We start from the raw sequence: 96,487 nt of genomic DNA, 5'->3' as shown, positions 1-96,487 counted from the left end.
CTCTTCCTACGTTTCTTCCTTACAATATAAAAAAAACTGAAACAAAAGATATCAGTAAAGAACAAATAGAAGTCCGATATTATGGATTTGAGGCAGGAGATCAAATATTATTAAGCATTAGTAAAGAAAATAAAAAATTTGATCGTATTAAGCATTATGATGGAGCTTCCTATGCAAAGAAATTATTCTTAAAAGGAGAAGTTCCAGCTATTTTGTTAAATAGAGATTATAAAAGCTTAACTTTTGTTGACTCAGGAATACAGTATATTATTACTGATTTTACAGGAAGGCCACTTGATGATCAGGAAATCCAGAAGATAGCGGATTCAATGCTATAATCTAAATTTATTGTTACGCTAACGAAAAACGATAGTTGAATAAATAATAAATAAAAGACGGCAGCCAATCGTGGTTGCTGTCTTTTCAATTACGAGCAGAATAGCTTAATGAAGATTCAGAGCGGAGAATCATCTGATTATGTTCGTTCCAACCAATGCTCTACCCACTTTAGGACAGCCTATGTGTTTCTTGTCTTTTAACTGAATTCTAGATGTAAATTTCTGTATTGTGATTAGAAGTTATTATGCTATATAGTTAATGCTTCAAACCTGCCTAATTAAACCAAAAACCACAACATTCAGGATTGTCGGACACATACGATCGTTTAAGTTTCTCAAAATCCACCGTATATTTCTTATGCCTAATTAACTATATGAGGAGGTGAAATTTATGAGAGAAAAATTAAATTTATGGTCTTTCTTCCTTTCAATAATTTGTTTAGTTTCGTATTTGACAATGCCATATTGGATAGAAATCTATAGACTTATCCATAAAATATCCGTTCCAGACGCCTTTAATATTGTTTACATTCTTTCGTTAACAACTTTAATCCTTGGAATAATAGGACTAACAGGTAAGAAAAATTTAAAGTCTGTTTCAAGAGGAATAGTAACTATCTTAATCACATTCAGCATAACAGGATTTCTGAGCTTCTTGATGTGGATACAACAATCTTTCTTGTTTTAATGAAGTAATTGCTTCTTAAAGGCTTTATAATGAAAAATCGCATAAAATCGGAGGCAACTGTTTGAAGATTAACCTTAGCGTAATTAGTTATGTAGCTTATCTATTAGTTATATCGACCACATCATTCTTATTTTACTGGGTATTCAAGATATGGATAGCAATGGGGCGATTCACAGCAACAGATGCCCCACCAGGTGACATTGGTGCAACAGAAAAAGTATTTTATAGTTTCGTTATACCGATTGGGTACTTTGTTATCATGACCTTACTTTCATTTGTTTTTCGTCGTTATTTAAAAAAATATTCAGTTAATCTGAAAAAAACATTTATACTCGCAATAAATGTACTCATTACTGTCTACTTAATAACACAATTCAAAATCTTTTCTTTTAGTTAATTTCTATAGGAGCCGAATGATTGATTTTATTAGGATAACTCATTAAGCTACCTAGTAGAAACGATAGTTCAAGAAGAACAAGTAAGCAACCGATCAACAACACCCGGTTGCTTTTTCGCTAGGAGAAGAAAGCACTAGGCTCAACATAATATCCTATTTGCTGCTCATATAACAGTTATACATACCCACTTGTGGCCACATTCATTGTGTCTATGATTACGTTATACTCGCTTGAATCAAGCATTATCTGTTTTGTATAAGTAAACTAATACTATGCACGTATTTGACGTTGCATTAACTGGTAGCATCTTTTATAAGATTATTATTTATTCTTTATGCTTATAAGCACCTCCAGTAATTCCCAGCTGTTCGACTTCACCATCTTCCCCTAATCTATAAGAATACATCTTATTAAGTTCATTTGAGAATTCAACATAGGTTAGATATCCAGAAGCTGTTTCATCAGTTGTTTTTTTTATCTTGACAACTTCAAAACTAGCTATATCGCTCTCCAGATACCCTTTTTCCTCAATTAAATACTCTTTAACTCTTTCCTCATTATAAGCGGCAAGCTCTGGATCACTTTTCGCTGGGGTGTTAAGAGAGTACACCGTAAAAAAAATGAAACCAATTACAAGAATTATAAGCCCTAGAACAACTCCGCCACCAATCATCATTATTTTCTTCAAGAAAAATCCTCCTTTATCTAGAATCAATTAATATATATTAACAAATCACTTCTAATAAAAGTATAATAAAACTAGTGATAAATGGAATATTATTACATAAAAAAGATAGAAAGTTATTTATATCAGAGGGATAGCCTGTTAACTGTGTTTTTTATGAATTATTGCAATATAATATTAAGCTAGTGAAGGTCAAGTAGAAAAATGTGAATTTACAGAAGCTGACTATAATGGACTAAACAATAATCATATCTTCGTTCAACTAACGAGAAAACGATAGTTTAATTAGAAAAAGTAAGCAACCGATCAATAGACCGGTTGCTTTTTCTTTAAGCTATTGGCTACTAGGCAGGTTAGTTTAATCACTTCGCGAATACCTTTAGGGAGGGAAAGTATATGAAGTTTGTAGCAAGGATGTTAACTGTAATAACGATATGAGTTAAATTAATGGGGGTATATTTATGAAAAATCTTAGTAACGTTATTTGCTCTATAATTTTAGGAATTGCAATCATTACTGGTTGCTTTATTATCAAAGGAAGTCAATTATCAATAAGTAGTGCAACAGATAATAATGAAATCTCTAATAAAGCCTTAATGACAATTCAAGAAACAGCTAAATACTTAAACATCACTGAATCTCAAGTACACACTATAATCTCCACAGAAGAAACAATGTTGAAAACACAAGGCTCATATACTGGTATGTTATTTCCCATTTTCAAAATAGGTGAGGACATTTTAGTAAGTACAACTCTTTTAAATGATTGGATAAAAGAATCCATACAATTAAGAAAAGAATATTAAAGTAAGGTTCGTCCTAAACTGTTACGCTAACGGAAAAACGATAGCTCATTCAAACAATGTTACCTATATAGTTGTAAGAAACTTTTTTCATGTTTTTAGTTACCCAATCTCTCAAGAACTTTGGTATTAATGCTGCCAAGGTTTTTTTTCTGTAGTTTAAGCTAGAAGATATAAACTATACTCGTCATCTTCCTATAAATAAAGAAGAATGACAAGTTGGCTGAGATTGGAGAAATAGGACCTCATTGGACCGATTTCTAATCGCAAAAAACTTGTCATTTTCTATAGAGGTGAAATATGCTTTTTTTATTTTCCTTCCTTTATTACCTTCCGATCAGGCAAGCGGTAATCGGCGGGAATTTTGCTCATCAAATCTGCTAGAAGTTCGGAAGAAATCGGCAGCTGATGAAGAGAGAAAGTTGATGATGTACTCATACATTCCGTTCGTGCGCCTCTCCCGATTTTCATATCAGCCTTCTCGTCTTGTCCACGCTCTGCCATCCGATCCTTTTTGATATACCGCTCATAAACCGCAAGGGTATCCTCCGCCTGCCGCTCCAGTGAACGATATTTACGTGCCCAGGTACGCGCTGCCGATCCAACACGGGTTCTTACTTTAGGATGGGTGAGCAGGTAGTCAAGCTTATCGGCAAGGGCGGCAGCATTAGAAGGAGGAACGACATATCCGGTCTTGCCCTCTACTACCATATCCGGCATACCGGCGGTATCCGCCACAATGACAGGAATTCCTGCAAGCTGTGCTTCCGTAACGGAGAAAGGCTGAGTATCCTGCAAACTCGGCTGTACATAGATATGGGCGTTTTTTAGGAACGAAGGCACATTATTGACCATCCCCCAAAATTTCACATAATCATGTAATTCTTTTTGCTCCGTTTGTTCTCTGTAGAGTGGTCCCATACTTCCTTCCCCGGCGATCCAGATGACAAAATCCTCTCTGTACTCTTTCAGAAGTGCGGCCGCTTCTAGTAGAACATGAATCCCTTTGATGTATTCCAAGCGACCTGTAAAAGCAATCACCTTTTTGTTAGGAGGAGCAGGATATGAAGTTTGTTTTGCTGCAAGCTCATCATACTGAACCAGGTCTACCGCATAAGGAATTCGGCTGAATGCAGCGGGAGGTGCACCAAACTGCTGCATTAGCTGCTGAATCCAGCTCGATGAGACGATAAATCCATCGGATGCAGCGATGCCGAGTTGTTCCATCGTCTGATAGTATTTTCCTAGCGGGGTACGTAAATAATCTTCTTTACGCGCTGCTGGGTTCATTTGCAGTTCATCGAGATATCCTTCTAAATGCAGTGAACCATGATAGCTCGTAACAAGCGGAACCTTGCGCTTCATTACACGGGAAATCGAGTATGCGCTAATCGGGTCTTGGGCATGAATCAGATCATAGGATTCGGTTCCTAGGTAGGCCATTCCAAGTTCATAGGCATACCGATTCAGTTCCAGATAAGCAAGATAGGGGTCTGCATGAAGTACTGGAACATGGTCGGTAGTAAATGTGGAACGCAGGGCGGGGAGGACCGCCTTTTTTTCGAATAACCATCCCTTTTTTAATATATAAACGGTCTCTTTCTGCATATCGGTTCCGATGACATCGACTTCTATTCCATGTTCCGCGTACCACTCCGATAACTGCCGAATATACGTCCAGATCCCCCCAAGGTTCTGTAGTCCCCAGAAGGTTGCCATGAGTATTTTCATGAAGAAGTGTGCTCCTTCCTGTTAAAAAATAGCCAAGGCGTTCATCATTTGACGGAACGAATGAGCATAAGCATCTGGGGAAAATTGAGAGACGAGATACTCACGGCCTGCCTTTTGAATCTGCGTACGAATCGTATGATTGTTCATCAGTTCCAGGATCTCGTTTGCTGCCTGTTCGACTTGACCCAGCGGATAAAATTTACCGGTTTGATTATGTGTAATGAACGCTCTTACGCCGTCAGAATCCGTGCTGACTACAGGACATTCACAGCTAATCGCTTCAGCCACCGCATATCCAAAGCCCTCCATAATCGACGTAGAAATCATAACTCCGCCTGATCTCGCTGCCATGGAATAGTACATCGGCATCTTGGAGTGTGGAACATTGCTGAAAATACCGATTTTATCTTCCAAATGGAGCGTTTTTAATGTTTCGTAGAACTGCTGTTCATCCGCTGAAAAGGCAAGGGTAGGGTCATGAAAAAACCATAGTCTTGCTTCCGGTTTTTCTTGGATTACGCGGTGACCAATGTGGAGAAATTCCCGCCAGTTTTTATTAAATTCGAGACGACCGACCCAAAGTAAAGCTGGATAGGGGGGGATGTCGGTTTCAAGCGGGGCAAAACTCGTTGTATCGAGCATTCCTTTAATAATAAACAGGTGCATAAACGGGCACATGTCCAAAAAAAGTTGATGGAGATGGGTGGTTGGAGGAATAAGAACAGCATCTGCATAGGCTTGCAGATAAGGAGAAGCCATTTCGATGGTCTCAACAGCCGCTTCCCTTGTGCCGAGTCCCTGTGCCTCGAAGATAATTTTTCCTTTGTAATGAAGAAAAACACGGAGCCGTTCCAGCATATTAATATCCGAAGTAGAAATGACGGCATCGTATTGCTGCTCTTCCAAAAGCGCACGAATCTCCTCATTATCTGACATGGTAAACACCGTACCTGTAGTATTCTGAAGTCCGGTGCCTGGCATGAGATATAAGGTATGTGCTTCGATACCATGTTGTTTCAAGGCTGCACAGCGCAGCCGATTAAGCGTCTCCACACCGCCGCTTGGAATAAAGAAAGTAAATAGTACTTTCAAGACATACCCCTCCCGTTACTTTTAATAAGATAAGGTACGTATAACATGGGGGGACGGTGTGGGTGGATAGGTGTCAGTTCACAATTTAGACACATTTTTTTAAGGATTCTTTTAGATTCATTTAAGAATCGTTTATTGTTATAAGGCTAGACTGGGAATAACCGTTAATGAACGGAGAAGAGAAGCAGAAAGGATGAGTCTTTTGCTGAAATTAGATCAAGTAAGTAAAACTTACAATGGTCAAAGAGGGGTTCAGAACCTTGATTTCTCAATGGAGCGGGGAGAGATTGTTGGCTTTCTGGGCCCAAACGGAGCAGGGAAAACAACAACCATGCGAATGATTACTGGTTATTTAAGACCAACTGAAGGTAAAGTTCTCCTGGATGGAATGTCTGTACATGAGCAGGGGAGAAAAGTTCGTTCTCGTATCGGATACTTACCAGAGACCCCCCCATTATATCCAGATATGACCGTGCTGTCTTACTTAAAATTTGTCGCAAAATTACGTGACGTCCCTGCAAGGGAGCAGAAGCTGAGAATAGATGAGATGGTAAGCAGACTTGGACTGATCGGAAGAGAACACCAAATGATTCGAAGCTTATCCAAAGGATATAAACAGCGGACGGGACTGGCAGGAGCCATTATCCATAAGCCGGATTTACTGATTCTCGATGAACCAACGTCTGGACTAGACCCGAACCAGATTATGGAGATACGGGATTTAATCAAAGAGTTAGGAGAGAATCATACCGTATTACTCAGCACCCATATCCTCCCAGAAGTAAGTGCTTTGTGCAGCCGAGTTCTTATTATTAACCAAGGAAAACTTGTACTGGATGGTTCACCGGATTCGATAGGAAGTTCCATGGAGGATGCATTCCAGGTTCATCTTACGGTAAAAGGAGAAGCAGATCATATATTGCCTATTCTGACTTCTTGGGGAGATACTCAAGAACATCCGATCTCCGTGGGGATGCATAATCAATCAGGTGGATTATTAGAGCTGCAACTGAGCACCCCATCTCGTTATGACTATAGAGAGGAACTTTTTAACATGCTTGCTTCTGAGCATATTCCAATTCTAGAAATGAAGAAACAGGATCAGACACTGGAAGAAGTGTTCCAGAAACTGACGATGACGGAAATAGAAAATGGCAGCGAGCTTTCTAGCGAGGAGACCGGGAAAGCCAAGAAAGAAGGGAGGAAGCGAAAATGAAACGGATGATGGCTATTTTCTATAAAGAACTTCAGTCCTATTTTCTTGCTCCGACTACGTATTTTGCTTTTGCAGTTTATGTATTGTTGTCGAGCTTTTTGTTCTTTATGAGCTTTGTCTACTATCAGCCTAGTATTGTGGACTACCGGCTTGTGCTCGGAGATACCGTATCTTTATTGATCTATATTGTACCTCTGCTGACCATGCGTCTTATTGCGGAAGAATTTAAGCAGGGAACCGACGAACTATTAATGACTTCACCCACGAGCGTAACTGAAATTGTGTTCGGAAAATATTTGGCGTCTTTGGTCATTTTACTGCTCCTGATTCTATGCAGTCTGACCTACCCGCTTATTATGTCCTTGTATGGTGATATTAATGAAACGACAGTATGGCTGTCCGCACTTGGCCTCTTTTTGATGGGTGCCTCGATGATGGCAATTGGGCTCTTTGCGTCGTCCTTATCCCAACATCAGATGGTATCAGCAGTGGCTGGCTTCATTATATTACTTGTGCTGTGGATGATTGATTCCTTTACAGATAGCAGCAGTACGATCACAGCTTGGCTTTCTCCATTTTCCTTGTCTAATCGATTCGCGAATTTCACAAAAGGTGTGATTAGCGGACCTGATGTGATTTTTTATCTTACATTAGCCGGTGTTTTCCTGACGCTCAGTATTCAGGGCATTGAGCGGAAACGGTGGAGGTAAGAATAATGAAAAAATGGATGAATCATACGAACAGCGGTATTATTTCCGCAGCGGTTATCGGTATTTTTATTTTGCTGACGTTATTTATGAGTTCACTCGGAGGTTTTCAGCTTGATCTCTCTGAGGGAAAACAGAACACGTTATCAGAACAAACGAAAGAAGCGGTCAAAGCGATTACGGAAGATACCCGGGTGCTGGTGTTTACGGTGAACAGCTCAAGTGACGAATTATTAAACCGGGAAGTAACGGATTTAGTCGATGAGTACAGTAAGCTGAATAGTAAACTGAAAGTGGAAAAATATAATCTTGAATCTGAACCTTTACTGGCTCAGCAGTACGAGCTGAATTCAAGTTCCATCGTTATTTTACAAGGGGACAAGCAGCAAATTGTGTCCATGATTGATTTATTCTCTTCTGGGGAAAATGAAGGATCTTATTTGTTCTCAGGAGAAGAAAAATTAACACAGGCTCTTCTTTCACTTGAATCGGATGAAACACATAAAGTAGCCTTTTTAACCGGACATGGAGAACTTGGACTGTCTGCTGCTACCACGCTGCAAACCTCACTGAACCAGAGCAACATGGAAGTGGCCGAGATCACTTTATCGGAAGATACTGCGGTACCTGAAGATACGGATGTCTTGGCTATTTTGGGTCCGCAAGAGGATCTGAGTGACGCAGAATTGAAGCAGGTTCAGAAGTATATGGATAATGGAGGCAAGCTATTCCTCACGCTTGGTTTTCACGAAGATATGGAGAACGAGTGGAAAAATATTGATGCTCTGATGAAACAGTACGGAGTGGTAGATGAACATGCCATTATGGTTGATCAGGAATCTTCTACGACAAATGGACCTTTGTGGTCCATGCCTGAGCTTGAATCACATACGGTTACAGATAAATTAATTCAAAATCATCTTCAGCCTGTCTTCAGTCTGTCGCTTGGACTTAGCGCTGAAACACAAGATAAATGGATGGTAACGTCTATTCTGGAGTCCTCAGACACGAGTTACGGAGAAACAGATATAACAGGACTTCTGGAGAATGAAACCAATAATGATACGGAAGAAGATTTGCAAGGACCCGTCAAATTAGGTTATGCCATAGAAACGACAGATGGTAATCCGAAAGCCGTTATTTTAGGTGCGACTACTTTCATGCAAGATTACGAGATTGGGAGTGGGGGAAACCGGGATTTTGTTCTCAATACGATTAATTATCTTGCAGAAAAAGAAAATGGCTTGACCATTCGTCCAAGGGAGCAGATGGGATATGAACTGGCTTACTTGACACAGGCCCAAGGTTCGGCAATTTTCGCGATTGCTGTGATCGGGATGCCACTTATTTTTGTCATCATTGGTGCTTTATTATGGTGGAGGCGCAGAAAAAAATGAAGAAGTTTATTCCGACGATTCTTTTGTTAGTTGTGCTCGCAGGGATGTGGGCTTTCGCTCACTCCCAGAACTATTTTCAGGAAGAAGCTGAACCGGAAAAACTAATGGGCACGGATGTGATAGATCCAGCAGCGATTACCTCATTTCGTATTGTGAGCGGCGGTGAAATAACAGAACTTACAAAGCAAGATAACGAGTGGGTAATGACTGCCCCTGAAGCGTATCCTGTGAATAGCTATGCCGTTGATGAATGGCTTGATACGGTAACCAATGTGGATCTTGCCTCCGTCGTAGAAGAGAATCCGACAGATCTTGAGAAATATGGACTTTCTCTAGATGATCAGGGGATTATAATTACAACGGAAGATGGCGGTACGGTTGAAATCGCGCTTGGGAATAATCTGCCCACGGGAAGCAAGGTTTACGCACAATTAGGGGCAGGACAAGTGGTGAGTATTGCAGAAACGACGGCATCGAATCTCCTGCTGAGTCCTCTACAGCTGATGGATACCACGCCTTTTGAATGGGATAATGATCAGCTTGTATCCCTTGAGTGGGAAAGCAGGGATATTTCATGGGTTTTGAAACGTAAAGATGGAGAAGAGGGGGAGACAGCGGCCTGGACTTTAAATGGTGAAAGTGTAGAACTCACGGATGCAGATTCGCTTATGAACCAGCTGAAGACGATCGCTACCGATCAAGTGCTGCAAAAACCTAAACAAGGAAGTACCTCTGTTTCTTTTACAGTTACGACTGAATTAGAAGATGGAACGACCCAGGTGTATCAAGGGCTGACGGACTCCACTGACGAAGGTATTTACTATGTGAAAACGAACCAGGACATTACACTTGCTTATGTTATTTCTGCTGATTCAGTGGATAAGGTAGCTGATAAAGCGAAAGATTTACTGAATGGAACGAGTGATACAGAAGAAACGGATACAACAGAATAAGGAAGGAAGCTCGAAGCCCTGCTTATATAGTGGGATTCTTCGGGCTTTTTTAATGGCGTGTTCCATATCCTTTCAGGATAAGGCAGCAGTGCTTCGCGCATGCTAACGGAGTGCTATAACAACTTCAAATTGAAGCGGAGGATGAACCATGCCAGGAATGAAAAAAACCAAAGCGGTTACCCTTTCTTTATCTGCTGCAATGCTTATGATGTCAGCTCTAACCGGTTGTGGAACAACGACGGATGATCAAGGAGTGAAAACGAACAATGTCCGTAACTATGCATCGGATGTAAACCGCAACGTTCGTAATGGGATCAACTATGGAATGAATGGTATAAATCCGGACCGGGCTAGTGTACATCGCACAACCAATCTTTCTTCACACAATCAAATGTCAAAAGCGATCTCTGAAATGAACGGAGTGGGAGAGGCTTATGTTTTGCGCACTGATCATAATGCTTATGTTGCGGTATCGCTCAAAGAAGGCGTCCAGCCACAAAGTACAAGACATCATAATAACCGAAATCAAATGAATCAAGATTTAGGCGGTTTGGGTGTAAATGATATGGGGACAAGAGCTCCCTATACAACGAGCGGTATTGCACCAGGGCTTCGCTCAAACGACTATTCTCAAAGCAATATGCTTGGAGATAATGCGAATGGTCCCCGCGGGGCAGGCGGAATCTTTAACCCAAATAACGTTAATATGAAGAGCCAAAAAGGGCCTGGAACGTACACGAACAAGAATAACACCCAAGCAGAAGAACAAGTTACAAATGAATTGAAACAAAAAATCACGAAGAAAATTAAGCAAATGGATCCAAAGGTGAAAAATGTATATATTTCAGCAAACCCTGATTTCTTGGAACGTGCACAAGGCTATGCCTCTGATTTGGCGAACGGTCATCCGATTAGCGGGATTGTGAATGAGTTTCAGGTCATGATGGACCGCATTTTCCCGGCCAAATCCACGTCTAATCAAGAGTAAAAGCATTGTATTTTAAGTATTAGATATCATAAGTTTATTGAAAATGAAGAAAAGGCGTTGTCCAATAGGACAGCGTCTTTTATATGAGATTTATAGAATAATTTGAGTTCATTTTATTCGTGAATCATGGTTTGTCAGGCTTGCTTTCACATGTTTAAGCTGGGCAACTATGATAACGCTAATGATCACTAGCAGAAACCAAGAGCTGATTTTACTAAAACTAACCAATTGCCAGGTTTCATGCTGGTCAGGGTATTTCCAACCGTCAAAGAATGTAGCTATATTCTCTGCAGCCCAGATGAAAAAACCTACAATAATAAAGGCGAGAGTCAGAGGCATTCGGTAGGTTACAGTCCGTACCCGATAAATGATCCAGGTTTTCCAAAAAACAATAAATACAAGCACAGTCAGCCACCAACGAAAATCGGGTATAAAATGATGCGTAAAAAAGTTAAGATAAATTGCTCCTCCTAACAAAAGCGAAGGAATAAGCCCGGGCCATCCGGTCATGTCCATGCGCAGCCTCCGCCATATTTGACACATAAAGCTTGCTACACTTGCATACATAAATCCGCTATACAGCGGTACACCAAATACCTTGGAATATCCAGGCTCTGGGTAAGCCCATGACCCCATCCATACCTTATAAATCTCAAGCACCAATCCAATAATGTGAAATATACAAATTACTTTAATTTCGTCTATTGACTCTAATTCACTGCGGTACATAAGGAACTGCACTCCGAGCAGGATAAGGAGAATAGCGTCATAGCGATAGAGGAAGGGGATCTCTATTACACGGGTGAGGGCAAGCGTAATAAAGATGGCCACCGGGAAAATACAGCTCATCGCTTGATGATAACCAAAATGTAATAGTTGTACTATTGATTTCATGTTATGTATATCTCCTTTCTATTTGAGTACAAAGGATGCATTCATTCTTATCATTCGTTTTGAATGTATTTTCTTTCTGTTATTTATTAATATATAGGTGTAATGGATTCGAAAAAAGAGAAAATAGTCTGACTAAAAGTTCTTATTTTTTATCTGCATTAGATAATCCTATCTGAATTAAAATTCTATTTTTTAAAAGTGTTGACTTTAAATAGGTATTACATCATAATAAGGAAAATTATATAGCGATCAAAAAGCTTTGAAGGAGAAAAGTAATTCAAATACCTGCTTACAGGGAGGAAACGCCGAAGATTGAGAACGTTTCTAGGGTAATGGTTTGAATGAAGTTCGCTCTGGAGCTGTCCCTTGAAACCATTTGATGGTAAGTAGAGGTGTACCGGTTTAACCGTTATTTATTAAAGTGAGAGCTTTCTTCTTTGTTAATCAAGAAGGCTCTAATATAGGGTGGTACCGCGGCTCCTCGTCCCTTTGAACGAGGGGCTTTTTTGTATTCAATTAAGGAGATCATAGGATTCCATCAGCAGTAATCTATTTAAAATAAGGCTCGGTAGCTCAGTAGGTAGAGCATAGGACTGAAAATCCTAGTGTCGGCGGTTCGATCCCGTCCCGAGCCATTCCTAAATAAATAAGGCTCGGTAGCTCAGTAGGTAGAGCATAGGACTGAAAATCCTAGTGTCGGCGGTTCGATTCCGTCCCGAGCCATCCCTAAATAAATAAGGCTCGGTAGCTCAGTAGGTAGAGCATAGGACTGAAAATCCTAGTGTCGGCGGTTCGATCCCGTCCCGAGCCATCTTTATAAAAGGATTGTTTTTATAAAATAATGTGAAAATTTTCTCATAGTCTAACTATATGTTAAATGAAACGATAGTAATGTTAGTAGCCCAAGATAGATTATCCCAAATTGTGATTTATTAAATCTATAGAGGAGGGAAGTAATGAGAAAAAGAGGGTTAATCATTGTTGTATTTATTAGCTTGACAGTGATTTCATCTTGCGATTCCACGGCAAAACAGAATGACAGTATCCAAGATGATATTATAGTCACTCAATCAGCACGTTTACCTGTATTAACAAGAGAGCAGATGGTGGAGGACTTTGACTATCTCTTTCAGATCTTGTCAGAAAATTATCCTTTTTTAGGTGTCAATAAACGAATGAATGGGATCGATTGGGTTGCTAAGGAACAGGAATACAGAGCGAAATTCGAAACTATCAATACCATGGGCTATTTCGAGAGTTTACTACATGACATATTAGGAGATTTAAATAACAAGCACACCGAATTGGTAACTCTCGAATCCTATCATTCATTACTAAATGTCTATAAGAAAAACCCAGAAATTCACAAACCTTGGATTGAAGCGTTGGAAGACTCTACGGTAGTACAAAGATATAATTCAATGAACAAAAAGCAAAATATAACTTCAACTTCTACATATACGTATCCTAGTGTGAAAACGGTAGATTTAGATGAAAATACAGCATACATAAAGATTCCTACCTTTGCTGATGTCGAAATGAAGAAGGGATTATCGATCATAACGCCCTATCTTCAAACCATTATTGATAAGAATAAACTAATTATAGATGTAAGAGATAATTCAGGCGGAACCGATGAGTATTGGATGGCTTTAGTTGAACAGATAATCAGTGAGCCGATTACCTGGACATCTTACTTTTTATATAGAGATGGAGACTATATTAAAACCTTTATTGAAAGTAAGTCGGGGATGGACTATAAGGATTTACCTTCTCTATCGGAATTAACGAAAGAGAATAAAAGCATACGGTTGACTCCTGAAATCATGAATAATTTTGATAAGTATGACGAAGCTACAACAACGATTTCACCTAAACAATCAATTGCTTACAAAGGTAAGATTTATTTGCTTGTGAATGATCAGATTTTTTCTTCATCTGAGAAATTTTCTGTTTTTGCAAAGGAATCTAAATGGGCAACGCTTATCGGAGAGAGAACAAGCGGAGATGGAATTGGAACGGATCCTGTTGTTCTAAAGTTGCCCAATAGTGGATTTCTAGTCAGGTTTCCTTTGGTTATGGGGCTTACATCAGATGGCTCAATTAATGAAGAGGAAAAAACGATACCACATATCACTGTAGATACAACAGAAACAGACAATATATATGATGATCCTGTAATCAAAGCAGTCATGAATCAGGAACATGAGAGAAAATGAATAACAATATTTTTTTATTGTAAAACAATAAATTATTATGTTAAAGTCTAATTAATAAAATTGAGGTGAGGTGTATTTGTGAAACGAGTATCAACACTCTTTTTAAGAATAGCTGTTGTACTTATGGGGATTCCGATTCTTGCTTTATGCATCTTTTTGGTGCCTAACATCGGAGAATTTGTAGGAGAACTGATTCCGAATATCGCTTATATACAATATTTCGTTATATTTTACTTTTATCTAACGGCAATTCCTTTTTACTTTGCTTTGTATCAAGCCTTTAAACTGTTAAGTTATATTGACAAGAACGAGGCTTTCTCGGAATTATCGGTAAAGGCTTTGAAAAATATAAAATACAGTGCTATCACAATCAGTGTGTTGTATGTGATATCCTTGCCACTCTTTTATGTCGTGGCAGAGATCGATGACGCTCCAGGAATCATCGTCATTGGACTCATCTTAATCTTCGCCGCCATGGTGATTGCCGTCTTTGCAGCAGTTCTTCAAAGGCTTTTACAAGAAGCAAATGATATAAAATCAGAAAATGACTTTACAGTCTGAGGTGATCGCATGGCTATTATAATCAATATTGATGTGATGTTGGCTAAGAGAAAGATGAGTGTTACGGAGCTATCTGAGAAGGTTGGAATTACGATGGCTAATATCTCCATCCTGAAGAACGGGAAGGCCAAAGCGATTCGGTTATCTACTTTAGAAGCGATTTGTAAGGCTTTAGATTGTCAGCCTGGAGATATTATCGAATACAAAAAGGACTAAGATACTTAAATATCTTAGTATGATAAAAGCGGGATCTTTTAATTTTAATCATAAAGAGGATCAATGTTCATTATCACGTTCATTGATTCTCTTTTTTTTGTATTTCATTAATTATCAATAACAATTGATAATTTATAGTTCGCATACTCGTTTAGAGCTTCCAAAAATTCATTCATTACTTTATTCGATGGAAATTTGCATTCAAGAATATAACAGCCATCCCCACTGATTTTATAATTACGTATAAGATATTGTTCTTGATTTTTGATGAATGATAAATAGGGCTGATGGTTAGTATTTTGTGTAATGATCGTAAGAAAAGCATGTATATTAAACCCCAATTTGACCTGATCTAATTGAATGGTGTATCGCTCAATAACTCCCATGTCCTCCAATTTCGCAACTCTTGCTGAAGTAGCTGGGCCCGTTAAATGGATTTTCTCCCCTAATTCTTTCATCGTGATCCGACTGTTCTTAGATAGTTCATCAAGGATATCCATATCTGTCTTATCTAACATTCTAACAATCCTTTCATTAATAAAGTAAAACCGCCAAAAGACTTTTTTAGTCCATGTATGCATTAGATAGTCTAGTAAAGACTAAAAATGTGCTTCAAATCAAAAAAAATAAAAGGAGTTTATAACTATGAATATACATCACATTCGTAATGCAACAGCGATTGTAGAATATGCAGGAAAAAGATTATTGATTGATCCAATGTTAGCGGAGAAGGGGACTATGCCGCCATTTGGAACGGGTGTTGGTTTACCCCCTGCACCGAGAGAAGACCAAAATAATCCTTTAGTAAGCTTACCGACAGCCATTGACAATATTGTATCTAATATTGATGCTGTCATTGTTACTCATCTGCATCCTGACCACTGGGATGATGCTGCTAAAGAAGCATTGCCAAAAGAAATAAAAATATTTGCTCAAAATGATGAGGATGCGACAGCAATCCAAAACGACGGCTTCAAAAATGTCGAAGTTTTACAAGTGAATACTATTTTTGAAGATATTCAATTGATTAAAACAAAAGGCGAGCATGGCAGAGGCGAAATCTTAGAGCATGCTGGCGAAGTGTGCGGCGTTATTTTCAAACACTCAAATGAGAGAACATTGTATTTGACCGGTGATACCGTATGGTATGAAGCAGTTCAAGAGACCATCAATGCACATAAACCTGAAATTATTGTGGCCAATGCAGGAAATAATCAATTCATGGTGGGTGGTTCTCTGATCATGGGAAAAGAAGATTTATATGAAGTATACAAGGCTGCCCCTGATGCAAAAATCATTGCTGTTCACATGGAAGCTGTAAACCATTGGGGACTTTCTAGAGCTGATTTAAAAACCTTTATTAATGAAAAAGGAATCACGTCTAGTGTGTTAGTACCAAATGACGGAGAGTCTTATTCATTCTAAGATGAGAACAAAAAATGGAGAGGTATAATGATGTCAGTAGAAGCTAATAAAGATTTAGTTCGCCGTTTTTTTGAAACGATAGAAGAAGAGAACTATGACGCTCTTAAAGATTTTTGTCATGAAGACTATGTATTTTATCCACAGGTGGATACTCCATTTCCAGGTGTAGAAGGTCTTATTCAGTCAGAAAAGAAAAATTTTGATGCTTTCCCTGGCTTTAAAATGCCGATTGTAGAAATGGTAGCGGAAGGTGATCTGGTAGCTGCCACTTTTATCTTTGAAGGAAAACACACGGGTATCCCTTTTGCTGGTGTCCCTGCTACCGGAAAAGAAGCTAGATTTTCTCTGATGATACGTTTGCGTATTTCTGAAGGGAAAATTATTGAGCAAAGATCATTTGTAGATGTTCATGATATCATTCGGCAAATAAAGGCTTAATTTAATTATAATTTAGAAAGAGACCCTGTATGGGTCTCTTTTATTTTTAATAGATTATCTTGTTGATAACTACATAATCAAATCCTGCTTATAATTGTTAACCCTGAGTAATCAAGTAAAGCCCTCTTCTTTCATCCCTAAGGACAAACGAAGAGGGCTATGACGAAAGGATAGAGCTTCTTTTTCGTCAAATTTTTAATTCTCCTAGCTTAATTAACTCTACTACCGCTTGTGAACGACCCTTAACATTGAGTTTCTGCATCACATTGGAAATATGATTGCGCACCGTTTTCTCGCTGATAAAAAGAAGTCCCGCGATATCACGCGTCGTTTTGTCCTGCACCAGAAGCTCGAATACTTCGCGTTCACGGTGGGTCAACAAAAATTTGCTCTTGTGGTCACCCTTCAATGTTCACCCCTCCTTGCCCGGGTTTGTATGGTGTAACAAGGTTAAGGGATACAGTCAAATCATCTTATGTAAAGTCACCTAGAATGGTTCGGTTTGTGCAAAATTTTGGGCTAATCCATTTTTTTGGTGGAACATGTTACTGATATAACCCAAAACCTGTTGATTTCACTGTCTATAATGGATTATGATGGGATGGTAGTAAAAATAATTTTCTTAATTTAATATAAAATTCATTAAAATAATTTTCATACCGAGGTGGATTCATCCTATGGCAGCGATCTTACATGCGTTACTCCAAGAAATGGAGCAACTTCCTCCTCAAGAGAGAAGAATTGCCGAGGTCATTTTAGAATCACCCTCTGTGATCACGCGGTTATCTATTAAGGAACTAGCCGAAAGAAGCGGAACCAGCCCGGCAACGGTGACTCGGTTCTGTAAATCCAGACATTTTCGAGGATTTCCAGATTTCAAAATGAAGCTTGCAGCAGAAACTTTTCAACATTCGGGTAATGAGGTGTATCAAGATATCGTTGCAGGCAATTCGCTTACTACGATTGTAGAAGCCATCGAAGCGAATCACTTAGCATCGATTACAGACACCACAAGACTGCTTGATATGGAACGTCTTGAGAAATCGATACATCTGCTTTGCCGAGCAAGACGGGTAGATCTGTACGGAGTTGCCACTTCATCGATCGTGACGCAGGACTTCTATCAGAAATTAATTCGAATTGGTGTTTCCTGTACAGCGTTTTCCGATGGACATATGCAGGTGACTTCTGCTTCATCCCTGGGTGCTGAGGATGTTGCTTTTGCGGTTTCCTATTCAGGTGAGACGCAGGACACGATAGATGCGCTCGTTTGTGCGAAAGAACAGGGAGCAAGCACGATATCACTTACTTCGTATGGACACAACACCCTTGCATCTGTCGCTGATATTCCCTTGTTTACTTCCTCACTCGAACAAGGGATGCGCCGAGGAGATATGGCTTCGCGTATCGCATTACTACATGTGATTGATATTTTATTTACAGGCATGGTCAGTCAGGATTTTGAACGATTTGTACCAAGACTGGATGGCTCTTATGAGCAAGTACAACGTGTGAAATTACGGAATGGGGGATAAATAAGATGAATATTAGAACTTTTGATCAAGAAAAAGAGCTTAACACAACCGGAGCAGAACTTATCGCATCACTTTTACAGAGTAAACCAAAAGCAGTGCTCGGTCTTGCCACAGGGAGTTCTCCTGTTGGAATTTATAACGAACTAATCGATATGTATAATCGCGGACTTGTAAGTTTTGCGAGCGCTTCTTCTTTTAATTTGGATGAGTATGTTGGATTGCCTGTAAATCACCCGGAGAGCTATCGTAGTTTTATGAATGAGAAATTGTTCAATCATGTCGATATTAAACTTGAAAATACACATGTACCCGATGGTAATGCACCGGATCTAGATGCGGAATGTGCACATTACGAGCAACTCTTGAACGACCATGGACCGGTGGATCTTCAGCTGCTCGGTATTGGACATAACGGACATATTGGATTTAATGAACCAGGAGTGAGTCTAACTGGCAGTACTCACGTTGTGGATTTAAAAGAAGAGACGCTGAAGGCAAACGCACGTTTCTTCCCATCCATTGATGATGTGCCAAAACAAGCCATAACGATGGGGGTGGCCTCTATTCTCAAGGCGAAGCAAATTGTGCTTATAGCCCGCGGTGAGGATAAGGCAGAAATTATTCGCACGGCACTGACAGGTCCAATTACGACGGAATGTCCAGCATCTCTTTTGCAATGCCATCCGAATGTGACTGTTCTACTGGATCGCGGAGCTGGGAGGTTCATGTAATATGGTAAATCACGAAAACAGCTTGACCACCATTTATGGAAATGTAGTGATGAAAGATGAGGTTCTAGAACAAGGCGCTGTAATTATACAAAATGATAAAATCGTTTACGCAGGTCCTGCTTCTGATATTCCCCATAGATGGTCGGATGAACAGGGAGAAGTGATCCAGGGACATGACGGATACATTGTTCCTGGTTTTATAGATATTCATGTTCACGGCGGCGGCGGCGAAGATTTTATGGATTCCTCAAAAGAAATCCTGGACACGATTACTTCATATCATGCTTCACAAGGGACGACAACCATGCTTGCAACAACGATGACTGCTCCCAAAGAATGGATTGATAAAGTTCTCCATGAAGTGAATGAATATCGCGCGCAGCCGATGCCTTATGCACAGCTGGCAGGGGTTCATCTAGAAGGTCCATTTATTAGTCCAAAGTGGCCCGGTGCACAAAATCCAGAACATATTTCCCTGCCTGATGTGAACTGGCTTATTTCCTGGGAAAAGATGTACCCAGGTCTTATCCGTCAAGTTACCCTTGCTCCTGAGCGAGAAGGGGCACATGAAGTGATCAAATGGCTGAGGGAGCAGCATATTACTGCTGCCTTAGGGCATACGGATGCTACTTATGAAGAGGTTGAAGCTGCCGTGGAAGCTGGACTTCATCATGCAGTTCATACGTTTAATGCGATGACACCACTGCATCATCGTAAGCCAGGAACGGCGGGGGCTGTATTAAGTGATCGCCGAATCAGTGCGGAAGTGATTGCCGATGGGATTCATGTGCACCCCGCTGCGGTATCTCTCATTGCTCAGCTCAAAAGCAGTATTCACAAGCTGGTGCTCATTACAGATGCCATATCAGCTACGGGTCTTCCCGATGGTAATTACACATTAGGAGATTTGCCTGTGGTAGTAACAGAGGGCGTGGCCCGGCTCGAAGATGGAATAACACTCGCAGGAAGTACGCTTACCATGATTCGAGGGTTTCAATTCCTAGTTAAGGAAGTGGGGCTGAGTATAGTAGAAGCTTCTCAGGCAGCAAGTCACAATCCAGCGAGCCTGCTCGGACTTCTTGATGTAACAGGAACAATTGAGCAGGGGAAACAAGCCGATATTCTGCTGCTGGATTCTTCCCTAGAGCTTACAGATGTATGGATTAAAGGTTCGAAATTAAAATAAAAAGCAGGCTGGATTCGATCCAACCTGCTTCCTAAGAACTCAATTCGATTTCACCCGAATTGAGTTTTTTCTATTTACTTTTAAACACGTTTCAAATAGTCAACAATGGTCAGCAGACCTTTATCAAAATTCTCTAAGTTGAAATGCTCATTTGGTGCATGCAGATTTTCATCTGGCAAGCCGAAGCCCATCATGACCGTAGGTGCATTCAGTGTGCTGGACAGTTTTTCAACGATAGGGATGGAGCCTCCATCTTTGGTAAACAGTGCACGTGTACCATATACGGTTTCGTACGCATCTGCCGCTTTTTGCAGCATCGGATGAGACGGATCGATATTAAATGCAAATGCTTTTTCTTTTGGAGTGATGGTTAGTTTTGCTCCTACCGGAGTGTGAGCATTCAGATGTGCTTCGATGGCATCAAGGCAAGCTTGCGGATCTTGATCTGCAACAAGCCGGCAAGTAATCTTGGCGTGTGCCTCTTTAGGGATCACCGTCTTCGTTCCTTCTCCTTGGAATCCGCCATATACGCCGTTAAGTTCAAGCGTTGGACGTGCACCGATTCGTTCCACAAAAGAGTAACCTTCTTCGCCATAGAGCGCATCAAGACCGAGATCTTGTTTCAGTTTCTCTTCGTCAAATTGCTGTTTAGCAAATTCTTCGCGCATTTCCGGAGACAATTCTTGTACCCCATTATAGAAACCTTCTACACTTACTCGTCCTTGTTTATCATGCAAGGTAGACAGTAATTCGACCATCGCATGAAGGGCATTAGGTACGCCGCCTCCGTAAGAACCGGAATGCAGATCTGTATTTGCTGTATTCAAAGAAAGCTCAAGGGAACAAAGTCCACGCAGTCCTGTAGAGATGGCTGGTTTTCCGGGAGCAAGCAAGGATGTGTCTGAGACGAGAACGACATCAGCTGTAAGCTTTTCCTTGTTTTCTTCGAGGAAGAGCGGAAGGTTTGGACTGGATACTTCTTCTTCACCTTCAATACAGAATTTGATGTTAACGGGCAGTTCCTTCTCTTGTTTCAAAATCGCTTCAACAGCCTTAACATGCAAGAACAATTGTCCTTTATCGTCGGTTGCACCGCGAGCATACAATTTCCCGTCACGAATGGAAGGCTCAAAAGGAGGTGTCTCCCATAAATGTAATGGATCAACCGGCTGTACGTCATAGTGACCATAGACCAGAACGGTAGGTTTCCCTTCCGCATGCAGATAATCTGCTGTAATCAAAGGATGACCTTTGGTTTCATGGATTTCTACGTGCTCAAGGCCCGCTTCTGTCAGTTTAGCTGCAAGCCACTCCGCTGCTTTATGGACATCACCTTTATGTTCAGATAAGGCAGAGATACTCGGAATGGATAACCATTCTTGTAACTCATTCAGATGTTGTTCACGATTGTTTTCAAAATAAGCCTTGTAATCAATACTCATAGTGTAAAGATCCTCCTCAAATAACGTCTTCAACGATTCCTTATTATTTTACACTCTTTTTCGAGGAATACGAAATATGGAGTGATTAGACTACAGAATAATCCATTTTTGCAGGATTAAGGGTAAAACGGGGCGAAACCAATATATTAACCATTTCATTGTCTTGTTAAACCCTATAGAACTTAAATAATGTTTACAATGTGACTTCGAGAAATAGGCAGGTGAATATAACGATGAATCCTCATCTTCATTCAGCTCGTAAAAAGAAGTTAAATCCGCTTGGTTTTATAACAGGAAGTCCTCGCAAGGGACGATTTTATCGTAAAAGCTTAATTACGATCTTGCTGATCGCAAGTATTCCAGGGCTCATTACAGGAATGACGATGTACTGGCTTGTAATCGGGCAGATGGAAAAAGAATTTAACAGGCTCCATCAGAATCAGATTATGAACCGGGCTGAGAATCTTGCCGACCAGTTCAGTTATATGGAACTCAGCTTATCTCATTGGGCGTTTGAACCCCGTTTTGGGGAAGAATTGAAAGAAATGGATTATGTCTATCAGTTTACAGAGACAGTAGATATTATGAAAACATTATACGTACTGCAAGGCTCTAATCCACTTATCCAAAAAGTAGAGCTGTACGTGAATGAACCTCAGCCGATCTTGTTCAATCGTTCTTATAGCGAGCTGACTGATCTATCGCTGATTGAATCCTATAATGAGTATCTTAAAGATGGGAGCCATATTTACTGGACAGATCGAATTCCAGGACAGCCGCTGTCGGAGCAGAGGACAAAGGGTACTGAAGACAACTCAGCCCATTTGCTTCAGACGGATCCAGGAGAAGGCTTAGTCCTTGTTCATAAAATTCCAGGGGGGAGTCTCAGCCCGTTCGGAGCCCTCATCGTTAAGCTGGATAACAAAAAAGTGACAAACTTACTGAAAACGCTTACCCCTTATGATCAAGGTTCGACTTTTTTAATGGACCAAAAAGGAAATATTCTCTTGTCCGGTGGAGACCATGAGGGCAGTTCCTCTAAACAGTTAAATGAAGAAATTAGACAAAAGGTGGACCTGTCTCAAGACAAGGGTTCATTACTATATACGTTTGAAGGGATCTCTTACTCTGTCTCCTATGGAAAAATGAATCGGATTGATTCGGACTGGATCTATGTTTCAGCAGCGCCGATTACCGACATAACAGCCCCTTTGTTATCGGTGTCCAAAGGGATTGTACTCATGAGTACAGCGGGACTCCTTCTTGCGATCCTATTATCCTGGCTGGTATCTCGCCGCATCTATACACCAATTGAACGATTGTTGAGATTGCTTTCTGCTGAATCAACGGGTAACAACCCTGTTCCGCCTGCGGTTAATGTGGATGAATTCGAACTGCTTGAAGCGCAGTGGAATGAACTTGTGATGGAGCGAAGTACCGTTCGTAAAAGGCTTGAACTTCAGTTGCCGCAGTTGCGGGATGGATATATCATGCAGCTCATTCAAGGACATCTGTCTGCTCATTCCGAAGCAGATCTAAGGCAGCGACTAGAGGATCTTGGATTTCGGGTGCAGGATCAGCAATTTTTACTCGTAAGACTGCAACTGACAGGATACTCCAAGCTAAGTGGACGTTTTCTTGAGCAGGATAAAGGCCTTGTTACTTTGACAGTAGTGAATATTATTGAGGAATTCGCAGAGCAGCGTTTTGAGCAAGTCAGTGTGCTGAATTTCCACGATCTGTCTGCTGCAATCCTTTTAACCGGTGAAGAGGAAAAATTAAAGGCATCTGTGCTTGAATGGTCCGAAGAATTGATGGTGGTCATTAACCAAATTATGAAAATGAATGTGACAATTATGGTGGGTAGACCTACGGCTTCTGTTAGTGATTTACCCTCCCTATTTATGGAACTTGAGCAAGCAGAAGCATTCCATAGCATTGAAGAACTTAACCAGCTTCTGGATTTGGATCATTTGACACTCGCTCACGATATAGAGCAATCGAGTTATCCGTTTCTTATTGAGCGAGACCTGATCCATGCCATTCGAACGGGAAAAGAAGAAGAGGCACGAGATCTGCTCTGTGATTTTGTAAAACAAGTCACACAGCGTCAATGTACGATCTATCAGCTGCAGCAGATGATGCTTCAACTGCTGGCAAGCATGCTGCATATGATGCTGCAGTCTGGAATTCCTCCATACGAACTGTTTAGTGGCCGTAATTTATATGATGAGCTTGCCCAGCTAAGGGAACCAGTGCAGATTGAAGCTTGGCTGAAATCTGAAGTCATTACTCCTTTTATTACCTTTATGGAAGAAAGATCACATTCAGGGCTGAAACCCGCAGTTGAACGCACCATGGAACGCATCGATCAGCAGTACATGACGGATATATCGCTTGAAGCTTGTGCCGATCTGGAAGATATGACTCCTTATGCACTTAGTAAAGCTTTTAAACAAGTTGCAGGAATCAATTTTATTGATTATGTCACCTTTCGGCGTATGGACATGGCAAAACGTTTACTGCGAGAAACCGATTTGAAAATTAACGAAATCGCAGATCAGGTAGGTTATCAGCACAGCTACTTTAATCGTATCTTCAAGAAACAAGAAGGGTTGACCCCAGGGCAGTACCGTGAACAGTGGAACCGTTAATTTGATTTTTATATGTACTTCTCAGTTGCTTTTTGATGTGTAATTTCCGCCTTGCTCCATGCAAATCACTGTTAAAGGAGGGGGCGGATCTTTCTATACAAAAAAAGAAATGAGTGCAAAAAAGTGATATGAAAGACAAAGCAAAAAAGTAAAAAAGACATAATTTCCTTGTTCCACCAGGCTTTTTGAGCGATTTCATCTACATACAAAAATGGTCAGTTGCCGGAAATGAACAGCGGTCTGTAAAGTAGAGTCAATCAAATGTTAACGCTTACAAAATATTCTGGTTTCATTCGCCAAAGAAAGGAGATCGCTCATGAATCAACATTTGCCTGGTGGTTCACCGGATTCTGCAACATTACAGCCGTATACACCGAATAGAATGACCAAGGCTGAAGCGAAACAAAAAGCAAGAAAAAGATGGCTGGCTCAATTAAAACGAAACAAGTGGCTTTATGTCCTCTTAGCCCCTGGACTGCTTTATTTTCTTATCTTTAAATATGCACCGATGTGGGGGGTCGTCATTGCATTTCAGGACTATCAACCCTTTCTTGGAATTCGTGACAGTCAGTGGGTAGGGTTTGATAACTTTACTACCTTCTTTCAGAATCCGGACTTCTTCAGGCTGCTCCGAAACACTTTGATTCTTGCTGTATATGATTTGATCTTCTTCTTTCCCGCGCCGATCCTAGTCGCCTTACTTCTTAATGAAGTGACGAAATCATGGTTTAAAAGAACGATTCAGACGCTTGTTTATGTACCTCACTTTGTATCCATGGTTATTATCGCAAGTATTACGTATGTGTTTCTTACACCAAATGGCGGTGTTCTGTATGAACTGATCGCCCAAGTCACGGGAAAGCCAGTGGACGTGCTGTCGAATCCAGATGCTTTCCGGCCTCTGATCATTATCCAAATGTTGTGGAAAGAAGTAGGATGGGGAACCATCATATTCCTGGCCGCACTTGCAGGGGTAGATATGGAACAATATGAAGCTGCTATTGTAGATGGGGCGGGACGGATGCGAAGAATATGGCATATTACCCTACCTGCTATACGTAATACGATTATTATTTTGCTGATTCTTCGTTTGGGTAACTTTATGGACACCGGATTTGAGCAAATTTATCTAATGACCAATTCCTTGAACCGTGATGTAGCGGATGTGTTTGATACCTATGTGTATCAAGTCGGTATCACACAGGGAGCTTTCAGCTACAGTACTGCGGTTGGATTATTTAAATCTTTAATCGGCATTGTCCTGATTCTTGGAGCTAACAAACTGGCCAAAAAGTTTGGGCACTCCGGTATCTACTAGTCCAGGGCTGGTTAGCTTGCATCGATTCTAAATTTTTTGTAGGGGGTCCGCAAGATGAACAAACGGTTTAATACCCCAGGCGGGCGTGTGTTTGATGCGTTCAACTACGTGTTCTTGGGTCTGTTTGGACTTGTCACAGTACTGCCGTTTCTCTACATCATCGGTAATTCATTTGCCACAGAAGCAGAGATTACGGCCCGAAGTTTCTTTCTAATACCAAAGGAATTTTCGATTAGTGCGTATCAGTATATCTTCTCATCTTCCACCATTTTTAGAAGTATTGGGAATTCCATTTTCATTACGGTTGCCGGAACTTTTGTCAATCTGTTGTTTACGCTGACGATGGCATACCCCCTGTCTCGCAAAGACTTTTGGGGACGAAATGTAGTGATGAACTTAGTTATCTTCTCCATGTTATTTGGCGGAGGAATGATCCCAACTTATCTCGTTATTCGTGGACTCGGTCTGCTCGATAGCTACTGGGCTTTGATTCTACCAGGGGCGATTGGCGCGTTTAACTTGATTGTGGTCAAAAACTTTTTTCAAGAACTTCCAGCAGGATTGGAGGAGGCGGCTCGAATCGATGGGTGTACGGATATCGGCGTGCTATGGCGAATTGTACTCCCGCTATCAAAACCTGTTATTGCCACCTTCGCTCTATTTTACGCGGTAGGTCATTGGAATAACTTTTTCTCGGCCCTTTTATATCTAACAGACAGTGCGAAATGGCCGCTTCAGATCATGCTTAGGCAGATTGTGCTTTTATCGCAAGGTACGGTGGGAGACATGGCTAACCTTGATCAGAACTTTGTTCAGCCACCTGAACAGTCCATTAAAATGGCGGTGATCGTGGTTGGTACAATCCCAATTCTAATTGTGTATCCGTTCTTGCAAAAGCATTTTGCAAAAGGGGTCCTGCTTGGTTCCATTAAGGGGTAACAAGAAACTAAACATATATGGGGGTATAGGTTCATGAAAAAAACCAAAGGCACGTTAGCGTATTCTGTAAAAATGGTGAGTACTGCGTTCTTGATTACTTCCTTGCTAGCCGCTTGTTCACCTGGGGGAAAAGAGAATACAGCTGAACCCGAAAGTCAGAAAAGTCCAGGAACGAAAAATCAAATTAGTATTATGGTACCAAACTTCCAAGCAGAAACGCCGGCGGATAACAACGCGGTTCTACAGAAACTTGAAGAACTTACGGATACAGAAGTAGAGTTTCAGTGGGTACCAAGCAGTTCCTACGATGATAAATTCAATATCACACTCGCATCAGGCAAGCTTCCTAGTCTCATGGTAGTACTCGGCAAATCACCAAGCTTTATCAATGCGGCCCGCAGCGGTGCATTCTGGGAGCTCGGCCCCTATTTGAAAGATTATAAAAATCTATCAGGTGCGAATGAGATCATACTAAACAATGCATCGATTGATGGGAAAACCTATGGCATATACCGGGCTCGGGCACTTGGAAGAAACGGGGTTACGATTCGGAAAGACTGGCTGGATGCTCTTAAGCTAAAAGCACCGACTACGATTGATGAGTTTTACAATGTCATGAAGGCGTTTACAGAAAATGACCCGGATGGTAATGGAAAAAAGGATACGTACGGGCTTATCGCGAGTCAATTTAATGGTCCATGGGACATCATGCAGGTGTGGTTTGGTGCACCAAATGGCTGGGGAGAACAAGACGGAAAGCTGATCCCAGCGCATCAGACACCTCAATATCTGGAGGCTTTGAAGTTCTTCCGCCAGTTGTATAGTGAGGGCCTTATTAATAAAGATTTTGCTGTAATGGATGCTACCAAAATGTCGGATCTGATGGTCAACGGCAACGGTGGAGTCATGGTCGATGTAGCAGATAATGCGCAGCGTATTGAATCAAAAATATTGGAGAAGGACCCGAATCATACAGATGCTGTAGATGTTCTGCAAGCTATGGTAGGGCCTGAAGGACATCGTGATCTTCCCACTTCCGGATATTCTGGCATGATCGCTATCTCCAAAAGTGCAGTGAAAACGGAGGAAGAGCTGAAACAAGTGCTTACTTTCCTTGACCGTTTGAATGATGAGGAGCTGCAAATGCTGATGTCTTATGGACTCGAAGGCACTCATTATGAGAAAAAGGATGATTACATCGTTCCTACTACAGATAAGCTTGCCATGAGAGATCTGAATGGAACCAACCAAATTCTCATGTTTATTCCGGAGACACGGGGACTCACTGTAGAGCAGACAGAAATACGTAAGAAGGTAGCTGAAGTGCAAAAGGCAAACGAATCCATCGTTATTCCTAACCCGGGTGAACCGCTGATCTCGGATGTCTATGCACAAAAAGGACCGCAGCTTGACAATATCATTAATGATGCGCGTACGAAGTTTATCGTGGGTCAGATTGATGAAAAAGGGTTGCAGGACGCTTTTGCCTTGTGGGAGAAAAACGGAGGTAAAGAGTATATAGAAGAGATGAATACACTTTACGCCGAGCTGCAGAAATAAAAGGCTTCAGGGAGGTTATCAGCATGTGGAATATAGGGACATTTCAGAATCCAGGAAATGAATATCGTGCTCATCCTTTCTGGTTCTGGAATGGTGAGATGGATGATGAGCAGATCAGACACCAAATTTCTGAGATGGAAAAACAGGGCGTAGGCGGATTTTTTATCTGTGCGAGACAGGGACTAACCGTCCCTTATCTCTCACAGGCTTGGTTTCATAAGGTGCGATTTGCCGTAAAGGAAGCGAAGGCAAAAGGGATGAAGGTTTGGCTATACGACGAATATCCGTATCCAAGCGGCATGGCTGGCGGAGAAGTAACCCTTGAAATGCCGGAAGCAAAACAGCGTGCACTCATACATCACACTGGTAGGGTGAGCCATGGCGAAATTGTGTCATGGACCTTGCCATGGGCGGTGATTCTGTATGCAAAAGCAGTACTGGTTAGGGCGGACGGGACATACGAGTGGGAACAAACAATAGAACTTCGAAAACAGATCGGGAATATCCAGCTTCAGCAGGTATATCAGGAAACGGGACTTACTTCATATAATCGCAAGCGATTTTTCACTTATGAAACTGCGTTTCGTTTGGAATGGGAAGTGCCTGAAGGAGAATATGAAATCTTTATTTTCATGGAGCAGGAGATCGATGATTTTAAATATTATGGCAATTTTGTAGATCCTCTTAATGAGAAGGCGATGAAACGATTCATTGAACTGACGCATGAGCGGTATCAGGAGGAACTCGGAGAAGATTTCGGAACCGTGATTAAAGGGATGTTTACGGACGAAATTGCACCTCTTGGCCAAATTCCGTGGTCACCGCAGCTGCCGTCTTTTTTCAAAGAAAGAACAGGTTATGATCTTATCGAACAGCTTCCTGCCTTACTGCGAAGTGATGTACCCAAGGCAAAACAGACTCGGTATGACTATTATCAATCCGTTCATCTGCTGCTGCGAAAATCCGTTCATAAGCAGGCACACGATTTCTGTGAACAGGCACAAATTGAATATGCAGCTGAGGTTCCATCCCTGCGAATGACGACACAGCTGTACAGTCATCTGCCAGGCGGTGATTCTGCTCATGAAAAAACAGGCCGTTCGCTTGAATATATACTACAGCGCTACGGACTGAATATGCGGGATAACCCGAAGATGGTTAGTTCCCTGGCCCGGCAGCTCGGCAGACCACGCAATATGATCGAATGCTTTCATAGCGTAGGCTGGTCCATGACCTTACAGGATGCGAAATGGATGATCGACCGAATGGCTGCGATGGGCACGAATTTTTATAATTTCCATGCCTTTTTCTACACGATCAGCGGGCTTGCAAAACATGATGCACCTCCGTCCCAATTTTTACAGAATCCCTATTGGCCTTTTTTCCGCGAGCTCGGAGATTATGTAGGGCGCATTAGTTATCTAATGAGCGAAGGGAAGGCGGATATTCGAATTGCTTTGCTTGACCCAACAACCACATTCTGGACTCTGATGGGGAATCCGCTGCATGGATTTGCGTACGGTGGAGAAGAGGAAGAAGAAAAAGCACAGCTTGATCAGCTCAAGAAAGACTGGCTGATTCTATCGAATCTGCTGCTTCGATATCGCTGTGACTATGATCATCTTGATCCAGAACTGCTTGCTGAAGCACAGATTAGAGAGGGAAACATCGAAATCGGTGAAGCATCCTATGAGGTGTTGATTCTGCCCCCTATGCTGAATTTGGAGGCTGCTGCCTGGAATCAGCTTCAGGCTTTTGTCAGCGCAGGTGGAAAAGTGATTACAACGGGGTGTCTTCCAGTTGAGTCAGTCGAACCGGGATCTCCGGGTGCCTTGGACTGGGAAGAGCTTTGCAAAAAGGAGAATGTGTACTCTCTTCCTGTAGATGGAGCCATGGAACAGAAAGTTTCAGAGTATTTACTACCACAGCTCGATGAATGGCTAGATGATGCTGTCGTACTAAGGGTAGAGAATGACCCTCTGCATATCCTTCAGCAGTTCCGCATGATCTCAGCGCATGAGGCTTTTTTATTCCTGACGAATCAGGAAGGAGAAACCTTGCAAGGAAAGTTGCAGATTGATAAGAAGGCACTGCTTAGCAGATTAGGTACGAATGCGGAGATTGATAATATCCAAGTGGACGTGCGGAACTTATCACTTCGTACAGGGGAAACCAGTGAAAGACGGTCTGTCACTGACCATAAAGAAGTGGAAGTTACACTTGCTCCTTATGAAGCGGTAATTTTCCTATTCGACGTTGTCCCGGCAAACGTGATGACGGATAGAGAACCGAAAATAGTACCAAGTCCATATCAAATCGAACTTCCTGTTGCAGGGGGGTGGATGGTAACTCCAGAGCAGGATAATAAACTGCGTATCGGTGATTTTTCATTAACCGTAATTGATTCGCTCGGGCAGGTACATATTCAGGACCTGGAAGTACAGGCTAAAACGTTCATTGAGCAGATTGCGGGTGAAGCGGGAAGCGGCCTGCCTCTCCAATTTGATCAAGTCTTCGGTACACCGAAGAAAGCCAAAGTGGCTTATCCGCTAGATGCCGTTTATAAGTCTCAGTTCATATGTCATAGAAAAGAAGAGAACTGCTTATTATTTTTTGATGGAAACGCCATCTCGGGGAATTACGTAATCGAAGTGAATCAGCACCGGCTGAGTGCTTCTGATTTCGCTCCTGTCTGGATAACTGATTATACCAATATCGGGATTGAGATTGCTCCATACCTTCAGGTAGGACTGAATGAGATACGTGTTCGAGTGGAAGTGACCAAAGACGATGACGGTATCGTAGATCCGCTCATGTTGTCTGGCGCATTCGGTGTTTACTACGAGGACGATATGCCTGTACTGGGTGCATTACCTGAATCTTTGGATACCCTTCTACCAGAACCGATGGCAGGTTTCCCTCATTATGCAGGCACGCTAAGTTTAAAACGGACCTTTGAATACAGGGCTGTAGATGAGCAGGGCTCCGACCAGTTTGAAATGTTATTTACGGATTTTCGTTTGCAAGATGTAATCGAAGTGCTAGTTAATGGACAATCGCTGGGGATTCGTGCTTGGTCTCCTTACTGCTGGGCGGGCAGTACCTCCCTTCTTCGTGAAGGAGAAAATGATGTAGAAGTAAAAGTTACCGGAACGCTGATCGGCCTGCTCGAAGGCACTTATTTTGATCAGGAGCAGCATGCCGCCGTAGATGTGAGAGTTAAACAAAATGAAGCACAGTTAACATCCCAAAGTACAAAAATAGAAACCTTAGGAGGTAACATAAAATGAGCAAAAAGACTTATGCAGTTGTAGGTACGGGAGGACGAGCAGGATTTTTCTATACGGCACTGGCTCAGGATTATCGCGACCAGTCTGAACTTCTCGCATTTTGTGATACCAATCAGACACGTATGGATTATGCCAATAAAGTGCTGAGGGATAAATGTGATTACCCTGAGGTACCTACTTATAAAGATACTGAATTTGAAACGATGATTGAAAAGCATAAGCCGGATACTATCATTGTTACGAGTATCGACCGAACGCATCACCGCTATATTATCCGAGCTCTCGAACTCGGCTGTGATGTCATTACAGAAAAGCCGATGACGGTTGATGAGGAAAAATGTCAGGAGATTCTTGATGCGGTAGAAAGAACCGGACGGAATGTTCGGGTGACTTTTAACTATAGATATGCACCGCATCATACGAAAGCTCGTGAGCTGATCATGAACGGAACGATCGGCGATGTTCATTCCGTGCATTTTGAGTGGCTTTTGAATACTCGTCATGGTGCAGATTATTTCCGCAGATGGCACCGTGATAAACGGAACAGCGGGGGACTGCTCGTACATAAATCAACACATCATTTTGACTTGGTTAATTTCTGGATCGGCTCTCAGCCAGAGACCGTCTTCGCGTTTGGGGATTTACTCTTCTACGGTAAAGAGAATGCGGAGAATCGCGGAGAAAGCCATCCTTTTCAGCGGGCAACAGGGAATGAACATGCGAAAGATGATCCTTTTGCACTCCATCTAGATGAGAATGAATCACTCAAAGCAATGTATCTTGATGCAGAGCACGAAGACGGATATCAGCGGGACCAAAATGTTTTTGGAGACGGAATTAGTATCGAAGATACGATGGGTGTCCTTGTGAAATACAAAAACCGTGCAGTCCTTACGTATTCATTGAATGCGTATATGCCGTGGGAAGGATACCGTATTGCTTTTAACGGCAGTAAGGGACGGATTGAAATGAATATTGTTGAACAGTCCTATGTGAATGCAGGCGGAGACCGGACGAACGAAGGTGCGCTGCAAGGACATAGTATCAAAGTATTCCCAATGTTTGATGCGCCTTACCTGGTTGATGTAGAGGAAGGAGAAGGAGGACACGGAGGAGGCGACCCAGTTCTTCTGAATGATCTGTTTGGTGAGCCGGTGCATGATCCATTTGACCGCGCAGCGAATCATGTGGATGGAGCACGTTCTATTTTGACAGGGATAGCTGCTAACAAAGCCATTCGTACTGGACTTCCTGTTCAGATTGATGATCTTGTGAAGTTCTACTAGAACGTTCTCCGTGATGACGGACTCTATAAATTAAGAACAGAAGGGACTGGTCCTCATTCGATATTTTCATGCTAATGAAGCGATAGCGAGCCGTGTACCTGACTCGATACCAGAAGTGCTTGAGACAATCGCACAGCGATATATCGGGGATAATCCTAAGCATTCGTTTCTATTTCGCGCCTTTCATAGAGAAGGATTTAAGAGACTTTCGGATTATAGATATGAGATGGATCTCTGTGAACGTCTGCCGGAAGCGACTACCGGAAGTTATGCTTATGTATGGGGAAAGTTGTGGAGCGGACATCCGCAGGAAACGAAACTGAATATGAGTTTAAGCTGTTATAGTCCTGTGAAAATTTATGTGAACGGAGCCTTGTTTTTCACTTCGGATCTGCATCAGGAGCTATTTCCCGAAAGACGTACTGCTCTGCAAATTCCCGTTCAGTACGGCTGGAATGATGTCATTCTTCAGTTTGTGAAGACTGATGTTGGGTTTGGCGGTGTCTTTGGTACAGGTTCGTTTAAGAATTTCCCTCTTCATTTTATTGTTCCAAGTCATGACCGGGACGGAATGGAAGGGTGGCTGTATTCAGAAGCGTTTGAGGAACCTCCGGCAGAGCTGCCTCGCCAAGGAATGACCGAAGAAGAAACAGGGTTTACCTGGTATCCTCAGCAGCATTGGACTGAACTAGAGGACCATTCTGGAGTATTCGCAAGGCTCTATGGAACAGAGCAGCAGGCGGAAGCGTACGCCTGGACAACAATTGCTGTAAATAAGCCGGGAAGCACCCCTCTTTTATTGAAAGGCAGACACGACGGACCGATTACGGTTTACTTAGATGGAGCGATGATCTATGAATCAAAGGTATCTGAAGGAGAACTAACACTGCCGATTCAGCGCAAGTTCGGTGTTTATCATCTACTCATTAAGGGAGCCTGTCTTGATTCTTCGGTTTCCAAGTGGGGATTTCATCTGGAGAAGATCGAGCAGGAGAGCGGGGCAACACTGATCTCACCTTATCCAGTAGCGGGTGGCCGCGATCCATACTTATACCTAGGACCTTTTGAGCTGGGAACCAACCTGACCCCTGCTCAGGTTAAGGAAGTGCACCGTGTATTTGATGATGGCAAACGAGGCGTATACTATGAGCTGGATCAGCCAGGAACGACCATCCGGCCTTATCTCGAAAACACACATTATGGCAAATGGAATTATCCTTTAGGGGTCACATTACTCGGCCTTCTGCATACGGGAACGGAGCTTGGAAGAGAAGATTATATTCGCTATGGCGTAGATCATATTTCACTCAGTACTGCCTTTGATCAGTATGGGTTATGGGACAGAGCAATGTATGGAGCGGCAGGGATTAATAATCAGCTGTCAGCCATCGATAGTTTGGATGACTGCGGTTCTTTTGGAGCGACGATGATGGCTGCGATGGATCTAGCGGATATTCCTTATGGAAGAGAGACAGCAGACCGTATTGCTGCTTATATTACGGAGGTGCAAGAACGTTTGGAAGACGGGGCTTTCTTTCGCCAAAGAGGCAGTGGTGAGATGCGCCAGGAGACAATGTGGTGCGACGATTTATACATGAGCACTCCTTTTCTCTCCCGTTACGCGCGGCTAACCGGGGATTCCTCGTATCTAGAGGATGCGGTACAACAATTTTTGCTGTTCCGCAAATATCTCTATATCCCGAAACTGCAAGTGATGTCTCATGTATATGATTTTGTTAGAGGCAGCGCAACGGGAATCCCATGGGGACGAGGAAATGGGTGGGTGCTTTTTTCACTCACTGAACTTCTGGAGATCCTTCCTGAGAATCATGCCAAGCGCTCCGAACTGATATCTTTTTACAGGGATTTGTGTGAAGGTTATCTTCGTCTGCAAGGAGAGAATGGTCTGTGGCATCAGGTACTAAACCGTCCTGATAGTTATGAAGAAAGCTCTTGCACGTCTATGTTTATTTATGCTTATGCCAAAGGGATTCGCAACGGTTGGTTGACCGAGCCTGCTCCGTATATTGATGCGGTATTCCAAGGCTGGAGAGGGCTGACTCGTGTTGCGATTGATGCGAAAGGCAATATTTACGGTGTCTGCCGCGGCTCAGGATATTCGTTTACAGCGGCTTATTATAAAGATGATTTAGGATGGAACCTGAATGATACGCATGGAATTGGAATCGTGCTTCTTGCAGGTGTAGAAGCGTTGCGTTTACAAAATGAACTTAAAAAAACAGAAGCTGCTGAAGCCGCAGCGGTTTCACCTCGTTCTTCTTAAGTGTGAATCCAAAGATTCGTTCAAATGATAAAAAAGGGTAAGAGGCTCATATAGAGTCCCTTGCCCTTTTTGTATATAGCTCCTGGCTAGAAGAGTTCAAGCTGCTCGGGTTCTTCTTCCTGTCTTTGTTTCACGATATCGGAAGCGAGCGGCTGTGGTGACATGCCTAATAAGATCATGAGCTGTTTCGCATTAGCAGCGGCATCTCCGCCGGAGTTGTTGTTAAAAACGATGCAGATTTCTTTGCTTTGACGAGCTAACTTATCCAGTTTTAGCTTCCAATCGGCAAGTTCTTCTTCGTTGTAGCGGTAAAGATATCTCACTTCTCTCCAGTTAGGAGCCCCGCTTTGGTGCCAGCCGGCGGCATTTCTTCCATGGAACCGAATAATGGACAGGTCATCGTCTGTGGCGGATAGGATAGTGGGTACAGAGCCTCGTCCCGCGTCCGGTTCATCGCAGATACTGTGAATCCAGCCTTCCCGGCGCATGAAGGCAAGTGTTTTAGCCTGCATGTCACCTTCAAACCAGCTCTGGTGGCGAAACTCCAGTGCACAAGGAATTCCTTGCATACGTTCCTTGATCTCACGCAGTGTATTTACGTTGTCCCGCGTACAATCAAACCAAGGCGGAAACTGAAATAACACAGCTTTTAGTTTGCCGCATTCGATCATAGGTTTAAGAGATTCGTTAAACGCAGTATACATACTTTCTGTGTCTGTAAAGTAAGGTTTGCCGCGAAGATGACCTGTCATCCCTTGATACGCTTTGACAATAAATGAAAAGTGTTCCGGTGTATCTTCAGCCCACTTTGCCATGCGATCTGCCGGCTGAACAGCATAGAAGCTGCTGTCAACTTCCACAATGGGAAAATGGGCGCTGTATTCGGCCAGTTTATCTTTGGATTTCGTGCCGGGCAGGTACAGATCATCATGGTCGCCCCAGCCCGTTAGACCAATATGGATCATTAAGGTGTACCTCCTCGCCTCATTTTTCTGGTAAACTTTCTTTGTCCGCACATTATATAGTAAGTTTTATAGGGGTTCAAATACGATAACCCCTCCCATTTTAATACGACCTTACCTATCGGTTTGAAACAGACGGGAATCTTTATATTTATTTTTATGTCAGTTATAGAAGAGAGAGGAAACATATGAAACTGCCTGAGTGGACATTCCACGAGGAAGAACAATTGACACAGGTTAAAATCTCCATGTCCGGCCCATTACGATGGGTGAACAGTTATCTGTGGAGAGGGGAGAAAGGTGTTGTCATTGTGGATCCTGGCCCGCGCAGCAATCAGACGGAAGAGGAGTGGCGCGTAGTCTGGAATAAACTATCGATTTCGCCGCAGGAGATTACGGATATTGTGCTGACGCATCATCACCCAGATCATTACGGACTAGCCGGCTGGATGCAGGAAGAGACAGGTGCAAGCGTATGGATGTCTCAAAGGGCACATCAGGAAGCGGAATTTATGTGGGGAAAAGCGGCGGAGATTAATCACGTTCTGCCAGCGTATTTTCGCTGTCATGGTATGACAGAAAAGTGGGCGGAGCAGCTGCTTCCTCACCTAGAAAGTTTCGATCCGCAGGTCAGCCCACCACCCTTGGTGCAATATGTAGAAGAGGATACTTTTAAAGTGGGGGGACGGAGGTTTCAGGTCATTGAAACTTTCGGGCATGCACCGGGACATTTGTCATTCTATGAGGTGGACCGAGAGCTGATCCTATGCGGAGATGCGGTTTTGCCGCAAATTTCACCGAATATAAGCTTACTGCCTGGCAGTGATCCAGAGCCGCTGCTGCATTTTATGCAAGGATTAGACGAGCTGGGAGCACTCTCTGTGCGCAAAGCTTTTCCAGGTCACCGCCATCCGATGAAATCTTTTCGTGAGCGTGTAAATTCGCTGAAGATTCACCACGAAGAACGGCTGAATCAGATGGAGAGAATGATTGGCGAACAGCCGCAGACTGCATTTGAAGTTTGCATAGCCCTATTTGGAGAGAAATTTGGTATTCATCAAATGCGCTTTGCCATGGCAGAGACGTTAGCTCATTTGCAAGAGCTTGTTCGTCAGGGAAGAGCTGATCTGACTCCGATCGCAGAGCAGGGAAGCAAGCATCCGCTGTATGTTTATGTAATCAATACGAAGGACAACCCTTGATTAGAGAATAGGGTTGTCCTTTTTTTTATTAACTTATCAATCTCGTGCAGTGCTATAGGACTGTTTATTTTTCGATCTCCATGATCTCTTCCATATCGTCTCTAACCGGATATCCGCCGAGTTCTTCTTCCCGCTCCGCTTGTTTACGGTGAGCAATCCGGCTGCTTGCTGAAGCAGCGACAGCACCTACAATATCGTCAAGGAATGTGTGAATATGACCATCGTTTTTATCGTTTAATTTCTCTAAAATTCCCGGCTTTAATTTGTCAATATATCCGTAATTGGTAAATCCAATACTGCCATACACGTTAACAATAGAAAAAGCGAGCACTTCATCCACTCCGTAAAGACCTTCATCATGTTTAATCATATCCTGCAGCGGCGAGATGAGTTTGCCTTCTTCTGCAAGGATATCTAGCTGGATCCCTGTAATTACTGCATTTTGCACTTCGCGTTTCTTGAGCACTTGTTTCACGTTATGAATGCATTCTTCCATTGTGAGCTCAGGATAGTATTTTGATTGCAGCAGCATGACAAGTTCCGCAATCTCTTCTACTTTCACGCCACGTTTCTCCAGCCATTCATTCGTTGCCTCGGCTACCTTTCGGCTGTTCAAGCTATAAGGTATATTGTCCAGTGTCATTGTCTTCACTCCTTTGTCAAAGCACAGTTTATCCCGTTTCTTTAAAATTTAGTTATTTTTTAAACAAGGGCTCGTATACATAGTAGTACAATCTGTACAAAATTGTTAGGAGGACATCGATATGAGTCGTTTCCAGCGCAAGGTTAAAATGATATCTGCAGCGGGTCTGATTACGGTTCCTGTATTACTTACAGGATGCGGTATATTTCCATCTCAAACTTCTGAGCCGATTGACGAGCCGCCTTCCATCATTGAATCTGCGATGATCAAGGCAGCCGAGGGAAAAGGAGGCGTTCTTCAAACAGCGCAAGCTACGGTTTATTTGAAAGATCAGAATGGTCTACTTGCTCCTGTTACTATGTCACTTCCTACTTTTGGGGATTTAACCTTTGCAGAATCAGAACTCGCCGCACTCGTAACTGGAGGAGCTTACTCGGGGTATTTGCCGGAAGGATTTACAGGTGTGCTTCCACAAGGAACAGAAATTAAGGATGTAAGTATTGATACAGATAACAAGCTGGCAGTTGTTGAATTCAACTCGAAATTTACGGAGTATAAGCCGGAAGAAGAACGTCAAATTCTTGAAGCACTCACTTGGACTCTGACGGGAAATCCAGATGTGCAGAGCGTACAGCTATGGGTAGATGGGAAAAAGCTGAACGAAATGCCAGTGAACGGAACACCGGTTGCACAGTCTTTAACACGAGGGATGGGGATCAATCTTGATCTTGGCAGTTCGCTATCCACAAACTCAAGTCCTGTTACGGTATATTTTACCGACTCGACTCCAGACGGCGTAGAGTACTATGTTCCTGTGACGAGGTTAATAGAACCAAGTAACGATCGCCTCAAATCAGCCCTGACTGAACTCATTAAAGGACCGGGAAGCGGTGAACTGGATATGGTGCTGACAGCAGGCACACTTCTAGAATCGGTCGTAACTGGAGAAGATGGTATCGTGACCGTAGCTCTGCAGGATGATATTTTTGACGAAGGAGTTACTGTCCCTACTTCGTTGTTACAATCGGTTGTAATGACAGTAGCTGATAACTCAGGTAATCCGGATATCAAAGTAAAAATCACACTAAATGATCAGCAGACAGTAATGGGTGAAGATGAACAGAATTATGGTGAACCGGTAACGAAACCCGAGTATATTAATGAAATTCCAATTTAATGAATAATTCTTAACCTGTAAAGGTGCTTTTGATGGACCATTTTGGTAGAATAAAAAAGACGATTACAGGACGCTTAAGACGTAGGAGGCAGTAAAAGATGAGATCTAACGGACGCACCAGTGAACAGCTAAGGCCGATCAAGATGACCGCAGGTACCAACAAATTCGCAGAAGGTTCCGTATTTATTGAGGTGGGGGACACCAAAGTAATTTGTACAGCAACTGTGGATGAGAAAGTACCGCATTTCATGAAGGGACAAGGCAAAGGCTGGGTGACAGCTGAATATTCCATGCTTCCTCGGGCAACACAAACCCGGAATCAACGTGAGGCAGCTCGCGGCAAATTAACGGGTCGTACCATGGAGATACAAAGGCTCATTGGACGCGCTTTGCGGTCCGTGGTTGATTTGCAAGCACTTGGTGAGCGCACAATTACCCTTGATTGCGATGTGATTCAGGCGGATGGAGGAACACGTACAACTTCCATTACCGGTTCCTTTGTTGCGATGGCCATTGCGATTGACAAAATTGCTCAGCAGCATCGTTTGCCTGTATTCCCAATCACTGATTATCTTGCTTCGGTGAGTGTTGGTGTAGTAGGACAGGAAGCTATGCTTGATCTGAACTATGAAGAAGATTCCAAAGCGAAAGTCGATATGAATATCGTGATGACAGGCAGCGGTGAATTTGTAGAGCTGCAAGGGACGGGCGAAGAGAGACCATTCAGCCGTAAGGAACTGGACGAATTACTCAGCCTTGGGGAACGCGGTGTGCTTGAGATGATCAAGCTGCAGAAAGAAACACTAGGTCCGATAGCAATGAAGATCGGTTCACGCGGAATTGGGGAGGCTTGATTCTCCATGTTTCAGCTTGACAGCCCCATTGTTATTGTAGCCACTAAGAATAAAGGGAAAGTTCGTGAATTCTCCCATGCATTTGCTACGCTTGGTATAGAAGTAAAGAGCATGTATGACTATCCGGACTTGCCTGATGTGGTGGAAGACGGTGAGACGTTTGCTGCTAATGCATTTAAGAAAGCAAAAACCGTAGGCGATGCGCTGCATCTTCCTGTACTCGCTGACGATTCGGGCTTATGTGTGGATCGATTGGACGGAGCCCCAGGCGTATACTCTGCGAGATATGCCGGTGAAGATGCGAGTGATGCGGACAATAATGAGAAGCTGCTAAGTACACTCGGGGCTCTTCAGCTTGGTGAAGATACAGAGCAGCCTCTCCTTAGTCCTGCACGGTTTGTGTGTGCCTTAGTGCTATACGATCCTTCAACGGGAAACAAGGTGGAGTCTTTCGGTTCAGTAGAAGGGTTTATTACATCAGAAGCTGCTGGACAAGGCGGCTTTGGATATGATCCGCTCTTTTATTTGCCGGAGTATGACAAAACGATGGCTGAACTCAGCCTGGATGAGAAGCAAGCCATTAGTCATCGGGGAGCTGCACTGCGCGAACTGATGGCAAAGTTAAAGGCTTAGTAATACCGGTAAGTACACAAATACCTTCCTAGGATTATGATCCAGGAAGAGAAGAGAGACCTGCCAGCGGCAGGTCTCTTTTATAATACATTGCTACGTCTTTCAATCAACGAATCGCGACTTTGTAGGTCTTAAGCCAGAAGTTAACTTGCGTAAGATAGGCGAATAACTGAGGACCAGACATCAGCTGGCCAAACCATGGCAAGTTTGAAGACGCGTCTTTGGAAGAGGCGAGTTCTTTAATTTTCTTCACATCAAGCAGCGGCAATACCGGTGAATTAGGATCGTCCAGCACATCAAGCATTTGCTGGCGTACTGTTGCCAAATAGTTTGGATTGTGAGTTTTAGGATACGGACTTTTTTTACGATATAGCACATCATCTGGCAGAATGCCTTCGAGTGCTTTACGCAGGATTCCTTTTTCACGATCCCCGGTCATCTTCATTTCCCAAGGGACATTAAATACATACTCAACCAGACGATGATCACAGTAAGGGACACGTACTTCTAGACCCACACCCATACTCATCCGGTCTTTTCGATCGAGCAGCGTTGGCATAAAGCGGGTAATATTTAGATACGACATCACACGCATTTGAGCAGCTTTACCCGTTTCTCCTGCTAGAAGCGGCGTTTCTGCGACAGCATCCGAATAGCGATCATTTAAGTATTCAAGCGGACGAGTCCACTCGGCAATATCAGCAGATAAGAGACTTGCTCTCATCTTGGGAGCGACCGCCCAAGGAAAAGTGCCGGAGTTCAGCATGTCTTCACGATGGAACCACGGATAACCGCCAAATACTTCGTCTGCAGCCTCACCGGATATAGCAACCGTTGCTTTTTTCTTAATCTCCCGGCAAAACAAATAAAGCGAGGAATCAATATCAGTCATCCCCGGCAAATCTCTGGATAAAGTAGCTGCATTTAGTGCTTCCACAACTTCATCTGTATCGAATTTTATAAAATGATGGTTCGTTTTCAGTTCATCGACCATTCGCTGAATATAAGGGGCATCGGAATTAGGCTGAAAAGCATGGGCTTTAAAATGTTTATCATTATCTACGTAATCGACCGAGAATGTATCAATATTGCCTTGCCCTGTTCTTTTATAATAATGAACGGCAAGTGCAGAAAGTGCACTTGAATCTAGTCCGCCTGATAGTAAAGAGCCGAGCGGTACATCCGAAGCAAGCTGACGCTCAAGCGTATCTATAAGCAGACGTCTTACTTCCGCAGCCGTTGCTTCCACATCATCTTCATGCGTCTTGCTCTCAAGCTTCCAGTAAGCGTAAGTACGGAGGCCATTTCTAGTGAATAGAGCGGCATGACCTGCTCGAAGTTCTTTCATTGAAGAATATACACCATGTCCCGGTGTTCTTGCAGGACCGATAATAAAGATTTCCGCAAGACCCTCGGGTCCCACTACCGCTTCCACGGCAGGATGAAGAAGAAGAGCTTTGGGTTCGGAACCAAATACGAGTGTATCTCCCTGATGACTATAGAAGAGCGGTTTTACGCCTAAACGATCCCTTGCCATAAAAATATGTTCACGTCCGCTGTCCCATATAACAAAAGCAAAAATACCATTAAACCGGTCTACACACCCGGGTCCCCACTCCACATAACTTGCCAAAAGCACCTCTGTATCACAAGTGGTCTTGAATCGATGTCCACGCTGTTCTAATTCTTTTTTTAGCTCGGGCGCATTATAAAGCTCTCCGTTGTATACAAGGGTATACTGTTTGTCGCTGTGGTTCATAATCATTGGCTGGGCACCGTTCTCAGGGTCCATGACGCTCAGTCTTCGATGTCCAAAGGCGCACGGTCCAGAGATCCATGTTCCTCCCGCATCAGGTCCTCGATTCGACATACTTTCAGTCATGCGAACAAGAAGTTCCGAGTCCTGCGTGAGATCATGATTCCACTGTATAAATCCAGTAATTCCGCACATGAGAGTTCATCCTTTCTGGTCGTTTCTTCCACAGAAGTTTGTCTTTAGGGAGTGGAGAGCGGTCCTACCTTATATTTCTATTCTCACAGTAAAACAAATATATGCCGAATTCAGGCATAAAATGTCTGTCCCCATCCGAAACTATAAATGTGAAAACGATGCATGAGGAGCGATGAACGTTGCAAAAGAGCCTGTATTTCGTGTCGGTAGGAGGAAGATCCGTTCTTGCTGACCAAAGAGCTGCTTCTTACGAGTGGATCATTCAAGCAACGCCTGAACAGGCAGAAAATCTGCAAGGGCTGCTAAGTTTAATGCAGGAAAAAGAAGAAGAGGCCTTTCCTGGATATGTTTTTCCATGGCCCGATACAGAAGAAGCCTCCGTCAATGTGTTATATGAGGAAGCACTTCAAAATGTGTATAACGAAATTTATCGGTTAGGAACCAATGAGACACGAAGCCATTTGTCGCAATATGGTATCGTACGGGGTTACGTCAATAGACAAGACTTACATTAACAGAAGGAGAATAAAATATGTATGTCATTCAGGATGCGAAAATAACAAAAGAACTGGAGCTAGATGGTCGATCTTGTGTAGAAGTTGCCGTAGAACCCGCCAGAATGGGAGATCCCTCTTTACTGTTATACATAACAGGCAGTGCAGACAGATCGCTGGAGCTCCACAGAATCATAAGAAATCATCATGATCTTACACTGGACTGGTATAACGATAATGAGAATACCGCTTTTGAGGATGCGACGGAGATTGCTTTTGAGAATCGGGTAGATCTATTGGCTGAGCAAGAAAAAAAGCAGTTCATGCAATCTTTGCTGAGTTATGGATCTATGAATCAGGATCTACGAAATCGACTTTTTAGCCAAAAATGATGCAAATATTTTTGATTATGAAATGCGACAATTACACATAATACTCCTGTAACCCGGGGAGGTGAACTGAAAGTGACTTCAAAGTACAAGAAAAGTAAGGGAAACCGTTATAAGAATAATAATGAGTTTGCTGAGGAAGTACTTGCGAAGAACAATCAACATGAAGTACATCGTAACCCGATGCGCTTCGGGAACAAATAACCCGGGCTGCAACAGACGCCTCCACTCTTTCTTCAGGAAAGGGTGGAGGCTGTCTACTTAAAAAAAGGAAAATACATACAGTACGTGTTACGGAAAAAAGCCGGATAAGAAGAAATTGTTAATTTGGTTGGTTTTGCATTTCCCAGCTCGGGTAAGAGTTTACAAGGTTAAGAATTGTTTCATAGACCAGCAGTGTGTGGTTGTGGTCAGTATGATTTGATATCTATTTTGTAATAAGAACAGAAGGTGATGAAAATGAGAAGACGAGACAAACGTAGTAGAGAAGAGGACCTGCAGGCCCTGACTATAAGTATTGAAGAAGCTATAAAAACGGGGCGCATCAATGAGATGGTAAGTGAGCTTGAAGAATGGGAACCTTACGATCTGGCTGTTGTTTATGAAGAGTTAAATGAGGTCTATCGTCCGCAGTTTATGAATGCTCTTGAGATTGAGACTTTGACAGGGATGCTAAGTGAACTTTCTCCTATGGTTGAAGTAAGTGCACTGTACATACTTAGTAAGGAAAAGGCAGCACAAGTTCTAAATCGGATGGATAACGATGACCTTGCTGATTTATTAGGTGAGATTCCTGAAGAGATGAGAGAATATATGCTCTCTATAATGGAAGTAACGGAGAGAGAGACGGTCCGTGAGCTCATGAACTTTGGTCCAGAGACGGCCGGGGGCATCATGACGAACCGTTATGTATGGTTTTATGCGAAATATACGGTTCGCGAAGCAGTCGAGAAAGTAAAACATTTTGCAGATCTGACGAATGATATACAGGATCTATACGTGTTAAATGAAGAGAAAGAACTGATTGGCCTGACAACATACCGTGATTTGGTCCTAGCTCAGGCTACGGATCTGATTGAGAACTTGATGCGCGAGAATGTAGTAAAGGTTCCGGCAGATATGGACCAGGAGGAAGTAGCCCATTTATTTGAACAGTATGACCTCGTGTCTATGCCGGTTGAAGACGCAAATGGAAAATTAATCGGGGTTGTTACTTTTGACGATGTCCTTGACGTATTGCGGGCAGAAGCAAATGAAGATATTAACAAATTGTCGGCTACCGACAAGACGATCGATTTTAACACACACCCACTGACCGCTGCCAAGCGCCGTCTGCCTTGGCTCATTATGCTATTGTTTCTTGGTTTGTTATCAGGTAGTATCATCAGCATATTTGAGGGGACGCTTAGTAAGGTTGTAGCTCTAACCTTCTTTATGCCGATGATTGCAGGGATGACAGGAAATACGGGAACACAGTCTTTAGCAGTGGTTATTCGGGGACTTAGCCCCCAAACGAAAATGAATCGGAAGACCATATTCCGTCTGTTGCGGCGAGAATTACTCGTGGGTATCATGATTGGGGTAATATGCGGTGTCAGTGTTGCACTTGTTGCTGGTTTCTGGCAGATGAGTTTTGCACTCGGGGCTGTTATTGGATTCTCACTCCTTCTGACAATTATTATTGGTACGATGGCGGGAACCATCATCCCTATCATTTTGTACAAGCTGAGAATAGACCCTGCCGTAGCATCAGGACCGCTGATCACTACACTGAATGACTTGTTCTCTTTATCTGTTTATTTTGGTACCGCTACTATATTTATTTCTTATTTAACATGATTGAAGCAAATGAAGGTACGAGAATTGGATTGAATTGGATTGAATAATAAAAAGCAGTTATTCCATAGGCTGTGCTCTTTTGTTAGATATAAATAACAAGGAGAGACAACTCACAAGGAATCAACTGCTTTTCTAAATTACAGCAAGGGATTAAACATCATCGCGGAACACCTTAATACCTTGAAAGATATTATAGATAAAAACAGCAATATAAATAATGAAGAAAAGGATCACGTAGCCGATAATAGAAGTTGTATGGTTCGCATTAAACATGAAGATTAACAGCGGAATCAGCGCAAGAAAAGGAAACACATGTGAGAAGAATGCTTTTTTTGCATGCCCCCTAACATAGTTATCTTGTGCAATAATCCATACAATGAGTGGAAGCAAAAATGGGGCGAAGAAAATACTGAAATAACTCAGAGATGACAGTAGTTGTCGCATAAGCTACGAACGCTCCTTTGTTGTTTTGTTATATTTACATCATATTACCCTGGCATGCCCAGGATGATACTTAAAAAAATGCTTTGACAAATAGTGATTTTACGGTATAATAAATCTCGCACGTGAAAATTAACTACATAACTTGTCTCAGTAGCTCAGCAGGATAGAGCAACGGCCTTCTAAGCCGTCGGTCGGGGGTTCGAATCCCTCCTGGGACGTACAAAGAAAAGACATCTCTTGAGATGTCTTTTTTGTTTTTGTTACTCTTGTAGATCGCTGATCTAATCAAAGTATTGTATTACCCGCTATGAAGATAAGAAATCACAGTGGGGATAGAACGAATTAATGTGGAATTTCCGGCAGACATACGTTATAAGGGAGAGGTGCGCTATGAAAAAATTTGCTGTGTGGATGCCCTTCGTAGCTTTTTTAGTGGTATTGTTGAACTATTTTGGTCTAGATGACTACAATATTTTGCTTATGGGTGTTAGCCCTGTTGCTTGGTTCATTGAATTTGTACCCAACATGAATCGTGTACATATTTCTTCTTTTGTTGTATACATCGTCGCTGTTCTTTTCTGGATGCTGATCGGTATGTTATTGGATCGATCCATTAATGGCTTGAAGAAGAGATCAGTTCAATAGCGCAGGAACTTATCATACATGGTAGATATACCTTTCATACAAAAAGAGAGACATCCCGTTGAATGTCTCTCTTTTTGTTATTTATATAAAGTCCCAGGAGGGATACAGCCTTGCAGGCTGACTGCGAAGTAATGCTCCCGAAGAAAAGCTCCGACGCCCCCTTGTAGGGGTTCTCATCCCCAGGACATAAAAAAAGGCATCCAATAAAGGATGCCTTTCGTATTTACGTCCCAGGAGGGATACAGCCTTGCAGGCTGACTGCGAAGTAAAGCTCCCGAAGAAAAAGCTCCGACGCCCCCTTGTAGGGGTTCTCATCCCCAGGACATAAAAAAAGGCATCCAACAAAGGATGCCTTAATAAATTTACGTCCCAGGAGGGATTCGAACCCCCGACCGACGGCTTAGAAGGCCGTTGCTCTATCCAGCTGAGCTACTGGGACAAATTCAAGCGCGAAATAGAATATAACATATATAAAATATAAAATCAATAGTTATCGTAAAAATAAAATAAAAAGAGTGCAGTGATTTTTCTGCTTGTTCTGATTATTTTATAAAATGGAGAACTCTATGTTTTTTCTTTGTCACTTTCGGTTATTCTAATATATTAGTGCTATACATAGTCTACGGGTTTCTATATAATCAACGAGTCGCTTTAAGCTTCCGGGTAGAGAGGAGGTAATCTTAATTAAAGATACAAGTTCGCACACTACAGATAAAAATATTGTATTGTTTCCTAAGACACTAGACTTTTATCAGATTCAGCTCACCGTTATGCTGGAAAATGAGCGCTATGCGGAAGCGATGAATTTGCTTGAATTTCTGCTTCAGTGCCAGGGACAGGATCAGAGAAACTATGAAGAATGGGGAGCGCTACTTGAATGGCTCAGGGCAGCCTTTCCTCAATATATAAGTGCTGATGACAATAATCCGGTTTCTGAAGAAGAGGATGAAATTGAAAGTGAAGAGGATTTAGCACGCCAAAATGCGAAGAATAAGCTGGCTGAAGACGGAGATTATGCGAATAAATTACTGCGCATTCTGAAGGATGAGCCGCTGAGTGAACAAACGATGCTTGCGCTTGACCAGTTAGCATACGTAGACGTGCCGAGCGTTGATGAGTCACTTAAAGAATGGATTGAACATAGCAGATTACATCCATTACTCCAGTTCAGAGTACTTCAAACCCTGCGAAAAAGAGGGGCTGACTTTCATGTTACTCTGCAAAGAGGAACAGAGAAGGTCGAAGTAGAAATAGAGACAGTACCTCTGACACCAGAAGATTTCCCGCATGCTGTTCTTCGGATTCTAGAACGTGTCGCAGATCAGACAGAAGTTCACGAGCCTACGCTATTTTATTTCGCTCAGGAACTTTGGTCGCAATATATCATGGCCGTTTTTGGAACAAGTGATTACCGCTCTATGCTGGAAGGCGATGAATCCATGCTCGATATGTGGGCTGCTGCACTTCATGCAGCGGTGGCTGAGAGTTTGGGAGGTTCGCACAATGAAGAAGAGATTCGCACCCTGTATGGGATTACGAGCGAGGTTAGGTTCCGATTTGAGCAGGCGTATCGCTCAATTAAGCAATTTGTTTCAGGAGGACTGGGCACAAAATAGGTTATAAAACTTTTCCTGCTGTGTTTACAAGGGTTTACCCTTGAAATTGCATTTAATGTTGTTTATACTAAAATGGTTATTTTGTACGCGCTTGACAATGGTTAACACGTGAAATTTGGAGGGGAAAGCATAAATGAAAGCAACTTGGGAAAAAATAGAGAAGAACCTTGGGGTTCTTGAAGTTGAAGTAGAAGCAGATCGTGTAGCTGCTGCTCTCGACAAGGCTTTTAATAAAGTCGTTAAAAAAATAAATGTACCTGGATTCCGTAAAGGTAAAGTTCCACGTTCAATCTTCGAAGCTCGTTTTGGTGTAGAGAGCTTGTACCAGGATGCAATTGACATCCTTCTTCCAGAAGTATACACGGAAGCTGTTGATCAAACAGAAATCTTCCCTGTAGAACAACCAGAAGTAGATGTTGATCAATTTGCTAAAGGACAAACATTCAAGTTTAAAGCAAAAGTTGTAGTTAAACCTGAAGTTGAACTTGGCGAATACAAAGGTCTTGAAGTTCCTAAAGTAAGCACTGAAGTTTCTGAAGAAGAACTGACTGCTGAACTAGAGCGTCTGCAACAGCGTCATGCTGAACTTGTAGTCGTTGAAGAAGGACAAGCAGCATCTGGCGATGTTGTTGTTATCGACTACGAAGGTTCTGTTGACGGTGAACTTTTCGAAGGCGGATCTGCTGAGCGTCAATCTCTTGAACTTGGATCTAACACGTTCATCCCTGGTTTCGAAGAGCAAGTCATTGGTCTTGGAACAGGCGACAACAAAGACGTTGAAGTGACATTCCCTGAAGAGTACCATGCAGCTGAACTAGCTGGTAAAAAAGCGGTATTCAAAGTGAAAGTACACGAAATCAAACGTAAAGAACTTCCTGCACTTGATGATGAGTTCGCTAAAGACGTTAGTGAATTCGACACACTTGTTGAGTACAAAGAAGATCTGAAAAAACAACTTGCTTCCCGCAAAGAAGAAGAAGCAAAAGCAACTCAAGAAAATATCGTAGTTGAAAAAGCGGCTGAAAATGCTGAAGTTGAAATTCCACAAGGAATGATCAACAGCGAAGTTCGCAACATGATGCGTGACTTTGACAACCGTCTTCGTCAACAAGGTATGAACCTTGAAATGTTCATGAGCTTCTCTGGTCAAACCGAAGCAGATCTTCAAAACCAAATGAAAAACGATGCTGAAAAACGCGTTCGTAACAACCTGGTTCTTGAAGCAATCGGTAAACAAGAGAATCTTGAAGTAACAGAAGAAGATGTAAACGAAGAGCTGAACAGCATGGCTGCTTCTTTCAAACGCTCTGTTGAAGAGATTCGTCAAATTCTTGAAAGCAATGGTTCTCTCGACAGCTTGAAAGAAGAAGTATTGCTTCGCAAAACAATCGACTTCCTTTTGGCAAACAGCAAAGAGGTAGATGCTCCTGCTGAAGAAGCTAAAGAAGAAGCGGCTGAATAATCACTCACATATGAGCATGTAGTATAAATCCACGACCAAGAATGGATATGGATTTATGCTGAATGCGAATCACGTATATCAGATAAGGCACGTAATGTTTTTACGTGCCTTATTTTTTCTAAGTAATATCCATTTTATAGCAAATTTTATTATTAGATGGATATTAATTAATATGCGTGATAATTTTTATATCCTTCCATATACTTAATATATAGGTCTTTACTCTATATGCCGGAAGGCGCATTTGCACATACATAAAAAAAATGGTTAAATATGATCAAGCTTTCTTATTATTGGTTCATGTGAGAAAGCGGATCTATATGACATGAAACAGGGAACATGTTAAAATAAGATGGACTGTAATAATGTTTGCAGATTCTTATGTTTTCCCTGACTTGTGCGGTAAAGATTCTATTATGGAAAAGAGGTTTACACATGAGTCTCGTACCTATGGTTGTTGAACAAACGAATCGCGGAGAACGTTCATACGATATTTACTCTAGACTGCTGAAAGATCGGATTATCTTTCTCAGCGGTGCAATAGATGATGATGTGGCGAATCTTGTAATCGCCCAGCTTCTTTTCCTGGCTGCAGAAGATCCGGAAAAAGATATCAGTTTATATATCAATTCACCTGGTGGTTCTGTTACAGCGGGGTTGGGTATATATGATACGATGCAGTTTATCAAGCCAGACGTATCCACGATCTGCGTAGGTATGGCTGCCAGCATGGGTTCGCTGCTATTAACAGCGGGTGCTCCTGGTAAGCGATATGCACTTGAAAACAGTGAAGTTATGATACATCAACCGCTGGGCGGAGTCCAAGGTCAGGCATCCGATATTCAGATTCATGCTGACTGGATCATTAAGACTCGTCAGAAACTGAATCAGATTTACGTGGAGCGTACAGGTCAACCCCTTGATAAAATCGAGCGTGATACGGACCGTGACTATTTCATGAGTGCGGAAGAAGCTTTAGAGTACCGTATCATTGACCAAGTACTCACTAAACCGATCAATTCTTAAAGGGGTGGTTATATGTTTAAATTTAACGATGAGAAAGGACAATTGAAATGTTCTTTCTGCGGTAAATCCCAGGAACAAGTCCGCAAGTTGGTAGCGGGACCAGGGGTGTATATATGTGATGAGTGTATCGAGCTTTGCGCGGAGATCGTGGAAGAAGAGCTCGGTCATGATGAAGAGATCGATCTGAAGGATATTCCGAAACCAAAAGAGATTCGTGATATTCTCGATCAATATGTAATTGGTCAAGATCAAGCGAAGAAATCATTGTCTGTAGCGGTTTATAATCACTACAAACGGATTAATACGCAGAGCAAAGTTGACGACGTGGAAATGTCGAAAAGTAATATTTTGCTTTTAGGACCAACAGGTTCTGGTAAAACTTTACTTGCTCAAACAATGGCTAAAATCCTGAATGTACCGTTTGCAATTGCAGATGCTACGTCTTTGACGGAAGCAGGTTATGTGGGTGAAGACGTTGAGAATATTCTTCTTAAGTTGATCCAAGCAGCGGATTATGATGTAGAAAAAGCAGAACGCGGCATCATTTATATTGATGAAATTGATAAAGTTGCACGTAAATCGGAGAACCCTTCGATTACACGTGACGTTTCTGGTGAAGGTGTGCAGCAAGCTCTCCTCAAAATTTTGGAGGGTACGGTTGCTTCTGTACCGCCGCAAGGTGGACGTAAGCATCCACATCAAGAATTTATCCAGATCGATACAACGAATATTTTATTCGTTTGCGGCGGTGCCTTTGATGGACTGGAGCAAATGATTAAACGCCGTATCGGTAAAAAGGTAATTGGTTTTAACTCTGCAACAGAGCAAAAGGACTTGAAACCAGGAGAATACCTTGGTCTGGTTCTTCCAGAAGATTTGCTCAAGTTCGGTTTGATTCCGGAATTTGTAGGACGTTTGCCAGTCATCTCTACTTTGGAGCCGCTTGATGAAGACACGCTTGTTCGCATCCTGTCTGAGCCGAAGAACGCACTGGTTAAACAGTACACGAAAATGCTCGAACTCGATAATGTTACTCTTGAGTTTGAACCAGGAGCACTTGAGGCCATTGCTCGTGAAGCGATCAAACGGAATACAGGAGCTCGTGGACTTCGTGCCATTATCGAAGGCTTATTGCTTGATGTAATGTATGAAGTGCCATCTCGTGAAGATGTAACCAAATGCGTAATTACACAACAGGTTGTTGAAGAAAAAACAGCACCTGAATTACGTAGTGGAGATGAAAAAGATAAAAAACAGGAAGAAAGTGCGTGATCTGGGCTGATCCCACTTATCTAGTTTAAATAATTTAGTCATACTCCACTGGTACAGGGGCTTATTACTGGATATTCCAGTCCTCTTACTAGTGGAGATTTGACGTTATGGGGAGAGAAAGCCATCATGTTTCTGAGACAGGATACACGTCCCGTAAAAGTTGGAGATATTACCATCGGTGGAAGCAACGAAGTAATTATACAAAGTATGTGTACGACAAAAACAGCCGATGTAGAAGCAACCGTTGCTGAGATCTTGCGTCTGGAAGAAGCGGGTTGTCAGATCGTTCGCGTAACGGTAAATAATGACGAAGCAGCAGATGCGATTAAAGAAATCAAGAAACGGATTCATATTCCACTAGTAGCGGATATTCACTTTAACTACAAGCTGGCTTTGAAGGCGATAGAGAACGGGATTGATAAAGTTCGTATTAATCCAGGGAACATCGGTCGCCGCGAGAAGGTAGAAGCAGTAGTTGAAGCTTGCAAAGCAAAAGGTATTCCGATTCGTATTGGAGTCAATGCCGGTTCTCTTGAGAATCATTTGCTTGAAAAGTACGGATACCCAACGGCAGATGCGATGGTAGAAAGCGCACTTTATCACATTGGTATTCTAGAAGAGCTTGATTTTCACGATATTATCGTATCCCTGAAAGCATCTGACGTACCCATGGCGATTGAAGCTTATACCAAAGCAGCTCAGGTTATTCCTTATCCGCTTCATCTTGGGATTACGGAAGCCGGCACCTTATTCTCCGGAACGATTAAAAGTTCAGCGGGAATGGGAGCACTTCTTTCACTCGGCATTGGTTCAACAATGCGTATTTCACTAAGTGCCGATCCGGTAGAAGAAATCAAAGTAGCAAGAGAACTGCTCAAAGCGTTTGGTCTGATCTCGAATGCAGCTACGCTCATTTCTTGTCCGACTTGTGGACGTCTTGATATTGATTTATTCTCGATTGCAAACGAAGTGGAAGAATATATCTCACAGATTAAAGTACCGATTAAAGTATCTGTACTCGGCTGTGCGGTGAATGGTCCAGGGGAAGCAAGAGAAGCAGATATCGGTATTGCCGGTGCCCGGGGAGAAGGATTGTTATTCCGTTATGGAGAGATGATTCGCAAAGTACCTGAGGCTGAGATGGTTAATGAACTCAAAAAAGAAATTGATAAAATTGTGGTTGCCTATGAAGAAACAGGGGTTATCCCTGGCCGTAAGCACTAATCTATTATTATCTGTATAAGATAAGCCAACTTTCCACCCGCGAAAGTTGGCTTTTTTTGTTTTTCTGTTCCATTTCATCCGTATTTTACGTTTACCACAAAGGGAAAAGGCTATACTACCAAGTATCGAACTTTTTACGTGGCAAAAATAGGTGAAAGAAAGATTAAACAGGAGGACATAGATATGGGAAATGAAATAACGATTATCATTATGTTGGTCAATTTATTTTTTGGAGTTGTGATTGGGCTATATTTTTGGAATATGCTGCGCTCGCAAAAGAGTAATCGAAGTGCGGTAGAAAAGGAATCTCGCAAAGAAATGGATAAACTGCGGAAGCTGAGAGCTATTTCGCTGACAAAACCACTTGCTGAAAAGACACGACCTGCCAAGCTTGAAGATATCGTGGGCCAAAAAGATGGGCTGCGCGCCATGAAGGCCGCTCTCTGCAGCGGTAATCCCCAGCATGTCATTGTTTACGGCCCGCCGGGAGTAGGGAAGACAGCGGCAGCCAGGGTCATATTAGAGGAAGCGAAAAAGAACCCAGCCTCTCCTTTTAAGGCAGATGCCAAATTTACAGAGATTGATGCGACCACAGCACGTTTTGATGAACGAGGAATTGCAGATCCTCTCATCGGATCGGTGCATGATCCGATATATCAAGGAGCGGGTGCAATGGGGGTAGCTGGTGTTCCTCAGCCGAAACCAGGGGCCGTTACCAAAGCGCATGGTGGGATTTTATTTGTGGACGAGATCGGTGAACTTCATACAATCCAGATGAACAAGCTGCTCAAAGTACTCGAGGATCGCAAAGTGATTTTGGAAAGTGCGTACTACAATTCCGAAGATACGCATACTCCTGCTTATATCCATGATATTTTCCAAAATGGATTGCCGGCAGATTTTCGACTTGTTGGTGCAACGACTAGATCTCCACATGAAATTCCGCCAGCACTGCGTTCTCGCTGTATGGAAATCTTTTTCCGTGCACTATTACCGGAAGAAATTGGGCGGATTGCGGAAGATGCCATATCAAAAATCGGTTTTTCGGCGAATCCCGAAGCAGTAGAAGTTGTTAAAAAGTATGCGACAAATGGCCGGGAAGCAGTAAACATCGTACAGCTTGCTGCCGGACTTGCCCTGACGGAGAATCGGGATGAACTTCAAGCCTCTGATTTGGAATGGGTAGCGAGCAGTAGTCAAATTCAGCCAAGACCTGATCGTAAAGTGCCAAGTCGTCCTCAAATCGGTTTTGTTAACGGACTTGCTGTTTATGGCCCGAATATGGGGGCGCTGCTTGAAATCGAAGTTTCTGCTGTACCTGTAGCAAAAGGCAAAGGTACCTATAACATTACGGGTGTCGTAGAGGAAGAAGAAATTGGCGGAGGTTCAAGAACACTGCGCCGCAAAAGTATGGCAAAAGGTTCTGTAGAGAATGTACTAACTGTTCTTCGTGCTATGGGGTATTCGCCATCTAATTTCGATCTTCACATTAATTTCCCAGGTGGAACACCGATTGATGGACCTTCTGCTGGAATTGCGATGGCGACGGCGATTGTTTCGGCTATTCGAGGGATCCCTGTAGATCATGAGCTGGCCATGACAGGAGAAATCAGTATACACGGAAAAGTGAAACCAATTGGCGGTGTTTTGGCTAAGGTGGAAGCAGCATTCCAGGCAGGAGTCAAAAAAGTAATCATTCCAGCTGAAAATTGGCAATCCATTTTTGATAACTTGGAAGGCTTACGTGTAATTCCGGTTGAGACGGCTGAAGAAGTGTTCCATCATGTGTTTGGAGAGTCGGAAAAAACAGTAGTGGAAGAGATCGCTCCTCCGCATGCAGAACTCTTTCCGCCTTCCTCTCCATCTGTTTTGCATGCGGATCATAATCGGAACGGTAAACTGAATAGTACCGAAAGCATGTAATGCTTGTCCCTTCATTGGTTTTTTATGTGAACATTTGATAAAATAATGAATGATAACAACTTGAGAGCCATTGGAGGTGTGAAAGCGATGGGACCGAGCAAAGCCAAAGGTCGTCGTTTTCCTTTACTGCCTTTGAGAGGACTTCTTGTTTACCCGAGTATGGTACTACATCTCGATGTGGGCAGGGAGAAATCAGTTAAGGCTTTGGAAAAAGCGATGGTAGAAGAACATTTAATCCTCCTGTGCTCCCAATCTGAAGTAAATATTGAAGAACCTACAAGAGAAGATATCTTCCGGATCGGCACAGTGGCTAAGGTCAGACAGATGCTGAAGCTTCCGAATGGAACGATTCGGGTCCTTGTAGAAGGATTGGAACGTGCGGAGATTACCGAATACACAGATAATGTTGATTTTTATGAAGTGCTGGCAGTCGAACTTCCTGAAGAAGAGACAAACCATCCAGAGACGGATGCTCTAATGAGAACGTTACTGAACCAGTTCGAAAATTATATAAATCTGTCTAAAAAGATTACCCCGGAGACACTCGCAGCAGTGTCTGATATTGAAGAACCTGGGCGTCTTGCGGATGTAATAACCAGTCACCTTTCTCTTAAGATTAAGGATAAACAAGAAATTCTGGAGACGATTAACGTCAAGCAAAGACTTGAGAAACTCCTCGATATTCTTAATAACGAGCGGGAAGTTCTGGAGCTTGAACGTAAGATCAGCCAGCGTGTGAAAAAGCAGATGGAAAAAACGCAGAAGGAATATTATCTGCGTGAGCAAATGAAAGCAATTCAAAAGGAACTCGGAGAAAAAGAAGGCCGTGCGGGTGAAGTGGAAGAACTGCGAAACCAAGCAGCTGCTCTTGATCTGCCCGAGAAGGTTCAAGAGAAGGTAAACAAAGAAATCGATCGTCTTGAGAAAATGCCAGCAAGCTCTGCTGAAGGCGGCGTTATTCGAAATTACGTGGATTGGCTGCTCGCTTTGCCTTGGAGCCGTTCGACGGAAGATGATCTTGATATTCAGGCTGCCGAAGAAGTGCTTGATGCAGATCATTATGGTCTGGAGAAACCGAAGGAGAGAGTGCTTGAGTATTTAGCCGTTCAGAAGCTGGTTAAGCAGCTCAAAGGTCCGATTCTCTGTCTTGTAGGGCCTCCTGGGGTAGGGAAAACTTCTCTGGCCCGGTCTATAGCGAAATCACTGGGACGAGAATTTGTACGTATCTCACTTGGCGGAGTCCGTGACGAGGCAGAAATTCGCGGTCATCGCCGTACCTACGTAGGCGCAATGCCGGGAAGAATCATTCAAGGTATGAAAACAGCCGGTTCACTAAACCCTGTCTTCTTACTTGATGAGATCGATAAAATGGCTTCTGACTTCCGCGGTGATCCGTCATCAGCGCTTCTTGAAGTGTTAGATCCGGAACAGAATAACACGTTTAGTGATCATTTTGTGGAACTGCCTTTTGATTTGTCGAACGTTATGTTTGTGACAACTGCCAATACGGTACACAGTATTCCAAGACCTCTTCTTGATCGTATGGAACTTTTGAATATTCCGGGTTATACGGAACTTGAGAAACTGCAAATCGCGAATCGCTATTTGCTGCCAAAGCAGATTCGAGAACATGGTCTTACGGAGCAGCAGCTTCAGGTTGGTGAAAACACACTGCTGAAAGTCATTCGTGAATATACGAGAGAATCCGGAGTACGGAACTTGGAACAGCAGATGGCATCCCTATGCCGTAAAGCAGCCAAGAAAATTGTGACAGGATATGAAGGAAGTATCGTCATTACACCGGAAGAGATTAAAGATTATCTTGGTCCGGGTAAATTTAGATACGGTGTAGCAGATCTTGAAGATCAGATCGGTACAGTGACAGGTCTAGCATGGACTGAGGTTGGCGGCGAAACTTTAGTGATTGAAGTGACCGTTGTGCCGGGTACAGGCAAGTTAACCCTTACTGGGAAACTTGGAGACGTGATGAAAGAATCTGCACAAGCAGCATTCAGTTATACCCGTTCCAAGGCGATTGAACTGGGGATTGCGCCAGACTTCCATGAGAAAAATGATATTCATATTCATATTCCGGAAGGTGCTATTCCGAAAGACGGCCCATCAGCTGGGATCACGATGGCAACCGCACTTATTTCAGCCCTTACGAATCGTCATGTATCCAAACACGTAGCGATGACGGGTGAAATTACACTGCGGGGGCGAGTGCTACCCATCGGGGGACTCAAGGAAAAATCACTGGCCGCTCACCGAGCTGGATACAAGAAAATTTTATTACCTAAGGACAACGAACGTGATTTAAGAGACATTCCGGACAGTGTTCGGGAAGATATCGAATTCATTCCTGTTGCTCATATGGATCAAGTACTGCAGCATGCTCTTGTAGAACAAGCAGGAGTGCATTAGAGAGGACAATTATCAACTATGAAAGTAACAAAATCAGAATTTATTATTAGTGCTGTAAGCCCTAGTCAATATCCTGAGGACGCCTTGCCGGAGATTGCTCTGGCAGGGCGTTCCAATGTGGGTAAATCATCGCTGATTAATCGAATGATTAATCGTAAAAACCTGGCACGAACAAGTTCCACACCAGGTAAAACCCAGCAACTTAATTATTATCGTATTAATGATCAACTTTATTTTGTTGATTTCCCGGGTTATGGGTATGCCAAAGTTTCCAAAACACAGCGCGCCTTATTTGGGAAAATGATGGAGCAATATTTGCTCGAACGTGAAGAGCTTAAACTTGTGATGCAGATGATCGATATGCGTCATGCACCAACCAAGGATGACATTATGATGTATGATTGGCTCAAACACCATGGTCTTCCTGTTTGCATCGTGACTACAAAAATGGACAAGATTCCAAAAACAAAACGTGCGAGACATGCAAAAATTATAAAAGAAGCCCTTCAGATCCATCCAGATGATTCATTTGTATCTTTTTCTTCGGAAGAAGGTCTTGGCAGAGATGAACTATGGGCAGTGATTTCCCGCTATGCATTCTCTAATGATCCATTCGGTGAGGAAGAAGAGCAGGATGAAGTAGAAGAAGGTCAGGAAACCTCAACTCACGAAGTGTGACAAGCCTAAAATGCAGGATGACAGAGTTAGCATGAACTTTTAATGCAGGAAAGTGAGCAACTTCCCTATCAGCTATAGAATTTAAGCGCTTATCCCTTTTTTTACGGTTTTTGCGCGAGTTTTTATGGTTTAGAGAAGGAGCGAACCGTTTAAAAGGTAGTGTATAATAGAGTCAGGCATAAGCTTGTTACGAAAATTCCGGTGAATACACCGGCCTGATGAATCAGGAAAGAATTGGGGAGATTTTTATGGCTCAGCGGTTAGCCACAGAATATGTTAAAGCCACTTTGAAATTGTCGGAAACTCAAATGAAACAGTTCTTGCAGATGGCAGAAGACGGCCAGGTCCATTCAAGAGTGAAAGTTCTCGGTAATGGGGGACAGGAAGTTGTACTAGAGGATCATGCAGGCGAGGAAGTTCATTTTCCATTTGATCGTAGAGAAGGGTTTTATGTCTGTGAGTTATCTTGCCGCTTGGTAAATCTACACTTAGCTAATTTAGTGCGGAGGTTATTCCTTAGCTTTAAAGGAGATGGGATTGTAAATCGGGTATATGCTGGGTTTACAATGTCTTATGTTTATTCAAAAGGATCTGTGCGAAAAATTGTTGAAGTAAAAGAAAATCAATCCCAGACGGTATATCAATACAAAAATACACTTCAGGAAATGGAAGATGTATTCCGAATGAGAAAGATCGAGCAACAGATTACAAAGGTTAAAAGAAGAGTTAACGGACTGCTTGATTTACGGAATGCAACTTGTAGTCAAGAAGAAATTGCTAAGATTGACGAGCAATTGCGCACTCATACAGTTACTTTATTCGCTTTAGAAGCATAAGTATTTCCGTAAGGAAATACGTTAGCATTTTATTTTTCAAAAACTCCTTACCCTATTGTGGTATGGAGTTTTTTTGTTTGATATAAATAATGGATGAATGCCCTTTTTAGATCACAAATCCTTACGAAAAATCGGTGTATCAAACCGGAGTGAAGCTTAGATTTAAACCCCGGTAATTCTGATGATGAAGGTTGTGTGATCTATCTCATAGTAGCGAATGTATTTATTTGTAGTACTTGTAAAATAACTATTGCAATTGCCTCAGATAGATGTTATTTTTAATCTCGTTGAAAAGAATATAGGAACCAGGATTCACTCAGGACATTGAATGTTGCGAGAGATTATTCCCTCGGGAAGTGAATGACGTAGGTCCTAGCGGATGAAATTTTTTCAAACATTTTATTCCTAGGAAGGGGGAACCGGAAGATGGAATATTCAACTTTCGGAAGACACGTTGCTGTTGATACTTGGGGAGTCGACTTCGATTTACTGAACAATGAGGAGTTTTTGCAAGCACAGTTGATTGATGCAGCTGAGGCTTGTGGTGCTACAGTATTGTCTGTACAATCAAAGCAATTTGAACCTCAAGGAGCGACAGTACTTGTATTGCTGTCAGAGAGCCATCTCTCGATTCACACGTACCCTGAGAGAGGTTTTGCCGCAATTGATTGTTACACTTGTGGAGAAACGGTAGACCCGCAGTTAGCCATTGACTACCTGGTGTCCGTATTAAAACCAGAAAAAACGTACGCCAAAAAATTAGTTCGCGGTTTAGGTGAAATGAAGGTCGAAACGCCTGAAATGAATCAAATCGAACTTGTTTGATGGAAAGTTAATAATATGAAATGAACTTACAACCATGGATCAATAATCCATGGTTGTTTTATATATGTAGATATTTTACAATTCTGGTATACTTAATGGGATGAATAATTAGAGTTTGAGATTTTAACTTAAAAAGGTGTAGGCTGCCTGCGTCCCTGCATAAAGATAGGAAGAGCCGGTAAAATTAAGCGAGCGCTATACCTTTAAAATGAGGATTTCATAAACATGTCATAAAAAGCACTTAGCCGGGCAAATACATATGTTATACTGGTTATTGTTTGCATTATATACTCAAGATCATGTGCTGTTTACAGCGCATTGTGATATAGATCATTTACAAATTTACAAAATCGTAGAGGCAGGTGAACTTGCAATGCACATCGTCGCAGTTGGATTGAACTACCGCACAGCGCCTGTAGAAGTCAGGGAACGTTTTACGTTTGATGAGAAGGACTTATCCCTTGCACTCCAGCAGCTAAAAAAGACAAATAGTGTATTGGAAGGCGTCATTGTAGCTACATGCAACCGGACAGAAATGTATGTGGTAGTCGATCGTCTTCATATGTGCGGCTATTTTATTCGTAGTTTTATGGAGAAATGGTTTGGGATTTCCCGTGAAGAATTTACCCAACATCTTTATATCTACGAAAATGAGCAGGCAATCCGTCATCTGTTTCGTGTGACAAGCGGGCTTGACTCTATGGTGATCGGAGAGACTCAAATTCTTGGGCAAGTCAAACAAGCTTTTTTATGTGCACAGCAAGAGAAAGCAACAGGTACGTGGTTTAATGAACTATTTAAACATGCGATTACGGTTGGTAAAAGGGCACATTCTGAAACATCCATTGGGGAAGCTGCCGTTTCGGTGAGTTATGCAGCCGTGGAACTTGGCAAGCGGATTTTTGGTTCGTTTTCGAACAAAAAAGTAATGATTCTTGGTGCAGGAAAAATGAGCGAACTAACCGTGCAACATTTGTACGCAAATGGAGCGGAAGAAGTTATTGTCGCGAATCGGACCTTTCTACGTGCTGAAGAATTGGCTAAGAAATTTCAAGGAACCGCTTGTACCATGGAGCAGGCATTTTCTAGATTACATGAAGTTGACATTCTGATCAGTTCTACGGGTGCCAAAGACTTTGTTATTTCTGTGGATATGATAAAAGAAAGCATGAAGCGGAGAAAAGCACGTCCACTCTTTATGATTGACATTGCCGTTCCAAGAGACATTGATCCAGCGATCAGTGATATGTCCAATGTTTACTTATATGATATTGATGATTTGGAAGGCGTAGTAGAAACTAATCTTGAAATGCGCCGTATGGAAGCCGCTAAGATTGACGCATTTATTGAAGAAGAAATGATAACTTTTCAGCAGTGGCTTAAAACGCTGGGGGTACGCCCTGTCATTCGTGCCCTTCAAGAAAAAGCAAATACCGTTCACGAGGATACACTCGAAAGTTTATTTAATAAGTTGCCGGAACTGGATGACAGACAGCGCAAAGTCATTCGGCGGCTTACCAAAAGTATGCTGAATCAAATAACTCATGAGCCGATTAACCAAATTAAAGAAATGGCTGCAGAAAAAAATGCAGACGATGCTTTATTGATGTTCACCAAAATGTTTGGGCTCGAGGATGAGATCGATGACAAGAAACAGGACGTTGCTCTTTCACATGGGAGCTTACAGCCTGCCATGGAAATGAACCATGGCGCTGCAAAGGAATCTTCGCGTCTAACTTATGTTCCTGTGAGTCTGTAAGGCGGTGTAGAGCTAAGTGACGGTTCATGATACAATTCACAGTTTCATCATTTATATTTACGCTCTGAGCCTTCTGTTTTATTTCTCGGATTGTATTCGTCGTAATGCGAGTGCAAAGCGGATAGGCACAGGGCTTCTTGTTATTGTATCGATAATGCAGTTTATGTACCTTGTGTTTTATACGGTCAATCAAGGTTATGTTCCTATCTACTCCATGTACGATTTTATTTTCTTGTTTTCCTTTTGTATCGTACTCATTTCATTCATATTAAGCCGGGGACAGAGGTCTGAATACATTGTATTCCTTCTGAATGTAGTCAGTTTCAGCGCTTTGGTGCTTAGTGACTTTTGGCTCGCACCGAGTGAGAATACACTGCTCAACTGGCAGACCGTACATGGTATGCTGGTAATGCATATTGCACTTGCAAATCTTGGATTTGCAGCACTGACGGTATCGGCAGTTTTTGCAATGATTTATCTCTTTTTACATTACAGACTGAAGTTAAAGCGATGGAATGATTCAATGAGACGTGTGCCAAGCCTTGAAATTCTGCAATTGTATATGAACAAAGCCAGCCTGATCGGTACACCTATTCTTGGCATATCTGTGATCCTCGCTATTTTGTCGATCGTTGCCGAGAAGCAGTGGCTTTATCTATTGGATCTGAAAGTACTCGCGACTTTTATTGCTCTATGTATCTATGTTGGTTATTTTGTATCCAAACGATATATTGATGCACCCCAGCATGTAATGGCAAGATGGATTTTGATTGGATATGCTTTTGTTATTATTAGTTTTATGAGTAACGCTTGGTCTATGTTTCATCGCTGGACGGGAGAGTGACGCATAAGCGCATGGAGAATCACTATGTACCAGTTATGTTGAATTGCTCAGGGCGCAGGTGCATTGTTATCGGCGGAGGTAAGGTAGCGGAGCGAAAGATAGAGGCTCTTGCAGGTTCAGGAGCGCTGCTCACTATTATTAGCCCCAAAGTGACGGAGAAAATTCTTCACATGGTTGACCGGGGTGAAGCCGAATGGCGTAAGAAGCCCTATCTCCAGGGAGACCTGGAAGGGGCTTTTCTTGTATATGCGGCTGCGAGCAGTCCGGAAGTAAACGCACAAGTGATTGCGGAAGCCAAGCAGAGGAATATTCTTGTGAATAGTGCAGATGCACCGAGTACCGGAGATTTTATTACTCCTGGCTCTGTACGCCGAGGCAAATTAACGATTGCGGTTTCTGCATCAGGCGCAAGCCCAGGACTTGCAAAGCAAATTATTGAACAGCTGAGAACAGATTATGGGGATGAGTATCAGATTTACCTTGATTTTTTACAACAATTCCGAGAAGTCATTCAGTTTGAAGTCGAAGATCGGAGAGATAGAAAGCGCCTGCTTGATCGGGTACTTGAAATGGATATTTTAGTACAAATACGAGAAAAACGGTATCGTCCATGGTCACAGGAAGAAATGATAAAGTGGATTACTGCCAATCGGGAGGAGTAACAAGATGCGTACAATTATCGTGGGAAGCAGACAAAGTGCGTTGGCATTGACACAGACGGGTCATGTCATCGAAGATTTGAAAAAGATATGTTCAGAGCATGGACTTGAATTTGATTTTGAGGTGAAGAAAATTGTCACTAAAGGAGATCAGATTCTAAATGTTACGCTGTCAAAAGTAGGCGGCAAAGGACTGTTTGTCAAAGAAATCGAACAGGCAATGATGAACAAAGAGATTGATATGGCGGTACATAGTATGAAAGATATGCCTTCGGTACTACCTGAATCACTTACGACGGGAGCGGTACCCAAACGAGAGGATCCAAGAGATGCTTTGATTTCTCGTAATGGAGCTTCGCTTGATGAGCTTCCCCATGGAGCAAAAGTCGGTACCAGCAGTCTTCGCCGGGCCAGTCAGTTAAAGGCTTATCGACCTGATCTCAATGTAGAGTGGATTCGCGGGAATATTGATTCTCGTTTGCGTAAACTGGAGACGGAAGGATTTGAAGCAATTATCTTAGCTGCAGCAGGTCTTTCACGCATGGGATGGAGTGATCGAATCACTTCATATTTATCTCCTGAAACTTGTTTGCCAGCGGTTGGTCAAGGGGCACTTGGCATTGAATGCCGTAAGGATGACGAGGAACTGCTTGCACTTCTCTCTTTATATAATGATGAAATAACAGCCAAACCGGTTGCTGCTGAACGAGAATTTTTACATGTGCTGAACGGTGGCTGCCAGGTTCCTATTGGTGCTTATGCCACATGGGTTACGGGTAGCAACGCGGAAGACAAACAGATTGAACTCACGGGTATGGTAGGAACACCTGATGGGCTCACCGTATTGAAACAAACTTTAACAGGTTCTGATCCAAAACAGCTTGGTAAGGCTGTGGCCAGCCGATTAATTGAAATGGGTGCGGAGAAGATACTAGCAGATGTAAGGGGATGATCTCCATGACAGGAAAAGTTTATCTAGTAGGGGCAGGTCCGGGCAATGCAAAGCTCATTACAGTTAAGGGATGGGAATGTATTCAAAAGGCAGACGTTGTCGTATATGATCGACTAGCGAGCCCTAGACTGCTTCGAATTATGAAACCAGGGGCAGAAAAAATTTATGTAGGCAAAAAAACGAATCGTCATACGATGAAACAAGAAGATATTAACCAGCTTCTTGTTGATTTAGCTCTAGCAGGAAAGAAGGTCGTTCGTCTAAAAGGCGGAGACCCTACGATTTTTGGAAGAGTGGGTGAAGAAGCAGAATTATTGAAGCAGAATAACGTGCCTTTTGAGATTGTACCAGGGGTAACTTCTGCAATCAGTGTACCTGCCTATGCTGGAATACCCGTAACTCACCGGGATTACGCTTCTTCTATTTCGATTATTACAGGACATGAGAGCCCAGAGAAGATGAACCGAGCGATTCACTGGGATAAGGTAACGAATGCAACCGGAACACTTGTGTTTATGATGGGTGTTGCGAATATTGGATATATTAGTAAGCAATTGATGGATCATGGCAGACCAAAGGATACACCTGTGGCTCTTATTCGCTGGGGAACTTGGGCTGAACAAGATACACTAATCGGAACGCTGGAGGATATTGAAGCCAAAGTAATAGAGAATAAATTCCTTCCGCCCGGCGTGATCGTGGTAGGCGATGTGGTTAAACAACGTGAACGGCTTAAATGGGTGGAATCCATGCCTTTATTCGGTAAACGGATCTTGGTTACACGGGCTAGAACACAAGCGATCGATCTGGTAGATCGAATTGAAGAGCTTGGCGGAGAAGCTTATGAGCTGCCTGTAATTGAAACAGTGCCTCCCGCTTCAGCAGAAACAAGAGATCAGATCAAAAACACACTCGCCTCTATGCCAGAGTATGATTGGGTATTCTTTACGAGTGTTAACGGAGTGGAATACTTCTTTAAGCATCTCGAAGAGCTAGGCTTGGATATCCGTGCATTATCAAAAGCTAGAATCGTAGCAATTGGACCTACTACAAGAGAAGTTTTACGAAGTAAAGGAATTGTAGCAGAAGAAGTGCAAGGGTCTTACCAGCAAGAAGGATTAATGGACACTTTTGGCGATGAATTGTTGCCAGGTCAGAAGGTTCTCCTGCCTTGTGGAAATCTTGCGCGGTCTTGGCTGCCAGATCGACTACGTGAAAAAGGACTGGAAGTTACTGTTTCACACATTTATGAGACAGTGATTCCCGATGAATGGGATGATGATGTCATTCAGCTACTGGAAAAAGGGAAAATATATGCTGTCACATTTACAAGCTCTTCTACCGTAACACACTTGCTTGCACTATTGAAGAAAATGGGTAATGACAATCCAGTAGAGCTTCTTAATAAAGTGCATATCGTATGTATTGGTTCCGTTACTGCTCAGGAGGCAGAGAAGGCGGGTCTTTCTGTAAGCATCATATCGGATAAGGCTACAATGGACAGTCTGACGGATGCTTTGTGCGAACTAAAATAAATAATTAGGTTATATAAAGGAAGACAGAAAGGGGAATTATCGATTATGGGATTTCCAAATGTTAGACTTCGTCGCTTGCGCAGTACTGCCGCAATTCGCAGTATGGTGCGTGAAACACATCTTCATGTGAGTGATTTTATTCAACCGATTTATGTAACTTACGGAACGGGAGTGAAACAGGAGATCTCTTCCATGCCTGGTGTTTACCGTTTTTCTTTAGATACCTTAAAAGAAGAAGTACAAGAAATTGCTGAACTCGGCATTCCGGCTGTGCTTTTGTTTGGAATTCCAGAAACGAAAGATGCAGTAGGGTCATCTGCTTTCGCGGAAGATGGAATTGTTCAGGAAGCGACAAGGCTGATCAAATCATGGTATCCAGACCTTCTGGTTGTTGCTGATACATGCTTGTGTGAATTTACAGATCATGGACACTGCGGAATGGTTCATACTCATGAAAGAGACGGGCATGTACATGCACATGTTCTGAATGATGAATCGCTTGATCTACTTGTGAGAACGGCGGTATCCCAAGCAGAAGCAGGTGCCGATATTATTGCTCCTTCTAACATGATGGATGGATTTGTGGGTGCAATTCGCCAAGGTTTGGATGAAGCAGGGTACGAGAATATCCCCATTATGTCCTACTCTGTAAAATACGCTTCCGGTTTCTACGGACCTTTCCGTGAAGCAGCTGACTCTGCTCCGCAGTATGGGGATCGCAAAGGCTATCAGATGGATCCAGCAAATGCACGGGAAGCGCTTCGTGAAGCAGAAAGTGATGTTCTTGAAGGAGCAGATATGCTGATGGTAAAACCATCTCTTTCTTATTTAGACGTGATGCGAACCCTCAAAGATCAATTTGATCTCCCGCTGGTCGCTTACAACGTAAGTGGTGAATATGCGATGGTGAAAGCAGCAGCAATGAACGGATGGATAGACGAGAAATCAGTGGCTATGGAGATTTTGCTGAGCATGAAACGAGCAGGTGCAGATATGATCATCACTTACTATGGTAAAGATGCGGCTCGCTGGCTTTTAGAGAAATAAGGGCACGGCAGAAGCAGGAAGTAACTACACAAAGAGGAGTGAAAGTAATGAGCATCAATCAACGTCAGCCTCGTATGGAGGAACGGTCCAGAAAGGCTTTTGAAGAAGCAAAACAGTATATGCCGGGCGGTGTGAACAGTCCAGTTCGTGCATTTAAATCCGTTGGACTTACACCGATCTATGCAGATCACGGTATTGGATCAAGAATCTATGATATCGATGGGAATTCGTTCATTGATTATGTGGCTTCCTGGGGTCCACTTATTATGGGACATGCTCATCCTGAGGTTATCGCTGCGATTCAAGAGACAGCAATAAAAGGGACAAGCTTTGGCGCACCAACCTTAATAGAGACAGAAATGGCTAAACTTGTTTGTGAACGTGTGCCATCCATTGATATCGTGCGAATGGTCAATTCGGGAACCGAAGCAACGATGAGTGCCATCCGCCTTGCTCGGGGGATAACGGGACGGAGTAAGATTTTGAAATTTGAAGGATCTTATCATGGACATGCAGACAGTTTGCTTATTAAAGCAGGCTCTGGAGTAGCAACGCTTGGTCTGCCGGATAGTCCAGGCGTTCCAGAAGGGGTTGCTGTAAATACAATCACCGTGCCTTATAACGATCTTGAATCCGTAGGTGTAGCCTTTGAGAAATTTGGAGAAGAGATCGCAGCTGTGATCGTTGAACCGGTTGCTGGGAATATGGGAGTCGTTCCGCCTGTAGCTGGATTCTTGGAAGGTCTCCGGCAGGTGACAGAAGATTACGGAAGTCTTCTTATTTTTGATGAAGTGATGACTGGTTTCCGGGTGGGACTTAACAGTGCTCAAGGCAGATTTGGGGTAACACCAGATTTGACTTGCCTTGGTAAAGTAATTGGCGGCGGACTGCCTGTTGGTGCTTATGGTGGTCGTCGTGATCTTATGGAGCAGATTGCTCCTTCTGGACCGATCTATCAGGCAGGTACACTGAGCGGTAATCCGCTTGCTATGACAGCAGGTCTGACTACGCTCCGTTTACTCAATCAAGAAGTCTATGATCGCTTGGAGATGCTGGGAGCGAAGCTGCAAGCTGGTTTTGAGAAAAATGCACGTGAGCTTGGTATTCCTATTACAATCAATCGGGTAGGCTCGATGGTATGTCCTTTCTTTACGGAGGAGCCTGTAACGAACTATGATATCGCGAAATCAAGTAATCTGGATCTCTTCCGGGCCTATTTCGGACATCTGCTGCAGGAAGGAGTCAGCGTAGCACCATCTCAATTTGAAGGAATGTTTATTTCGGGTGTGCATTCCGAACAAGATATTGAAGATACAATTGAAGCTAATTATAATGCGCTGAGAAAACTATGATTACTTCAAAAAGAAGAGGAGGATGGCTGGAGCTTACTCCAGGAAAAAAGGCACTCTCTGGCGAGAATCGGAATGAGGCTGCTGAAGCTTGGCTCTTGCAGGAGCTGGGCATGCCGCCTAAACTTCTTCATGAATTGAAGCAAAATCAAGGGATCAAAATTGCGGGGGACCGGCTGAGGCTGGCCCTTTTTCCGTCTGTACCTCTAGGAATCTCTCCGCGTTATATTCTGCTTGATATTTTATATGAGGATGATTTTTGTCTTGTTGTTAATAAACCGACAGGTATGCCAGTCCATCCTGATGGGAATGAGCGACATGATGGAATTATTACGCTGGATCATGCGGTCGCTGCCTACTATGAATCTGAGGGCCAAGAGATTGCAGTACGCCATATCCATCGGCTCGATGTAGATACATCGGGACCTGTGCTATATGCCAAGAATCGATATGCTGAGTTAAAACTAAATTCGATGATGGAACGTAAAGCGATTGATCGCGCTTATGTGGCAATCGTTCATGGCGTCATTACTCAGAATGAAGAAGTGTTACAGTATCCGATCGGCAAAGATCGTCATCACAAACAGAGAAGAAGGGTTTCGCCTACAGGACAACATGCGGTAACCCATATGAAGGTCTCTGAACGGTTAAACGAGGCAACTCTTGTCCGTCTGGAGCTAGAGACAGGGAGAACCCATCAGATCAGAGTCCACCTCAGCCACATCGGTCATCCTTTATTCGGAGATACAATGTATGGGGGTAGAAGAGAAGGGATCCGCAGGCAAGCCCTGCACGGGGAGGTGCTTACGTTTCAACATCCGTTTACAGGAGAACTGCTCTGCATTGAGGCGCCTTGGCCGGAAGATATGACGGAACTATATGAAGCGAGAAAAAAAGTGCAATAGAGCGAATACTCATAAAATGGTATGAGTCCTCTATTCGGTGCATATACATGTCAACGAGAAGAAACTTATTGCTGAACTCTCGTCACATGAGCGAAAGCCATGGTCTTTTTTCATGGTAACTATATGCCCGAAAGGAGGACTACAGCTATGTTAAACCCGCCCTACGGACTTCGGTTTGATATTTATGAGCGTGTTCAATTACCAGAACATGTTCCCGCTATCGCAGAGCTTGAAGAGATTGAACTTTATCCTCGAATACAGGTGATTACAGATCAAGAGCACGCAGCGCTTCGGGGCCATCTGCTGTTGTCAGGTGTGTATGTTGGTGAGAATAAGGAGCAGGAAGGTTTGCAGCACCTGATCCCGGTGGAGATTACGATTCCGCTTAGCCGGGTTGCCTCAGTGGAAGAGATCGCTGTTGAGATTGAGAATTTTGATGTTGACCTATTGTCTACAAGAAGCTTGAATATTACCGGGGTGTTGTCTCTCAGAGGAATTGAAGGGATTCAAACAGAGGAAACTCCTGCCTGGAATTCGGATGAATTTACAGTAGTACACACGAATTCAGCTTCTGAACAGGGGAATAGCGAACCAAAAGAGTATAGCGGATATAATCCATACCATCGCGATCCTGCTAGGGAAGATGACGAAGCTTCATTTGAGCAAGAACGCACGAGTGACGCTTCTCCCGTACCGCCTACATTTTATGCTCCTTATATAACACCGGCTTCGGTTCATGATGAGGGGCAGGAGGAGCGAGACGTTTGGAATCTTCCTTATGAGACTCTTTCGGTAGATGATGGTACCGATCAGCAGGAAGAATCTAATATAGAAGAGCAGAGAATAGAGAATCAAGAGAACGGGGAGCTAAGAGAGACAAAAGATATTCAGGACGCGAAAGAAGAAAATTCGGCGACTGAGCTCTCTGCCGCGCCAGAAGTTTGGCATTTTGAAACGCCTGCGGAACCTGCTTTAGGTCTTCAAGAAGCAGAAACACCTATAGAAGAACAAGCAGCAGAGCCTACCGCGATCCAGCGTGACGATCAGGAGATTACCTGGGAGGATGAGGGAACGCTGCTTACAGCAGATGTACCTCAGCCAGAGGCAGAAGACGAAAAACCGGAGCTGAAGGTTGCTTTTGGCAGTAAAAAAGAAAATGATGCACCTGCTGCTGATTCCTATGGAATTACCTCTCTTCTTCAGAAGAGCAAGAGAACAGAAGAGGTATTACAGTTAGAAGAGCAGATTCCAGTAGAAAAGCGTGAAGAAGAGCAGATAGAAGATGTACAGTGGAAGAACTTATTTCTTGGCGGTAGTTCTGAGCAGACGCCATTCAAGAGGGTCAAGCTCTGTATAGTACAGCGGGAAGAAACCTTGGATACGATTGCAGATAGGTATCAGCTAAGCACGCGTGAGTTACAGCTGTATAATCGATTATCCGAGCAGTCGATTGAAGAGGGACAGGTGCTTTACATTCCTTAATTAATATACAAAACCATGTGTTCTTGGGCGTGTTAACGGCCAGGGGCACTTTTTTTGCTATGTATTTTGACGCTTCATGAACTTAGCTAGAATCCTGCTCCAGTCTTTCCCTATACGGAAAATAGGTGCTCGCCTGTTGACGAATTTAGACTAGAAATGTATGATGTCTGTAGGATTGGGGATACAATGAATATAATTCATTGTGGTTCGTATAGATCTCTTGAATTACACATGGAACAACGAAGAACGGGAGTAGTAAGCAGTAAACCCTTCAGAGAGTGGAATCGATTGGTGTGAGATTCCGCAGGATACTTTACTGATCCGAAGTCACCCGGGAGTTGCCCTTTTGAATGCTTTCGTATGCTTTGTACATAGAGAGCACTAGAATGTGGCCGGCTGCAGCCGTTATACTGCCTAACAAAGTGTCATATCAAACCCGCAAACTAAAGTTTGTGGTCATCATGTTTTGGTATGAAACAAAGGTGGTACCGCGAAAGAATGACCTTTCGTCCTTTGAGGATGAAGGGTCTTTTTGTTTTTTTTATCGTTACTTGCTACTGATGAAAAAATGAATTTTGATTTCTAAAATAACAGGAGGAATGTATATGTCTGAAGCAACAAATCAACCTAATCAGCCGAATCAGACGGAAATGCCAACAACGTATGATCCGCATGCTGCGGAGCAGAAGTGGTACCCGTATTGGATGGAAAACAATTTCTTTAAAGCAGGTCAGCGCAAGGATGCGCAGCCTTTTACCATTGTGATTCCACCGCCAAACGTAACGGGTATGCTTCATATCGGTCATGCGCTGGACTTTACCCTTCAGGATATTATTATCCGTGCAAAACGGATGCAAGGTTATGACGCGCTCTGGCTGCCTGGTTCTGACCATGCAGGAATTGCAACTCAAACTAAAGTAGAACAGAAACTAAGAGAAGACGGGATTACTCGTTATGATCTCGGACGCGAAAAGTTCCTTGAGAAGGTATGGGACTGGAAAGAAGAATATAACAATACAATCCGTTCCCAATGGGCAAAAATGGGCTTGTCTCTTGACTACTCTCGCGAGCGTTTTACGCTGGATGAAGGGTTATCAAAAGCTGTACGTGAAGTGTTTGTTACACTGTATAATAAAGGTCTCATTTACCGCGGGAAACGTATCATTAACTGGGATCCGGCAGCACGAACTGCGTTATCTGATATTGAAGTCGAATATAAAGAAGTACAAGGTCACTTGTATCATCTGAAATATGAATTAAAAGACGGCAGCGGCTCCATTACCGTTGCAACGACAAGACCAGAGACCATGCTTGGTGATACGGCTGTTGCGGTTCATCCCGAAGATGATCGTTACAAAGATATGATTGGCAAAGTACTTGTACTGCCGATTATTGGCCGTGAAATTCCTGTTATTGCAGATGAATATGTAGAAAAAGAGTTTGGTAGCGGAGCGGTAAAAATCACGCCTGCGCATGATCCAAATGACTTTGAAGTCGGTCTTCGTCATGACCTGCCGCAAATCACGGTTATGGATGAGACAGGTACTATGAATGAGGAAGCTGGCAAATATAAAGGGCTTGACCGTAGTGAGTGCCGTAAGCAGATTGTTGCTGACCTTAAAGAACTGGGTGTACTCATTAACATTGAAGACCATGTACATCAAGTTGGTCATAGTGAGCGTTCAGGTGCTGTTGTAGAGCCTTATCTGTCTACACAGTGGTTTGTTGCGATGCAGCCGCTTGCCGAAAGAGCGATTGAAGCTCAGAAGAACGGAAAAGGTGTAAACTTTGTTCCAGATCGTTTTGAGAGAACGTATCTTCACTGGATTGAGAATGTTCGCGACTGGTGTATTTCTCGTCAGCTCTGGTGGGGACACCGTATTCCAGCGTGGTACTGTAATGCTTGTGGAGAGCTTCATGTTAGTCAGGAAGACCTCACGACTTGTACCAAATGCGGCTCTGCAGATCTTCGTCAAGATGAAGATGTTCTTGATACTTGGTTTAGTTCGGCGTTATGGCCTTTCTCTACTCTAGGTTGGCCTGAAGACGCAGAAGATCTGAAACGCTACTATCCAACGTCTGTGCTCGTGACTGGGTACGATATCATCTACTTCTGGGTAGCTCGTATGATCTTTACAGCGCTTGAATTTACAGATGAAATTCCGTTTAAAGACGTATTGATGCACGGACTTGTACGTGATGCTGATGGCCGCAAAATGTCGAAGTCACTTGGCAACGGGGTAGATCCGCTTGAAGTAATTGAGAAATATGGTGCTGATGCGATGCGCTATATGATTTCAACAGGCAGCACACCAGGACAAGATCTTCGTTTCCGCTGGGAACGTGTAGAACAAGCACGTAACTTTGCGAATAAGATTTGGAACGCTTCCCGTTTTGCTCTCATGAATCTTGAAGGCATTAAATATGAGGATATTGATATTACAGGTGAACTATCCACGGCTGATCGCTGGATTCTGCATCGCCTAAATGAAACAGCAAGAGAAGTAACTCGTCTTATGGACGCTTATGAATTTGGAGAAACCGGACGTGCACTGTATAACTTCATATGGGATGATCTGTGTGACTGGTACATCGAATTCTCCAAATTGACGTTATACGGTGAAGATGAGCAGGCAAAACGTAAGACACAGTCGGTACTTGCTTATGTACTGGATCATACAATGCGTCTTATTCATCCGTTCATGCCATTTATTTCAGAGGAAATTTGGCAGCATTTGCCGCATGATGGAGAGACCATTACGCTTGCTGCATGGCCTGAATTTAACGAAGAGCTTGTTAACGATCAGGCTGTAGCCGAGATGAATATGCTGATGGATCTCATTCGTGCTGTTCGTAATGTTCGTGCAGAAGTGAATGTGCCGATGAGTAAGAAGATCGAAATGAATGTAAATGCAAGTAATGCGGACGCGCTGCAGATCATCGATAACAACCTTGTTTACGTTAGCAGATTCTGTAATACGTCCGATCTGACTACAGGCATCTCTCTACCTACGCCGGAGAAAGCGATGACGGCAATTGTGTCAGGTGCTGAAATTTATTTCCCGCTCGCAGGACTAATTGATATTGATCAGGAGATTGCTCGTCTTGAGAAAGAACGCGAGAATTTAGATAAAGAAGTGCTTCGCATTGAGAAAAAACTGGGCAATGAAGGCTTCGTATCCAAAGCTCCAGCAAAAGTTATTGAGGAAGAGCGTGCAAAACTTGCGGATTATTCTGATAAACGCAGTAAAGTCATTGCTCGCATTGCGGAATTACAAAGCTAATTAAATAGGTTATTATTTCGCGGTATCCCTTAAAGAAAAGTCTCACAAATTTCGCAATCGGAGGGTGAAGAAAATGTCTGAAAACACGGGAGCTGCTTGTGCAGCTCCTCTACAAACCTACAGTGATGCAGTAGCTTGGATTAACAATCTTATTCCTTTTGGAATTAGACCGGGACTATCTCGAATTGAATTGTTATTATCAAAGCTGGGCGACCCTCATAAACATCTGAAATTCATTCATGTCGCGGGAACGAACGGAAAAGGATCAACTTGTGCCTTTCTGACTTCTACCCTTAGACAGGGCGGGTATGATGTAGGGACATTTACTTCTCCGTATATCACCAAGTTTACAAACCGATTTCAGTATAATGAAGAAGACATCCCGGAAGACACCTTGCTTAAGCTGGCTAACAAGCTGAAGCCTTTTGTGGAAGAAATAGCTGCTACAGAACTTGGATCTCCAACGATGTTTGAGGTTGCGACAGCGCTCGCAATTCTGTATTATGCGGAGGTATGCTATCCCGATGTGATAGTATGGGAGACTGGGCTTGGGGGAAGGCTTGATGTAACGAATGTCGTGACTCCTATCATTTCGGTGATTACGAATATTGGTTTTGACCATACCGATATTCTTGGTGATACGATTGAACAAATTACATCTGAAAAGGCAGGGATTATTAAACCCGGCGTCCCTGTTGTTACTACGGTTGAACAGCCGGAAGCAATTCGTATCATTCGTGAAACCTGTGCTAAGAAAAAATCAACCCTGTATATTGCAGGCGAACAGTTTACTTATGAGCAACTTGAGGTTAATAAGAATGGTCAAAGATTCCATTATAATGGACCGTTTCGTGAACTTGATGTGGAGCTGACAATGCAGGGCAAGCACCAAAGTGCAAATGCTGCCTGTGCTCTGATGACACTTGAAGTGCTGCGCCAGTACATGGCGTTCTATATGGAAGAGGAAGATTTGAAAAAAGGATTTCACAGAGCATTCTGGGCCGGACGTTTTGAGAAAGTGTCCGATGATCCGCTTCTTATTTTGGATGGGGCACACAATCCGGAAGGTGCAGAAACACTTGCCAGAACGATAAAGGATTTGTATGCAGATCGGAAATTAATTTTAATGATGGGCATGCTTGAGAATAAGCATCACAAATCATATTTAGAGCATATACTGCCACTAGTGGATACGCTTATCCTGACTGAGCCTGATTTCCGACGTAAAATGGATGCGGCACAGTTAAAAAATATGGTAGAAGAGCTTCGTCCATCCTTTGCCAAACCAAACCTTGACATCATTGTAGAACCTTCATGGAAAAATGCACTGAGCTTACTTAAGTTACGGACGGAAGCGGACGATCTGGGGATTGTGTCCGGCACATTGTATCTAATTGCAGATGTTCGGGCCAGTCTTTTGCATCAAACCGATTCTGAAAAAGGTTGGTGAAAACTTGTTGAATACTACGGAACATGTACATTTTATCGGTATCGGCGGCTATGGGATGAGCGCCATTGCAAGAGTTATGCTAGAGATGGGTTATACGGTAACTGGTTCGGATGTGGCATCCCAGGAGCTAACTGAAAAGCTCGCCGCAAAAGGAGCAAAAGTATATATCGGCCATACGGCGGAACAGGTACACGGTGCAGATTTAGTTGTTTATTCAACGGCTGCAACTGCGGACAATGTGGAACGAGTGGAAGCGGAACAATTAAAAATTCCGGTTCTTCACCGTGCACAAATGTTGGCACGTTTACTTAACGAGCGTAAGGGAGTTGCCGTTGCGGGAGCACACGGTAAGACAACAACTTCCTCTATGATCGCGCTTGTTATGGAAGAATGTGAAACAGATCCTACTTACATCATCGGCGGGGAGATCATGAATCTCGGAACGAATGCCAAAGCAGGTAAAGGCGATTGTGTCGTTGCTGAAGCAGACGAGAGCGATGGTTCATTCTTGCATTATCATCCTTGGATTGGGATTGTAACGAATCTGGAAGCGGATCATCTTGAAAATTACAATAATGATTTTAATGAGCTGAAAAATGCGTATGTAAAGTTTTTAAATCAGGTGAAACCTGAAGGCTGTGCGATTGTTTGTGCAGATGATGAGAACATTCAAAGTATTATGCCACAGCTCAAATCTAACATTATTACGTATGCAATTGATGCAGAAGCAGATTATACAGCAACCGATCTTACGCTTGGTGATCGTCATATTTCATTTACGATGAATCATCGCGGAGCTCCGCTCGGTAAAGTAGAGCTTTCTGTACCTGGTAAACATAATGTAAGCAATGCGATGGCAACGATCATTACTTGCTTAGAAGCAGGCATACCTTTTGAATCCATCGTGAAAGCGATCGTGAAGTTCAGTGGTGCAAAACGCAGATTCCAGGTGCTTGGCGAAGCGCGCGATATTCTGATTATTGATGATTATGCTCATCATCCTACGGAGATCGAAGCTACAATCAGTGCTGCAAAAGCGACAGGGAAACGGATTATTGCTGTATTCCAGCCGCAACGTTATACTCGTACCTTCTTCTTGCTAGATGCTTTCAGTCGTGCATTTGCTGAAGCAGATGAAGTCATTATTACGGATATTTTCTCTCCTGCCGGTGAGAAGCAAATTGAAGGGGTTCATTCCTCTAAGTTAGTTGAGCTTATTAAGCAAAACAGTAATCCAAATGCAACCTACTTCCCGACAAAAGAGGATGTAGTTGCAGATTTGGAACACCGATTAAACCCAGGTGACCTAGTGCTGACTATGGGCGCAGGGGATATTTGGAAAGCTGGATATGAGCTGGCTAAAGGTTTGAAATAGAAGGCCAGGCATGAACAATAATAAAAAGCATCATTTCTGCGATAGGCAGAGATGGTGCTTTTTATGCATATATAGCCTTTTTCTCACATATAGCTGATAAAAAGGACAAGGGAGGGGCTTACACCGTGAATAAGGCGAGAATGACATTTCGTTTTGGTGAGGAATCTCAGAATACTTCTCATCAGCATCCCAACCGCATAATAAAAATGGAGTCTCCTCGTACTAATCAGAAGATTGCTTTGGGAACTGAAATAAATCCAATCTCGCTGGATCGCAGCGTCCCTCCACTCGATACATATCACCAGTTAGATGGGGAAGAAGATCCGACAGGGTACAGTGAACAGAATCTTTCAGGATATCTTTCCGCAGAGCAGAAAGCAGGAAAGGAAGATACATATTACGGGAATCCGATTTATGATGATTGGGGCGAGCCTTTTGGTCCCTATGCCGGTTCTTCGATGATAGAGAATAGGTCACTAACCGAGGGTTCTTCTGTCAGGGAAAATAGTAGGGATCCTTACGATGACCTGCCTATGCAGCACTATCCGGAGGTAACCACTAAATCGTATGCTGTTCATCATCGAAAGTCCCCAGGAGGATGGAAAGTATTTGGTTCGGTAACTGCCGCGGTAATGACGGGCGTTTTATTTGGATTTGTAGCTATGTCCATGCTCGATTCTGGCAGTACAGCTCCAAAGACGGTAACGGGAACGGCGGTAGGGACTGACCTTGTTTCTCCCACAGAGGATCCACAGACACAAACGTTGGGAACGGAAACTCCCAATATTGCTAGCACTGCGGTATCCATCCCAGGAGCGACTTATTTTATGCTTCAGTATGGTGTGTTTAGCATGGCAGAAGGTGCAAGTCAGGCGAAGAAAGAGCTCACCCAGGCAGGGATTGCAGCAGGGAGTGACCCCATGGATGAAGCAAGAGTATATGCAGGAGTATCTTCCGATCGAGAGGAAGCAAAACTAATAAGTAATCAGCTGAAGACAGAAGGAGTAGAGCTATACGTAAGAGAAATCTCTTTGCCTGCCGTTTCAGATGTTGTATTCATAGGGAATGCAGATGAGATTAGTCCTTTTTTCGAAAATAGCAGAGCGCTTACTGACATGCTTGCTTCTTTATCGATTACTCATATTAGCGAGCAAGTTCAAACCGCCGTACCAAAGGACAAATTAAGTGAAATCTCAGATGCACATCATCGATTTACGAGCAGTGTTGGAGCAATTCATGCAGGTCTCTCTGAGAACGGAAAGCAGATAGAACGGAAGATGGAGTCCTCAATGAGCACTGCCATCAGTGCATTATCCGAATATAATAAAAATCCTAATAAAGAGCATATGTGGAAGGTACAGTCTGCTGTAATGGATTATATCCTTCAAGAAAAACAGCTGCTAGAGGTAATGAAACAAACATAAGGTGACCCTTTGGTCCGGCCGGGAAATGGAAATACTTCCCCAGGCCGGATTTGTATTTGTACTTACGCGTTGCTTCCCGTATAATAATGAAGGTGTCAAAATATGGCGAGGGAAGAGTACAATGAAAAAAAATTTCGGCATGTTGTTACTGTTTCTGCTCTTGGGTTGGCTAATAGGAGCCTTCATAGCCAAGGGTCTAGAGCAATTCAAGGCTCTTTCTATTCTAACGAATACGACGACAATCAGTTGGTCGCCAAAAGCAAATTTCGACATCATTAGTTATAACCTAAACATTCAATTGAAAATGAGCCTGCTTAGTCTGCTGGGTATGGTGTCAGCAATTTGGCTCTATCGCAAATTGTAAGCAGTATGTTCACTTTGATCATACCTTAGCAGTTTTAAGTCAGTACAGAAAACGATTAAAACAGAGATGCTTATCGCATTATCGGTGAAGTAAGGAGTTATCCCTTTGAAAAAGCAGCAGAACCATCGAATCATTCTAGCCTCAACATCTCCACGTCGACGCGAACTTATTGCTTCACTTAGATTACCATTTGAAGTTGTTCCAAGTCATGCAGATGAGGACACACCAGCAGACTACACACCTGAACAAGTCGTTGAAGAATTAGCGCTTCGAAAGGCAAAGGCGGTCTATGATTCCTACGAATCCAGTATGGAGGGTGCAATAGTCGTTGGGAGCGACACCATTGTCGTAATGGACGGAATGATACTTGGCAAACCGAAGGATGAGGAAGACGCTTTTCGAATGCTAGGTATGCTGCAGAATCGTACTCATGAGGTGTACTCCGGAGTGGCCTGCATATCGGGAGATACAGGGCGGATCATCGTAGACCATCGTAAGACTAAAGTGAAGATGAAAGCACAAACGGATGAAGGAATACGTGCCTACATTGCAACCAAAGAACCATTCGATAAGGCAGGATCCTATGCAATTCAAGGCATTGGTTCCGTTCTGGTTGAATCAATTGAAGGTTGTTATTTTAACGTTGTAGGTTTGCCATTGTCCTTGCTAAGCGAACAGCTTGCGGAGCTTGGTATGCATGTGCTTGCCATAGATGAAACGTAAAATTAGATGTTTTTTTAGATTCAATTAGATCTTATAGATTCAAATGATGGGAAAGTTCTAGGTTTGTTTTTGAAAAGAGGGAAAAGGTGAGTTCGCCAGGATACATGTTGCGCGACATCCCCCAAGAACAGCGCCCGAGAGAACGCATGCTTCATCATGGGGCGGGTGCACTGAGTCATGCGGAACTATTAGCTATTTTACTAAGGACAGGAACGAGGCAGGAATCTGCTATACATGTTGCTCAGCGAATTCTGAGTGAGGCAGGCAGTCTTCGCAGTCTTGTTGATTTTAGTATCGAGGAACTGGTACAAATTAAAGGCGTGGGTCCTGCCAAAGCGGTTCAGCTCAAGGCGGGAATTGAACTAGGACAAAGACTGTCTCAGTCAAAGTTGCCTAGTAGTCCTACAATACGAAGTCCTAGAGATGCAGCGGATTTATTGATGGAACAGCTTCGGTATTTGCAGAAAGAGCATTTTGTATGTCTGTTTCTGAACACCAAAAACCATGTTATAGCTCAGGAGACACTCTCGATGGGCAGTCTCAATGCTGCTATTGTTCATCCAAGAGAAGTATTTCGTGCAGCGATCAAATGCAGCAGCGCATCTCTGATTTGTGCACATAACCATCCCAGCGGAGATCCTACTCCAAGTCCGGAAGATATAAAGCTCACAAAGCGTCTTCTTGAGGCAGGAGATATTGTAGGAATTGAGGTTTTGGATCACGTCGTGATCGGTGATGGAAAATTTGTAAGTTTGAAGGAACAAGGGTTCATATAATATAATGTGGTACGTTAACGGTTTATAAGCGGAATAACAGAATACATACCTTGTGTTCTGATCTAGCTATTTATTGAATCGGATCATAAAGTTGCAGTTGCTCATGAAACAAGCAACGTTAATAATGCAGGGAAAAGAAAGGGAGATTACAGCATGTTAGGTGGCTTTACAAAAGATTTGGGAATTGACTTGGGAACGGCGAATACGCTCGTTTATGTCCGCGGAAAAGGAATTGTCGTAAGAGAACCATCCGTAGTAGCTATACGTACAGATACACAAGTCATTGAGGCAGTCGGAGAATCTGCCAAAAAGATGATTGGTCGTACACCAGGGAATATCCGTGCGATTAGACCGATGAAAGATGGCGTTATTGCTGATTTTGATACAACAGCTACAATGATTAAATACTTTATTCGCCAAGCACAAAAACAGCGTTCTTTCTTCCATCGTCATCCGAATGTAATGGTATGTGTACCTTCCGGTATTACTGCTGTTGAACAACGCGCTGTAGAAGATGCAACAAAACAAGCAGGTGCACGTGAAGCTTACACCATTGAAGAGCCATTCGCAGCTGCGATTGGTGCTGATCTCCCGGTATGGGAGCCGACAGGCAGCATGGTTGTTGATATCGGTGGAGGTACTACGGAAGTTGCAGTTATCTCTCTTGGAGGTATTGTTACAAGCCGTTCTGTACGTGTTGCAGGGGATGAGATGGATGAGTCTATCATTCAATACATTAAGCGTCAGTATAACCTGATGATTGGTGAACGTACATCAGAACAGCTCAAAATGGAAGTTGGTTCAGCTCTTCCACTGGATGAAGTAGAGACAATGGAGATTCGTGGTCGTGACCTTGTCACAGGACTGCCTAAGACGATTACCATTACATCTGATGAAATTAGCGAAGCTTTGGCAGACACAGTGGGCTCTATTGTAGAAGCTGTGAAAGTTACACTTGAAAAATGTCCACCAGAACTCGCAGCCGATATTATGGATCGCGGTATTGTTCTAACAGGTGGAGGTGCGCTTCTTCGTAATCTGGACAAGCTTCTTGCTGGTGAAACAGGCATGCCTGTTATTGTAGCTGAGAATCCTCTGGATTGTGTAGCGATTGGTACAGGTAAAGCGCTGGACAATATTCATTTATTCAAATCAAGAAGTAAACGCTAAGCCGCGATAGTTTATACTTTCAGCCCGCTGGCTGCATCCGCCGCGAGCTGAGCCGGTATGGCCGTAGGTGTTGGTGCAATATGGCATCATGCACCATTCATTTTTTATGTTGATGCTACTGTTGGGATCGCAAGAAAGTAGAGAACAGGCCTTTGGCCTCGCTACACTTGCTTTCCCTTTTTAAGTAGTAGACATGATAACGAAATAGGGATGTAAGAGGGTGTTATAACTGTTTAAATGGCTTGGCAACAAAAGATTGTTTATTTTACTTGTTGGTATCATTATTTTTATAGCTCTAATGGGTTTCACTGTGGGGTCAAGAGCAGGACTTTCCTTGCCTGAGAAATTCACCAAAGATATGGTTGGATTTGTTCAGCAAGTTTTTTATAAACCTGCCTCTTATATTTCCGGATTTTTTGAAGATATAGCCAACCTGAAGAGACTTCAGGAAGAAAACGAAATATTGAAAACAAAAGTGGCGCAGTATAAACAGGATTCTGTTAGATATGGTAATCTCGCCGAGACGAATCAAAGGCTTCAGGAAGATTTGAAGTTCACTGAAGAACAGAAGAATAGACATAACTATACACTTCGGACTGCACAAGTCATCAGTGTAAATTCGGATCCTAACAACCGAGTACTGAACATTGACATCGGTGAGAACGCAGGAATTAAAGAAGGAATGGCAGTAACCTCCCTTGATGGACTCGTAGGTACAATTAGTCATGTAAGTAACTTTACTGCGACCGTTACTCTTCTTACAGCACTCGACCCAAGCTCAAGTGATGCAAATGCGATTGCAGCTACCGTCGTAGGCAAAGAGAATAATACATTTGGTATGATTGAAAAATATGATCCGAAAACAGGATACCTGCAAATGACGAAAATTTCGGAAAGTTCTAACATTGAAAAGGAAGATATTATTATGTCTTCTGGAATCATTGAAGGTTTCCCGAAATATATGATTATTGGTGAAGTTATGGATATAGAAGTAAGTGAATATGGGCTGGCACAAGTCGCCTATATTAAGCCTGCAGCAAACTTCACTGACTGGAAGGAAGTATTTGTTGTCATTCCTCCGGAGGTTACTCCATAATGGCAGGCCGGAAGCAGGTACTCATCATTCTGTTGTTCTTCCTCTTTGTGCTGGAAGGTTCGGTCATGCCATGGATTATTCCGGATGCATTGCTGCCTCGGATCGGTTATAACTTAGTGTATATTGCGATCTTGTTTGTGACGGTTTACTATCACAGGCATACGGCACTAGTCCTTGGTATTATTTTCGGGTTGCTGCATGACGTTGTTTTTTATGGACACATGATTGGACCGTATTCTTTTTCCATGGGACTGGCCGCGTATTTACTTGGTCTTATTTTTAAGTCTCAGCGAACGACGATGCCTGTTATGATGATGGTTGTCATTTTAGGTAGTTTATTGTTCGATACGATTTTGTTCTTTATATACAAACTCTTTCAGCTTAATCATGTTTCCTATGACTGGGCGCTTGTAGAATACATGATACCTACGGTATTTATTCATTTTATATTTGCTCTTATTATCTATGTACCTTTGCGTAAACAGCTGGATAAGCTATCTCGACATAGATCACTAAGTAAAGATAAGACGTAATGTTTTTGCATTTTGCAGGGAAAAGAAGGAACTGCTGCGCTTCGGCACGAATGTTTGAGATGGGAGGGACAGGCTTATGACAGTAAAATCGAATCATGTGATGATTAAAGGCATCAAGGATGGCCTGGTTTTTCTGATGGATGACGAGTGTGATTTAGAAGAGCTACTGAGTGAATTGCGATATAAACTGGAACACAGCCATCAAAATATATTGTCTGGTCCCATTATTCATGTCGATGTCAAATTAGGTTCGCGTGTCGTAACTGAAGATCAGAAAGATGCCATTCTTCAAATTTTGAAAAAGAAAGGTAATCTACTGATTCGTTCCATTGAGTCTCCGGATGCTAAGAATGACCCTAACGATGCGAAAGCGATCACGACCATCACCGGAATTATTCGGTCTGGTCAAGTTTTACATCATGAGGGTAACCTTCTATTACTTGGAGACGTAAATCCAGGCGGGACAGTCAGCTGTACGGGTCACATATTTATTATGGGTGCGCTGCGCGGGATGGCTCATGCTGGAAGCACCGGTGATGAAGAAGCGATCATTAGCGCGGCACATTTTGCTCCGACTCAACTGCGAATTGCAGAGGTTATCAGCCGTCCTCCGGACGAATGGGAGAAGCGTGAAGCGGGAATGGAGTTTGCTTACTTGCAGAACGGACAAATGCAGATCGACAAGACGAGTAATATCGTTCGTTTGCACCGTGATTTTAACGCGTTTAAAGGGGTGTAGCATACATGGGAGAGGCGATTGTTGTCACTTCAGGGAAAGGCGGCGTTGGAAAAACAACGACTTCCGCCAACATAGGCACCGCACTTGCCTTACTCGGCAAGAAGGTATGTCTGGTAGATACAGATATCGGACTTCGCAACCTAGATGTTGTTATGGGCCTTGAAAATCGGATTATATATGATCTGGTAGATGTGGCTGAGGGCCGGTGTAGATTAGGTCAAGCTTTAGTCAAAGACAAGCGCTTTGATGAACTATATATGCTTCCTGCTGCACAGACCAAAGATAAAAATTCGATATCCCCCGATCAGGTAAAAGATATCGTGTTAGAACTGAAAAAAGATTTTGAATATGTCATTATCGATTGCCCGGCTGGAATTGAGCAAGGATTCAAAAATGCGATTGCAGGAGCAGATCAGGCGATTGTAGTAACCACTCCGGAGAATGCGGCTGTACGTGATGCGGATAGGGTTATCGGACTGCTTGAAAGTTCGCATGTGAAATCTCCTAAACTCGTGGTCAATCGAATTCGTAATAATATGGTCAAATCAGGCGATATGCTAGATATTGATAGTATTCTTCAAGTGTTAAACATTGACCTTATTGGAATTGTTCCTGATGATGAGCTTGTGATTAGAGCAGCTAACTCAGGTGAACCAACGGTTATGAATCCTGATTCGCAGGCGGCTATGGCGTATCGTAATATAGCAAGACGTATTCTTGGTGATACGGTCCCGCTTATGTTGCTTGAACAGAAAAAAGGTGTGTTTACACGCTTCAAGAAATTTTTTGGGATGGGTTAATTTAATGTATCTGCACAAATGAAACAGCTGAACTTATGTTTAAATGTTTCTTCTGATGTTGTTCATCTTCGTGAGTACTTAAATATCGTGCTGTATTTACGGGATTGGTCTATTTTTGATCGTTCTCGTATTTTTGTCGGCACTGAAATAAATGGAATAAAAGCTAGGTTAGCGAATGATTAAGAGGCATTGGAGCTTATAAGCTCCAGTGCCTTTTTTTGATATAAAAAGAAGGCTTGTTCATATTCATCTGTTCCTGCTCATAAAATCAAATAGTGGAAGTATACCTCACTAGGAGGACTGAGTATGGATATCAAACAAAATATAAAAGAACGAAGAAAAGAACGCATTAGGGAGCTTCTTGAATCCGAGACAAGCCATCTGGAAAAGAATTTGCTGGGGTTAGAATTAACAGGGCAAGGATTGCAGCAGAAACAGCAGCCTATAGAACAGCCGACCGATCGGCTTTACCCATATGAGCGAACAGATCAAGCAGAGGAAGAGCGGGACCCGGAAGTTCTATGGAAACAGGGATACCGAGGCTGGGGAGAACTTCCTGAAGAAACTCCTCCTGTCCGTCCTGGTCGATTTAGGAGAGGGTTTGTAAAAAGGCTTGCAGTCAGTGTGATATTGTTTGGGGCAGTCATGGGGGCATTCAAGTGGGATGTTTCTTTTCTACAGCCAGCCAAACTGTTTATTGCTGACAGTCTCCATCGAGAGATGGATTTTTCTTCTGCTGCTGTGTGGTATACAGATCATTTTGGCGGGGCTCCTTCTTTTCTTCCAATCTTTCAAAATGATGATCCATCCCCGCTGAAAGTTTCCGCCTCGCGCAAATATATGACCCCGATACAGGGGACCATTGCGCAGCCGTTTGCGATTACGATGAAAGGGATTGAGATTGTTCCCGATTCGAATGGGGGAGGAATTCAGCAAGTACAAAGTATGGATGCAGGACGGGTCCTTGAAGTGAGTAGCAGTCCCGAGGTGGGAACTACGGTAGTCATTCAGCACACAGCGACACTTACTGGTATCTATGGTCGTCTGGAAGAAACCAAGTTAACCGTCGGTTCTTGGGTTGAAGAGGGAGATCTCATAGGTCAAATCCCGGCAAGTACTTCGGAACAGGATCAAACTTTCTATTTTGCACTTAAAGAAGGAGACACCTATATTGATCCGACGGAAGTGATATCATTTGATTAATGTGATGGGTGTTCAGCTGTCCATGCATCCGGTATTCGTTCTCCTAATGATGCTGTCCGTTGCCACGGGACAGTTTATTGAACTCATCACTTTATTTGTGATTGTGTTTATTCATGAATTAGGACATGCATCAGCAGCAGCACTTCTCGGTATTCAGGTAAGGTCTATTCAAATACTTCCGTTTGGCGGCGTTGCTGTCATTGAGGACAGAGGTGATTTGACGGCGGCAAAAGAAATCCTCATTTCACTAGCCGGACCTCTTCAGAATGTAATTATGATGGGAGCAGCAGCAGGAATGCTCAGCTTACACTGGTGGGATGGGGAGTTTTTGATTTATTTTATTCAGGCAAATGCAATCATTGCCTTGTTTAATCTTCTACCTATTCTTCCGCTCGATGGAGGGAAAATCGCTCAAGCTTTGATCAGCTTATTTCTTCCTTATTACAAAACACTGATTGTTACTTACAGGCTCAGCATTGTAGCTAGTGTCGTCATGATTATCATCTCGTTGTCTCCATTCTTAATGAAGGAGTCAGGGAAAATAGAGTTAAACATTCTGCTTATGGGATGTTTTTTACTATATTCGGGGATCGAAGATTACCGCAACATACCTTACCGATTTATGCGATTTTTAGTTAATAGGGATAAGTTGTTTGCTTATCATCTATCATCTGCTAGTCTTGCACAGCCAATAATTTCAATACCTGCGAAACCTTTAGATACAATCTTGCGTTTATTTAAGAGAGAGAAATATCATATGATCTATGTCATGAATGCTAGGGGCAAAATCATAGGTGTTCTGCCGGAACAGCGCATTATTGAGTCATATTTCAAGAAAAAGGGGTAATTCACAAAATAAGTGAGCGCGCAATTACTATTATTTTCTTTTTTTAAAAGTCTCTAGAGGTGAAGCCATGAAACAAATGATTGTACACTGCCAACCGAACATAACGCAAATGGCACTTTTGGAGAGAGGCAAGGTAGTTGAGTACGCAGCAGAACGGACAGGGGAACGTGGATTACTCGGTTCTTTTTTTAAAGGACGGGTCGTCAATGTATTACCAGGTATGCAAGCTGCCTTTGTGGATATTGGCCAGAAAAAAAACGCCTTTTTATACATTGATGATGTATTGCACCCGCATTTGGATAAGCAGCCCGAGGTAAAACCTTCGATTACGGAACTGCTTCACGTTGGTCAGGAGATCATCGTGCAGGTCTTCAAAGAACCCGTAGGAGGTAAGGGGCCAAGGGTAACGACACATTACGCACTCCCTGGACGCTATATTGTATACATGCCGCTCGCTGGATACGTCGCTGTTTCCAAAAGAATTGCAAAAGAAAGTGAACGAAACCGGTTAAAGACAATGAGTGAAAAGTGCAGAACAGAGAAAGAGGGCATGATCATTCGCACCGTATCGGAATCGGAAAGTTTAGAATCCATTGATGGCGATTTGATTCAGCTCCGTAAACAATGGGAAAGAATTCAGTTCAAAGCAGAGACGAGTAACGCTCCGCGTTTGCTCCATCGGGACTTAAGTATTGTGCAGCGATTTATACGTGACAGCTATACAGAAGGCGGCGATGAATTTGTCATCGACGATGAGCAGAGAGCTAAAGAGGCTGCAGCATATTTTTTGGAAATGGTGTATAGTGAAATTCCGAAAATTCATGTCTATCACGGGAATCAAACTGTGTTTGACGCTTACGGAGTCCAAGAACAGCTTGAGAAAGATTTTAAGCGGAAAGTTTGGCTGGGCGGTGGAGGGTATGTGGTTATCGATCATACGGAAGCTCTCACCGTAATTGATGTCAATACAGGAAAGTATATTGGTGGACGAAATCTTGAGGAGACGGTAACCGCAACGAACCTCCAAGCCGCAGTGGAGATCGCTAGGCTTATTCGTCTTCGGGATATCGGTGGAATTATTATTATTGATTTTATTGATATGGAGAAGGAAGAAAACCGTAGTAGTGTCTTACAGACACTTGAGGTAGAAATTAAGAAAGATCGAACAAAATCCGTAGTCATCGGATGGACAAGACTTGGTTTACTTGAGTTAACACGCAAAAAAGTAAGAGAAGAAAGCACACTTTTTATCGACTAGAAGGTTTAGAGAAATTATTGATTTTTCTAATTGAATCTGTTACAATCACAAAGTATGTGTTTAGTATTCATTGCTGCACATGCTGCAACCGCTCCGATCAGGTTGAAGTACTACACTCCGTATGGACGTGCAGTCACCTGGATTAGGCGAGTCTGAGACATGAGGAGGTGCAAGCAAATGTACGCAATTATTGAAACTGGTGGTAAACAATACAAAGTTCAAGAAGGCGATGTTCTTTTCATCGAGAAATTGAACGCAGCTGATGGTGAAACTGTAACGTTTGACCGTGTTTTGGCTGTTTCCAGTGAAAATGGTTTGACTGCAGGTACACCGGTAGTAGCCGGCGCAACTGTAACAGCGACTGTTGAAAAACATGGCAAAGGTCAAAAGGTTGTTATCTACAAATACAAACCTAAAAAGAACTACCGTGTAAAACAAGGTCATCGTCAACCTTACACTAAAGTAACAATCGGCAAAATCCAAGCGTAAGAAGGTGGAACAGTGATTACTGTACACATTTTTCGTCTTAGTGATGGCAGTATTCGTGGTTTTTCAGTGAAGGGCCATGCGAATTATGCAAAAGCCGGTGAAGATATTGTATGTGCGGGTGTATCTGCCGTAACCGTGGGTGCCGTGAATTCAATTGAGGCCCTTACAGGTGTTCAACTTGATGCGGAAATGGAGCATGGTTTTCTAAGTGCTTATCTTCCTTCCGGAATTCAAGACAATATCTATCCTCAGGTACAGCTGCTGCTTGAATCACTTGTGGTAATGCTGAATTCGATTGTCGATTCATACGGTGAGTATATTCAGATAAAGCAGCACAATAACTAAAGAAGGAGGTAGACTACAATGTTAAAATTGGATCTTCAGTTATTCGCATCCAAAAAAGGGGTAGGTTCCACAAAGAACGGTCGTGATTCCCAGTCTAAACGTCTTGGTGTTAAACGTGCAGACGGTCAGACAGTTAGTGGTGGTAGCATCCTTGTTCGTCAACGTGGAACGAAAATTCATCCAGGTACGAACGTAGGTATCGGTAAAGATGATACTTTGTTTGCGAAAGTGGAAGGCGTTGTTAAATTTGAACGTTTGGGCCGCGATCGCAAAAAAGTGAGCGTCTACCCTGTTGATGTTGCTCCTGTAGCAGCTGCAGTAGAAGCGTAATAAGGCATTTAAGCCTAAGGAGCCTTCGGCATGTTTGCCGAAGGCTTTTTTTATACCGTGTAACTGTCTGATAACATTGTGTGTGATATACTGCCTGTATAGCCTGAAGATCAAGGCTAACAAGATTTGATGAACGGGGAGAAGTTATGAATTCCTGGAAAAAAGTTCCCTATGCGGCCTTAACCTCAATTCTAATTCCGTTAGTAGTGGTAATCATCTCGAAGAGTTTGATTTCGTGTTTGTTGCTTAGCATATGGATCATTGGCGTCTTTGTATTCATTTGTAAAAGGATGGACAAACAACTAGAGGAACAGCGCAGGCATATTACACAGAGGATGGAGAATGCTGCCATAGCAACATTAAACCATCACAGACATGACTGGATGAATGATCTGCAAGTATTGTATGGATATATTCGTTTAGGTAAAGCTGATAAATCGATACAAGTTGTGGAAAGAATAAAAGAGAGAACTACGGAAGAAAGTAAAATCTCCAAGCTCGGCATATCTTCTCTTGTTTTTTATTTGCAATCGTACAGAACGAGTGGCAGCTCCCTAGAGCTTCATATTGAAGTTGAAGAAGGCTTGCGACTGGACACCTTGATTTCTCCCGAGGACGGTGAGATATTGACAGGGGCGATTGCAGATACGGTCAGAGCTTATCAATTCAGTAGCCGATCGTCTTGGGGAGAGATCCGCAAGCTGATGATACTTTTTCATCAGGATCAAGGTGATATCATCGTGCGTTTCGAAGGAGAGAAGGTATCGCCTGAGACCGAAGCGTGGAGTAATTTGTTTACTATAAAGCAAGGTATTAAAGTAAAAGTCAAAGCGGAACAGACAACGGAAGAGCATGCATTATTTCAGTTTCGTGTGACTTGCGGTATATGAGGAAGGAGCAGTTATGTTTGTAGATAAAGCGAAGATATATGTAAAAGGCGGCGATGGAGGAGACGGTCTTGTCTCTTTTAGACGTGAGAAGTATGTACCAGAGGGCGGACCTGCAGGCGGCGATGGAGGAAGAGGCGGCAGTGTTATTTTCCGGGTTGATGAAGGTCTTAGAACACTCATGGACTTTCGTTATCAGCGTCATTTCAAAGCAAAACGCGGAGAAAAAGGCCGTAACAAAAGTCAGCACGGTGCCAATGCAGAAGATATGATTGTTCGAATTCCTCCAGGTACGGTTGTGACGGATGAAGATACCGGGGAAATACTCGCAGACCTGACGCGTCATGGTCAGCAAGTCGTGATTGCTCGCGGGGGCCGCGGAGGACGGGGGAATATCCGTTTTGCAACGCCTAAGAATCCGGCTCCAGAACTTGCGGAGAATGGTGAAGAGGGCGAGGAGCGTTATATTGTTCTAGAGATGAAAGTAATGGCAGATGTAGGGCTGGTAGGATTTCCAAGTGTCGGCAAATCCACTCTGCTATCCGTCGTTTCTGGAGCAAAACCCAAAATCGGAGCATATCATTTTACAACAATTACACCGAATTTAGGTGTGGTTGAAGTAGGAGAAGGACGTAGCTTCGTTATGGCAGATTTGCCTGGTCTAATTGAAGGAGCGAGTGAAGGAGTCGGCTTGGGTCACGAATTTTTAAGACATGTCGAGCGAACTCGCGTCATTATTCATGTCGTGGATATGAGTGGTTCCGAAGGAAGAGATCCTTTTGAAGATTGGGTCAAAATTAATGATGAGCTGCGTCAATATAATGAAAAACTGATGTCGAGACCGCAAATTGTCGCGGCTAACAAGATGGACATGCCTGAATCGGAAGAGAACCTTGCTGCCTTTACGAAGAAAGTCAAAGAAGTTCGTCCAGAGATAGAGATCTTACCGATCTCATCCTTAACAAGACAAGGAATCAAAGAACTTCTCTATAAAGCAGCGGATCTTTTGGATTCTATTCCAGAAGAAATGGTTGTGGAAGAAGTTGCTGAGGTGAATGAGCGTAAAGTCTACAAACTTGAAAAAGCGGAAGATGAAGGGTTTACCATTGTCCGTGAAAATGAGATGTTTGTTGTACACAGTGCTAAAATTGAACGTATGATGAAACGAATGCAGTTGAATTCACATGAGGCCATTATGAAGTTGGCTCGTACTCTCCGTTACATGGGAGTAGATGACGAGCTTCGCAAACGTGGTGCGAAAGATGGTACGATTGTTCGTATTTCTGATTTTGAATTTGAGTTTGTTGAGAGCAGCAGTTACTTTTAACCAACGCTAGAAAGACATAATAAAGCGGGTATCCTTTTAAAGGGTATCCGCTTTTTTTACAATCTTCATTCCATCTGTCTATTGCCCTTTTCGTTACTATCCTATATAATGTCCACTATGTGAATACAATAGTCTTTGAGGAGAGGACGTTTTGAAAGAGCGTTACTACTTAGTTAGGGAAGATATTTTACCAGAAGCTGTCGTAAAGACCATGCAAGTGAAGCAGCTGCTTGCGACAGGTGAAGTGAAAACAGTGCATGAGGCAGCCGAGCGGGTAGGTCTTAGCCGGAGTGCATTTTACAAATATAAGGATGGAATTCATCTCGTTAATCAGCTAGAGAAAGAAAGGATTGTCACCATTTCTATTGACTTGGAGCATGAATCAGGTATGCTTTCTCAAGTACTGTCTTTAGTGGCAGCATGTGGGGGAAATGTACTTACGATACATCAAAGTCTTCCGCTTCAAGGAAGGGCGAACGTCGTAATCTCTGTGGAAATCTCACATGTAACTGAAGAAATCGGCGAAATGTTGGACCAACTTGAAAATTTGCATGGAGTGAAACGTACAAGACTAATCGGCCAGGGTTAGAAGAGAAACACTAAATCGTACATTAGGGGATGAATGATATGAAACCAATTAAAGTAGGTTTGCTTGGTTTAGGGACTGTAGGAACTGGTGTGGTTCGCATCGTGGAAGGGAATCAGGAGGATCTTAGCAGTCAGGTTGGTTCACCGATTGTGATCGAGAAGATTTCTGTTAAAAATACAGAAAAAGCCCGTAATATCAATGTAGATTCCGATAAATTAACAGAAGATCCCTGGGAAGTGATTCGTCATCCGGATATTGACGTCATAGTGGAAGTCATGGGCGGAGTGGATCAGACTAAAGAATATATTTTAGAAGCCCTTGAGCGAGGAAAGCATATTGTAACCGCTAATAAAGATCTTATGGCACTTTATGGTTCGGAAATCTTAGCCAAAGCAGCAGAAAAACGTTGCGACGTATATTATGAGGCTAGTGTGGCTGGCGGAATACCAATCATTCGTACGTTAATTGAAGGATTCTCCTCTGATCGTATTACTAAAATTATGGGAATAGTGAATGGAACAACCAATTATATTTTGACAAAAATGAGCCAAGAAGGCGTTTCTTATGAGGAAGTATTAAAAGAAGCACAGGACCTTGGATATGCAGAAGCAGATCCAACTTCTGATGTAGAAGGTCTTGATGCAGCACGCAAGATGGCGATTCTGGCTACACTAGGGTTCCATACGAATGTGGAACTTCGCGACGTATCTGTCTGCGGAATTTCTTCTGTTACAAAAGAGGATATCAGTTATGCACGGCGTCTTGGTTATGAAATGAAGCTGCTTGGTATTGCAGAGCGTCAAGACGACCAAATCGCGATTAGTGTTCAACCGACTATGGTGAAGAAACAGCATCCGATTGCTTCAGTCAATGGAGTGTTCAATGCCGTTTATGTGCATGGAGAAGCTGTTGGAGAGACCATGTTTTACGGAGCAGGAGCAGGAGAAATGCCTACAGCTACTTCTGTTGTAGCTGACCTCGTGTCGATTATCCGTAACATGAGGCTTGGTGTCAGCGGACTGAAAGCAATTGCTCCTTACAAAGAGAAGAGACTGATTAGCGATGAAGAAATTAAGTATAAATATTTCATTTTGCTTCATGTGGACGATAAGGCAGGCGTTCTCGCTCAGATCACTCAAATATTTGCGGAATATAACGTGAGTCTTGCATCGGTCGTACAACAGCCAAATGAACTTAATCCGGATGCAGAGATTATTATCGTGACACATGATGCAAGTAAAGCCAATATGGAGAAAGTACAAAAGCATTTTGAATCGCTTGATGTAATTCGTAAAGTAAAAAGCGTGTACCGCGTAGAAGGCTGAACTCATTAATGGATGACTTGGAAGGGGAATTACTAGTTATGAACAACATCGTAAGAGTGAAGGTCCCGGCCAGCACAGCGAATCTTGGCCCAGGCTTTGATTCTTTGGGAATGGCACTCACCTTGTATTCCTATATAGAGATGCAGCAAGCGGAAGAGACTTGTATCGCTTTGCATGGTGAACACCTGGACGGAATTCCGACGGATAAATCAAACCTAATATATAAAGTAGCACAGCGTGTATTTGAAGAAGCAGGAGTAGAAATTCCGGAACTTTCTATATCTATGTATTCTGAGGTCCCGCTTACACGCGGGCTTGGAAGCAGTGCTTCTGCTATTATCGGCGCCCTTGTAGCTGCAAATGAACTTATTGGCTCTCCTTTATCAAAGGATCGGTTATTTACGTTAGCTACGCAAATAGAGAAACATCCCGACAATGTCGGTGCCTCGCTATTCGGTGGTTTTGTTGCTACAGCTTGGGATGGGGACAATGCTCATTATGTGAAGATTGATCCTCCAAAAGAATTAGAAATTCTAGCAGTGATTCCGCGTTTTCAGCTATCAACAACCAAAGCGCGTGAAGCATTACCCAAAGTTCTTTCCCTTCAGGATGCGGTCTATAACATTAGCAGATCTTCTCTTTTAGTTGGAGCAGTGGCTGCTGGGCGCTATGATTTGCTCGCTTCTGCAATGAGGGATAGGATTCATCAGCCTTATCGTGCAGAACTTGTGCCTGGAATGGCAGAAATTTTGGAACAAGCCCCTCTTAGAGGTGCACTTGGAGCATCGCTTAGTGGAGCAGGACCTACGGTGCTTGCTCTTGTGCATAAGGAGGAAGCTCGGAAGCACGAACTCGAGAACTATATGCTGCAAACGATGAATTCTCATGGTCTTGAGGCAGATACACTATGGCTCCAACCGGATCAAAACGGTGTGCAAATAATAACAAAAATGCACACGGACTCATTTTTGGACATGTTAAAAGGGGAAGTTAAAGCATGAAACGAGTTGCATTATTGCCAGAAGGCACAGTATCCCATGAAGCGCTCGATTTTTTGTTTGGGGACGAGCCCTATGAAGGATATCATTACAAATTGATCTCTGATGTATTTCGGTCCACAGACCGGGGGAATAGTAATTACAGTGTTATCCCGGTGGAGAACACAATAGACGGTTCTGTAAGTTTACATATGGATTGGATGATACATGAAGTGGATATTCCCATGCAATGTGAGTGGGTATACCCTTCTATACAGAATTTGATTGGGGATCAATCCGAGTTTATGAATGACAGAGATGAGATTGACTTCACACGTATTCAAAAAATCATGTCTCATCCCGTAGCAATCCCGCAATGTCTGCAATTTATCCGTACCTATGCACCTCAAGCAGAACTTGAGAGCGTCGGAAGTACGGCTGAAGCAGCGGAGATTGTGAAGAGAAATCCTGGAAAAGGCTGGGTGGCCATTGCTACGCGTCTTGCAGCGCAAAAGCACGGTCTTGATCTAATGGCTGAGCGGGTTACAGATCATGATAATAACTATACTCGGTTTGTGCTGATTGGGCATGATCCTATTCGGTTGGATAGAGAAGCCGATCATATGAAAACCAGTATTTTAGTTACTTCTCCAGAGGATTTCGCAGGGGCGCTTCATCAGGTCTTATCCGCATTTGCTTGGCGCAAATTAAATTTATCACGGATCGAATCCAGACCTACGAAAAAAAGATTGGGTAATTATCATTTTTATATTGATGTACTGGAATCAGTAGATTCTGCATTACTTCCAGCTGCTTTTGCGGAAATCGAGGCGCTCGGTTGCCAAGTGCGTGTACTTGGCTCCTACCCTTGTTACATATACAGGGAAGAATAATTCGGGGTGCAGCCACTTTCTGCATCTCATTAAAAACAGAAGAATGTGTAATTATGTTATATAGCCGCGTTAAACCTCATTTAGCAACGATCTCCCAAGAGGGATTTTTGCTGAATGAGGTTTTTTTTGCGAGAAGTGATGTCAATGTGAAAAGTCCTGCATAGGATGAGAGTAACGAAAGAAAGGGCGAATGTCATGCCTGAAGATTGTAAGGAGGTTATGAACCTGTGAGAATACACATCGTAAAAGAAGGAGATACCCTTTATTTCTTGTCCAAGAAATATAACGTATCGTTAGAGAAAATTATCAGTGCGAACCCGGAAATTGCAAACCCCAATCAACTGACCATTGGTATGAAGGTGAAAATTCCTTCTGCCCCAGTTACGACACATCCGGGTGGATCGATTCTGCATCAGCACAAGGTAGTTCAAGGAGATTCATTATGGAAGCTTTCTAAAGCCTGGGGCGTTTCGCTTCAAGATATGATTGCTTCAAATCCACAGTTAAAGAATCCAAACGCACTGATTGTCGGAGAAACTGTGTTTATTCCATCTGGATCTAGCAGTACACCGAAAGTTACAACAACAGAAATTTTGCAAGAGGGGACTCCGGCCCCACCAGCAACCGGCATCCAAGCGCATACAGGGAAAAAGAATACCGCTCCTATGCCCAATTATCCGCAACTTCCAGAACTTCCAGAGATGCCGGAAATGCCTGTGCTGCCAAAAGCCGAAATAACAAAGCCGAAGCCTCCGAAAGCGGAGATCACTAAACCAAAACCGATTCCGCCAAAAGAGGAAATGACAAAGCCGAAACCAAAACCAGAACCACCAAAAGAAGAAGTTAAAAAACCAATTGAACCTGCTCCTAAACCAGAAGTGAAACCAATAGCTCCTCCACCTTCCAAGCCACTGCCTCTACCCGTACCTAAACCAGAGATGATCAAACCAACACCACTGCCTGTTCCAATACCGCCAATGAAAAAACCAGAGTACGAACCTAAGAAGGAAGAGTATTATTCTAAAAAAGAGGATTGCAACAACGAGTACATGAATCCTTATCAATACCCAGCGTATGATAAAGAAATGTACGGGGGGAATGCAGGATACCAAGGATACCAAAACCCGTATCAACAACCAATGGGATATGTAAATGATAAAAAGCAAGCTTATCCTCAGCCAATGCCGTATACCCAGCAGCCGCAGAGTGTCCAGAATACGTCTTATCAGTCAGGAAAAAGTGGAGAGGTAAGTCAGCAACCACATACCACTTATGAACATGGCGGTTACATTGTAAATTATGCTCTTGTTGATGTTCCTTCATATGGAGGAGATTGCGGATGCGGTCATGCTAAACCATTACCATATAGTTATATGCAAGCAGAAGCGGACTGGAAAGCGGCAACAGCCCAAAATGCTCAGCCTATGCTACATCCACAAGCCTACGGTCACAACCCGCAGTACACGAATTACTTCAGACCGACTGAATACGGAGTTCAGCCGCCCTATTATAATCCTAATTACCAGAATAATTATGAGCAGACGTCTTTCCAAGCAGAGACGATCCAAACTAGTGGCCAAAACGGTGCTGAGTTGCAACAGGAACCATTTGTCGATTTAAACGGACTCAATCAGCTCCCTATATTAGAAGAAGAGAAGGCGATACAGAAAAACAAAGCTGTTAGTAAATCTAATAAAGTGAAAAAAGCGGCAGTATCATCGAATAAACGGAATAAAGCACCAAGCAATAATAGTCAAGCATCAAGACAAGGTAGAGCACGTAAAGAACGGAGAAACCCATGGATTAAACGATAAGAGCCTCAGGAGAAAAGTGGAATTATTCCGCTTTTCTTTTTTTTTATAAAAAAGGGTTGCGTAATTGAAATATCCATGATATATTATAAGTCCTGTCACCGACAGGCGGGAATAAAGAGTAATAGTTTACTAGATTGAAAGAAAAACAAAATCAAAAAAACTATTGACAAGCTTCCTGAGACATGATATTATATAAGAGTTGCTGATGACGAAAGTTGTTAGCGAGATTGATCTTTGAAAACTGAACAACGAGAAGTTTTACGTAAGTAAAACTTATGAGTGAATTAATACAAATTCAATTTGTTGGTCATAACAAGTTGAATAGAGAACTTTAAGTTCTCGTCAGCATTTTCTAAATGAGCTTATCGCTCTTTTCAATAACTTTATTGGAGAGTTTGATCCTGGCTCAGGACGAACGCTGGCGGCGTGCCTAATACATGCAAG

The 96,487-nt window shown here is 42.8% G+C and carries 88 protein-coding genes, 5 tRNA genes, 1 rRNA gene and 3 other annotated features; of the genes, 82 read left to right on the top strand and 12 right to left on the bottom strand.

The annotated features are described in order from the left end of the window. Positions 1-338 (top strand): DUF4367 domain-containing protein (locus KJS58_RS20250; protein ID WP_213535258.1); only part of this gene is annotated, 338 nt, incomplete at its 5' end. A gap of 391 nt (positions 339-729) precedes the next feature. Further along, positions 730-1,026, top strand: coding sequence for a hypothetical protein (locus KJS58_RS20245; protein ID WP_213535257.1), 297 nt, complete (start codon positions 730-732; stop codon positions 1,024-1,026). 723 nt (positions 1,027-1,749) lie between these two features. Here KJS58_RS20245 and KJS58_RS20240 read toward each other — a convergent pair. Then, positions 1,750-2,112, bottom strand: coding sequence for an EGFR-like transmembrane domain-containing protein (locus KJS58_RS20240; RefSeq protein ID WP_213535256.1), 363 nt, complete (start codon positions 2,110-2,112; stop codon positions 1,750-1,752). A gap of 458 nt (positions 2,113-2,570) precedes the next feature. Between KJS58_RS20240 and KJS58_RS20235 the strand changes: the two genes are divergently transcribed. After that, the gene (locus KJS58_RS20235) at positions 2,571-2,915 is read left to right on the top strand and encodes a MerR family transcriptional regulator (RefSeq protein WP_213535255.1); all 345 of its coding nucleotides are present in this window, start codon (positions 2,571-2,573) and stop codon (positions 2,913-2,915) included. A 306-nt stretch (positions 2,916-3,221) separates the two neighbouring features. Here the strand turns inward: KJS58_RS20235 and KJS58_RS20230 are convergent, their stop codons facing one another. After that, on the bottom strand, positions 3,222-4,643 hold the full coding sequence (locus KJS58_RS20230) for a glycosyltransferase family 4 protein (RefSeq protein ID WP_213535254.1): 1,422 nt from the start codon (positions 4,641-4,643) through the stop codon (positions 3,222-3,224). Between the two features lie 21 nt (positions 4,644-4,664). Further along, positions 4,665-5,735 carry a glycosyltransferase family 4 protein gene (locus KJS58_RS20225; RefSeq protein WP_213535253.1) on the bottom strand — a complete coding sequence of 357 codons (1,071 nt, stop codon included), beginning with the start codon at positions 5,733-5,735 and terminating at the stop codon, positions 4,665-4,667. Positions 5,736-5,937: 202 nt separating this feature from the next. Here KJS58_RS20225 and KJS58_RS20220 point away from each other — a divergent pair, with 202 nt between their 5' ends. The 5 genes from KJS58_RS20220 (at position 5,938) to KJS58_RS20200 (ending at position 10,996) form a co-directional block, all read left to right on the top strand. After that, positions 5,938-6,951 (top strand): ABC transporter ATP-binding protein, encoded by a 1,014-nt coding sequence (locus tag KJS58_RS20220; protein ID WP_249717683.1) that lies wholly within the window; start codon positions 5,938-5,940, stop codon positions 6,949-6,951. After that, complete coding sequence (locus KJS58_RS20215) at positions 6,948-7,661, top strand: ABC transporter permease (protein WP_213535250.1); 714 nt, start codon at positions 6,948-6,950, stop codon at positions 7,659-7,661. Before KJS58_RS20220 ends, KJS58_RS20215 begins: the two co-directional genes overlap by 4 nt. Before the next feature lie 5 nt (positions 7,662-7,666). Then, on the top strand, positions 7,667-9,055 hold the full coding sequence (locus tag KJS58_RS20210) for a GldG family protein (protein WP_213535249.1): 1,389 nt from the start codon (positions 7,667-7,669) through the stop codon (positions 9,053-9,055). Beyond that, positions 9,052-10,008: a DUF4340 domain-containing protein gene (locus tag KJS58_RS20205; protein ID WP_213535248.1), complete on the top strand. Its 957-nt coding sequence runs from the start codon at positions 9,052-9,054 to the stop codon at positions 10,006-10,008. Before KJS58_RS20210 ends, KJS58_RS20205 begins: the two co-directional genes overlap by 4 nt. A gap of 148 nt (positions 10,009-10,156) precedes the next feature. Beyond that, on the top strand, positions 10,157-10,996 hold the full coding sequence (locus KJS58_RS20200; RefSeq protein WP_213535246.1) for a YhcN/YlaJ family sporulation lipoprotein: 840 nt from the start codon (positions 10,157-10,159) through the stop codon (positions 10,994-10,996). A gap of 108 nt (positions 10,997-11,104) precedes the next feature. Here the strand turns inward: KJS58_RS20200 and KJS58_RS20195 are convergent, their stop codons facing one another. After that, a complete protein-coding gene (locus KJS58_RS20195) occupies positions 11,105-11,890 on the bottom strand; it encodes a DUF817 domain-containing protein (protein ID WP_213535245.1) in 786 nt (261 codons plus the stop codon). Positions 11,891-12,140: 250 nt separating this feature from the next. After that, positions 12,141-12,382, top strand: a binding site (T-box leader). Positions 12,383-12,452: 70 nt separating this feature from the next. On the opposite strand from KJS58_RS20195, the gene KJS58_RS20190 reads away from it, so the two are divergent. The 6 genes from KJS58_RS20190 (at position 12,453) to KJS58_RS20165 (ending at position 14,886) form a co-directional block, all read left to right on the top strand. Then, positions 12,453-12,525, top strand: a tRNA-Phe gene (locus KJS58_RS20190). A gap of 15 nt (positions 12,526-12,540) precedes the next feature. After that, positions 12,541-12,613 (top strand) — tRNA-Phe (locus KJS58_RS20185). Between the two features lie 15 nt (positions 12,614-12,628). Beyond that, positions 12,629-12,701, top strand: a tRNA-Phe gene (locus KJS58_RS20180). A gap of 145 nt (positions 12,702-12,846) precedes the next feature. Next, on the top strand, positions 12,847-14,109 hold the full coding sequence (locus KJS58_RS20175; RefSeq protein WP_213535244.1) for a S41 family peptidase: 1,263 nt from the start codon (positions 12,847-12,849) through the stop codon (positions 14,107-14,109). A 78-nt stretch (positions 14,110-14,187) separates the two neighbouring features. Continuing rightward, positions 14,188-14,670, top strand: a complete 483-nt coding sequence (locus KJS58_RS20170) for a DUF2975 domain-containing protein (protein ID WP_213535242.1) — start codon at positions 14,188-14,190, stop codon at positions 14,668-14,670. A 9-nt stretch (positions 14,671-14,679) separates the two neighbouring features. Beyond that, positions 14,680-14,886: a helix-turn-helix domain-containing protein gene (locus KJS58_RS20165; protein WP_213535241.1), complete on the top strand. Its 207-nt coding sequence runs from the start codon at positions 14,680-14,682 to the stop codon at positions 14,884-14,886. Between the two features lie 107 nt (positions 14,887-14,993). Here KJS58_RS20165 and KJS58_RS20160 read toward each other — a convergent pair whose 3' ends face one another. Beyond that, positions 14,994-15,404 (bottom strand): Lrp/AsnC family transcriptional regulator, encoded by a 411-nt coding sequence (locus KJS58_RS20160; RefSeq protein WP_213535240.1) that lies wholly within the window; start codon positions 15,402-15,404, stop codon positions 14,994-14,996. Positions 15,405-15,531: 127 nt separating this feature from the next. Here KJS58_RS20160 and KJS58_RS20155 point away from each other — a divergent pair, with 127 nt between their 5' ends. Together KJS58_RS20155 and KJS58_RS20150 are read left to right on the top strand one after the other, a co-directional pair. Further along, a complete protein-coding gene (locus KJS58_RS20155; protein WP_213535238.1) occupies positions 15,532-16,311 on the top strand; it encodes an MBL fold metallo-hydrolase in 780 nt (259 codons plus the stop codon). Between the two features lie 30 nt (positions 16,312-16,341). Further along, positions 16,342-16,749: an ester cyclase gene (locus KJS58_RS20150; RefSeq protein WP_249717680.1), complete on the top strand. Its 408-nt coding sequence runs from the start codon at positions 16,342-16,344 to the stop codon at positions 16,747-16,749. A 187-nt stretch (positions 16,750-16,936) separates the two neighbouring features. On the opposite strand, the gene KJS58_RS20145 is transcribed toward KJS58_RS20150, so the two are convergent. After that, on the bottom strand, positions 16,937-17,158 hold the full coding sequence (locus KJS58_RS20145) for a helix-turn-helix domain-containing protein (RefSeq protein WP_047913631.1): 222 nt from the start codon (positions 17,156-17,158) through the stop codon (positions 16,937-16,939). 268 nt (positions 17,159-17,426) lie between these two features. Here KJS58_RS20145 and KJS58_RS20140 point away from each other — a divergent pair, with 268 nt between their 5' ends. Genes KJS58_RS20140 through nagA form a run of 3 tightly spaced genes read left to right on the top strand, consistent with a single transcriptional unit; the run spans position 17,427 to position 20,201 of the window. Beyond that, positions 17,427-18,284 (top strand): MurR/RpiR family transcriptional regulator, encoded by an 858-nt coding sequence (locus tag KJS58_RS20140; protein ID WP_213535236.1) that lies wholly within the window; start codon positions 17,427-17,429, stop codon positions 18,282-18,284. Positions 18,285-18,289: 5 nt separating this feature from the next. Then, positions 18,290-19,015 carry a glucosamine-6-phosphate deaminase gene (nagB, locus tag KJS58_RS20135; protein ID WP_213535230.1) on the top strand — a complete coding sequence of 242 codons (726 nt, stop codon included), beginning with the start codon at positions 18,290-18,292 and terminating at the stop codon, positions 19,013-19,015. 1 nt (position 19,016) lies between these two features. Continuing rightward, positions 19,017-20,201, top strand: coding sequence for an N-acetylglucosamine-6-phosphate deacetylase (nagA, locus tag KJS58_RS20130; RefSeq protein ID WP_213535228.1), 1,185 nt, complete (start codon positions 19,017-19,019; stop codon positions 20,199-20,201). Between the two features lie 80 nt (positions 20,202-20,281). On the opposite strand, the gene KJS58_RS20125 is transcribed toward nagA, so the two are convergent. After that, a complete protein-coding gene (locus KJS58_RS20125; protein ID WP_213535266.1) occupies positions 20,282-21,637 on the bottom strand; it encodes a dipeptidase in 1,356 nt (451 codons plus the stop codon). 239 nt (positions 21,638-21,876) lie between these two features. On the opposite strand from KJS58_RS20125, the gene KJS58_RS20120 reads away from it, so the two are divergent. The 7 genes from KJS58_RS20120 (at position 21,877) to KJS58_RS20090 (ending at position 34,974) form a co-directional block, all read left to right on the top strand. Next, positions 21,877-24,297, top strand: coding sequence for an AraC family transcriptional regulator (locus KJS58_RS20120; protein WP_213535227.1), 2,421 nt, complete (start codon positions 21,877-21,879; stop codon positions 24,295-24,297). A gap of 382 nt (positions 24,298-24,679) precedes the next feature. Beyond that, positions 24,680-25,615, top strand: a complete 936-nt coding sequence (locus tag KJS58_RS20115; RefSeq protein WP_213535265.1) for an ABC transporter permease — start codon at positions 24,680-24,682, stop codon at positions 25,613-25,615. Between the two features lie 54 nt (positions 25,616-25,669). Further along, complete coding sequence (locus KJS58_RS20110; RefSeq protein ID WP_213535226.1) at positions 25,670-26,554, top strand: carbohydrate ABC transporter permease; 885 nt, start codon at positions 25,670-25,672, stop codon at positions 26,552-26,554. 33 nt (positions 26,555-26,587) lie between these two features. After that, positions 26,588-28,114 carry an extracellular solute-binding protein gene (locus KJS58_RS20105; RefSeq protein WP_213535224.1) on the top strand — a complete coding sequence of 509 codons (1,527 nt, stop codon included), beginning with the start codon at positions 26,588-26,590 and terminating at the stop codon, positions 28,112-28,114. A 23-nt stretch (positions 28,115-28,137) separates the two neighbouring features. Continuing rightward, a complete protein-coding gene (locus tag KJS58_RS20100; protein ID WP_213535223.1) occupies positions 28,138-31,404 on the top strand; it encodes a glycosyl hydrolase in 3,267 nt (1,088 codons plus the stop codon). Beyond that, positions 31,401-32,690, top strand: a complete 1,290-nt coding sequence (locus KJS58_RS20095; protein ID WP_213535221.1) for a Gfo/Idh/MocA family oxidoreductase — start codon at positions 31,401-31,403, stop codon at positions 32,688-32,690. Before KJS58_RS20100 ends, KJS58_RS20095 begins: the two co-directional genes overlap by 4 nt. Before the next feature lie 115 nt (positions 32,691-32,805). Further along, positions 32,806-34,974, top strand: a complete 2,169-nt coding sequence (locus KJS58_RS20090) for a glycoside hydrolase family 88/105 protein (protein WP_249717679.1) — start codon at positions 32,806-32,808, stop codon at positions 34,972-34,974. 86 nt (positions 34,975-35,060) lie between these two features. Here KJS58_RS20090 and KJS58_RS20085 read toward each other — a convergent pair whose 3' ends face one another. Continuing rightward, the gene (locus tag KJS58_RS20085; protein ID WP_213535220.1) at positions 35,061-35,939 is read right to left on the bottom strand and encodes a DUF72 domain-containing protein; all 879 of its coding nucleotides are present in this window, start codon (positions 35,937-35,939) and stop codon (positions 35,061-35,063) included. A 185-nt stretch (positions 35,940-36,124) separates the two neighbouring features. Between KJS58_RS20085 and KJS58_RS20080 the strand changes: the two genes are divergently transcribed. After that, the gene (locus KJS58_RS20080; RefSeq protein WP_213535219.1) at positions 36,125-37,138 is read left to right on the top strand and encodes an MBL fold metallo-hydrolase; all 1,014 of its coding nucleotides are present in this window, start codon (positions 36,125-36,127) and stop codon (positions 37,136-37,138) included. Positions 37,139-37,202: 64 nt separating this feature from the next. Here the strand turns inward: KJS58_RS20080 and KJS58_RS20075 are convergent, their stop codons facing one another. Continuing rightward, positions 37,203-37,781 (bottom strand): phosphatidylglycerophosphatase A family protein, encoded by a 579-nt coding sequence (locus KJS58_RS20075; RefSeq protein ID WP_213535218.1) that lies wholly within the window; start codon positions 37,779-37,781, stop codon positions 37,203-37,205. A 121-nt stretch (positions 37,782-37,902) separates the two neighbouring features. On the opposite strand from KJS58_RS20075, the gene KJS58_RS20070 reads away from it, so the two are divergent. From KJS58_RS20070 to KJS58_RS20060, 3 genes are all read left to right on the top strand, one after another. After that, positions 37,903-38,958, top strand: a complete 1,056-nt coding sequence (locus tag KJS58_RS20070; RefSeq protein WP_213535216.1) for a GerMN domain-containing protein — start codon at positions 37,903-37,905, stop codon at positions 38,956-38,958. Positions 38,959-39,056: 98 nt separating this feature from the next. Further along, positions 39,057-39,812, top strand: a complete 756-nt coding sequence (gene rph, locus KJS58_RS20065) for a ribonuclease PH (RefSeq protein ID WP_213535215.1) — start codon at positions 39,057-39,059, stop codon at positions 39,810-39,812. Positions 39,813-39,818: 6 nt separating this feature from the next. Then, a complete protein-coding gene (locus KJS58_RS20060) occupies positions 39,819-40,445 on the top strand; it encodes an XTP/dITP diphosphatase (protein ID WP_213535214.1) in 627 nt (208 codons plus the stop codon). Positions 40,446-40,551: 106 nt separating this feature from the next. Here KJS58_RS20060 and asnB read toward each other — a convergent pair whose 3' ends face one another. Then, entirely contained in the window at positions 40,552-42,396 is a 1,845-nt protein-coding gene (asnB, locus tag KJS58_RS20055; RefSeq protein WP_213535213.1) for an asparagine synthase (glutamine-hydrolyzing), read from the bottom strand. A 179-nt stretch (positions 42,397-42,575) separates the two neighbouring features. Here asnB and KJS58_RS20050 point away from each other — a divergent pair, with 179 nt between their 5' ends. The 4 genes from KJS58_RS20050 (at position 42,576) to mgtE (ending at position 45,118) form a co-directional block, all read left to right on the top strand. Further along, the gene (locus tag KJS58_RS20050; RefSeq protein WP_213535211.1) at positions 42,576-42,911 is read left to right on the top strand and encodes a hypothetical protein; all 336 of its coding nucleotides are present in this window, start codon (positions 42,576-42,578) and stop codon (positions 42,909-42,911) included. Between the two features lie 17 nt (positions 42,912-42,928). Beyond that, positions 42,929-43,282 carry a hypothetical protein gene (locus tag KJS58_RS20045; RefSeq protein WP_213535210.1) on the top strand — a complete coding sequence of 118 codons (354 nt, stop codon included), beginning with the start codon at positions 42,929-42,931 and terminating at the stop codon, positions 43,280-43,282. A 72-nt stretch (positions 43,283-43,354) separates the two neighbouring features. Next, the gene (locus KJS58_RS25685) at positions 43,355-43,483 is read left to right on the top strand and encodes a hypothetical protein (RefSeq protein WP_283771312.1); all 129 of its coding nucleotides are present in this window, start codon (positions 43,355-43,357) and stop codon (positions 43,481-43,483) included. A gap of 255 nt (positions 43,484-43,738) precedes the next feature. Continuing rightward, on the top strand, positions 43,739-45,118 hold the full coding sequence (gene mgtE / locus KJS58_RS20040) for a magnesium transporter (protein WP_213535209.1): 1,380 nt from the start codon (positions 43,739-43,741) through the stop codon (positions 45,116-45,118). A 150-nt stretch (positions 45,119-45,268) separates the two neighbouring features. On the opposite strand, the gene KJS58_RS20035 is transcribed toward mgtE, so the two are convergent. Next, the gene (locus tag KJS58_RS20035; protein ID WP_213535206.1) at positions 45,269-45,562 is read right to left on the bottom strand and encodes a magnetosome magnetite crystal formation protein family; all 294 of its coding nucleotides are present in this window, start codon (positions 45,560-45,562) and stop codon (positions 45,269-45,271) included. 144 nt (positions 45,563-45,706) lie between these two features. On the opposite strand from KJS58_RS20035, the gene KJS58_RS20030 reads away from it, so the two are divergent. Both KJS58_RS20030 and KJS58_RS20025 read left to right on the top strand, forming a co-directional pair. Further along, positions 45,707-45,780, top strand: a tRNA-Arg gene (locus KJS58_RS20030). A gap of 172 nt (positions 45,781-45,952) precedes the next feature. Continuing rightward, positions 45,953-46,207 carry a hypothetical protein gene (locus KJS58_RS20025; RefSeq protein WP_213535205.1) on the top strand — a complete coding sequence of 85 codons (255 nt, stop codon included), beginning with the start codon at positions 45,953-45,955 and terminating at the stop codon, positions 46,205-46,207. Positions 46,208-46,572: 365 nt separating this feature from the next. On the opposite strand, the gene KJS58_RS20020 is transcribed toward KJS58_RS20025, so the two are convergent. Further along, positions 46,573-46,646: transfer RNA gene (locus KJS58_RS20020), tRNA-Arg, on the bottom strand. Between the two features lie 238 nt (positions 46,647-46,884). Here KJS58_RS20020 and KJS58_RS20015 point away from each other — a divergent pair. The 46 genes from KJS58_RS20015 to KJS58_RS19790 form a co-directional block, all read left to right on the top strand. Beyond that, on the top strand, positions 46,885-47,823 hold the full coding sequence (locus KJS58_RS20015; RefSeq protein WP_213535261.1) for a hypothetical protein: 939 nt from the start codon (positions 46,885-46,887) through the stop codon (positions 47,821-47,823). Between the two features lie 133 nt (positions 47,824-47,956). After that, on the top strand, positions 47,957-49,285 hold the full coding sequence (gene tig / locus KJS58_RS20010) for a trigger factor (protein ID WP_213535204.1): 1,329 nt from the start codon (positions 47,957-47,959) through the stop codon (positions 49,283-49,285). A gap of 435 nt (positions 49,286-49,720) precedes the next feature. After that, complete coding sequence (gene clpP / locus KJS58_RS20005) at positions 49,721-50,311, top strand: ATP-dependent Clp endopeptidase proteolytic subunit ClpP (protein ID WP_191802208.1); 591 nt, start codon at positions 49,721-49,723, stop codon at positions 50,309-50,311. A gap of 12 nt (positions 50,312-50,323) precedes the next feature. After that, positions 50,324-51,583, top strand: coding sequence for an ATP-dependent protease ATP-binding subunit ClpX (gene clpX / locus KJS58_RS20000; protein ID WP_213535202.1), 1,260 nt, complete (start codon positions 50,324-50,326; stop codon positions 51,581-51,583). Between the two features lie 126 nt (positions 51,584-51,709). Then, positions 51,710-52,807: a flavodoxin-dependent (E)-4-hydroxy-3-methylbut-2-enyl-diphosphate synthase gene (gene ispG, locus KJS58_RS19995; protein ID WP_213535201.1), complete on the top strand. Its 1,098-nt coding sequence runs from the start codon at positions 51,710-51,712 to the stop codon at positions 52,805-52,807. Positions 52,808-52,990: 183 nt separating this feature from the next. Further along, positions 52,991-54,730 (top strand): ATP-dependent protease LonB, encoded by a 1,740-nt coding sequence (lonB, locus tag KJS58_RS19990; protein ID WP_213535200.1) that lies wholly within the window; start codon positions 52,991-52,993, stop codon positions 54,728-54,730. An 87-nt stretch (positions 54,731-54,817) separates the two neighbouring features. After that, complete coding sequence (gene lon, locus KJS58_RS19985; RefSeq protein ID WP_213535199.1) at positions 54,818-57,154, top strand: endopeptidase La; 2,337 nt, start codon at positions 54,818-54,820, stop codon at positions 57,152-57,154. 18 nt (positions 57,155-57,172) lie between these two features. Further along, positions 57,173-57,832 (top strand): ribosome biogenesis GTP-binding protein YihA/YsxC, encoded by a 660-nt coding sequence (yihA, locus tag KJS58_RS19980; protein WP_213535198.1) that lies wholly within the window; start codon positions 57,173-57,175, stop codon positions 57,830-57,832. Positions 57,833-58,080: 248 nt separating this feature from the next. Further along, positions 58,081-58,668: a non-ribosomal peptide synthetase module gene (locus tag KJS58_RS19975; RefSeq protein ID WP_213535196.1), complete on the top strand. Its 588-nt coding sequence runs from the start codon at positions 58,081-58,083 to the stop codon at positions 58,666-58,668. 426 nt (positions 58,669-59,094) lie between these two features. Then, positions 59,095-59,493 carry an adenosylmethionine decarboxylase gene (speD, locus tag KJS58_RS19970; RefSeq protein WP_213535195.1) on the top strand — a complete coding sequence of 133 codons (399 nt, stop codon included), beginning with the start codon at positions 59,095-59,097 and terminating at the stop codon, positions 59,491-59,493. A 373-nt stretch (positions 59,494-59,866) separates the two neighbouring features. Next, positions 59,867-61,252 carry a glutamyl-tRNA reductase gene (gene hemA, locus KJS58_RS19965; protein WP_213535260.1) on the top strand — a complete coding sequence of 462 codons (1,386 nt, stop codon included), beginning with the start codon at positions 59,867-59,869 and terminating at the stop codon, positions 61,250-61,252. Between the two features lie 16 nt (positions 61,253-61,268). Next, entirely contained in the window at positions 61,269-62,096 is an 828-nt protein-coding gene (gene ccsA / locus KJS58_RS19960) for a cytochrome c biogenesis protein CcsA (protein ID WP_213535194.1), read from the top strand. Positions 62,097-62,107: 11 nt separating this feature from the next. Next, complete coding sequence (locus KJS58_RS19955; RefSeq protein ID WP_213535191.1) at positions 62,108-62,758, top strand: precorrin-2 dehydrogenase/sirohydrochlorin ferrochelatase family protein; 651 nt, start codon at positions 62,108-62,110, stop codon at positions 62,756-62,758. Between the two features lie 4 nt (positions 62,759-62,762). After that, entirely contained in the window at positions 62,763-63,707 is a 945-nt protein-coding gene (gene hemC / locus KJS58_RS19950) for a hydroxymethylbilane synthase (protein WP_213535190.1), read from the top strand. A 5-nt stretch (positions 63,708-63,712) separates the two neighbouring features. Then, positions 63,713-65,242, top strand: a complete 1,530-nt coding sequence (cobA, locus tag KJS58_RS19945) for a uroporphyrinogen-III C-methyltransferase (protein WP_213535189.1) — start codon at positions 63,713-63,715, stop codon at positions 65,240-65,242. A gap of 45 nt (positions 65,243-65,287) precedes the next feature. Then, positions 65,288-66,289, top strand: coding sequence for a porphobilinogen synthase (gene hemB / locus KJS58_RS19940; protein WP_213535187.1), 1,002 nt, complete (start codon positions 65,288-65,290; stop codon positions 66,287-66,289). Between the two features lie 47 nt (positions 66,290-66,336). Then, a complete protein-coding gene (hemL, locus tag KJS58_RS19935) occupies positions 66,337-67,641 on the top strand; it encodes a glutamate-1-semialdehyde 2,1-aminomutase (protein WP_213535186.1) in 1,305 nt (434 codons plus the stop codon). Then, complete coding sequence (locus KJS58_RS19930) at positions 67,638-68,543, top strand: RluA family pseudouridine synthase (RefSeq protein ID WP_213535184.1); 906 nt, start codon at positions 67,638-67,640, stop codon at positions 68,541-68,543. The genes hemL and KJS58_RS19930 overlap by 4 nt, the downstream gene beginning before the upstream one ends. Before the next feature lie 147 nt (positions 68,544-68,690). Continuing rightward, positions 68,691-70,025, top strand: coding sequence for a LysM peptidoglycan-binding domain-containing protein (locus tag KJS58_RS19925; protein ID WP_213535181.1), 1,335 nt, complete (start codon positions 68,691-68,693; stop codon positions 70,023-70,025). A 233-nt stretch (positions 70,026-70,258) separates the two neighbouring features. Further along, positions 70,259-70,542 (top strand) — a binding site (T-box leader). An 88-nt stretch (positions 70,543-70,630) separates the two neighbouring features. Continuing rightward, positions 70,631-73,309 carry a valine--tRNA ligase gene (locus tag KJS58_RS19920; RefSeq protein ID WP_213535180.1) on the top strand — a complete coding sequence of 893 codons (2,679 nt, stop codon included), beginning with the start codon at positions 70,631-70,633 and terminating at the stop codon, positions 73,307-73,309. A gap of 73 nt (positions 73,310-73,382) precedes the next feature. Further along, on the top strand, positions 73,383-74,759 hold the full coding sequence (locus KJS58_RS19915; protein ID WP_213535177.1) for a bifunctional folylpolyglutamate synthase/dihydrofolate synthase: 1,377 nt from the start codon (positions 73,383-73,385) through the stop codon (positions 74,757-74,759). Positions 74,760-74,766: 7 nt separating this feature from the next. Continuing rightward, a complete protein-coding gene (murC, locus tag KJS58_RS19910; RefSeq protein WP_213535176.1) occupies positions 74,767-76,134 on the top strand; it encodes a UDP-N-acetylmuramate--L-alanine ligase in 1,368 nt (455 codons plus the stop codon). Positions 76,135-76,259: 125 nt separating this feature from the next. Beyond that, a complete protein-coding gene (locus KJS58_RS19905) occupies positions 76,260-77,558 on the top strand; it encodes an SPOR domain-containing protein (RefSeq protein ID WP_213535174.1) in 1,299 nt (432 codons plus the stop codon). Between the two features lie 139 nt (positions 77,559-77,697). Then, positions 77,698-77,922, top strand: a complete 225-nt coding sequence (locus KJS58_RS19900; RefSeq protein ID WP_374705840.1) for a DUF4321 domain-containing protein — start codon at positions 77,698-77,700, stop codon at positions 77,920-77,922. Positions 77,923-78,027: 105 nt separating this feature from the next. After that, entirely contained in the window at positions 78,028-78,645 is a 618-nt protein-coding gene (locus tag KJS58_RS19895; RefSeq protein ID WP_213535173.1) for a Maf family protein, read from the top strand. A gap of 104 nt (positions 78,646-78,749) precedes the next feature. Next, a complete protein-coding gene (radC, locus tag KJS58_RS19890; RefSeq protein WP_213535259.1) occupies positions 78,750-79,421 on the top strand; it encodes a RadC family protein in 672 nt (223 codons plus the stop codon). Positions 79,422-79,574: 153 nt separating this feature from the next. Beyond that, a complete protein-coding gene (locus tag KJS58_RS19885; protein ID WP_160036354.1) occupies positions 79,575-80,591 on the top strand; it encodes a rod shape-determining protein in 1,017 nt (338 codons plus the stop codon). Positions 80,592-80,847: 256 nt separating this feature from the next. Beyond that, the gene (mreC, locus tag KJS58_RS19880; RefSeq protein WP_213535171.1) at positions 80,848-81,687 is read left to right on the top strand and encodes a rod shape-determining protein MreC; all 840 of its coding nucleotides are present in this window, start codon (positions 80,848-80,850) and stop codon (positions 81,685-81,687) included. Then, positions 81,687-82,220 (top strand): rod shape-determining protein MreD, encoded by a 534-nt coding sequence (gene mreD / locus KJS58_RS19875; RefSeq protein ID WP_213535170.1) that lies wholly within the window; start codon positions 81,687-81,689, stop codon positions 82,218-82,220. The genes mreC and mreD overlap by 1 nt, the downstream gene beginning before the upstream one ends. Positions 82,221-82,296: 76 nt before the next feature. Beyond that, positions 82,297-82,959, top strand: a complete 663-nt coding sequence (minC, locus tag KJS58_RS19870; RefSeq protein WP_213535169.1) for a septum site-determining protein MinC — start codon at positions 82,297-82,299, stop codon at positions 82,957-82,959. 5 nt (positions 82,960-82,964) lie between these two features. Then, the gene (gene minD, locus KJS58_RS19865) at positions 82,965-83,759 is read left to right on the top strand and encodes a septum site-determining protein MinD (protein WP_213535168.1); all 795 of its coding nucleotides are present in this window, start codon (positions 82,965-82,967) and stop codon (positions 83,757-83,759) included. An 18-nt stretch (positions 83,760-83,777) separates the two neighbouring features. After that, positions 83,778-83,942, top strand: a complete 165-nt coding sequence (locus KJS58_RS19860) for a hypothetical protein (RefSeq protein ID WP_213535167.1) — start codon at positions 83,778-83,780, stop codon at positions 83,940-83,942. Between the two features lie 123 nt (positions 83,943-84,065). Further along, on the top strand, positions 84,066-84,962 hold the full coding sequence (locus KJS58_RS19855; protein ID WP_213535165.1) for a M23 family metallopeptidase: 897 nt from the start codon (positions 84,066-84,068) through the stop codon (positions 84,960-84,962). Continuing rightward, complete coding sequence (locus KJS58_RS19850; protein ID WP_213535164.1) at positions 84,955-85,809, top strand: M50 family metallopeptidase; 855 nt, start codon at positions 84,955-84,957, stop codon at positions 85,807-85,809. Before KJS58_RS19855 ends, KJS58_RS19850 begins: the two co-directional genes overlap by 8 nt. Before the next feature lie 67 nt (positions 85,810-85,876). Next, entirely contained in the window at positions 85,877-87,067 is a 1,191-nt protein-coding gene (locus KJS58_RS19845) for an Rne/Rng family ribonuclease (RefSeq protein WP_213535163.1), read from the top strand. A gap of 76 nt (positions 87,068-87,143) precedes the next feature. After that, positions 87,144-87,231 (top strand) — a sequence feature (ribosomal protein L21 leader region). A gap of 13 nt (positions 87,232-87,244) precedes the next feature. Further along, complete coding sequence (rplU, locus tag KJS58_RS19840; protein WP_160036361.1) at positions 87,245-87,556, top strand: 50S ribosomal protein L21; 312 nt, start codon at positions 87,245-87,247, stop codon at positions 87,554-87,556. 12 nt (positions 87,557-87,568) lie between these two features. Beyond that, the gene (locus tag KJS58_RS19835; RefSeq protein ID WP_160036362.1) at positions 87,569-87,901 is read left to right on the top strand and encodes a ribosomal-processing cysteine protease Prp; all 333 of its coding nucleotides are present in this window, start codon (positions 87,569-87,571) and stop codon (positions 87,899-87,901) included. A gap of 18 nt (positions 87,902-87,919) precedes the next feature. Continuing rightward, a complete protein-coding gene (gene rpmA, locus KJS58_RS19830; RefSeq protein ID WP_191802270.1) occupies positions 87,920-88,231 on the top strand; it encodes a 50S ribosomal protein L27 in 312 nt (103 codons plus the stop codon). Positions 88,232-88,521: 290 nt separating this feature from the next. After that, entirely contained in the window at positions 88,522-89,121 is a 600-nt protein-coding gene (locus KJS58_RS19825; protein WP_249717676.1) for a Spo0B domain-containing protein, read from the top strand. Between the two features lie 13 nt (positions 89,122-89,134). Continuing rightward, on the top strand, positions 89,135-90,445 hold the full coding sequence (obgE, locus tag KJS58_RS19820) for a GTPase ObgE (protein WP_213535161.1): 1,311 nt from the start codon (positions 89,135-89,137) through the stop codon (positions 90,443-90,445). Positions 90,446-90,596: 151 nt separating this feature from the next. Then, positions 90,597-91,034, top strand: coding sequence for an ACT domain-containing protein (locus KJS58_RS19815; RefSeq protein WP_213535160.1), 438 nt, complete (start codon positions 90,597-90,599; stop codon positions 91,032-91,034). Between the two features lie 38 nt (positions 91,035-91,072). Further along, positions 91,073-92,359 (top strand): homoserine dehydrogenase, encoded by a 1,287-nt coding sequence (locus KJS58_RS19810; protein WP_213535158.1) that lies wholly within the window; start codon positions 91,073-91,075, stop codon positions 92,357-92,359. Between the two features lie 38 nt (positions 92,360-92,397). Continuing rightward, the gene (gene thrB, locus KJS58_RS19805; protein ID WP_213535157.1) at positions 92,398-93,360 is read left to right on the top strand and encodes a homoserine kinase; all 963 of its coding nucleotides are present in this window, start codon (positions 92,398-92,400) and stop codon (positions 93,358-93,360) included. Further along, positions 93,357-94,229: a prephenate dehydratase gene (pheA, locus tag KJS58_RS19800; RefSeq protein WP_213535155.1), complete on the top strand. Its 873-nt coding sequence runs from the start codon at positions 93,357-93,359 to the stop codon at positions 94,227-94,229. The genes thrB and pheA overlap by 4 nt, the downstream gene beginning before the upstream one ends. Before the next feature lie 227 nt (positions 94,230-94,456). After that, entirely contained in the window at positions 94,457-96,043 is a 1,587-nt protein-coding gene (locus KJS58_RS19795; RefSeq protein ID WP_213535154.1) for a LysM peptidoglycan-binding domain-containing protein, read from the top strand. A 383-nt stretch (positions 96,044-96,426) separates the two neighbouring features. Further along, positions 96,427-96,487 (top strand): 16S ribosomal RNA (locus KJS58_RS19790); the annotation flags it as partial.

This window comes from Paenibacillus sp. J45TS6 (genome assembly GCF_018403285.1).
GTDB lineage: Bacteria > Bacillota > Bacilli > Paenibacillales > Paenibacillaceae > Paenibacillus.
This window is presented reverse-complemented; position numbering and strand designations above follow the sequence as displayed.

Bases quoted from the DNA above. Each gene is read 5' to 3' on its own strand.
- KJS58_RS20235 (WP_213535255.1), top strand. From the start codon at position 2,571: ATGAAAAATCTTAGTAACGTTATTTGCTCTATAATTTTAGGAATTGCA.
- KJS58_RS20100 (WP_213535223.1), top strand. From the start codon at position 28,138: ATGTGGAATATAGGGACATTTCAGAATCCAGGAAATGAATATCGTGCT.
- speD (WP_213535195.1), top strand. From the start codon at position 59,095: ATGGAATATTCAACTTTCGGAAGACACGTTGCTGTTGATACTTGGGGA.
- KJS58_RS20115 (WP_213535265.1), top strand. From the start codon at position 24,680: ATGACCAAGGCTGAAGCGAAACAAAAAGCAAGAAAAAGATGGCTGGCT.
- minC (WP_213535169.1), top strand. From the start codon at position 82,297: ATGACAGTAAAATCGAATCATGTGATGATTAAAGGCATCAAGGATGGC.
- yihA (WP_213535198.1), top strand. From the start codon at position 57,173: ATGAAAGTAACAAAATCAGAATTTATTATTAGTGCTGTAAGCCCTAGT.
- KJS58_RS20095 (WP_213535221.1), top strand. From the start codon at position 31,401: ATGAGCAAAAAGACTTATGCAGTTGTAGGTACGGGAGGACGAGCAGGA.
- KJS58_RS19920 (WP_213535180.1), top strand. From the start codon at position 70,631: ATGTCTGAAGCAACAAATCAACCTAATCAGCCGAATCAGACGGAAATG.
- KJS58_RS20120 (WP_213535227.1), top strand. From the start codon at position 21,877: ATGAATCCTCATCTTCATTCAGCTCGTAAAAAGAAGTTAAATCCGCTT.
- KJS58_RS20200 (WP_213535246.1), top strand. From the start codon at position 10,157: ATGCCAGGAATGAAAAAAACCAAAGCGGTTACCCTTTCTTTATCTGCT.
- KJS58_RS20105 (WP_213535224.1), top strand. From the start codon at position 26,588: ATGAAAAAAACCAAAGGCACGTTAGCGTATTCTGTAAAAATGGTGAGT.
- hemA (WP_213535260.1), top strand. From the start codon at position 59,867: ATGCACATCGTCGCAGTTGGATTGAACTACCGCACAGCGCCTGTAGAA.
- nagB (WP_213535230.1), top strand. From the start codon at position 18,290: ATGAATATTAGAACTTTTGATCAAGAAAAAGAGCTTAACACAACCGGA.
- KJS58_RS20035 (WP_213535206.1), bottom strand. From the start codon at position 45,562: ATGCGACAACTACTGTCATCTCTGAGTTATTTCAGTATTTTCTTCGCC.
- KJS58_RS20245 (WP_213535257.1), top strand. From the start codon at position 730: ATGAGAGAAAAATTAAATTTATGGTCTTTCTTCCTTTCAATAATTTGT.
- KJS58_RS20045 (WP_213535210.1), top strand. From the start codon at position 42,929: ATGTATGTCATTCAGGATGCGAAAATAACAAAAGAACTGGAGCTAGAT.
- lonB (WP_213535200.1), top strand. From the start codon at position 52,991: ATGGGAAATGAAATAACGATTATCATTATGTTGGTCAATTTATTTTTT.
- rpmA (WP_191802270.1), top strand. From the start codon at position 87,920: ATGTTAAAATTGGATCTTCAGTTATTCGCATCCAAAAAAGGGGTAGGT.
- KJS58_RS20070 (WP_213535216.1), top strand. From the start codon at position 37,903: ATGAGTCGTTTCCAGCGCAAGGTTAAAATGATATCTGCAGCGGGTCTG.
- KJS58_RS20060 (WP_213535214.1), top strand. From the start codon at position 39,819: ATGTTTCAGCTTGACAGCCCCATTGTTATTGTAGCCACTAAGAATAAA.
- KJS58_RS19930 (WP_213535184.1), top strand. From the start codon at position 67,638: ATGATTACTTCAAAAAGAAGAGGAGGATGGCTGGAGCTTACTCCAGGA.
- thrB (WP_213535157.1), top strand. From the start codon at position 92,398: ATGAACAACATCGTAAGAGTGAAGGTCCCGGCCAGCACAGCGAATCTT.
- KJS58_RS20165 (WP_213535241.1), top strand. From the start codon at position 14,680: ATGGCTATTATAATCAATATTGATGTGATGTTGGCTAAGAGAAAGATG.
- nagA (WP_213535228.1), top strand. From the start codon at position 19,017: ATGGTAAATCACGAAAACAGCTTGACCACCATTTATGGAAATGTAGTG.
- clpX (WP_213535202.1), top strand. From the start codon at position 50,324: ATGTTTAAATTTAACGATGAGAAAGGACAATTGAAATGTTCTTTCTGC.
- KJS58_RS20150 (WP_249717680.1), top strand. From the start codon at position 16,342: ATGTCAGTAGAAGCTAATAAAGATTTAGTTCGCCGTTTTTTTGAAACG.
- hemL (WP_213535186.1), top strand. From the start codon at position 66,337: ATGAGCATCAATCAACGTCAGCCTCGTATGGAGGAACGGTCCAGAAAG.
- KJS58_RS19955 (WP_213535191.1), top strand. From the start codon at position 62,108: ATGGAGAATCACTATGTACCAGTTATGTTGAATTGCTCAGGGCGCAGG.
- tig (WP_213535204.1), top strand. From the start codon at position 47,957: ATGAAAGCAACTTGGGAAAAAATAGAGAAGAACCTTGGGGTTCTTGAA.
- KJS58_RS19810 (WP_213535158.1), top strand. From the start codon at position 91,073: ATGAAACCAATTAAAGTAGGTTTGCTTGGTTTAGGGACTGTAGGAACT.
- KJS58_RS20160 (WP_213535240.1), bottom strand. From the start codon at position 15,404: ATGTTAGATAAGACAGATATGGATATCCTTGATGAACTATCTAAGAAC.
- KJS58_RS20080 (WP_213535219.1), top strand. From the start codon at position 36,125: ATGAAACTGCCTGAGTGGACATTCCACGAGGAAGAACAATTGACACAG.
- clpP (WP_191802208.1), top strand. From the start codon at position 49,721: ATGAGTCTCGTACCTATGGTTGTTGAACAAACGAATCGCGGAGAACGT.
- KJS58_RS19925 (WP_213535181.1), top strand. From the start codon at position 68,691: ATGTTAAACCCGCCCTACGGACTTCGGTTTGATATTTATGAGCGTGTT.
- KJS58_RS20215 (WP_213535250.1), top strand. From the start codon at position 6,948: ATGAAACGGATGATGGCTATTTTCTATAAAGAACTTCAGTCCTATTTT.
- KJS58_RS19885 (WP_160036354.1), top strand. From the start codon at position 79,575: ATGTTAGGTGGCTTTACAAAAGATTTGGGAATTGACTTGGGAACGGCG.
- KJS58_RS20205 (WP_213535248.1), top strand. From the start codon at position 9,052: ATGAAGAAGTTTATTCCGACGATTCTTTTGTTAGTTGTGCTCGCAGGG.
- mreD (WP_213535170.1), top strand. From the start codon at position 81,687: ATGGCAGGCCGGAAGCAGGTACTCATCATTCTGTTGTTCTTCCTCTTT.
- rplU (WP_160036361.1), top strand. From the start codon at position 87,245: ATGTACGCAATTATTGAAACTGGTGGTAAACAATACAAAGTTCAAGAA.
- rph (WP_213535215.1), top strand. From the start codon at position 39,057: ATGAGATCTAACGGACGCACCAGTGAACAGCTAAGGCCGATCAAGATG.
- KJS58_RS19900 (WP_374705840.1), top strand. From the start codon at position 77,698: ATGTTGTTACTGTTTCTGCTCTTGGGTTGGCTAATAGGAGCCTTCATA.
- cobA (WP_213535189.1), top strand. From the start codon at position 63,713: ATGACAGGAAAAGTTTATCTAGTAGGGGCAGGTCCGGGCAATGCAAAG.
- KJS58_RS20155 (WP_213535238.1), top strand. From the start codon at position 15,532: ATGAATATACATCACATTCGTAATGCAACAGCGATTGTAGAATATGCA.
- lon (WP_213535199.1), top strand. From the start codon at position 54,818: ATGGGACCGAGCAAAGCCAAAGGTCGTCGTTTTCCTTTACTGCCTTTG.
- KJS58_RS19860 (WP_213535167.1), top strand. From the start codon at position 83,778: ATGAAACAGCTGAACTTATGTTTAAATGTTTCTTCTGATGTTGTTCAT.
- minD (WP_213535168.1), top strand. From the start codon at position 82,965: ATGGGAGAGGCGATTGTTGTCACTTCAGGGAAAGGCGGCGTTGGAAAA.
- obgE (WP_213535161.1), top strand. From the start codon at position 89,135: ATGTTTGTAGATAAAGCGAAGATATATGTAAAAGGCGGCGATGGAGGA.
- asnB (WP_213535213.1), bottom strand. From the start codon at position 42,396: ATGTGCGGAATTACTGGATTTATACAGTGGAATCATGATCTCACGCAG.
- hemC (WP_213535190.1), top strand. From the start codon at position 62,763: ATGCGTACAATTATCGTGGGAAGCAGACAAAGTGCGTTGGCATTGACA.
- hemB (WP_213535187.1), top strand. From the start codon at position 65,288: ATGGGATTTCCAAATGTTAGACTTCGTCGCTTGCGCAGTACTGCCGCA.
- KJS58_RS20140 (WP_213535236.1), top strand. From the start codon at position 17,427: ATGGCAGCGATCTTACATGCGTTACTCCAAGAAATGGAGCAACTTCCT.
- radC (WP_213535259.1), top strand. From the start codon at position 78,750: ATGTTGCGCGACATCCCCCAAGAACAGCGCCCGAGAGAACGCATGCTT.
- KJS58_RS20210 (WP_213535249.1), top strand. From the start codon at position 7,667: ATGAAAAAATGGATGAATCATACGAACAGCGGTATTATTTCCGCAGCG.
- KJS58_RS20085 (WP_213535220.1), bottom strand. From the start codon at position 35,939: ATGATCCATATTGGTCTAACGGGCTGGGGCGACCATGATGATCTGTAC.
- KJS58_RS20025 (WP_213535205.1), top strand. From the start codon at position 45,953: ATGAAAAAATTTGCTGTGTGGATGCCCTTCGTAGCTTTTTTAGTGGTA.
- KJS58_RS19825 (WP_249717676.1), top strand. From the start codon at position 88,522: ATGGACAAACAACTAGAGGAACAGCGCAGGCATATTACACAGAGGATG.
- KJS58_RS20175 (WP_213535244.1), top strand. From the start codon at position 12,847: ATGAGAAAAAGAGGGTTAATCATTGTTGTATTTATTAGCTTGACAGTG.
- pheA (WP_213535155.1), top strand. From the start codon at position 93,357: ATGAAACGAGTTGCATTATTGCCAGAAGGCACAGTATCCCATGAAGCG.
- KJS58_RS19915 (WP_213535177.1), top strand. From the start codon at position 73,383: ATGTCTGAAAACACGGGAGCTGCTTGTGCAGCTCCTCTACAAACCTAC.
- mgtE (WP_213535209.1), top strand. From the start codon at position 43,739: ATGAGAAGACGAGACAAACGTAGTAGAGAAGAGGACCTGCAGGCCCTG.
- KJS58_RS20230 (WP_213535254.1), bottom strand. From the start codon at position 4,643: ATGAAAATACTCATGGCAACCTTCTGGGGACTACAGAACCTTGGGGGG.
- ispG (WP_213535201.1), top strand. From the start codon at position 51,710: ATGTTTCTGAGACAGGATACACGTCCCGTAAAAGTTGGAGATATTACC.
- KJS58_RS20195 (WP_213535245.1), bottom strand. From the start codon at position 11,890: ATGAAATCAATAGTACAACTATTACATTTTGGTTATCATCAAGCGATG.
- KJS58_RS20075 (WP_213535218.1), bottom strand. From the start codon at position 37,781: ATGACACTGGACAATATACCTTATAGCTTGAACAGCCGAAAGGTAGCC.
- KJS58_RS20110 (WP_213535226.1), top strand. From the start codon at position 25,670: ATGAACAAACGGTTTAATACCCCAGGCGGGCGTGTGTTTGATGCGTTC.
- KJS58_RS19855 (WP_213535165.1), top strand. From the start codon at position 84,066: ATGGATATCAAACAAAATATAAAAGAACGAAGAAAAGAACGCATTAGG.
- KJS58_RS19845 (WP_213535163.1), top strand. From the start codon at position 85,877: ATGAAACAAATGATTGTACACTGCCAACCGAACATAACGCAAATGGCA.
- KJS58_RS19975 (WP_213535196.1), top strand. From the start codon at position 58,081: ATGGCTCAGCGGTTAGCCACAGAATATGTTAAAGCCACTTTGAAATTG.